Source organism: Streptomyces sp. NA02950 (genome assembly GCF_013364155.1).
Lineage (GTDB): Bacteria > Actinomycetota > Actinomycetes > Streptomycetales > Streptomycetaceae > Streptomyces.
This window is the reverse complement of sequence record NZ_CP054916.1, coordinates 7,502,467-7,617,809: the sequence shown is the minus strand read 5'-3', so window position 1 is coordinate 7,617,809 and position 115,343 is coordinate 7,502,467. Positions and strand designations below refer to the sequence as shown.

Below are 115,343 nucleotides of genomic sequence, written 5' to 3'. Positions count from 1 at the left end.
GAAAGCCGTCCATCAGCATGTCGTACAGCCAGCGATACGGGTTGCTCTCCGGCCTCCAGCCTGCCCATGCGTTGTGAAGGTTTACCGCCTCATTGTAGAGGACATTTTGGAGATCGATGATCGCACGAGCTGCCGGGGAACCGACCGTCACGCCGTCGATAGAAACGGTCGGAATATAGCCATACTTACCACCCGAGACCCGGTCGGCATACTCCTCGTAATTCTTTCCCATTTTGTGCACGAACTCTTTGAATATGTTTGCTCCAGTGCCGTCCCAGGACTTACTGCCTTTCCCGATGTCCTTAGAGTCCCAGGTCAGCATGGCGTCCGCAGCCTCCACCATGAACTTCGCAGCACGATCGAACGCCATGGCCACCTCCGTGAAGGAACGGAGGTCGACATAACCATCGTCGGGCACCGCGATGCCGCGGTCCTCATAACCCTGAGTACTGTACTCAGGGAATACGAGCTTATGCAGCGCCCAATATGAGCCATTGACATACCGCTCTAGAGCCGTGGTGTCATAGCTGACGTAGGTGCCGCCCTCTCCCGGGTGATTCCACATCCCCTCCTTCTGCAGTACGCCGGAGGTGTGTTGTTCAAGTAGGTATGAGTCGCTACCGCTCGGAATAGAATCCGCCCCGCCCGACCTGCCGAGAAAGGTTATGTTCGCGATGTAGTGGCTGACCCAGTCCTGATTCACACTGACGTCGCGCTGGCCATCCTCGTCATGCCGAAAGTACGGAAACACAAAGTCCGTATTGCTTTTCCGCCACCCCCCCAGGCTAATGAATTCCGGGTAGGCTTTAGAATTCTGGATCCTCTCCAGCCGTACATGCATCAGGGGGATGCCCTCGTTCCCCGTAAGGGCCGTGATGACCGTCTCCTGCTCCGGCAGAACATAACCGGTGAGCATGTCGACTGCGTGTTTCCAGTTATCGTCGTTGTTAGTGGCCATCACAATGCTCCATGGCAGCGGTGAGGGAAAGAGAGGGCAGGGCTCGAGGTAATCTTTTTTATGATCCGGTATCGGAACCCGAGTCGTTGCCGCCATCATCGTCAGTGCCGGTAGCGGTGCCACCGCTACCGGCAGAAGTCAGGTCCCTGTCGACGTCCTCGAATATATCCATGAACGTGTCGGTCGAGACCTTGTCCAGATTTTTGGTCTGCGTGTCCTTCATCTTGTCGATGGTTTCCAACAAGGCCTGCTCGACGTCATTGAAGAGCGTGTTGTGCTCCGTGAGAAGTTGGTAAATCTCAGACGCCGCCCTCTGGATGTCCCTGTTCAGTTTGCCGCCACCCGTCTGGGGGATTGTCGTACCACCGTAGGTAAGCATCGACGGCTGGGTCGTTCCGCTTTGCGAGGCATCGCCCGAGCCGGCGTCGGAGGCCTTGGGCGCGGTGGCCATGTAGCCGATCGCGAGCGGCTTTGCGGCCACGAGCGCGGAGGGTGATAGATCTCCGTCAGCGATGAACTCCAGCGAGCGGCCGCTGGGATCGTCGTGCAGCATCTTGCGCAGCGCGGTACGGAAATCATCGAAGTCGCCATGGATGAACTGCTTCAGCCATTCGGTGTTAAGAACCGTTTTGTCGGCCATCTTGTTGCCCTCCTACGCGTCGTTGGCTTGACGCGGCCCCCAGAAACGAAACTGCGTGTGTGGTCAGTGACGAGCCGGCGCCGTCGGTCCTCGCCCGGCACGGCGTGGGCCGACGGCATCCGGCGTGTACCGTTCCCGCCTGCTCACCCGGGTCGTTGTGCGTGGGATGCGGCGAGCGGGAGGCGGCGTACGTGTGCTGCGGTCAGCGGCTTCCGATCTTGATGTCCCCCCACCTTTGCGCCAGGCTGTTCTCGGTGAACCGGTAGTTACCGGAGATGTCCGTGAGCAGTGCGGAGTGGCTGGCGAGCAGCATCTTGATGTTGTCGATGGCCTGGTTCCAGTTCGCCTGCACGTTGGTGTACACGTCCCGGTCGTCACCGATCCAGGTGCTCTTGAGGTGGGTGAGCTCCATCTCCATGTTCTCGATGATGCTCATGATCGCCTGCGACTGGGAGACCATGTCTTCCGCCGCGTTTTCGGCATGGTTGTAGTCGACGTAGATGAAGCCGTCGCTCAAATCCATGGGAGTCCTCGATTCGCTGCAGGGGTGGTGCGGTGTGGTGCGGGCGCTGCCTGTGGGCGGGGCGGCATCCGCTGGAGCGGTGGCGTGGAGACGGGTCCGCGGCGGGGGCGGTGCGGTCAGCGGCGCCGTCAGACGGTTCCGCTGAGCTGGTCGAACACACCCGAGGACCGCGTGAACGCGGCGTCGATCGACTCGTTGGAGGAGCCCTGGACCAGTCCGTGCTCACGCAGGGTCTGGTTGAGCTCTTCGACCATCCGGTCCAGGTTCACCAGGATGGTGTCCACGTGCCCGTCCCACTGGTCCAGCAGCCTGCCGTAACCGCCGCCGTCCGCACCCTGGTAGCCGGACGCCAGGTTCTGCCGGGTGGACTGGACGTCCTGCTTGCACCGCAGGACGCCGCTGTAGGCCTGTTCAAGCGCCATGATTCCGTTCCGTGTTGCGCCTTCTTCAGACTGCTGCATAGCCACGCCAGATTTTCCTTCCGGAGAATTTACAGGCACGTGGGTCGCATGCTGCGCAGCCCACTGCCGGACAGGTGTACTGCGCCCGGACGAGAGGTTTCAATCCGCGGATGAGCGACGATGTTAGGGAAGTACCGAGCCGCTTGGCAATCAATGAGAGAGGCGTCTCCGGTTCCAATCCCCGGTGAATTCCGCTCACTTGAGTAAAGCCAGGAGAATGGGAATGCTCAAGCGAGCAACGGCCCACCGCCGCCAGGCATATACCGGACATTGCACACCTCCGCGACAGCGGTCGAGAACGGCCGTGTTACTGACGGTGATTCAGTGAATTCGGCAGAAATTTATCCGGACGATGCGCCCGATGGGCGCTTTGTCTCGTTTGCACGGTTGGCGTTCTTGCATCGCAGCGTCACCCGGCCCTCGCCGGAGGACGCGGCCTCGGGGGTGAGGTCCGGGCCCGTCGGCAGCATCGCCAGCAGCTGGGCCGGCAGCCTCCGTTCCTTCACACCTTCGAACCCCAGTGTTTTCACGGCCTCCTGGGACATCAGCCGGTATTTCACCCCCTGGTCCGTCACCAGGAACGTGGTGTCACCCAGCGCGCTGCCGCTGGCGCTCAGCGCCCGCACCAGGGCGCCCCTGCCGGGCCGCACCGCGATGGCGTCGACCCCGAGGCAGGCCGACTCGACCTCCGGGGGCGGAGCCTGCACGGCCTCGGGCAGGTCTCCGGCGAGCAGTACGGAGGTACTCACCCGTGTACTGCCGCCGGTGGAACCGACGTTGGCGCACGCGACGGAACCGGCCCCGACGTCGGCCGCCTTCGGCGGTGTGACGGGCAACTGCCGCCCGGCGCCCGTCCCGGCAGTGGAGCGCGGAGCGAGATGCCCGGTCAACGCGCCGGCTCCGAGGTTTCGCGGGGCGGGGGCTGCTCCGCCGTAGGCCTGGCGGGTCTTGGCGTCGCCGAGGACGAGAGCCGCTCCGGTCGCCGTGAGCGGCACGAGCCCTTCCCGGGTGAGCAGGTGATACTGAGCGGCGGAGCCGGGGACGTCCACGCGGAAGAGCTGCCCGATCCTGGTGGGCCGGCCGTCCAGGACGGGCCCCTCCTCGCCCCGGTCCGCGACCTGGGGAGGCGCGAGGTCGGGGCCCTGCGGGAAGGCGTCGACGAACGCCGCCGAGACCGGCCGTGGCGTGACGGCCCCGTATCCCAGGGCTTTCGCGGCGCCTGCCGTGGTGTCCAGGCGCAGCCTGCTGCCCTGCCACAGCAGGTAGGTGGTGCCGTCGGGGCTCGCGACCAGCAGTCCCTCGCCACCACCCAGCTTGCGCCCCTGGGTACCGTCCCCGCTGTTCCGCACGCCGATTCCCAGCGTCGTGGACACGGCGATGTCACCGGCCGCCTTGGGCCGGGTGGCCGAACACACCAGCCAGGGCCCGTCGTCCAGGTCCGCGGTGCCCGGCAGTTCCTCGGGCGCGCCCGGGATGCCGACCGGCGAGCCGTGCGGGGTCCCGGCGAGGGAAGAGGTGATCACCGTGGTGGCCTTGAGGTCGCCTTTCGCTATCAGCCGGGCCGAGGTGTAGTTGCGTACGGGGCGCAGCCTGCCGTCGAGATAGAGGTAGCGTGCGCCGGTCTCCTTGTTGACGACCAGGCTGCCGGGAGTACGCCAGGAGTCCTTGCCTCCGGGTTTGATGAGTCCGAAGACGAAGGCCCCGGCGCACACCAGTATGGCGATGATCACGCCTATCGCGGCACCGCGGTTGGTCCTGCCCAGGGGACTCTCGGGGGCGTCGGGGTCGCTGCGCAGCATGGCCGAGCCCAGCCTGCCCATGACGAACAGGTGCGCCTGCACCTGGTCCCGCTTGTTCTGCATCGTTCTCGTCCTTCCGGCTCAGCCGTTGAGTCCGCGCAGAAAGCCGTACAGGCCGACGGACCAGAGCATGAGCGGCAGCAGGCTTATCGCCGCGAGGGAGTGCAGCAGTTCGGCCGCGCGTCCCCAGTACGGCACCAGGCGCCGTCCGGGCACGGTCCAGGAGGCGATGGTGATGGCGGCGGTCAGGCCGAGCAGTCCGGCAGTGAGGGTCAGCCGGTCTCCCGGGTCCAGCGCGCGCGCCCACATCAGGAGGAGAAGGGCCGTGCCCCATGCTCCGGCCGCTGTGAGCGCGACACGCTGCCATACGTTCCCCAGCCCCCGGCTGTGCAGCAGCAGCAGGAGGGAGAGAGCCACCACGGTGAAGAACTCCGCGAGTTCGGGTTCCTGCATGAGTGCCGCCAGGCAGGGCAGGCAGATCAGGCCGATGGCCCCGTAGAAGGCGGTCATCCAGCCGTCGGCCACGGCGGACCGGGCCTCGACGTCGGAGCCTGGGTAGGGGTCGATGCCCTCCTGCAGCTGCTGGGCGTTGGTGGGCAGGGGCGGCATCCGCATCCCGGAGAGGCGGAAGGACAGCGAGGGGACGAAGCCGCCGAACAGCACCACGACGACGGCGACGACGCTGGCCGCCTGTTCGGGGGTGAGGTCCATCAGCAGCAGTACGGCTCCGAGCGTCCCGGTCACCGCCACGACGGCCACGCCGAGGAAGAGCGCCGGGTAGATCCCGACCGCGGCCAGGGCGAGGACCGCCGCGCCGCCGGCTGCCGCGGAGGCGGCCAGCAGCCGCGCGCCGAGCACGGCGTTGCTTTCCGCTCCGGTCAGCGCCCCGCCGGGCAGGAGCCAGCCGGCCAGCGCGAAGTAGAAGGGGGCCATGAAGCCGAGTACGGCGCCGGCTGAGGAGTCGCCGACGGCCCGGGTGGCCGCGGCCGCTCCGCCGATGAGCAGCAGTCCGGCGAGGGCCGCCGCCAGCGCTCTGAGCCACCCGGCCACTCCCGGCGCGGCCAGGACGATGAGGCCGACGGCGAGGGTGCTCACGCCCAGGGCGTGGAGCAGGCGCCTGCTGGTGTCCGGGCGCCAGCCGTGCGGGCGTTGCTGCAAGGTGGTGGAGATGCCGTCGACCAGGTCATCGAGGTGCACTTCGGGCAGGGCTTCGGTCCGCGGCCGAAGGTAGAGGGCTTCGCCGTCGCGCAGGGCGAGGGAGTCCAAGGTACGCTCTGGGTCGAGCGGTGGTTCGCCGACGCGTTGGAGCACCCAACCCCCGTGTTCCAGCCCGGCTTCTTCTAGGTTGTCACCTCCGTAGCTGATCACTGTGGGCAACAGGTCGGCGACGGGGACGTCGGCGGGTACGGCCAGGTCAACGGTCCTGGCGGGGGCACGTACGGTGAGGCGGCACAGGTTTGCCACCTGAGCGTCGGTCATAGGTCTGCTTCGCGCTTCCTGACGGGCCGCGGAATTCGCGGTGCTGGAACGTGTGAAACGCGCACGAGGATCGGCTGCCGACCGCACATCGGGTCGGGGGACGTGGCACGTGCCGACGAGTTTGGCCCCCCGCGGAGCCGTTTCGCAACGGGCAGCGGGAAATCATTCCGATATTCAGTCCAGAAAACCGGGTACGCCGCCCGGAATTCAGTCATTGCCATTTCCCGCATTCCCATTCTGTTGTCATCCCTTTGAGCGTGACGGACTTACGGCATGCGGCGCAAGAACACGTGAGGAGGCCGTACGTTGAGCGTGATCCTGTTCCGCAGGCCGGCCCGCCGCCGGGGTCCGGACATGCCCTCGGGAGAGCTGACCCTGCAGGAGCCGCCGACACTTCCGGAGGTGGTTCCCGACAGTTCCGCGGTATGGACGTACCTGCCCATGGCGCTGATGTCGGTCTCCATGATGCTGATGTTCATGCGGCCCGGTATGGGGGGCGGCGGCGGATTCATGTACATCGCGCTCGGGCTGATGCTGATCGGCTCGGCAGCGATGATGGTGGGTCAGGTGATGCGCAGGAACTCCGAGCGCAAACAGCGCCTGAAGGGCGAGCGCCGGGACTATCTGCGCTATCTGAAGCAGACCAGGCGCAAGGTCCGCGCGTCCATAGCCGATCAGCAGCGGGCTCTGGCCTGGCGGCATCCGGAGCCCGAGGCGCTGTCGGCGCTGGTGCGCAGCACCCGGCTGTGGGAGCGCCGGGCGTCGGACGAGGACTTCGCGGAGGTGCGGATCGGCGTCGGTGACCAGCGCATCGCGATGAAGCTGACCCCGCTGTCGACGAAGCCGGTGGAGGACCTGGAGCCGCTGTCCGCGCACGCCCTGCGCAGCTTTACCCGCGCCTATACGACGGTGCCCGACCAGCCGATCGCGATCTATCTGCGCGCCTGGTCCAAGGTGCTCTTCCGCGGTGATCAGGAGCGGATCCGCGGCGCGGTCCGCGCCCTGCTCGCCCAGCTTGAGGTCTTCCACTCCCCCGACGATGTGTGGATCGCCCTGTGCGTCTCCGATGAGCAGCGGGCGCAGTGGGAGTGGGCCAAGTGGCTGCCGCATGTGCTGCACCGGTACGAGCACGACGGCGCCGGGCCGACCCGGATGATCGCGTCGGAGTTCAACGAGCTGGAGAACCTGCTGGGGGCGGAGTTCCAGGAGCGTCCCGCGGCGGACCCGGACGCGGAGCCGGGCCGGGAGGAGCCCTTCACGGTGGTCGTGGTCGACGGCTGCACCGTGCCCGCCGGCCACCGCTTCGACGGGCTGGGCTTCCGGAACGCGGTGGTGCTCGACCTCTCCTCCACTCTCACCTGGAAGCCCGGACGCACCACGCTGCGCCTGGAGGTCGGTCAGGACGGCGTCGCGCTGGTGCGTACCGACCGGGACCGCAAGGAGCAGACGACGCGGCTGGGCGTACCCGACCGGTTCGGGCCGGTGGGCGCCGAGGCCCTGGCCCGGCTGCTGGCGCCGTACCGGATGGGCATGGGCGGCGAGGTGTCCGAGCCGTTCTCCAGCGATATGGAGCTGACCACGCTGCTGAACATCCCCGACCTGCACCGGCACGATCCGCAGACGCTGTGGCAGCGCTACACCGGCAGCGCGCGGCTGCGGGTACCCATCGCGGTCAGCGGCGACGGCGCCCCGGTCGAGCTGGACATCAAGGAATCCGCCCAGGGAGGTACCGGGCCGCACGGGATGCTGATCGGTGCGACCGGGTCCGGCAAGAGCGAGCTGCTGCGCACCCTGGTGCTGGCGCTGGCGCTGACCAACTCCTCCGAGACGCTCAACTTCGTCCTGGTGGACTTCAAGGGCGGGGCGACGTTCCTGGGTCTGGACGAGCTGCCGCACACCTCCGCTGTGATCACCAACCTGGCGGACGAGGTGGCTCTGGTGGCCCGGATGCAGGATGCCCTGCACGGTGAACTGATGAGGCGTCAGGAGCTGCTGCGGGCCGCCGGGAACTACACCTCGGCCCTGGAGTACGAGAAGGCCCGCGCCTCCGGTGTGCCGTTGCAGCCCCTGCCGAGCCTGTTCGTGGTGGTGGACGAGTTCAGCGAACTGCTCGCCGCACACCGCGACTTCATGGAGCTGTTCGTCATGATCGGACGCCTGGGCCGCAGCCTGGGTGTGCACCTGCTGCTGGCTTCGCAGCGGCTGGACGAGGGCCGGATGCACAGCCTGGAGAGCCATCTGTCCTACCGCATCGGCCTGCGCACGTTCTCGGCCATGGAGAGCCGCGGCGTGCTGGGCGTGCCGGACGCCTACGAGCTGCCGGCCCAGCCCGGAAGTGGTTTCCTCAAAAGCGGCGTGGACGCCCTGACCCGGTTCCGCGCCGCGTACGTGTCGGGGCCCTACCGGCGCCGCCACGGCTCCGTGGCGCAGGCCCAGGTGGCCAGCCAGGTGGTGCCGTGGACGTCGGACTGGGTGGTGCCGCGTACTCCCGCGGATACGGACGACTCAGACGGTCAGGAGGAGCCGGAGACCGACGGCGCCGAGGAGGAGGGCGGCGACACGTTGCTGTCGGTGGCCCTGGACCGGCTGCGTGATTCGGGGCCGCCGGCCCACCAGGTGTGGCTGCCGCCACTGGACCTGCCGTCCACGCTCGACCAGATCCTGCCGCCGCTGACCCCCGACCCGCGCCATGGGCTGACCACGGCCGGATGGCCGCTGCGGGGCAAGCTCACCGTGCCGGTGGCGATCGTCGACCGGCCTTTCGAGCAGCGCCGCGACCTGATGACCGTGGACCTGTCCTCGGCCGGCGGGCACGTGGCCGTGGCGGGCGGTCCGCAGAGCGGCAAGAGCACCCTGGCCAGGACGCTGATCACGGCGCTGGCTCTGACGCACACACCGCGGGAAGTGCAGTTCTACTGTCTGGACTTCGGCGGCGGCACCCTGGTGGGCCTGAACGGGCTGCCGCACCTGAGCGGGGTGGCGACCCGGGTGGACACCGAGCGGGTCGGCCGTACGATCGCCGAGGTCAACTCGCTGCTCAGCCGGCGGGAGCGGTTCTTCGTCGAGCACGGCATCGACTCCATGCCGACCTACCGCAGGCGCCGCGCCGCCGGGGAGTTCGCGAATGAGCCGCACGGGGACGTCTTCTTGGTCATCGACGGCTGGTCCACGGTGCGCCAGGACTTCGACCAGCACATCCCCGCCTTCAACGCGCTGGCCGCGCGCGGGCTCAACTACGGCGTGCACCTGATCGTCACGACCGCGCGGTGGGTGGAGCTGTCGGCAGCCATCCGCGACCAGGCCGGCACCCGACTGGAGCTGCGGATGGGCGACGCCATGGACTCCCACATCGACTCCCGCAAGGCGGCCTCGGTGCCGCGCATCCCCGGCCGAGGCCTGACCGCTGAGAAACTGCACTACCTGGCGGCGCTGCCGCGCATCGACGGAGTGGAGGACGCGGACGACCTCGCCGACGGCATCGCCGGCCTGGTCTCGGCGATCGGCGAGAGCTGGGCGGGGCCGCCCGCGCCGGCGGTGCGGATGCTGCCGACCCGCCTGACGCTCGATGAGCTGCCCGCGCCGGATCCGGAGGGCAACCTGCGGATCGCCATCGGGGTTGATGAGAATGAACTCTCCCCGGTCTGGCACGACTTCTCCGAGAATCCGCACATGGTCGTGGTGGGCGACAACGAATGCGGCAAGACCAACCTGCTGCGGGTGATCGCCAAGGGCATCACCGACCGGTTCTCCCCGGCCGAGGCCCGCATCATGACCGTGGACTACCGCCGGCAGCTGGTGGAGGCCGTCCCCGAGGAGTACCGGCTCGGGCACGCGGTCTCCATGGATGTGCTCAAGGACCTCCTCGACGGTGCCGCCAAGGCGGTCAGGCAGCGGGTGCCCGGGGAGGACATCTCCCCGGCGCGGATGAAGCTGTGCGACTGGTGGACCGGGCCGAGGCTGTTCATCCTGGTCGACGACTACGACATGGTCGGCGGCAACCCGATGACGCAGCCGTTCGCCCCGCTGCTGGACCATCTCGCGCTCGGTCACGAGGTCGGCCTGCACCTGGTGGTGGCCCGCTCGGCGGCCGGCGCCGGGCGCGGTCTGAACGAGGCGCTGCTGCGCAAGCTGCAGGAGGTCAACACCCCTGCTCTGCTGATGTCCTGCCCGCCCAGCGAGGGCTATCTCTTCGGCAACGTCAAGGGGCGCGAGCTCATCCCCGGCCGGGGCTTGCGCATCGCCCGCCGCAAGGCCGTACAGGTGCAGACTCCGCTGCTGGAGGACGAGCGGTGACGTACGGTCAGCGACGCGCGGCCGGCTCCGGGGCCGACAGGCCCCGGAGCCGGGCACAGGCCGCGTACGAGGTGCGCCTACCGGCTGGAGGGTCCGGCCTCCCGCTGCCGGCCGGGCGGCAGCCAGCCCCTGGCCCGGCCGCGCGGGATCACCGCGGCCGCGGCCGCCAGCAGCAGCGCCAGCGCCAGGCTGCCGAAGGCAACCGCCGCGGACCGTACCCCGGGGGCGGGGTCGGCGGGCGGCGGGAGGTGTGCCGACGGGGGAGCCGCCCGGTCGGCCTTCCCGTGCGCCAGGGTCATGGTCATGGCGGCATACGGGTCGAGCCGGGGGATGTCGGCGGGATAGGCGGTCTCCATCAGCTGCCGGGCGACGTTCTCGGCGCTCATCCGGGGGTGGTGCGCCCGCACCAGCGCCGCGGCCCCGGCGGTGCAGGCGGCTCCCAGGGAGGCGCCGGAGCCGATGTAGTGGCCCGAGCCGCGTGGCCCGATGCTGACCAGCGTGGATCCCGGTGCCGAGAGGTCCGGTGCGTAGGCGGGCGGAGCGTCCTTCTGCCGCAGCCCGGAGGGGCCGAAGTCCACGACGGACAGCACACCGGGCGCGGCGGCGGGCCAGTACGGGCCGGTCGGCTGCCGCCCGTCGGGCCCGAGCTCCTCCCGGGGAACGGCGTCCGGGGCGGCGGGGGCCACGACCAGCGCGTCATGCCGCGCGGCGTAGGCGGTGGCCTGGGTCAGCTCCGCCTTTCCGGTACGCAGCGCATGGCCGACGTAGATGACCTCCGCGCCGCGGTCGGCCGCCTCGCGGATGCCGTCGGCAACCTGCTGCGGGCTGGGCACCCCACGGTCGTTGGTGCCCTTCAGTGCGATGATCCGGGCCTGGGGGGCCATGCCCTCCACGTCGCTGCCCCGGGTCCGGGCACCGGCGATCAGGCCGGCTGCGAAGGTGCCGTGTCCGACGCAGTCGGTGCCCCCTGCCCCCACGGCGCTCACCCGGCCGGACAAGGCGTCAGCACCGGGGGTGACACCGGTGTCGATGACCGCGACCCTCACTCCCGCCCCTTGGGACAGCTGCTGAGTTCTGGTCAGCCCGAGCGCCGACTGCGCCCAGGTCTTCCCCGCGGCGGTGCGGCCCGAGGGCTTGGTGCACGGTTTGCCCTCGCCGAGCCGGACCGGCAGCGGCGGCAGGAGGGTGACGCCGTCAGCGCCCGGGGCGGGCGAGGGCGCGGCCGGCACGGCGGCCGCGGGCGGGGCGGTGACGGTGACCGGCAGGATGAGTGCCGCCGTGGCCGTGAGCGGCACGAGCAGCTGTATCGCGGGACGTCGCATGGCGGGCATGATAAGCACACCGTGCCCGCGTGCGCGCGGCCGGACCGGCTGCCCCGCGACCGCTCATACGGCTACCGCACCTCTTTTCCTGACTATCCGCCAGGCCGTTTGGTCCTGTTCCCATCGCGCGGGCGGCAAGGTGGTCCGCCCGTCTTCGGCACGGTGGGTCCGGCGGCCCACCGGGCAGTACCCAGGCCCTTGTCCCGCACGCGTGCGCGAGATCGCGTACGGGCGGGGGTGCAACACCCATTCCAGGAGGTTCGAAGCGCGTGTCACGGCAGTTGATCACAGTCGGCACGGAACGGCCGGACGGTTTCCAGACGATCGACGAGGCACTGGCCCAGGCGCGTACCGGAGCGGTGATCCGGGTCCAGCCGGGGCGCTACGCCGAGAACCTGGTCGTCAGGACCCGGGTGACCATCGTCGCCGAGGGCGAACGCGGGGCCGTGGAGATCTGCCCGCGCCGCGGCAGCGCGATCAGCCTCATGGCGGACGCGGTCATGCTCAGCGGCCTCACCCTGCGCGGGCACGACAAGGACGTGGCGGTGGTGGACGTACCGGCCGGGCAAGTCGCCCTGGACGGCTGCACCGTCAGCGGCGCGGGGTGGACCGCGCTGCTGGTGCGCGGTACCGGCTCGCTGGCCGCCCGCGACTGCCGGATCAGCAATCCAGGAGGCGCCGGCATCGTCGACACCTCGCCCGCCGGAAGTGTCATCGAAGACTGCCGGCTGGAGAACTTCGGCACCTCCGCGGTGGTCATCGGGGAGAGCGGCGACCCCACGGTCCGCGGCTGCCGGATGCGTGGCGCCCGGGGCAACGGCGTACTGGCCAACGGCGAGGCCAGGGGAACGATTCAGGGCTGCGACATCTCCGGCACCGACAAGCCGGGCATCGCCCTGGAGGGCCACAGTTCCACCCGCATCCTGGGCACCACCGTCCACGACACCTCGGTCGGCCTGCTGGTCACCAGCGTCTCCCGTCCGGAGATCGAGGAGACCACCTTCGAGTCGACCACGCAGAGCGCGATCGTCGTCTCCGGCGGCGCCGACCCGCTGCTGCGCCGCTGCGTCACCCGGCGCACCAAGAGCAATGGTCTGGTCGTCCTCGACCGCTCCCGTGGCACCGTGGAGGCGTGCGAGTTCATCGCTTCGGCGGAACCGGCCATCCGGATCGCCGAGCACAGCACACCGACGCTGATCGACACGGTCGTACGGGACTGCGCCCACGAAGGCGGCGCCGTGCTGCTGACGGACAGCTCCGCCGCGGAGTTCGACCGCCTCACCGTGGTCGACGCCGCGGGCGTGGGCATCTGCGTGCGGTCGGCCGCCGATCCCCTGCTGCGCCGGGCCAGGGTCATCGGCGCGGGCGGACACGGCATCGAGGTCACCGACGACGGACGCGGCCGCCTGGAGCACTGCGAGATCGACTCGGTGGGCGGCTCGGCGCTGCACCTGAGCGACGACGCGAGACCCGAGATCACCGACACCGTGATGGTCTCCCCCACCGGAGCGGGCGTCACGGTCGGGACACGCGGCCAGGGCACCCTGCGCGACTGCCGTATCGAGGGCAGCGGCGAAGCGGGCGTCAGCGTCGACGGCAAGGGCGAGATCGCCTTGGAGCGCGTCCGCGTCGAGGGGGCCAGGGCCCACGGAGTGCTCATATCCCCCGGCGGCCGGGCGGACCTGACCGCCTGTGAGATCGTGAGCAGCACGGGCGACGGCATACGCGTCGACAGCACCGACACCGTGTCGGTCATCCGGTGCGTGGTGCGCGACAACCGCGGAGCGGGCCTGAAGCAGAGCCGCGGCAGCGACCGGCTGTCGGTGGAGGCGCTGGCCAGCTCGGACAACGGGGCGCCCGACATCTGGGGCGAGGACGTGGCGGAGGCAGTCGCCGGCGGGCCGGGCGGAGCGGCCGACGGCGAGGGAGAGCCGGAAGGCCCGCTGGCCGAACTCGAAGCGCTGGTCGGCCTGGGACACGTCAAACACCAGGTGCGCACCCTGGTCAACCTCAATCAGCTCGCCGAACGCCGGCGCCGGCTCGGCATGCCCGTCCCCCCGATGAGCCGGCACCTGGTCTTCGCCGGCCCTCCGGGCACCGGCAAGACCACCGTCGCCCGGCTGTACGGCGGCATCCTGGCGTCCCTGGGCGTCCTGCGCACCGGGCACCTGGTGGAGGTCGCCCGCGCCGATCTGGTCGCCCAGGTCATCGGCGGTACGGCTATCAAGACGACCGAGGCGTTCAACAGCGCCTTGGGCGGCGTGCTGTTCATCGACGAGGCCTACACCCTCACCCCCGAGGGCGCCTCGTCCCATGACTTCGGACGCGAGGCCGTGGACACCCTGCTGAAGCTGATGGAGGACCACCGCGACGACGTCGTGGTGGTGGCGGCCGGATATTCCCAGCAGATGGACTCGTTCCTGACCGCGAACCCGGGGCTGGCCTCCCGGTTCACCCGCACCATCGAGTTCGACAACTACTCGGTGGAGGAACTGGTCACCATCACCCAGAGCATGTGCGCAGGCCACCGCTACGAGCTGGGGCCGATGACCGCGGAAGCGCTGGCCCTGCACTTCGAGCAGATGACCCGTGACGCGACCTTCGGCAACGGCCGTGCCGCCCGGGGGGTGTTCGAGGAGATGGTGGACCGGCAGGCGATCCGGCTCGCCGCCATGACCGACCCGAGCGAGAAGGACCTGTCGCTGCTGCTGCCACAGGACGTGGGGGAGGCCGAGTCGGCGGCTCTGGACGGCAGCCAGCAGGACCCCGACGGCCAGGAGAGCCCGATGGCCCGCCTGGAGGCCATGATCGGACTGTCCGCGGTCAAGCGGGAGGTGACCGACCTGGTCAACCTGCTGGCCAACGCCCGGCAGCGCGCCGCGGCAGGGCTGCCCACCCCCAAGATCAGCAATCATCTGGTGTTCACTGGCGCACCCGGTACCGGAAAGACCACCGTGGCACGGCTGTACTCCGAGCTCCTGCACTCCCTGGGAGTGCTGCCGCGCGCGCACCTGGTGGAGGTCGCCCGTGCCGATCTGGTGGGCCAGTACGTCGGGCACACCGCCCAGCTCACCAAGGAGGTCTTCACCAGCGCGCTGGGCGGCGTGCTGTTCATCGACGAGGCCTACACCCTCACCCCCGAGGGCTCTTCCAACGACTTCGGACGTGAGGCCGTCGACACGCTGCTGAAGCTGATGGAGGACCACCGCGACGAGGTGGTGGTCATCGTCGCCGGCTACACCGAGGAGATGGAGCGCTTCCTGGCCTCCAATCCCGGACTGTCCTCGCGCTTCTCCCGCTACGTCCACTTCGAGGACTACAGCACACCAGAGTTGATCTCCATCGTCGAACGGCACGCCGCGGACATGGGTTACGAGTGCGCGCCCGAGACCCTGGCCGCGCTGCGCACCCATGTCGACGCGATCCCCCGGGACCGCTCGTTCGGTAACGCACGGCTCGCCCGCCAACTGCTGGAAGCCATGATGACCCGTCAGGCACGCAGGCTGGGCGGCCTGGAAAGTCCCACGGTCGCCGACCTGAGGTCGCTGCTCCCCCAGGACCTGGGGGGCGCGGGCCGGGCCGTACCGAGCCAGGCGGCACTGTGACACCGTGCGGCCGGGACGCCCGGCCGCACGGCTTACCTGTCATCCCGGCGGGTGGGGTGGGCTGACCGCACCATGCGTCCGCGGGGACACAGGGCTCCTCGTTCGCCCTCAGTCGAACGTCGGTTTACCTGACCGACCGCCGAAAGTGGCCGCACAGGCAAAATACTCATCCGAGCGGCCTGCATATTGGACATTCGCTCAGGTGAGCATTATTCGTTTTGCCGGTCAGGTTTTCCTTACCGATTTCACATTGAACTGCCGGAGCGCAGCATGCAATAATCCCCTTGCGAATCGAAGCTCAATTCCTCCCTCAAACCAGTGGAGTCCAGCGGCCTTTGAGGTGGGTTGATGTGCGGCTGCCCGCCGCGACCGGGCTCATGCACCTGCCTGCGACATCCCACCCCGGCCATGCCATGGGCGCTGACGCCTCACCGGACGCCGGAGGATGCGACGTGCGGCGTTCACGGGGGCGTGACGCGGAGACGTGGGGCGACCGTGAAGACGCCCGGCATACCGCTGCCGTCCCCCGCCAGGAGGGACTATCGGACGGCGGCGTGAGGCCGCTGGCCGCAGCGCACTCCTGCGGAGCATCCGGCCGTCCCGAACCGGCTCTTCCCCACGACCGAAGTGAGCCAAACCTCATGCACGGACTGTCCGCCCAGGCACAGTACTTCCTCGATCTGCTCGGCATCTTCGGCTTCGCGCTGTCGGGTGCCTATCTGGGGGTGCGCAAGGACTTCAACCTTTTCGGCACGCTGGTCCTGGCCGAGGCCGCCGGGCTGGGCGGCGGCCTGGTGAGAGACCTGGTCCTGCAGGTGCCCTCGATCGCCTTCACCGATCCGGGGTATCCGCTCGCGCCGCTTGCCGCCGCGCTGCTCGCTTACCGCAGCAAGTCCCTGCACCGCCAGCCCCATCTGTTCGACCTGCTGGACGCGATCGGCCTGGGCCTGTTCAGCGTCACCGGCACGATCAAAGGGCTCCAGCACGGCATGGAAGCCGTCCCCTCGGCCGCGCTGGGAGTCATCACCGCCATGGGGGGAGGCATCCTGGCCAGCGCGGTGGCCAAGGAACTGCCGTCCTCGCTGCGCTGGGACAGCGACCTGTACGCCCTACCCGCCATCGCCGGTGCGGTGGCGGCGGCCGCGCTGCACGAGGCGAGGGCACTGGACATCATGACGGCGAGCGGCGCGGCTCTGACGGCGTTCACCCTCCGGCTGCTGGCGCTGCACTTCCACTGGCGCTCGCGCCGCTCGACCGCCTGGCGGGCCGCGTCCTCCCCGTTGTCCGCCCTGCCGGACGCCAACTCCCCGCTGATCGCCTCCTCCCGGAGCACCGTCGCGGACACCATGCGCCTGAGGGTCATCCCGCCCCCGCCGCACGGCCGCAGCACCGGGCAGCGCTCACCGGCGCCGCTTGCCGACACGATGCGTCTGCGGGCTATCAGCCCGCCGCCCGGCCGCACCCCTGGGCAGCGCTCACCGGCGCCACTTGACGAGACCACGCGCATGGTTCAGCCCGGTCCGGCCGACCACCGGCTCCCCAGGGGACCGCACCACTCCGCCTCCCCGCAGACACTTCCGGCCGGCGGCCACCCCACCCGCGGGCCCGAGCGAGCCTGAGTCCCGTCACCACCAGCGATGCATCGCAGGAGCCCATCGTGTACGTGCACCACCTCGAGCGTTTCCACGGCCTGCCCGTAGTGACCTTTCCGGACCACACCCGCGCCGCGGAAGAGCTGCCCAAGGCCGGGAGCGTGGCATGGCGTCTGCACACCGGCGAGGACGAGCCCGAAGACGCGTACTGGGAGCGCTTCGCCCAAGCCGTGGAACTCCACGACGTGCGGGCGCTGATATTCAGCAGCACCTGGTACGGCGCGAACTGCAACTGGCCGGAACGACCAGTGGAGTTGCTGCTCGACCACCGCTCCCGCCTCACCGGCCTGGAAGCGGTCTTCCTCGGCGATGTCGTGGAGCAGGCCGACCGGGGGATCTCCTGGCTGCATCAGACCGATCTCACCCCGGTCCTGCGGGCCTACCCCCGCCTGCGTGATCTCGGCGTCCGCGGCGGCTTCGGCCTGGACTTTCCCGTGATGAGGCACGACGGACTGCGCTCCTTGCGTTTCGAGTCCGACGGGCTGCCGCCGGAGGTCGTCGAGCGGGTCATCGCCGCCGACCTGCCCCAGCTGGAGCGCCTGGAGATGTGGCTGGGCGCCAACGACAACCTCGGCACACCCACCGTGGAGCACATCGCGCCCCTGCTCGCCGGCGACCGGTTCCCCGCGCTGCGTCATCTCGGGCTGCAGAACAGCCCGCTCCAGGACGAGATCGCCGCCGCGGTGGCCGCTGCCCCCCTCGTGGCCCAGCTCACCTCGCTCAGCCTGTCGATGGGCACCCTCAGTGACACCGGCGCTCAGGCCCTGCTGGCCGGCCGGTCGCTCACCCACCTGACGGAACTCGACCTCCACCATCACTACCTCACCGAGCCCCTGATGCTGCGGGTGCGGGAGACCCTGGAACCCGCCGGTGTGCGCGTCAACCTGACCGGACAGCAGCAGCCGTACCGCTCCCGCGGGGAGCGCTACGTCTCCATCGCCGTGTGACCACGCCTCGTCCACCGCATCCTCCTCCCCCGGAAGGCCATGATGTCCACACCACACCCTTCTGGCCGACCGCCCCGGGGATCGTGCACACCCCGGCATACAGCGGATGGGGAATACCGCGAGCGGGCGCGGCGGTCACGATTCCCGTCGTCGCACATCCGGTCTCCGCAGTCGGGGCCTCTGCAGCAGTCTCAACCGACGGCCCAACTGGTGTGGTTCCGATGCATCACGGAGATGAGGTACCTCCCATGGACAGCGAGGAGCGACGCGAGGCCATGCTCAAGCTGGCGGCGCGGACCGGGAGGGTCGACGTCGGCAAGCTCGCCGCGGAGTACGGGGTGTCCAAGGAGACCGTGCGCCGTGACCTGCGTGTCCTGGAGGATCACGGCCGGGTGCGGCGCACCCACGGCGGGGCCCACCCGGTGGACAGCGCCGGCTTCGAGACCGACCTGGCCTTCCGCACCACCCTGCACGTACCGCAGAAGTCACGGATCGCCGCGGCGGCCGGCCGGTCTGATCGGGGACGCCGAGACGCTCTGCATCGACGAGGGGTTCACCCCCCAGCTGATCGCTCAAGCGCTGCCCGCGGACCGGAAGTTGACGGTGGTGACCGCTTCGCTGGTGACAGCCGGGGCGCTGACCGCATGGGAGCGGATCACCGTACTGCTGCTCGGGGGCCGGGTGCGCGAGGCGCATCGCTACTCGTTCCTGGGGCCCCAGGTCATCCGGGCGTGAACCGGGCGGCCGGTGTACGGCCCTTCCCGAGAATTCTGTGTCCCGGAATCGGCATCACATCTTTGGGTCTGAGCACAGGTCAACTGCTGAGCCGCCACTTTCGTGCTTTACGCGTGCCTGGCTCCATGCGGTACAAAGGTTCATGTGTCACCGGACGCGTGCGCCGGGGTACTCGACTTTCCGGCGGCGGTGCTCTGGAGCGGTCATTCATCGGGCATGAATGGTGCTGATTCTGACTCGCTCCATTCTTGGTATCCCCTTATGGTGATTGATGCGGGGCGAGCGGGAACCGTAGCCCCGCAATGTGGTGAAGCGTCGCTCCCCCGAGACGAGTCACCACGGTCCACACCGGCACACGCAGCCGGGAACGGCGGCATGTCCCCCCTCCTGATATACGGCTCCGGGAAGGGGGGGCGTGCGGCCCGCTGTGAACCGCCCTGGCGTGCGCGCGCGAAGCCGCGTCGGCAGTGGCTGTGATTTCCCAAGGCGGCGACCGGCGCGGTGCGCCGTGTGGATCTCATCGGGGGCCGGACCGGGCCAGCCCGCACGGCGCCGCGCCGGCCACCGCCCCCGCCCCGGCGCCGCTACCGACCCGACCGCAACGTGAAACCGGCATGACAGCCGCCGTAGGCGACCTGGGAGACACCCGTGCATGAGCTGATCCAGTTCCATCGACTTCGCCAAGACGAGCCGCTCAGCTCACCGTCTGGACGGTACGTGCTGCACTACGACCCCGCAGGGGTAGCGGTGTTGATGGACCGGGCAACCGGTGAGACCCGTTGGCGTGCCGAAGAGGCAGGCCGTGGGGTGCCAGGGACCTTGCTCCTGGGCAACGGCGGCGCGTTCCAGGTGGAGAATGAGGAACACCGGACCGTCTGGGTTTCCGGCATCGCCGCACCCGGCGCCCGGCTGGCGGTCATCACCGACGACGGCGATGTCGAACTGCTCAGCGGTGAGGGCATCACGCTGCTGAACTCCCGCACCGGCCCGGTCCAGGCGGCACCCATGCCAGAGGCGGCGGCCGCCGCCGACATCAGCCGCGAACGCTATCTGGTACGGGAAGGCAAGCAGCGTCGGCTGGTCACCCGCAACCGCGACGGCTCCCTGCGGGTCTCCCACGACGGGGTGACGACCACGCTGGTCGCGCCCCTGGCCCGCTGGCTGGAACAGGACGGCACGCAGCTGACCTGGCGGATGCTTCCCGACGGCGACCGGAAGGCGTGGACGCTGTGCCTGGTGAACGCCGACGGTGACCTCATCTGGCGCGAGGGCATGCGGAACCTGCCCACGGTGCTGCCTCCGGCGCAGCCGCACCCCTACGGCGGCCCGGAGCTCGGGCGCGGGGCACGGCTGCGGCACCAGTCGCTCACCTCCCTCTCGGGGGCGTACACCCTGGTACACCAGGACGACGGCGATCTGGTGCTCTACCACAACGCCACACACCGAGCGGTATGGGCGACGAACACCTGGTGGGCCGGCGACGGGTGGGCCGAGCTGACTGAGGAAGGCGACCTGGTCGTCCGCAACCTGTGCGGTGCGCCGGTGTGGCGGTCCGGCACCGCGGGGTCGGGTGCCGAGCGGCTCGTCGTGGACAACGACGGCGGCTTCGCGCTGCTTGACGCGAGCGACGCGGTGGTGTGGCGGATCGACACCGGAGGGCACCGCTCGGCCCCGGAAGCGACCCCGGCGCGGGGATCGGCCCTGTACCGGGGCCAGAGGCTGCAGCGTCAGTCCCTCACCTCCCCTGACGGATCCACGGTGCTCGCGCACCGGGACGATCGACGGCTGGTCCTCTTCGGCGAGGACGGCCGCTGGCTGTGGGACGCGTACATCCACCACGCCGAACGGAGCTATGTGGTCCTCGACGAGGACGGCGTCCTGCGGGTGAGGGCCGAGGACGGCACCGTGGCACTGGATCTCGGGGGCCCGGCTGACGAGCTGGTCGTGGTGGAGGGCCAGGCCCAGCTGCGCACCAGCGACGGAAGGGTGGTCTGGCGCAACGGCGAGCAGACGGCCGCACCAGAAACGGGCGCACCACCGGCGGCGGACTTCACCTCCTGGATGGACGCGCTGATGGACGACACGGCCTACTGTGTGACCGTCATTCACCACATCGATCCGGACGAGGCGCTACGACGGCTGGGCGCCCAGCCGGAGCGGGTGACGACCGGCACCTGGGGGGACCTGCTGGAGCTGGCCGAGCGCGAGGAGGCCTATGACTTCGAAGACATCGTCGTGGCGGCGTTCGCCCTCGGCCCCCACACCCTTCTGGTCGAAGACAACCGGTGTGAGGGGATCGACTGCCCAGAGCTGTCGGCAGGCACGTTCGCGGTGTCGTGCTACATGAACATCAACGCCGACTCCGCTTTCGTGGTCTACCGCGACGGCGAGACCGTGGCCGACCACAGCCGGGACAGCGGCAGCAGGGAGCCGACCACACCCGAGGTGTGCCAGGCGCTGACGGCGATGGGCGCCCCGGACGTGATCAAGGCGGCGTTCCTGCACGACCTTGAGCTGCTGTGCCGCACCGCGGGCGTCCAGCCGACGGTCGCTGATGTGACCGGGCCTGCGCGCATCGCGGTGGTCACCGATCGGTGAGACGGCGGGGCTTGTGCCACGCGCCGGATACGAGAGGGTCGTGCATGGGCCGCCGGCCGGTTCAGCTCGCCGGAGAGCGCGGGGCCGGCCTCGGTGACGTAGTGCCGTTCAGCGTCGGTCACGGCACGGAACAGCTGCGACCTGAACAGCGTCAGCGTGCCGGAACAACGGCTGTGCGTAAGCAGCGGCGCCGCCGCCACCGTGTACGGCAGGGGAGCGGACACGGCCAGTGTTCGGATGCTTGGCCACCACCCGGATCGGCTGGGCAGTGGCCACCCGGCCGACCTATAGGCCTTCGAGCGCACAGATGTCGTCCGCTATCGGGAGGCCGCACGCCGCACCCCAGAGTCAACGGGCGCCTGGCCGGACCCCACCGTCGGCACACGCTCGGCCTGAGAAGGAGGGCCGCCGCGGCGACCTGGCGGCCACCGGGCACCGGCCAGTCCCCCGCGCAGGTCCGGTTTCCGCGCCGACCTGCGCGGAAGGACGACATCGGGCTCCACCAGACCGGCATGGTCGATGCAACCGCGCCCGATCCTCCACAAGCCGCAGCGGCCTCCTTTGGGTAAAAAGTTTCGCCGCGCATGTCTCACACCCCGTATCCATAACGGTGAAACGCGTCATGAATGGCCGCCAGCATGCCCCTTGTGCTCGAATCCGACTGCGGAGACGCTCAATCGAGTTGGGAAATTCCGGTCTTGCCGCTCGCATGAGCAATAAAGGCCGCGGTGGCACGATACCGAAAACTCGGCTATTGATTGCCAATTGGGCGGCGGCGTGCATAGCATCAACTCGTCCTAACTGTCGGCCGGTCCACGAGCGGCCGTAGAGATTTTGTTGTGTCCGTATCGGCGCGCAGCCCGCCTAAAGGGCAGTGGACTCTTACGAAGGGAGCAGTCGGTCAGATGGCTATGCAGCAGTCCGAAGAGGCCTCGACACGCAGTGGCATCAGGGCGCTTGAGCAGGCGTACACCGGTGTCCTGAGGTGCCAGCAGGATGTCCAGGGCACCAGGCACAACCTCGCCTCCGGCTACCAGGGTACGGACGGTGGCGGCTACGGCACGCTGCTGGACCTGTGGGACGGGCACGTGGACACCATCCTGGTCAATCTCGACAACATGATCACGGAACTCAATAACACCCTGGCACAGCACAACCTGGTACAGGGTTCCTCGACCGAAGCGATCGACAATGCATACAACAAGTCCTCGGACGTCTTTCACACCCTGAACCCGGACAAACGCCATTACGTCCTGCAGCAGATGCCCTCCGGCCAGGAGGGGGCGTTTTACCCCACCAGGGAGCCGCTGGTGCCCGCTTCCCCCCTGGCTGACGCTCATGTGACGGTCCTCGCTCGGGAGCCCGCCCCGGACACGACTGAGCCGGTGCACCGCTCCCCCCTGGCTGACGCTCATGTGACGGTCCTCGCTCGGGAGCCCGCCCCCGGACACGACTGAGCCGGTGCACCGCCTCCCCACGAGCCCGGGCTTCCACATCGTTCGGGGGCCCGCGCCGGAAACGGCTTGAGCCGGGGGCTCGTACCGGCTGTCACGAGAGGTCAAGGCAGGTGAGTCAGGACTGGCTCGAAGAAGAGGGCTGGGACCCGCAGTGGGACCCAAGCACCGGAGGGAGCCTGCGTTACCGCGGGACAGCTACCCAGGATGCGGAAGCCTCCCGGGTGAGGACGGAAGATTCCACCAGCGTCAGCCTCCTTCCTCTGCGGCGCCTGTTCGAGGACGCCGTCGCCGAACTGGTCAACCAGGAGCGTGACCGGCGCGGACTGGTCTGCCTGGTCACCGATGAGCGCCTGCGGAATGCCGCGCGGAGCCACAGCGAGGACATGGCGCGACGGGGGTTCATCGACCACTTCACGCCCGAAGGGCTGTCGCCGGGCGACCGCATGCTGGCACACGGATTTCCACTCCCGGCAGCGGAGAACCTCGCTGCCGGCCAGCCCCACCCCCTGGTGGTGATGGACGGGTGGATGAACAGCCCGGGGCACCGGGTCAATATCCTGCACCCGGACATCCGCATCATCGGCGTGGGCGTGTACTTCGCTGAGTACGGACCGGTGTGGACACAGAACTTCGGCTACGCATAAGGCCACCGGCACCATACGTCGCCCCGTGACCGCAGGCGTATGCGCTGCCGTACGGCTCTGACGCACCGCGACCACGGGCGGCGGGGCGCTGCCTGCCGCCCGTGGTCGCGGTGCGTCTCGGGCCCGCTGGTCGGTTTTCAGCCGCCGTTCAGGCCCGTTCCCCGGTGAAAAGCGTCCCCGCTCGCCGCATGTCCGGTCTGCCGATGACCGAGAGCAGTTCCAGCTGGGCGGCGCCCTCGGTGCCCGGCGGGGCGGCGCACCACCGCATCGATCTCCGTGCGCCCCTCCCGCGTCAGGGCACCAGGACGAGCTTGCCGGTGACCTGGCCCGCGGCGATGATCTCGTGGGCCTTGGCGGCCTCGGCCAGCGGCAGCACCTGGTCGACGTGGACGGTGAGCTGTCCCGCCTCGACCAGGGCTGCCAGCTGGGCGAGGTCGGGCGCGGAGGGGCTGACGACGGTGATGGCGTGCCGGATGCCGAGCTGGGCGACCAGCCCCGGGGTGACGCCGGTGTCCTGGGGATACGCGCTGACCAGAACCCCGCCAGCGGTAACGAGGCTGGCGGAACGTTCCCCGTACCCGCCTCCGACCAGGTCGAAGACCACGTTCACCTGGCCGGCCTCGGTGAAGTCCCGGGTGCGGTAGTCGACCGGCTGGTCCACCCCCAGACGGCTCAGCAGGTCGTGCTTGCCCGCACTCGCCGTACCGATCACATGGGCGCCGCGGGCCTTGGCGATCTGCACGGCCAGGTGACCCACCCCGCCCGCGGCCCGGTGTACCAGCACGCGCTGCCCCGGCTGGATCCGGGCGAGACCGACCAGGCTCTGCCAGGCGGTCAGGCCTGCCATCGGCAGGCCCGCCGCCTGCTCGATGGTGAGCCCGGCGGGCTTGTGGACGATCTCGTTGACCGAGGCCAGGACGTACTCGGCGTAGGTGTTGCCCGCCCCCGGAAGGGCGAGCATGCCCAGGACCTCGTCACCGGGAGCGAAGGCGGACACGCCGGGCCCGGCGGTCTCGACGGTGCCGGCGATGTCCCAGCCGACGGTGAAGGGCGGCTCACCGAGCATCGGCAACTCGCCCGAGCGCACATGCCCGTCGACGGGGTTGACACCGATCGCGCGGGTCTTGATCAGCACCTGCCCGTAGCCCGGCTCCGGGCGGTCGGCCTCGACGATCTCCAGTACGGACGGGTCGCCGGCGGTGTGCTGAGTGATGACACGCATGACTGTCTCCTGGCAAGAAGCGAATACGACGCGGTGAGCCGGTGGTACGCGCGGGCACGGGCGGCTTCCCGCCGTGGTCACCGGGCGAGTCAGCCGTGGTCCGCCGGTTGACCCTGTTCGGTCGGGCAGGCCCCACCGGTTGCAGTATTCGCGCCTCGAACAGGGCTAGCCAGGGGGCTGCCACCCCAGGCTCACGGGCCCCCGGCTCCAGAGCATGCGCGCCGCTCCGCGCCCGCCCGGCACGGACGGCGCAGTACCGCACTGACTGCTCGTGGCCTCCTCAACGACCAGTCGGGCGCGATGTGAGCACCGCTGGGTTCGGCGATGTCGACTTCGCCGCCGTCGCGCGGGCCCCTCGGGGTGGATCCGCCATGCGTGCGCCGGCTCGGGGATCTCGCCGAGCCGGTGGCGGGTGGCACCTGGCTGCCGGTGCGGAACACGCCAGATCACCCCCTCGAACAGCTCACGCGGCCGCTCGGGGTACGGGCGGAATCGGCCCACCGGCAGGAGCGGCTCGATGAACTCCCACTCATCGCGTCGTCGGCCGGCCCGAGCCGGGCCGCATCCGGGCTCTGCGGTCAGCTCGGGGCGGAGAACGGCTTCAGTCGAGGATCGCGACGGCTTCGACCTCGACCAGATGGTCGGGTACGTCCAGTGCCGCAACGCCCAGCAGCGAGCCCGGCGGGACCGGGGTGGCCCCCAGCTTCGCGGCCGCCCGAGCGACCCCCTCCAGGAACAGAGGGGCATCTTGTCGGGGGTCCAGTCGACGACGTAGACGGTCAGCTTCGCCACGTCGTCGGAGGAAGCACCGACCCCGGCCAGGGCGGTGCTGACGTTGAGGTAGCACTGCTCGACCTGAGCGGCGAGATCGCCTTCACCGACCGTGACGCCATTCTCATCCCAGGCGACCTGCCCGGCGATGCAGACCAGCCTCGACCCCGTGGAGACCGACACCTGCCGGTAGACATCGATTTTCGGGAGTCCGTCGGGGTGCACCAGAGTGATGGCCATGCTGCCTGCCTCCTTGTCATGAGAGCCCGTGGGCTCGCTTCGACCAAAGCTCTTGGTGGAGCACTCGCATACCGAGCCATCGGCCGGGTGGCGCGGTGGCATGCGTTTATCCTGGGGTTGCCGTCCCCTGGCGCAGCCCATCTGTCCGATTGACCATGAGGGCGTGAACCTTCCCGAATTCGCCGCGTTCCTGAAGTCCCGGCGCGACCGGATCCGCCCGGCCGACGTGGGCCTGCCCACCGGCCCCCGGCGCCGCGTACCCGGCCTGCGACGCGAGGAGGTCGCCCAGTTGGCCGGTCTGTCGGCGGACTACTACACCGAGTTGGAACGCGGAGGCAGCGTCCAGCCGTCCGCTCAGGTCGTGGCCGCCCTTGCCCGGGCGCTGCGGCTGAACGGTGACGAGCGCGACCACCTCTTCCACCTCGCGGGTCGGGCCGTTCCCCCGGCGTCGCACGGCCCGACCGGGCACGTCCAGCCGGCCCTGCTGAGTTTGCTGGACCGGCTCACCACCACTCCCGCCCAGGTCATCACCGACCTCCACGAGACCGTCGTCCAGAACAAGCTGGCCGTCGCCCTCGTCGGCCAGCAGCCGTCGGACCGCGGCCCCATGGCGAGCTTCCTCTACCGCTGGTTCACCGACGCCGGCACCCGCGCGATCTATCCGCCCGATGAACACTTCCACCAGTCCGCGGCCTTCGTGGCCGACCTGCGGGCGGTCGCGGCGCGGCGCGGCCGCGATCCCGAGGTGGCCCGGATGGTGGCCGAGCTGCGTCGGCGCAGCCAGGAGTTCGCCGCCCTGTGGGGGACCCACGAGGTCGCTTTGCGCCGGACGGACCACAAGCGCATCGTGCACCCCGCGCTGGGTGTCATCGAGCTGGACTGCCACAGCCTGTTCAGTGAGGACGGGCGGCAGCGCCTGCTGTGGTTCTCCGCCCCTCCCGGTACCGAAGGCGCGGCCCAGTTGGAACTGCTCTCCGTCATCGGCACACAGGACATGGCCGCCAGCGAGAGCCCGTCGTAGGGATGGAGCGCTGGCCTCCTTCTGGCCGCCGCACCCGGGCGATCGGCGCGGCGCGCTGCGGCGCCCCTGCCGCCGCACCTGGTGGACGCCTGGATGCTGTGATCGCCCACAGTGGCCAGGGACTGTCAGGGAAGCAGCCCGTGTTCCATGGCGAACAGCGTCACACCGGCCCGGGTCCGCTGGCCGGTCTTGTCATAGATGTGGGCCAGATGGTGCCCAACTGTCCGGCTCGAGATCGACAGCTTCATGCCGATCTCCCGATTGCGCAGTCCTTGGGCCGCCAAGCAGAGCACCTGCACCTCCCGCTCGGTCAGTCCCGCGGGCAGTTCCGACGGCGGCGCGACGGGACGCGCGGCCTTGGGTTCGCGGAGGGTGGGCCGTTCAGGACCGTCCACCGGGCGACGGAACCCGCCCGTTGCCCTCAGCTCGCCTTCCGCTCGCGCCGCGAACGCCTCGGCACCCATCGCGGTGAACATCTCGTGCGCCGTGAGCAACTGAGCACGAGCATCGGTACGGCGTCTCTGGCGACGCAGCCACTCGCCGTAGACGAGGTGGGTCCGGGCCAGTTGCGCGCGTATGCGTGTCCGTCCCAGTCGCTCGATCGCCTCGCGATAGAGGTCCTCCGCCACGGTGTCGTCCGCGATCAGGGCTCGTGTCGCGGCTTCGACGCCGAGGGCCCAGTCGGTGTCGCAGGGGAGGGTCCTCTCGGACAGCTGATCGGCCGCGTTGATCGCCACGTCCGTCTGTCCCAGGCGGCTGGCGGCCTCGACGACCTCGGGCAGGGCCCATACGCCGAACGCCGAGATCCGGACCTGCTCCGCAGCCTTCCGCGCGGCGATGAGCGCGGCGTCATAGCGGCCGCCGCCGTTGTGCAGCACCGAGGTGGCCAACTCGGTGATCGTGACCGCGGTCGCCTCTCCGCGCGAGGCCGCTTCCTGTGCGCTGGCCTCCAGGAGCCGCCCACCCTGGTCCGGGTCACCGCGCCATCCGGCCAGGAACGCTGCCCCGTACTTCGTCTTCGGCGCGCCGGTCGCCTCTGCCACGGCATCGGCTTCCTGGATGAGCTCGCCGGCCCTGTCGAAGTATCCCTGGTGCAGGCGCAGCCATGCTTCGAAATTGAGACCAACCGGCAGCACGGCGAGCGCTCCCGAGTCCCGAGCGGTCGTGTTCAGCCGTGTGCTGAGCGCATCCAGGGCATCGTCGTCCCATACGCCCCAGGCTGCGCGGCAGGCGAACGGAAGGGCCAGTGTTTCCTCTGATCGAAGGTAGGCGTGGAGCGCGGCTTGGATATCCGGTACGGCTGCCGCCAGTCCTCTGGTGAAGAGCTTCACCAGGCCATCAAGCAGAAGGTCGGCTGCTCCTGGAGGCTGCGGAGGAGAGGTGCCGGCAAGTACGGCCTCGGCCGCCCGGACGACCTTCTCGGCATGCCCGAACCGGCCCGCCCACGCCGCCGCCCACAGCACCTCGAGGAGCGTTTCGCGGGCAAGGCCCGGGTCAAGGGGGCTGAGCAGTCGCGCCGCTTCGAGCAGCAGCGGCGGCGCCTCGTTTCCCCGCTGCACCGAGAACGAGATCTGGCCGCGCAGGCGTAGCGATCTGGCGTGCTGGAGGCCGTCGAGTAGACCGGTGTCCATCGCGGCGAGCAGGTTCAGCGCCTCGTCCGGAGCGCCGGCGTTGTGCTTGGCCTGCGCCGCCGACAGCAGGCGTTCGTTCCGGCGGGCGGGGTCCGGCGTCAGTGCGGCGACTTTCTCCAGGAAGGCCGCCGCCGCGGCCAGACCGCCACGGGCCTGTGCGCGCTGAGCCGATTGCTCCAATTCGGCCGCGACATCCTCGTCCACGCCTGTCGTCGCCTGAGCCCGGTGCCAGGCGCGTCGATCGGGATCCCGCTCCGGGTCCGTTGCCCTGGCCAGTACCGAGTGAGCGGCGCGGCGCTCGGCCAACGACGCGGCCCGGTAGGCAGCGGACCGTACGAGGGGATGGATGAACCGTACACGTGCGCCGAGCTCCAGCAGCCCGGCCGCCTCCGCCGGGGCCGCCGCCCCGATGTCCGTGCCGAGGTAGGCGCAGGCACGCTGGAGCAGCCCCGGATCACCGACCGGCTCCGCCGCGGCGACCAGAAGCAGCCGTCGGGTGGTGTCAGGCAGTGCCGCGACGCGATCGTGGAAGCTCCGCTCAATCCTCCCCGTGACCGTGTCCGGGAGGCCGAAACCGCCCGCGATGGCTGCCGGACCCGCGCTGCGCGCCAGCTCCAGCAGCGCGAGCGGATTGCCACGCGCCTCAGCGATGATCCTTTCGCGGACCGCCGCGTCGAGTGGCGCCAGGACTTCCGCGGCCAGCAGCGCGCGGGCCTCTCCCTCGGGCAGGCCGAGCACCGTGAGCATCGGCAGTTCCCGCAGCACATCGTTGCCCGGCACATCACGCAGCCCGAACGCGAAGGCCACCCCCGTGGACCCAACCCGCCGAGCGACGAAGGACAGGACACGCGCCGACGCACTGTCGAGCCACTGGGCATCGTCCACGACACACAGGACCGGCCTCTCGCGGGAGGACTCGGTCAGCAGACCGAGGACGGCGAGTCCGACACGGAACGGGTCGGCCACCACGTCGCTGCGCAACCCGAACGCCGCCTCCAGCGCCCCTCGCTGAGCGCCGGGAAGCCGATCGATCCAGTGCAGGAGCGGCCCGCACAGCTGATGAAGAGCCGCGAACGGAAGGTCCATCTCGAACTCGACGCCGACCGCGCGCAACGACTCGAAGCCCGTCGCCGCGTCCGAGGCGTAGGCGAGCAGCGTGGTCTTGCCGATACCGGCCTCGCCGAGCAGGACCAGTGCGCCACCCTGTCCCGAGCGTGCCGCCCGGACGAGCCGTTCGACTGCCTCTGCCTCGCGCGCCCGAGCACGCAGCTGGGCCGGGCGCGACGCAAAAGGCTCTTGTCTCACCTTCTGCATCCCCCAGAACGCCTTCCAGTCGGAACGTCTCCCGCGCGACCCACGTGTCAGATTCGGCACAAGACTCGACGTGATTTCGCTACGCGCGTGACGACTTTGCCCCAGGCGCAGGCCCTTGATGGCCGGTTCGAGAGTATACGAAGCCGATCCGCAGGTTAAGCAGTACGCTGATCAACTTTCCGACGAGGCGAGCCAATGGCCGGTCAATCCGGCCGTCCACGCAGGTCGGCGTCAGTGGTCCCTGACGGTGGTGGCGATGCCGTTGGCGATGATCACCTCGGCGGACCCGACCGCTCTCCCAGCCCGCGGCACACACGCGGACAGGACGCGACCGGGCGGCCAACACCTGCGTACTGCTCGCATCCCCCGTCCTGACCGCCCTTACGACGCCGGAGCCGTGATCTGCGCGGCCAACACATCAGGTAACCCGGCAGGCGACGTACGGCTTGGAGAGCGGATCCAGCCATCGGGGCCGTCTGCCAGGACGGGCTGGGATCGACCCGTGCCCGCGGGGGTGGCCGATATCCCGCAGGTGTCGGCTTGGCCGGAAGCTCGTCGCTCCCCGCTCGGATCGTCCCGACCGGGGAGCGACGCCCGTTGGGCCGCACCCACGAGCGTGGGTGGTGCGGTCGCCAGCCCCCCGGCGCGCCGAGAATCCGAAGCTCTGATGTGTCAAGCGGCTTTGTCTGCGGTGCTCCGGACACAGGAAATTCCCGTCAGAACAAGCACTATTGCTCATTCGAGCAGCGAATTATGTGGATGCCAGCTCAATCGAGCCTTCGACTATGTGGCGTGGAACTACGTTGATCAGAAGTCCGTTATTGACGGCCGACTCGATTGCTGTCTAGCATCCAAGAACTCCTGCGGCCCACACGTCGCCGGACCCCCCTCGGCAGCCCCATTGGGCCGCAGGAGTCTCTGCCGACCAAAGAATGAGTACTGTCGGCCTCACGTCACCACACCAATTCATCGCCGCTCAGCGATATATCTTGACGGTCAGTCAGCTGGAACAGTTGTCGTCAGTTACGATTTGCACTCGCGCCGCCGCCCAGCGTGTCGTAGGGCAAAACGTACTGGCCGAACGGTGAGCTGAGTGGTTCTTCCGGGCGAAGGCGATTGTGCTGGATCAGCCTGTGCACGGGTGTCTCCCAAGTATTCGAAGAGCGGTGCCGAGACCGAGCTCGGCCAACCCGAGCTGAACGGGAAGGCTAGAGCGGCTTGCGAACCCAGGCTGCGACCATCGAGGGAGACACCTGGTACAGCAGTTCGTCACCCCGCATGCGCTGGTCCACGTTCGCGAAGAACCGCTGCACCCGCTCCTCGGTGACAACGCCGAGACGCAACGCGGCCGGGAGCGTGCTGTGCAGCACCCTGAACCCGACTTCCATGCCGCCGTCCTTCCGGAAGGACATGGCACCCATCTGCCGGCACTCCACCGGTTCCGGCACTCCGGCAGCTTGGAAAATCGCTGGCAGTTTCGGGCCGATGAGCGGCTCCCTGCCGCTGGCCCGCAGTGTCTCCATCAAGACTTCGCGCGGCAGGTCACTGTCCTCGAATGACGGCAGCGTCTCCCACGTCCTCAGGTCGTAGTCCTGCACCATCAGCAGGCCGCCGGGGGCCACGGCCTCGTACATCTTGCGGACTCCCGCGACCGCGTTTCGCAAATGGAGCAGGACGAGTCGGGTGAACACGACGTCGTAGGGGCCGCCCGGTATCCGGTCAGCCGATTCGATGTCGAGTTCGTGGAACTCGAACCTCCCGCTCTCCTCGTCCCGCAATCGTCGCAGCGCCTCGCGACCAATGACGCCGTCGATGTCCACACCGGTCACCGTCGCGGACGGGCCCGCGAGCCGGGAGAGCAATCGCATCACCTCCCCGGGGCCCGATCCGACGTCGAGGCAGCGCGCGCCCTCGGGTATGCCCGCCCTGCGGAGGAAGGCCTCTGTGGTATCAGCCCACACCTGGGCCTGTTGACGAAGACGCTCGTACTCCTTCTCGGTCGTGCCGAGAGCGTAGCCACTGTCGGCGTCGAGGGCTGCGGATGCGTTTTCCTGACTCATGTCGCCTCTCCGGATGGTGGATGCTTGCCCTGCCTGGTACGTCGTTGCACAGAGGCAGCACATCGTGTGGAACCGCCGAGCGGTTGGTGGCGCGGGCCTGGCGAGCGGAGACGCTGGCCCAGGCCAACCCAGACACCTGAACGCCCCTGACATCCGGGTTTCACACGCAGTGGCGACCGGGTCGTGATCGGGGCGGCGAAAGTACCTGCTGAGCTGGGTCGATGAGGCCAGTCCAAGGTCTCCGAAAGCCCAGCAGAAAGACACTTTCTGCCTGCAGACTACAGGGTCGCGCCCGAAGGCTGTCGTCTCCTTTGGCAATCGCGGGAACTGAACCGCCGGGCGGACGTGACGCATGGCGGCGGCTCCCATCCACGCGAGACTCGACTCTCCCCCGTCCGGATAGGTCGGTTGACCGATGCCGCCTTGGCGGCCGTCCGTGAATCCTGGTGCCACAACGTCATGCGGCGAAGGCTGCCGCGTGGTGAAGCTCAGCGGTCGCCCCGATGCCCGCACTCAGTATCCGCCAGGCCTGCGTCCCGGCCCGTACGCCCGGGGGGACAGGAAAGAACGGTTGAAGGAGACGGATGGTCAGCGCGTCGGAGGTGGCCGTGGCGGAGTGCGTCGAACCGGCCGAAGTCCACTTGGACGACCTCGATTTCATGGGCAATCTGCACAACTGCCGGTACCCGTTGCTGGTCGAACGTGCCCTGGTACGGATCTGGGCGCGGGCGGGGTATTCGTTCGTCGATGGTGTGCCGACACATCCGGACGTGGTGCACGTCGTGCTGGAGCAGACGTTCCGGTATCGCAGCCCGATTCGCGGCGTCGGCCGCGTCAACGTGTGCTTCCGGATGCAGCGCCTCGGCAGGAGCAGCATGGTCTACGCCTTCCGCGTGGTCTCCGAGGACGGACAGACGGTCCACGCCGAGGGCACCCGCGCCGAGGTCAACGTGGACATGGCCTCGCTCGGCTCCGCGCCCTGGGCCGAAGAGACCCGCGACCTGGCCACCAAGCTGTTCGGCCCGTCCCCTGAGGACACCACGGAGTCCAGGCCGTTCGCCGGTCAACGCCAGCCGTGAATCCGAGAATCCGTTGCCGTACCGATCAGGGGGCTTGTCCGGTCCAACAAGGTTTCTGATCGGGTGACCTCGCGGCGCCACAGGAAGGCAGGACTCCTGGTGACTCGGGGTCGCGAAGCCAGCCGAGCACCAGGAGGCCCTGCCATCACGCCTTGACCTGCTGCCAGATCACCAAGCAAGAGCCCTGTCGATCAGCCAAGCGCTCCCGGGTGACGTCACCACGAGCCGGAAGCATCACTTCACAACCCGTCAGGTCTGGTGAGTGCCAAGCCTGCCACCCAGGGAGATAGGCCCATGTCGCTCATCCGCGTTCGCAACGTCGCCAGTGTCGGTCTGCTCGTCGCCTCGGCCCCATTTCTGGCCGCCTGCGACCCCGGGAATGCCGACACCGAGGTGGACGACACCCGGGCCTCCGCCTCCGCCTCCCGGGCGAACAATGCCGCAGACGGTACGTTCACCGGCACTCTGACCTACACGGCCCCGGGCAAGCTGATGGTGGGCGAGCGCGAGATCGGGTTGGCGGAGGACCCCAACATCCAGGGTGCGGGCGGCCTCTGCGGCGATGGCAAGGGCCACTCTCTCAAGTCCTGCAGCATCGAGGAGCTCGAAGCAGCCGCCAAGACCAAGTCCGTCAAGGTGAAGGTCACCATCAAGGGCGGCAACGCCACCGAGATCATCGACCAGACCCCCCGTGACAACAGCGGCGACGGTGACACCCGCGCCGATGCCGGTGCACACGTCGACGCATGCACCACCGAGGGGCTGACCTTCTCGACGTCCGACCAGCCCCGCCCGATCAACCACATCATGCTGCAGGCGACCAACCTGTCCGACAGTGCCTGCCGACTGGTCGGCTACCCCTATCTGACGTTCAGCGAGGACCAGCAGGCCGTGACCCAGGTCCTGGAGGACAGCAAGCCCCAGGACATCGTCGTCCTGAAGCCGGGCGCGACCGCGTACGCCAGCATCAACATCGCCGACGGCAGCGGCGAGGCGGAGGGCCCGGTCGAGGAGCTCACGGAATTCCAGGTGACGCTCCAGGACTTCGGGGGCGAGTCCACTGACCCGGTGACCGTTCCCACGCCGGGCGAGGACGAGTCCGCCGGGGAGCCGCTCAGCGTCGACGTGGGCGCCGCCTATGTCACGTACTGGCACTCCAACGCCGCCGACGCCGCTAACAACTCCTGACAGCTCCGGGGACCGACCACAGCCCTGCCTCGCATCATGACGCGGTTACGGCGCGCCGCAGGCGCTCGCCGGGGTGGGCTGCGCGGACAAGAAGGGAAGAGAAGGGAAGAGAAGGGTGAAACCGAAGAGCGCCGTGAACGCTGGAGCCCTCGTTCTGGCCGTTCTGGCCATCTCCATGACCGCTCCGCTGACGGCGTTCGCGGCGGCGCCCGCGCTGGCGCTCGCGTTGTGGCGTAATGGGCTCGGCGCCTGCGCCCTGGGCCCGGTGGTCGCGGTCAAGCGCGGCGACGAACTACGCGGTCTGCTGCGCAAGAACAGGCGGCGAGAGCTGCGCTACAGCGTGTTCGCGGGTGTGGCACTGGCGACGCACTTCGCCACGTTCATGCCCAGTACCCAACTCACCTCGGTCACCACCGCGGCAGCGCTGGTCTCCACCCAGCCAATCTGGCAGGGCCTGATCTCGGTGCTTCTGGGCCGCAAGCTGCCCAGGAGCACCTGGGTCGGAACGGGCATCGCCGTGCTCGGCGCGGTGGTGGCCACGGGCGGGGACTTCCAAGTCCAGGGCACGGCACTCCTCGGTGACCTGCTCGCCCTCGTCGGAGCCGTCGCGGTCGCGGTCTACACCGAACTCGGCGGCCAGGTCCGTGCGACGGTGAGCACACCCTCGTATTCAGTCGCCTGTTTCGGTGTGTCCACGGTGGTGCTGCTGGTGGTGTGCCTCGTGGGCGGGATACAGCTGGTCGGATTCGACACAGCCACCTGGCTGGCCGTGCTCGGCTTGCTGCTGTTGCCGCAGATGCTGGGCCTGTCGATGCTCAACTTCGTGCTGGGCAGGGTGTCGGCCATCACGGTCAGCCTGGTGCTCCTGATGGAGGCGCCGGTCGCCGCGTTCATCGCCTGGATCTGGCTGGGGCAGGTGCCGTCCGAGACCGCGGTCACCGGTATGTTCCTGGTCATCGCCGGAGTGGCAGTCGTGGTGATCTTCGACGCACGCACCGAGCGGGACATGTCGCAGACCGTCACCAACCTGTACCCGGCGATCATCACCCCGGTGCCGGTGCCGTCCATCAAGGTCGCGCCTCCCCCGATGCAGGAAGTGCACTCGATGATCTGGAACGCCGCGCACGGCGGGCGGCACCACGAGGCTATGGGCATGGTCGCCCTCTTGGAGCAGGGCGCGCTGCGCACCTACGGGCCTGCCTCTCCGGAGGCGATTCACTGGATCGAAGTACGGGCCCAGTTGGCTCGCGTCGCGGACGATCCGAGCAAGGCGTGCGAGCTGTGGCTCGTCGCCGCCGCTTCCCGGCTGTCCGGGGGCGAGCCGCCGGACGCCGAGGAGGTCGTGGCAGCCGTGGACCGTGCCACGCACGAGTGGGCTCGCCTCCATGACAGCGCCAGCGCTCGGTATCTGGCACCCAAACTGATCGCCATGCGCAGGCAGATACCCGGAAGCGACGAAGACGAGATCCATCGGATCGAACGGCGACTGAGTCAGGTGCACGCCTTCCGCGCGCCGCCGGACCCGCGCCTCGAATGGGCTGACAAGGTGAAGGTGTCCCAGACGACGAGGCCAATTCCGGAGTCCCGCCCACGAGGGAGTCAGGAGACCACGGGACCAGGTGCATGACGATGGCTCCGGGGGAAGCGCTGCTGCGGCTGCCCCTGCCGCCTTCGGCCCGCAGGGGTGATGGTGAACAGTCATGGTCGTTACCGGTGGACGGTACGGCTGCGAAACGTGGGAGGAGTACGCCCTCTCCGCCAGCACCACATCCGGCGTCATCAGGGGCGTCCGGTAGGCCCGGGGACACGTAGGCGGGCCATGACTTCCGTCCTCACCCCGGGCCAGGCCGGTGACGCCCCCGCTCCAGCCAGGGGGCGACGGCCCGAGGGTGAGCGCAGCCCTGGCTGCGGTCGGGCCGACAGCGGAATGTGGCAGCGTAGCCGACCACCGAAGGTCTCACCATGCGTATGCGTGTCATGTCGGTGCGCCCGAAGGTGGCGGACCTGACCGAGAGAGCAGCGCTGGTGCGGACTGGTCGGCTCACCGTCCATGTGGAGAAAGCCGACCCGACTCCCGCGCCGACCCGCGCGGGCCCATCCCATGACAGCGAGGAGATGAATCGTGTCCCTCCGCACGCGGATCGCCCGCATGCTTCGCCTGAGGCGTTCGCACCGGTACGGCATCGTGCTGGGCAGCGCCCTGCTCGTGCTCCTCGCGGCCGCGAATATCCCAACAGCGACCGCGGAACCGGACGCCACCGATGCCACGACCCCATCGACGGCCGCCGGCCGGCAGCGGCCTTCCGCATGGGTGCCGGAGGGGGGCCTCAGCCGGCAGGCCCGCGCGACGCTCGCGCGCTCCGCCGTGGCCCGAACGGCCCTGTTGCTCTACCGCCCCTTCGAAAGCGGTGACGCGGGTATCTATGACCGGATCCTTGCCGAGGACTACGTCGACGTGCCCCTGGCACCCGGCCAGGGGACCGGCCGCGAGGGCATGAAACAGCACGTCCTCGACGACATCGTCGCCACGTTCCCCGACCTCCGGGTCCGTATCGATGCCATCCATGTCAGCGGATCCGTGGTCACCTTCCGCGAGACCCTCACCGGCACCCAGGTCAGGCCGTTCCTCGGTGTCCCGGCGACCCACCGCGGCATCTCGTTCCGCGCGACCGATGTGCATCACCTCGCACACGGCCGCATCATGCGCACGGACCATCTGGAGGACTTCTACGGGGCGTACCGGCAGATGACCCAGCCGTAGCCGGAAGGCCATAGCCAACGCATGGAGGAGAAGCCGACGCCGGATGACCGGGATCGCGCCGCGGTCCCGGTCATCCGGCCGGAATCAGCATTCCGAACCACGTCGTCGTGCCGCGGCCGGTGGGGAGGCTCGCGCCGATTCGGCCCCTGCGGATCTCTCCCCGCGGTGTGTCCCGCGATATTCTGACTGCATGTCGATTCAGGTGCCCGAAGACCTTGAGGCCCGCCTGCGCCAGCCGGCGGCGGCCCAGGGCATCACCGTGGACGAACCGGTCACCAAAGAACTATCCAGACTCGTCGTGTCACACCCCGTCCGCGCCCTCCGGGGGGCAAAGGCGTGCTACACGCCGGTAGCAGCGCGCCCTACGCCCGCGATCTCAAGGCCTGCATGCGTGGGGAAGCAGACGACGCGTGAAGCTGATCGTCGACGCAGGTCCCGTCTTCGCCTAACTATCGCGGACGACCCTGACCACGCCCTGTCCGCGGCGCTGCTGGAGGGCTTCGACGGCGAACTCGTGATCCCCCAGCTCGTCCTGGCGGAGGTCTCGTATTTCATCAACACCCGGGTCACGCGCCGTTGGCGCCAAGAAGGCCGCCGAAGCCGAGCTCGCCCTCATCGAGGACATCACCGCAGGCGCCTTTCGAGTCGAACCGGTCGAAGACCAGGACTGGCCCCGGATCGCCGAGCTCGTCGGCCGTTACCCTTCCCCCTCGGTATCATCGACGCCTCCGTCATGACCGCGGCGGAGCGCCTGGACACCCCAAGATCGCAACCCGCAACTCCCGCCACTTCCGCGCCCTGGCCTCCTCCCGGTTCGGACACTTCGAGATCCTTTAGCAGCCCAGTACGACCGCGAGTCTGGAACAGCCGTCGTGGGGTTTTCAGGTCGGTCAGCGGCGCAGTGTGGTGGTCGGCGAGAGGAAGTAACCGCTCTCGGGCCTGATGCGGTCGATGTCCGATGCAGTGTCCGGCGCAGGTGCTGAGAACACGGAGAGTGTGGCACTCGCTCCAGAGCAACAGGTGGCGAGGGCCTCGCGCCGCAGCCTCCCCCGATGCCCCTCTCGCAGTGTGCGTTCATCCGCGGGGACTGCCGGGGCGACCTTGACGGTTTCGACGCCCTCAGCTTCGAAGACGGCGTCGAAGGACTCGGCGTATTGCCCGCCCCGGTCACGGATCACAAAGCGCAACGACTCGAGGCACACACCCACGTCAAGAGCGAGGTTGCGGGCCATCTGGGCCTGAGGGGAGCGACCGCGTGATCTCCATAGAGATCGAGGAGCTGCGGAAGGTTCCAGAAGTGATCGGCATTGCCGGGGACGCCCGAAAGGCGGACGCCATCCGCGCCATCCTCAAGTCCGGCCTGATCGACGGAATTGTCACGGATGGCCCGGTTGCCCGACGCCTTCTCGACTCCGGGGCCTCCGGCGACACCGGCCCGTCAGTTCTGCGAGCCGGGTGACCCATGTTCCGTGGTGCTGCGCGAACATGGCGCGGTCACGTGCGCAGCCGTAGATAGGTCGATCAACCGATGCCGCCTCGGCGGCGTTCGTGAATCGTGGTGCCACAACATCGTGCGGCAAAGGCCGCTCGCAGGCGATGCTCAGCGGTCGCCCCAGTGCCCTCACGTTTTCGCCATGGCTGTGTCCTGGCCTGAGGGGCCGGGGATGGCAAGAGCGGTTCGAAGGAGATCAATGGTTAACGCGTCGGAGGTGTCCGTTGCGGAGTGCGTCGAGTCGGCCGAAGTCCACCTGGACGACCTCGACTTCATGGGCAACCTGCACAACGGCCGGTACCCGCTGCTGGTCGAACGCGCGCTGGTTCGGATCTGGGCACGAGCGGGGTACTCGTTCGTCGACGGCGTGCCGACACACCCGGACGTGATGCACGCCGTGCTCGAGCAGACGTTCCGGTATCGCAGTCCGATACGCGGCGTCGGCCGCGTCAACGTGTGCTTCCGGATGGAGCGCCTCGGCAGGAGCAGCATGGTCTACGCCTTCCGCGTGGTCTCCGAAGACGGACAGACCGTCCACGCCGAGGGCACCCGCGCCGAGGTCAACGTGGACATGTCCTCACTCGGGTCCGCACCCTGGGCCGACGAAACCCGCGACCTGGCCACCAAGCTGTTCGGAACACCCCCTGAGAACCCCGCGGAGTCCAGCCCGCTCGCCGGTCAACCCCAGCCGTAGCGCTGAGAAGCTGTTGCCGGACCGATCAACGGGCTTGTCCGGTCGGAGAGCTTTCCTGATCGGTGACCGCGAGGCGGTCACCGCATGAAGGCAGGGCCTGTGGTGGCTCGGCGTCGCGAAGTCGGCCGAGCATCAGACCCTGCCATCACGATCTGGCCGCCGGACACCACCCGAACACAAACCCCTGCCGAACAACCAAGCCGCTCCCGGGTGCCGCCATCACGCGGAGCCGGCAGGAGTCGCACATCCACTCGTCAGGTCTGGCGATCGCCAGGTCCTGCCGTCCAAGGAGATTCTCCGTGTCGCTCATCCGCAAGGTCGCCAGTGTCGGCTTGCTCATCGCCTCGGTGCCGATCCTCTCCGCCTGCAACCCCGAGGCTGCCGATACCAAGGCCGACGGCATTCGGGGCCACCGCTTCCCGGGCGGACGACGCGGACGGCACGTTCACGGGCACTCTGACCTACAAGGGTCCGGGCGAGCTGATGGTGGGCGAGCGCAGGATCAAGGTGGCGGAGGACGCCAACGTCCAGGGCTCGGGCGGCCTCTGCGGCGATGGCCAGGGCCACTCCCCCAAGCCATGCAGCGTCGAGGAGCTCGAGGCAGCCGCCAAGACCAAGGCCGTCAAGGTGAAGGTCACCCTCAAGGGCGGCGACGCCACCGAGATCGTCGACCAGACGCCCGGTAACGACAGCGGCGACGGTGACACCCGCCCCGATGCCGGCGCACATATCGACTCGTGCACCACCGAGGGGCTGACCTTCTCAACGTCCGACCAGCCCCGCCCGATCAACCACATCATGCTGTATGCGACGAACGTGTCCGACAACGCCTGCCGAATGGTCGGCTATCCCTATCTGAAGTTCAGCGAGGACCAGCAGGCCGTGACCGAGGTTCTGAAGGGCAGCAAGCCGCGGGACATCGTCGTCCTGAAGCCGGGCGCGACGGCGTTCGCCAGCATCAACGTCGCCGACGGCAGCGGCGAAGCGGAGGGACCGGTCGAGGAGCTCACGGAATTCCAGGTGATGCTCCAGGACTTCGGGGGCGAGTCCACTGACCCGGTGACCGTTCCCACGCCGGGCGAGGACGAGTCCGCCGGGGAGCCGCTCAGCGTGGACATCGGCGCAGCTTTTGTCACCTACTGGCACTCCAACGCCGCTGACGCCGCGAACAGCTCCTGAACCTGCGAAGTAGGGGCCGGAGGCCCGAAATGCGCCTCAAACTTGGTCGCTGCCCCGGGTATTCGCCACACGCTCGGATGGCCTCGGTCTGACTCCACGCTCAGTCCAAGGACGCACGTGACCAGAGCGACTCCACCCCCGGTGGGCTGGGCGGGCCCTGGGCGCGGCACCCTTTATGCCACCAACTCACCTGTTGGGCCCGTCACTTCGCAGCATCCGACAGTTTTGGCGCTTGTCGACCCGGACCGGGACGGTTTCGCCGGATGGTCAGACTTCGCCGCCGTCAGCGTCGACCTGGAGGACAACGACCCCAGCCAAAGGGTGACACCCCACGACAGTTCGGCCAGGATAGGCCTACCTTCCAGCCGACGTTTCACATTCCTGTACTGATCAGCGCCGGAGCTTCGCGGAACCGAATTCATGGCCGCGCTCGGCGTCGAGCAGGACGTGGAAGTCGGTGAGGAAGCAGGCGACGTCACCATCGGCTGTGCGGCCGATCCAGCCGCCGTCCAGACCGATCACGTCCACGGTGATAAGGACGACCCGGTAGGTGCCCGGCCGGACCTTCCGGCTGAACGCCTGCCGACGCGCGACCGGGGGCGCGGCACCGGTATACGGCACGGACCCCGGCCGGCCGCGCGCGGGGTCGGCTCCGGTCGGCGCTCAACTCTCCGGGACGGTCAGTTCGAACCACGTCGTCTTGCCCCGCCCCGCCGGGGAACTCCCCCACGCGGACGCCACGGCCTCGACAATCAGCAGCCCGCGCCCCGACTCGGCCTCATCATCGCTCGCTTCCTCCAGATCGAGGTTGGCCGCGGGGACCGGTGGATGAGGGTCGCTGTCGCGTACTTCCACACGCAGCCGGCCGACCTGTTCCCGTATCCGGAGGTCGACTTCACTGTGCGCGTGGATCAGCGCGTTCGTCACGACTTCCGACACCAAGAGTTGAAGGTCCTCGATGAGTGGGGCGAGTCCCCAGTCGGACACCAGGTCTCTCAGGTGGTGGCGTAGTTCGCGCACCCGCTGCACATCGTGGCGCTGGACAGAGACATGGGCCACCCGGCCGTGGGGCCCCCGGGCGCCCTCGTAACGCATCAGCAGCAGGGCGACGTCGTCTTCGCGCTGTGCCTGCGCGCCGCACACGTCGATGAGCCGGTCCGCGAGGACGTCCAGATTCTCCCGCGTATGCGCGGCGATTTCACGCTGTAGTCGCACAGTGCTCGCCTCCGGACCCTCGCCCCGGATGTCGAGCAGCCCATCGGTGTAGAGGGCCGCGATACCGCCCGGCGGGATTACCAACTCCGTTTCCAGGTATGTCGCCTCCGGATCGATCCCCAATGGAGGACCTGCCCTCAACTGGGCGGAGGCGGTGCGGCCCTGGGAGTCAGCAAGGAGGGGAGGGTAGTGGCCCGCGCTGGCCACGGTAGCGACACCGGTCTCGAGGTTCAGCCACATGCAGCAGCAGGTGGCGAAGAGATCGCTCTCCAGTTCGGACAGCAGACGATTGCTGCGGCCCAGCACGTTGGCGGGGTCATGCCCCTCCATCGCGTAGGCCCGCACACCGCTGCGCAACTGTCCCATGATCCCGACCGCGTCCGCGCTGTGTCCCTCGACGTCTCCTATGATCATTCCGACCTCGCCCTCGCTCAGTCTGATCACGTCGTACCAGTCGCCGCCGACCTCCGTCCCGGCAGTGGCCGGCAGATAGCGGGCGGTGGTCTCCAGCTCTCTCAGATGCGGCAGGCCGCGGGGCAGCAAGGCGTTCTGCATGCCCTGGATGACCGCGTGGTCGATCTCGCGGGACCGGGCCCGCTCGAGCGACTGACTCACCTGGCCGAGCATGATCATGAGAATGGCGAGTTCCTCCTGCTCCAGCGTGCGGAGGCTCTCGAAGACCACGACACAGCAGCCCGCCGCCCGTCCGTTGGAGACCAACGGCAAAAAGGCCCTCGCCCGTCCGTCGTCGTACCGGTCGAGACCGGGATAGGCCGCCTTCAGTTCCTGGGAAGTCGCGAAGAGCAGCGGCTGGACACGCAGCGTGCAGCGGCCCTCCGGTGTGCCCTCCGTCAAGATGAGCCCGTCGACGCGCCGCAGATCGTCCTTGGAGATGCCGGAGGAACCCGCAACCCGCAGCCGACCCCGCTCCACCAGACACAGCATCACGGACTTCCCGCCGAACGGCCGCACCACCTCGGCCCGAGTGGCGGCGACGACGTCCCGGACCCGGTCGGCGGCGGTGAGCTCCATACCCACTTTCTCCAACTGGAAGAGAAAAGCACTTCGCAGCCCTGCCCGTGGAGCCGGGAGTTCTTCTCCCGCCTCATCGACGGATACGACGGAAGTCTCCCCGGGCCCCCTTTCCGGGACGAACAGCGGAATACTCGGAGCCATCATGGAAATACCTTGGTCAGCCATTTCTTCCAAGGAATACGCGACTTCTTCGGCGACACTCCTCATATAGTCCAGAGCTTCTTCCGAAGGTGGACGATCCGGCATCCACCGCACAGTCAAGGCACCAAAGCGATGGCGTGGCGTGCGAATGGGAGCAGAGGCAGCCCGCATGGAGAAGGGCATATGCTGGACGAAGGCAGGGGTCTCACGGACGATGCGGCGCCAATCGTCTGGGCCCATGCACACGAGCTCGCCGCTCTGATGCGCGAGCGCCGACACAAAGCGGCGGTCCCCTTCGGCCATACACGGAGAGATAGCGAAGCTCAGGATCGTGTCCAGGACCACCGCAGCGGAAAGGGATCCATCCGGCGTCCGTAGATACGCAGCCGCCGTGCTGGACCGCAAACGCTCATGAACCCGAAGTGCGGCCTCCGCCAATTTCTGGTCCCGGCACCGGATCCCCGATTCATCCAGACACATCGAGAAGGTGTGCCCATTCTCTTCCATGGGAACAATACCTTAGTTTTAATATCATTTGGACTTAAAGGTGGGTGAATAGATCGTTTCCACGTATACACCACTATAGGACCGTCAGGCACCCTATGCCGCTGCAGGCGTCGGCCGCACCCAGAAGCGCCGCGGTTTGCGGGACCGTCACAGGCCGCCACCACAGTGGTGGCCTGTGACGGTCAAGGGAGTTACTGATAGGCGCCGGGGGCGCCGAACGCCCGCCAATCGTCCGGATCGTGAGGAATCCAGACCTCGGCGTGCGCGTCCGCCGCTATTCGTTTGAGCCGACGGATCGACTCGCTAGCCCGCGCGTGGTCATGGTCGATCGGCATCGGCAGTTCGTGTTCCCAGGCGTGGCGCAGATGCACGGTGTCGGCGGTGAGCAGGACGCTCCGGGTGGGCAGCCGGACCAGCACCGCGGCATTGCCCGGAGTGTGACCCGGCACCAGCAGCACGTCGATCGCCCCGTCGCCGAAGAGGTCGATGTCGTGCTCGAACTCCGTCAAGGCGCGCCGGTCCAGCGAGAGGAAGTCTTCCCCGCGGCAGGCCCGCAGCTGATCCCCGACGTCGGCGTGGACATGATCGAGCTCGCCGGCGCCGAGGTAGAACTGCGCGCCACTGAACAGACTCACTCCGCCCGTGTGGTCGAAATGTCCGTGTGACACGACGACGTGGGTGATGTCGGAGCACCGGTGCCCGATGGCGGCGAGCTGCCGCTCGACGGTGTGTTCGGGACGGTAGTCGATGAGCAGGAACGACATCAGGTCCCCGTAGACGGCTTCGGCGTTCTCAGCCGCGGCCGGGTTCAGTCCGGTGTCGACCAGGACGAGACCCTGGTCGTGTTCGATGAGAAAGACCGGCACCGGGATCTTGACGACACCGGCGCCGCCGGTCATCAGGTCTCCGCGCGCCATGGTCAAAACGGGGCCTTCAAGCGCCCACAGCTTGTTCGCGGTCTTCTTGGGCTTCATGGGTAAAGTAATCTACACGGTGTCGATTTAAACAAGCACTGTGCCGAATCGCGGTCTCGACCGCGCGACGGGAGTGGGCCCCGGAGGCAGTGCCTCGATGGCGGAGGATCGTCCCACCACCGGGGGCGCTGTCCCTCAAGGGATCAGCCGGCCTGCCGCTGCACGCCGCGCAGGCGCGGATCGCCCCGCACCTCGAAGACCATGAGGGCGAGCTGGAGCGACATGAGGTCCGCGGGGCTGGAGAGATCGAGACCCGTCGCCGCGGCCACCCGCTTCAGCCGATAGCCCACCGTGTTCGGATGGACGAAGAGCCGCTCGGCGGTGCCGCGGGTGGACATACCCGCGCGCAGCCAGGTGTGCAGTGTGGGGAGGAGCCAGCCGCCGCGCTTGAGGTCGGAGTCGGCGATCGGTGCCAGCGTGGCGTCGGCGAACCGCGTCAGGGCCTCTCCGCTCCCGGACTCCAGCAACAGCGCGTAGACGCCGAGATCCGGCATGCTCACGATCTCCGGCGAGGCAGTGGTCAGAAGACTCCCCGCCCGGGAGGCGACGGCGAGGCTGGGCTGGATCTCGGCGAGCGACGGCACCGGCGGGCCGACAACGCACCGTACCGCTCCCCCGGTCGCCTCCCGGGCGTGTCCGGCCAGGGAGCCCAAGGCCGTCGGTGGGGAGCCCTCAGCGCCGCGAGCGTACTCCCCCGGCAGCAGGACGACGACGGAATCGCCGATCGACCCGACGATGGGCCGCGGCCGCATTCCCCGGGTCAGGTCGAGGAGTGCGGTGGTCATCCGGGGGATCCTGGCTGCCGGGCCGGGGACGCTGTCGTCCGGCACGGGCACGAACAACGCGAGCGTGTGCGGCCCGTGAGGGTGATGCCCCAGGGCCGTGGCACGAGCCATGACGGACTCCGAGTGCACCATCGCGGCCGGTGACAGCAGGTCCGCGAGGAGGTCTTTGGTGAGCCGCGCCTCCGCCTCGGACCGGCGCTCGAGACGGCTGCGCTCCAGCGCGATCAGCAGCGCGCAGCCCTGCATCGCCCAACGCTCGTCCTCGTCGAAGCGCTCCGGTGAGGTGCGCGCCGCCCACAGCCGCGTCCGCGACAGGCCCGCCCCGGTGGTCGGGGCCAGACAGACCGCCACCGGATCCGTACGGCTGGAGCCACGCGCCTGGCCGGAGCCTCCGGCCTCCATCACCCGCGCGGTCCCGGCCTCGTCGTGCGCGACCGTCTCGAGCCATGGGTGGAGCGGCGAGTCCGCGGGCGCGGTGGCCAGTTCAGTTCCGTCGTCGCTGTCGATCCTGATCGCCGCGTCCAGTTCGCCGGCGAGGAACTCGGCGATACCGGACAGGCCCACGTCCTGCAACAGCAGCCGAGTGAGTTCCTGCTGTACGAAGTGGAGCCGGGCCACCCGCCGCTGATGCGCGAGCAACTCCTCGTTGGCGGAGGAGAGCTCGGCTATCGCGGCGCGCTCGGAATCGCGGCGCCGGGCGGCCGCGATGGCGACCGCCGCATGGTCGCTCAATAGCGTCATCAGGCGGATCTGCTCGGCTTCGAAGAGCCGGTCCTCCGTCGTGTACCCCGTGATCGTTCCCATGGCTGTCCGGTCGGCCGCTCGTAGCGGGGCCGCCAGGACGCTGTGGAAGCCTTCCCGGGCCATCATCGTGTGCCAGCGGTCCAGCCCCGGCTCGTCGAAGATGTTCCGCACGCACACGGGGTTCATGGTCAGCGCGGCGCGTGCCGTTGGCGGGCCCGATGACGCCGTGCTTTCGCTCAGGCGCATCGGTTCGAGGTTGGCCCACGCGACATAGTCGGGCGTCAGCCCGTGCGAGCCCTCCAGCCGGAACGTGGCGTCGGACTGCAGCACATAGACCGCGCACTGCTTGAGATCCAGCAGTTCACATGCGTGGCGGGCGATGAGGGCCAGGACGTGCGGAAGGTCCTGTTCGGCGTTGATCGCGCGAAGGGTGTCGGTCACCGCGGGCATCCACGTGGACAGCGGATCGTCACGACGGCGGGCGATCCGGCCCCGGACCGGGGATTCGGTCATACCTGCCTCCCTGCCATCGCCCCGCCTCCGTGCCTTCCTGTGCGCAGCCACAATGGAAGAGCGAAGCGCTATGTGGGCGAACATAGACCGCTGGGGTGAGCTGCGACAACCTTCAGTCGCACGACGATGCGGGCCCCGACAGCGCGAGTGCTGTCGACACCCGCGTCCCATGCCGCGCAGCGCAAAGGAGCGCAACATGTCCCCTTCACGATCCCTGATCAAGGGCGGCTACGTCCTCTCCATGGACCCGCAGGTCGGCGAGATACCGGTCGGCGACATCCTGGTCGAAGACGACCGGATCGCACGGATCGCCCCACACATCGACGCCGATGCCGAAGTCATCGACGCCGAAGGCTGCGTCGTCATGCCAGGGATGGTCGACACCCACCGGCACACCTGGCAGACAGCCCTGCGCGGCATATGCGCCGACTGGTCCCTGAAGGAGTACATGACCGGGATCCGGATGAGTCTGCTCCCGGCCTACAGTCCGGCCGATGTCTACGCCGGAAACTACGTCGGCGCGGTCGAGGCCCTGGACGCCGGTGTCACCACAGTGCTGGACTTCTCGCACTGCGTGAACACCCCCGACGACGCCGACGAGGCGTACCGCGGCCTGGCCGACGCCGGCATCCGGGCCGTCTACGGCTACGGATTCAACGCCGCCCCCAGCGAGACCCCGTACTTCACGGACCACGACGCCCGTATCCGGGACGCGCGGCGGGTCGCCGGAAAGCACTTCAGCGGCGGCGACGAGCTGGTGAGGATGGGCGTCTCACTCAGCGAGCCCGGATTCGTGCCTTTCAGCAGGACCAAGCGCGAGATCGACACCGCACGCGAACTCGGTGCCCTCATCACCGTGCACACCGCCTGCTTCTGGGGCTCGAGGGTATGCCGCGGCATCCGCGAGATGGATCATCTTGGGCTGCTGGGACCCGACCAGGTGCATGTGCACTGCAACGCGCTCGACGACGATGAGCTCGCGATGCTGGCACGGGCCGGGGCGAAGGTGTCCTGTACCCCGGAGAGCGAGATCCAGATGGGCATGGGCCACCCGGTGATCAGCCGCTCACTGAATCTGGGCATCAAGCCGACGCTGGGCTGCGACATCATCTCGCTGTCCAGCGGCGACCTGTTCACCCAGATGCGCATGGGGCTGCAGGACGCCCGGTGCCTGATCAACGACCCGCTCAACGCGCTCGACCAGGCGCCGGACACCCTTCCGCTCAGCGTGCGGGACGCCCTGGCCTGGGGAACGGTCAACGGGGCCGAGGCCCTGGGGCTGGCGGACGTCACCGGAACCCTGGCCCCTGGGAAGAAGGCGGACATCGTCGTCGTCGGCGGCGGGCTCAATGTGCTGCCCCGCCCGGAGCCGGTCGGTGCGATGGTCGTTCAGGCCAACGCCGCCAACGTGCGAACGGTCCTGGTCAACGGCGTCATCCGGAAACGCGACGGCGAGCTTGTCGGGGTCTCCAAGGAGCGGCTGCGCCAGCAGATCCTGGAGTCCACGGACCGGCTCTTCGAGAGGGTCAACGCCTCCGGCGGGGTCCAGTCCGACGCGTCGCTGATCGCCTGGGACTCCTTCAACGACATCGCGGCCCCGAACCTGGCGGAGGCCTACAACACGAAGGCGGCCGACGCATGACCGATACCGACGAGGAGACGCGCCTGCTCCGGGACTACATCGAACGCTGCCGAAACTGGGGCCGCTGGGGCGAGGACGACGAGATCGGCACGCTGAACTTCGTCGGCCCCGAGCAGGTACGCGCGGCGGCCGGGCTGGTCCGCCGGGGCGAGGTGATCCCGGTCAGCCTGCCGTACGATCCGCAGGGCTGCCAGGACGGAGGATTCCGCCAGAATCCGCAGCTGCTGGTGAAGGCGTCGGGCTCGGACTACCTCTCCGGTGCCCAGGAGCAGACGCCGTGGGGCCCGGCGCGGGGGTTCGGGTTCTCCGACGACGTCGTCATCCTGCCGACACAGTCCGGCACCCAGTGGGACTCGCTGTCGCACATCTTCTTCGAGGGCAAGATGTACAACGGGCGCAGCGCCGACCTGGTGACCTCGGCCGGCGCGGCGCGCAACGGCATCGAGAAGACCGTCTCCCGATTCGTGATGCGCGGAGTCCTGCTGGACATCGCGCGGTGGGCCGGGGTCGGCAGCCTGGAGCCGGGCTACGCCATCTCCGCCGACGAGCTGGAGCGGGTGGCCGCCGCGCAGGGCGTCGAGATCCGGCGCGGGGATGCCCTCCTGGTCCGTACGGGCTTCCTGGGCGCCCGGCGCGGCCGGTGGGGGGACTACGCGGGCGGGCCGTCGCCCGGGCTGTCGCTGCACACGGCACCGTGGCTGCATGAGCGGGAGGTCTCCGCCGTCGCCTCCGACACCTGGGGCGTGGAGGTACGCCCCAACGAGATCGGCCATGTGCAACCCCTGCACTCCATCGCACTGGTCCACATGGGTCTCGCTCTCGGGGAGATCTTCGATCTGGAGGCGCTGTCCGCGCACTGCGCCGACGACGGGGTGTACGAGTTCATGTTCGTCGCCGCGCCGTTGCCCCTGACCGGGGCGTCCGGGTCGCCGCTCAGCGGGCTGGTGATCAAGTGACCGGGGGCGCCGCCGGAGCCACCGTGCTCTGGCGGCCCTCCCGCGCCGCCGTGCGTGACTCGGCGCTGTCCCGCTTCGCCCGGGCCACCGGGCACGGGGAGGACTACCACGACCTGTGGACCTGGTCGGTCACGGACCTCGAGGGCTTCTGGACCGCGGCGGCGGAGTTCTTGGGCGTCCGCTGGCACACCGGGCCGCGGTGCGCCCTGGGATCGCGGGCGATGCCGGGCACGGAGTGGTTCCCGGGTGGCCGCCTGTCGTTCGCCGAGCATGTGTTCGCCGACCGCGATCCCGGCAAGGTGGCCGTCCGGTACGCCTCCGAGGCATACCCCGGCGTCCGTGCATGGACGTGGGCGGACCTGCGCCGGGAGACCGCCCGTATCCGGGCGGGCCTGCGCGACGCGGGGATCGGCCGCGGTGATCGCGTCGCCGCGTATCTGCCCAACCTCCCACAGACGCTCGCCGCCTTCCTGGCCACGGCTTCGCTGGGTGCGGTGTGGTCGGCTGCGGCGCCGGAGTTCGGGGCGGGCGCCGTGGTGGACCGGTTCGCCCAGATCGAGCCGGCCGTGCTGCTTGCCGTCGACGGCTACCGGCACAAGGGCAAGGCCATGGACCGTGACGCCGAGGGCCGCGACATCGCCCGCCGGATCGGTGCCCGATATGTACGGCTGGGCCACCTCGACGGCTCCGGCTGGGAGGACGGATTCCTGGGGGCGGAGGACAGTGAGCTCGCCTATGAAGCCGTCGCCTTCGACCATCCGCTGTGGGTGCTCTACAGCTCCGGCACCACCGGGCCGCCGAAAGCGATCGTGCACGGTCACGGCGGTGTGCTCCTGGAACTGCTCAAGACGACGGTCCTGCAGCTCGGCATCGGCCCGCTGGACCGGGTGTTCTGGCACACCACCACGGGCTGGGTGATGTGGAACATCCTCGTCGGCCCGCTGCTCACCGACGCCTCGGTCGTCCTGTACGACGGCCATCCTGGGCACGAGGTGCTGTGGGACCTCGCGGAGCAAACCGGGATGACGGTGCTCGGCACCAGCGCCGCCTGGCTCGCATCGTGCCGGCGGAACGGCGTCCGACCGCTCGACGGACGCGACCTGTCCGCGCTGCGCGTCATCGGCTCCACCGGCTCACCGCTGGCTCCCGAGTGCTACGACTGGGTCTACGCCGCCTTTCCCACCAAGCCCTGGCTGGTCTCCCTCAGCGGGGGGACCGACGTGGTCACCCCGTTCCTCGGGGCGGTGCCGACCGTCCCGGTCTACCGTGGCGAACTCGGCCCTCCGGCGCTCGGAGTCGACCTGCGTTCATACGCGCCCGACGGAAGACCGCTGGTGGGGGAGGTCGGGGAGATGGTCGTGGCCCAGCCGGTTCCCTCGATGCCGATCGGATTCTGGAACGACCCGACGGGTGAACGGCTGCGCGGCGCGTATTTCTCGGGTTTCCCCGGAGTGTGGACGCACGGGGACTGGCTGCTCCTGACAGAGCGGCACACCGGCGTCATCAGCGGACGTAGCGACGCCACCATCAACCGGGGCGGCGTACGGATGGGCACCGGCGAGATATACCGCGCCCTGCTCACCGTCTCCGAGGTCCAGGACGCGCTCGCGGTCGACGTACCGCGCCCGGGAACGCACGGCTGGCTCGTGCTGTTCACCGTTCTGTCCGCCGGCAGCGTGCTCGACGACGCGCTGCGGTCGAGGATCACCGCGGCCATCCGCACCGGGTGTTCGCCCCGCCACGTGCCCGACGAAATCGTTCCGCTCGACGAGATACCGCGTACCGCGTCGGGCAAGAAGCTGGAAGTCCCGGTGAAGCGCATCCTCATGGGCGCGGCCCCGGACTCGGTCGTCAGCCGGGGCAGCCTGGCCAACCCGCCCTCACTCGACGCCATCAGGCGTGCCGCCGCCCATCTGATCCCGACGGCGCGGGAAGGCACCCTGCCGCCTGGGACACGGCCCGCCCCGGCGTGCCCCCTCCGGGAGAAGGAGAAGTCGTGACCCAGCCGTCAGACGTCGTGGTCGTGGAAGCCGTCCGCACCCCGATCGGGCGCGGCCACCCGGACAAGGGCGTCTTCAGGAATCTGCACCCCCACGATCTGCTGGGGGCGGTCTACACCGCGGTCCTTGACCGGGCCGGTGTCGACCCCTTGGAGGTCGGCCAGGTCCTCACCGGTTGCGTCCAGCAGATCGGTGAGCAGGGGGCGAACGTGGCCCGCAACGCCTGGCTGCACGCGGGACTGCCCGTCGAGGTCCCGGCCAGCACCGTGGACACCCAGTGCGGGGCCTCGCAGCAGGCCGTCAATCTCGCCGCGGCACTCATCGCCTCAGGGGCACAGGATGTGGTGATTGCCGCCGGTGTGGAACACATGGGGCACCTGCCCTTCGCCGCAGGAGTGCGCGTCCAGGTGGAGTACGGTGACGCCATCACCCCGCAGATCATGGGGCGGCACGGCCTGATCAAGGCGCACAACCTGGTGGGGCAGGGCCTGTCGGCCGAACGCATCGCGACCACCTGGGGTCTGTCACGCGCCAGACTGGAGGAGTGGGCTCTGCGCTCGCACCAGCGGGCCGATGCCGCCACCCGGGCCGGGGCGTTTGCCCGCGAGATCCTGCCGGTCAAGGCCGGCGGGAAGGTCCACAACACCGACCAGGGCATCCGCCCCGACACCACCGCGGAGTCGCTCGCGGCTCTGCCCCCGGTGTTCGCCGACAACGGACGGCTCACCGCCGGGACCTCGTCGCAGACCTCCGACGGAGCCTCGGCCGTGCTCCTGATGTCGGCGGCCAGAGCGCGCGCACTCGGCGTACGGGCGCGGGCCAGAGTACGCGATCACGCCCTGCAGGGTGACGATCCGCTGATGATGCTCACCGCCCCCATCCCCCTCACCCGCCGGATGTTGCAGCGCAACAGGATGGTGATCGAGGACCTGGACATCATCGAGATCAACGAGGCATTCGCCTCAGTGGTCGGCGCCTGGCTCGCGGAACTGCGTCCGGATCCCGAGCGGGTCAACCCCCGTGGCGGCGCGATAGCGCTCGGCCACCCGCTCGGGGCCTCGGGAGCGCGGCTGATCACCACGTTGCTCCACGAAATGGAAGACCTCGACGCCGAGCTGGGCTTCCTCACCATGTGCTGTGCCGGAGGACTCGCCACAGGAACGCTCATCGAGCGGATCTGACCCACCCCACCACCACCAGGAGAACGATGTTCGCCGTATACGCCACCGGGCCCAGCCCCGACGCTCCGCTCGACTCGCTGACCGTGGGGGAGCGCCCCGACCCCGTCACCCCCGACGGCTGGGTACGGGTCCACGTCACCGCCGCCAGCCTGAACATGCACGACCTGTGGACGCTGCGCGGCGTCGGGATCAAGGCCGAGCGCTTCCCGATGATCCTCGGCTGCGACGGCGCCGGAACGCTGGAGGACGGGACCGAGGTCGTGGTGCACTCCGTCATCGGCGACCCCCAGTGGCGCGGCGACGAGACCCTCGACCCGAAGCGCACCCTGCTCACCGAGAAGCACCAAGGCACCATGGCCGATGCCGTCGTGGTGCCGCGGGACAACGCCGTCCCGAAGCCCGCCCGGCTGACTGCCGCGCAGTCGGCCGTCATGGGAACGACATGGCTGACCGCCTACCGGATGCTGTTCACCAAGTCCGGCCTCAAGCCCGGGCAGACGATGCTGGTCCAGGGTGCCTCGGGCGGTGTCTCCACCGCCTTGGTACAGCTCGGCCGCGCCGCCGGGATGCGGGTCTGGGCCACCGGACGCAGCGAGGAGAAGCGGGCGCTGGCGGAGAAGCTGGGCGCCCATGCCACCTTCGAGCCCGGCGCACGGCTGCCCGCCAAAGTGGACGCGGTGTTCGAGTCCGTGGGCGACGCCACCTGGCAGCACTCGATGCGGGCGCTGCGGCCCGGGGGAGCCATCATCTGCTGCGGCTCCACAAGCGGTCCCAACCCAGGCGCGGACCTGCAACGGCTGTTCTTCCTTCAGCTGCGAGTCGAGGGATCGACCATGGGCACCCGCCAGGAGCTCCTCGACCTCCTCACCTTCGTGACAAACGCCGGCATCGTCCCGGAGATCGGTCTTGAAGTGCCGATGGCAGACGCGAAGGAGGCTTTCCGGGCGATGGAACACGGCGAGACGGCCGGGAAGATCGTTCTTACCCGGTGAGCAGGTGGACACGCCACCCGCGGCGCGTCACCCGCGCACCGCGGTCCCAACTCCCGCCACCATCACGGCGCATACGAAGAGCGGACACAAGGATATGACCCATTACGAGACGATCGAGACCAGTACCCCCGGCGGTGGAGTCGGGTTGATCCGACTGAACCGTCCGAAGGCGCTCAACGCTCTCAACCTGACGGTCATGCACGAACTCACCCGCGCGGCGGCGGAGTTCGACGCCGACACGAAGGTCGGGGCGATCGTGATCACCGGTTCGGAACGCGCCTTCGCCGCAGGGGCGGATATCTCCGAGATGGCCGTACTCGACTACCAGGACGTGGTCGAGGCGGATCTGTTCGCCGGTTGGGAGGCCCTCGCCCGGGTCCGTACCCCGCTGATCGCCGCGGTCTGCGGCTACGCCCTGGGTGGAGGGTGTGAGCTGGCCATGCTCTGTGACCTGCTCATCGCCTCCGACACCGCGGTCTTCGGCCAGCCCGAGATCAAACTCGGCATCATTCCGGGGATGGGCGGCTCGCAACGCCTGACCCGGGCAGTGGGGAAGGCGAAGGCAATGGATTTGTGCCTGACCGGCCGCACCATGCCGGTCGAGGAGGCCGAGCGCGCCGGGTTGGTCAGCCGGGTCGTCCCGGCCGACCAACTGCTCGATGAGGCACTCGAAGCCGGCCGGACCATCGCCACGATGTCGAGGCCGGCCGCCAGGGCGGCGAAGGAGGCCGTGAACCGCGCCTTGGAGACCACGCTCAGCGAAGGTGTGCGATTCGAGCGCAAGCTCTTCCACGCCGCCTTCGCGAGCACCGACCAAAAGGAGGGAATGTCCGCCTTCCTAGAGAAGCGGAAGCCGACGTTCAGCGGTGGGTAGATCCCTGCCGAGGGAGACGGTAGGCGATCATTGAGGTCACGCCGTGGGGCCCGGTATCGGCCGGCACCGGTGCCGGGTGTCCGCCTCGGGCAGACACCCCTCGTCAGAGGGACACGGCTCCGGAGGTCGGGGAGGACTGCGGGTGCCGAGAAATCATCCACGCAGGTCGGGAGCCTGATCACGGCTCTTCGGTTCTCCTCGACGTTCGCCCCAGGTACCTTCACCCGCTCAAGGCCCTGGCGGCATCATGCTCTGTTGTGCTGCTGCGCCTGGCCTACCTCGCCGCGACCAACACTCTGGCATTCCTACGTGTGCCGCTCGAAAGTCATCGCTGTATGTCATGCCGCGTATCTGTACTCGTTGATGAGGCCGCCGAGGATCCGGGTGCGCAGGACTTTGCCGGTGCTGAGGCTGTGCATCGCAGCGAATTGTTCGTGGGCGTCGGGTGGTAGCTGGTTGCGGGCCTGGTGGGGTCGGTGTTCGTTGTAGTGCTGCTCGTAGGCCGCGAGGACGTGGCGGGCGTGGGCCTCGTTCATGGTGAGGATGTGGTCGAGGGCTTCGTGTCGGATGCTGCCGATGATGCGTTCGCAGTGCGCGTTCATGCGGGGAGCCTGTGGCGCACTGTTGAGGATCTCCATTTCCTCGGCCTGGAAGACGGCGTCGAAGGCTTCGCCGTACTTGCCATCGCGGCCGCGTAACAAGAAGTGCAGGGAGTCGATGCGTATGCCCAAATCGGCGGTGAGATTCCGCGCCTGCTGCACCGCCCAGTCCGTGTCGGGCGGGCGGTGACCCCGGTGATGTGGTGCAGCCGCCGGGGGCCGTGAGCGAGGAACACCAGCGCGTACAACCGCCTGCCGAGTGCGGTGTCGATGTGAAAGAAGTCTGCCGCGATGATGCCCTCGGCTTGCGCGGTCAGGAACTCGCGCCAGGTGGGGCCTGAGCGACGTGACGCGGGGTCGACGCCGGCCGCGTTGAGGATCTCCCAGACCGTCGAGGCGGCGATCCGATGCCCGAGTCGGGCCAGCTCCCCTTGGATCCGCCTGTGCCCCCACCGCGGATTCTCCCTCGCCAGCCGCCGGGACGAGCTTCTTGACCGCTGCCGGGGTGGGCGGGCGGCCGCTGCCCCGGCGCGCGGTGTAGTCCCACTTCGCGGCGATGAACCTGCGGTGCCGGGCAAGGAAGACGCCGGGGGTGACAGGGAAGATCTCGCGCCAGTGGCGCCGGGATATCAGCCCGGACAGCGCTGCGAACCAGAACCGGTCGGCGGGCTCATAGCGGACCGGCCCGGCCAACTGGCGGCGCAGGACCGCGTTCTCGTGCCGCAGCACCAGCAGTTCCGCCTCCTTCGCCGTCCCGCGACGCACGAGCACGAACGGAACAGTCAGCAGCTTCCGGGTCACCTTGTACAACAAGGACACGATCACGGAGGACATGGTCCCAGCGGACTGACCGCACCCTGCTCACCTACGGCGATGACTTTTCGAGCGGCACAAGGTCTACCGGATCGGATGACGGACGAATCGGACACCGTTGACACGTCTGCGAGTTGGGAGCGCGAGGGCTCCCCATCGCTCCCACCCCGGAAACGGTTAAGGCCGCTTCCGCTACCTGCGGAAACGGCCTCCGACCTGCGAAAATGCTGGTCGGGACGACAGGATTTGAACCTGCGACCCCTTGACCCCCAGCAGGGCGGCAACTCTCCGCGACGAGCCGTATCACTCTGTAGCAGAGTGCCTCGGGGCCGTACACCGCCGTACGGAGCAAGAGGACACCGCTCCCGGCGCCCCTCCCGAGCCTGCCCACCCTGCTACCACACTCCTATATTCTGGCTCCTGTCGATTCCGGTGCCCGAAAGCGCTAAGGAGGATGAGCCATGAGGCCGGCCACCACCGCAAAGCTCCGCGCCAACGCCACGACCATCCGCCAACTCGGACGTCGCCATGGCCTGCACTCCTTCGCCCTGAGTACCGAGCCCGGGGAACTCGTAGCCACCCTGGACGCCGACCGCTCCTACTTCGACATCACCAGCTTCGAAACAGACCTCTCCAGCATCCTCGGCGCCCTCGTGGAAGTCGTCCCACGCGGCCCCGGAGTGGAAGTCGAAGAAACCGAACCCCTGAACGACCTGCGCGGGGCGGCGTGACCAACACACGCACTGACCGGGAGAACAGGGAGCTGCTACGCCTGACCGATGCAACGGCAGCGCTCGACCAAGCCCGCTCAATCCTCCGCGACGGACCACCCAAGCCAGGAAACGAGCGCCTCCTCGCCCTGGCCTACTGCATGCTCACCTTCGGCGAAATGCTCAAACAGGCATCTCACGGCACCGTGGCGCAGGCATACAGCGGCCCCATCGCACTGCGCGACAAACTCGCTCACGTACCACACCGCAAGCTCAACGCCGAAGTACTCGCCACCTCCGTCGAACGAGCCGCGAGCGAGATCCTTCCCCTGATACAAGCCCGCATCCAGGACCTGAGCAACGGACGTGTCAGTGTCTTTGTGTAAGTCCTTTGGGGGCTACGTAGTGTTGAGCCGGTCCTCGAAGAACAGTGAGAACTGGTTCAGCGCCTTCTTCCAGTGTGCCGCGACGTGGTTGATATCGCTGGCCTTGGGGGCGATCAGCTCGCGCACTGCGAGGTAGAGCACCTTCAGTGCGGCCTGCTCGGAGGGGAAATGGCCGCGGTTGCGGGTGGTCTTCCGCAGCCGGGCGTTGATCGACTCGATCAGGTTCGTCGAGTAGACGACCTTCCTTATCTCCGGTGGGAACGCCAGGTAGGGGGTGAACTCGCTCCAGGCGGCCTGCCAAATCCGCACGACTGCCGGATAGCGTTGGCCCAGTTCCGAGGCGGTGAACTCCTCCAGCGCCTGTTCGGCGGCCTGTTCGGTCGGCGCCGTGTAGATCGCTTTGAGCGCGGGGACGAGCTTGGGGTAGTCACGGCTGGAGGAGAGTCGCAGCGAGGCTCGGATCAGATGGATCACGCACGTTTGCACCGTGGTTCTGGGCCAGGTCGCGGTGACCGCCTCCGGGAGGCCTTTCAGGCCGTCGCAGGCGACGATGCACACGTCCTCCACGCCGCGGTTGCGCAGTTCGGTGAGCACGGTCATCCATGTCGTAGCGCCTTCGCCTCCGTCGCCGACCCATAGGCCCAGGACGTCTTTGCGGCCGTCCATGTCGACGCCGACGGCGAGGTAGACCGGCTTGGAGACCACTGATCCGGAGCGGATCTTGATCCATAGGGCGTCGATGTAGATGATCGGCCAGATCGCGTCCAGCGGCCGGTTCTGCCAGGTGGCCAGTTCGTCGGCGACAGCATCGGTGACCTTGCTGATCAGGTCCGGTGAAACCTCCACGTCGTACATGGCGGCCAAGTGGGAGCGGATGTCGCGCACGCTCATGCCGCGGGCGTACAGCGACAGGATCTGCTCGTTGAACCCGGCCAGCCGCCTGGCGTGCTTGGGTACCAGCCTCGGCGTGAAGGAGCCGTTGCGGTCTCGCGGAACGGCCACCGTGACCGCACCCGCATCGGTCAGCACGGTCTTCGGCGAGGTCCCATTGCGGCTGTTGCCCGACCCCCGGCCGGCCGGATCGTGTTTCTCATAGCCGAGGTGCTCGCTCATTTCGGCATCCAGAGCCCGCTCCAGAACCGCACGGGTGACCTCGGTCAAAAGCCCGCCCTCGCCCAGCAGGGCAGCTCCTGATGCGTCGGCGCGGTCCATCAGCCGCTCGACGACCTCGTTCACCAGCTTGTCCTCGACCGATGCGGCGGTCGGGGTGTCGTTGTCCGTCATGTTCTGTCCGTCCCGGCTGGCCAAGGCCCGAGGCCGGGCCTCGGCCAGCCTGTCACATCACGGACTTACACGATCTTTCAGACACGCTCCTGAGCAACACCACCTCCTGAGAACGGCTGTGCTTGCCGAGAATGTCATCCGCCCTGGTGGGAGGCCTGCACCCTGGACTGGCGGTCGTCGGCCTCGTCGCTCGAGTCGGCGCTCTCGCGTAGCCGTGAAGGGTGTCAATATTCCGATCAGGCTGCTGAGCTGGTCCTTTCCTGTGGATGGTGAGGCGGTCGGGATGGCGTGGTGTGGTACTCGTTGAGCAGTCCGCCAAGTACCTGTCGGCGTCTGACCGTGGCAGCGGGCAGGGGGATGACATTCAGGTCGTCGTCAGGTGCTCGTAGACCGAGGCTGCAGTGGGCCCGTCCCGCGTTGTAGTGCTCGGCATACCTGGTGAGGACCGCGCGCAGGTGTCGTTCGCCGGTGATGAGGAGTCGGTCGGTGCATTCTGCGCGGGCTGTGCGTATCCATCGTTCGACGAATGCGTTGGACCGTGGGCTTTGTGGCGGAGTCGGGATGACGGCTGTGCCGTTGCCGGCGAAGACGGCGTCGAATGCGGCGGTGAACTTGCTGTCCCGGTCGCGGATGAGGAACCGGAAGCACCCAGCCCTTTCCTCGAGGTCCATGAGCAGATTGCGGGCAAGTTGGGTGACCCATGCGCCGGTCGGATGGGCGGTGACGCCCAGGACGTGGACGTGCCGGGTGGCGATCTCCATGACGAAGAAGACATAGAGACGTCGGAGGAAGACGGTTGCCACGTGCATGAAGTCGCAGCCAAGCAGCGTGTGGGCCTGGGTGCGGAGGAAGGTGCGCCAGGTCTGCTGGGAGGCGCGCTGCGGTGCGGGCGGCAGACCGGAGCGGCGCAGAACGCGCCGGATGGTGGCGGCGGCGACCCGATGGCCAAGCCGTCGCAGTTCGCCCTGGATCCTGACGTACCCCCAGGTCGGGTTCTCTCTCGCCAGGCGCTGGATGAGCGCGACTGTCTCTTCCGGCAACGGCGGCCGGCCGGGCCTGGCTGGTGCCTGCCGCCATTTCCAGCGCACCAGACGGCGGTGCCAGGTCAGCAGGGTGCCCGGAGTGACCAGCCGATGGCGACGTAAGGCAGGTGGCAGGTGCCGGGCGAGAGCGGAGAGCACAGCACGGTCAGCCCATGAAGGCCGCGGCCGCTCGACCTGCCGACGAAGCACAGCCACCTCATGACGAAGGGCAAGGATCTCGGCGTTCTTCGCGGCGGCCGACCGGCCCAACAAGAGGAGGCAGCCCAGTAGTCGGCAGAAGATCAGATAGAGCAGTCGCAGACCCACGACCACTGATCATGCCCATACTCGGGCGATCGCAAAGCCCCAGGTCAACGACCGTACAGCAATAAAGACACCCTTCACGACCGGATCGGGTGACGGACGAATCGGGCACCGTTGCCCCGTCTGCGAGTTGGGAGCACGAGGGCCCCCAGAGGGCTCCCCGTCGCTCCCACCCCGGGAACGACAAAGGCCGCTTCCGCTACCCGCGGAAACGTCCTCCGACCTGCGAAAATGCTGGTCGGGACGACAGGATTTGAACCTGCGACCCCTTGACCCCCAGCAGTGTGGCAACTTTCTGTTATTACCCGTATCGCACCGTAGCGCGCTCCTGGGTGTCTTCCACAGTTCGTACCGCGCCCTGATGCGCTACAGAGAAAGGCCGCCTGTCATGTCATAGCCATAAACGGGCCACACAAGACCCGAGGGACTCTCTCTCGTAGGGCGTCTCATTTCTGCCCAGCAGCCTGCGGTCACGATTCCCCGATGCCATGGCGCCCACCACGCAGCCCGCTTGTCTACACGCCCACACCGCTGGACACCCGCACGGTATGGTACGAACAGCACTCCCCCGCATCGGAGGTCATCGTGAGCGCGCAGCCAGACGGCCCGCAGGGACCGCTGATCCCCATGCCCGACCTCACCCCTGATGCATTGCGTGCGGCTGTGGCCCGGATCGCTCCCAGCAGGATCCCTGCACTCACCCAGCATCTGTTCGAGGCGACTACAAACGCACAACAGACACAGAGCCTCGCTCCCCTTCGGGCTTTCATCCACTCGTGGGCTGTGTTCATCGCCATCGAGCGACACCCGGAACGTGCAGCCCGCCTCCGTGAACTCGAGCGAATCGTAGATACGGCCGAACAAGACCCCACGACGGTTATCGATGAAATTCAGCAGATCCGCAAGACAGCGGAGGCCGAGGCCGGGCTGTGACCGACTGGAACTGGGAGTACAATCCGAGCGAGGAGCACGTCGCTGGCGGACTTGCACCGGGCGTCGTGGCAGAGGTTGAGCGGCTGGCAGCCGAGCTCGCAGCCCTCGGAGTTGACGCGGCAAAGGTGGGCCGCCCCTTGGACCGGGAAGGCGGACTCCGGGAATTCGACATTCTCGGCGGACGCGGCTTTATCAGCTTCCTCGCAGTGGCGCGCCACCACTGCGTCTACGTCTGCAGTATCACCTGGTACGGCTGACGTCGCCCGCGTTGCGCTCAAGGCAGGAAGATCAATCAGCCTGTCCCGCTCGGACATACGATTCTGCCTCTGGCCTGCAGGTTGGGCTTGTAGGTGGCGGCCGCCTGTTCCTTCTCCGAGTGGCAGGTGATCCCGCTGGGAAGTTGTAGCGCACTGCGGGTCGCTGGCCCCCTCAGCCCGAGGCCAGCATGGTTCAGTGCTGCTGCGACTTCCGTACCTGGCTTTGACAAGAATGTTCACCCTGATACGGCTCCTGCCGATGAGCGACCGGGATATAAGGTGCCGAGATCCTGGCACTACGCCACGAACTGTTCGTGCTACAGCGGCAGATCGACAGACCTAACCTCGATCGTTCATGAGGGGTCGTCAGTTTGCTGGCGGACTCTTTGTGGTGGGGGTTTCGGCGTCTGGGCAGGCTGACGGCCCGGTTGTCGCGTCGGGTGGGCGCCGGGTTCCACGGCTCCGGTCGGGGGTGGTGCTGCTCGCAGGGACGGGAACGTGCCGGTCAGCCGGGGTTCGGGAGGACGCGGAGCCGGTCCAGGGCATCGCTGATCACGTCGGCCCAGGGCCAGTGCCTGGCCAGGCGGAGGTAGCGGCGGCGGCCGGTGGTGATGAGCTGCGCGGCGGCGGAGAACAGCCGAAGCCGAAGGCGGCGGGGCTCCCACAGGCGGGCCTTGCCGGTGAGAGCGAGCAGGGGCATCCAGGCCAGCAGGTCCAGGGCGATCTGGACGATCTCCAGCCAGATCTGGTTCTGTGCGGCGCCGTGGTGGGGAAGGTTGCGCAGGCCGGTGGCGCGGGCGGCGCGGATGCGGTCCTCAGCACGGGCACGCTGGCGGTGGCGCAGTTCAAGGGCGGCGATCGCCTCGCCCGCTGTGTTGGTGGCAAAGCAGGTCAACCGCATGCCGTCGGCGTCGGTGAAGCGCAACTGGGCACCGGGGTGCGGCCGTTCCTTCCGCACGATCAGCCGCAGCCCGTTGGGCCAGCCGGTCAGGCAGTCGCCGCCGAGTTCGGCAACCCAGGCGCCGTCGCGGATGTCGCCGTCGGGTTCGACGGCCGGTGTCCAGGCCGAGGCCGGGACCTTCAGGACGGCCTGGTGGATGGCGTCGGTGATGGTCATGCCGACCGAGTACGACAGCCACCTTCCGCGCCGGGCGAGCCAGGCGACGAACTCGTGGGTGCCTCCGCCGGAGTCGGTACGGATCAGCGTCTGCCGGCCGCGCCGGAGCCGTTTCGGCAACTGGGCCAGGGCCAGTCTGGTGGCCTCGATGTGGTCGGCGGCGGTGTTGGAGCCCGCGTTGCCGGGCCGCAGCAGGCCCACGACCGGCTCGCCGGACCCGCTGCGGCCGTGGTCGACGAATCCCATCAGCGGGTGGTGGCCGAACGTCTTCTTCCAGGTCGCGGCTGCGTCCTGCTTCTCGGAGTGGGCCAGGACGAGGACGCCGTCGATGTCCACGATCACCTGCCCGCCCGTGTCCGGCGCTGCTTCACCGGCCAACCGCCATACGCGTTCGCGTACTTCAGCACGGGCGGTGCGCAGTGCTGCCAGGACCCGCTGTCCGCCCGACGCCAGCGTGTTGATCAGCCGGGAGACCGTGGGGTCGGAGGCTACCGGCCCGAACACGGCCGGCTCAGCCCGCAGCAAGCCCACGTCGGCCAGGCAGTCCCCGCCGAGTGCCACCGCGAGCGCGACATCCAGCAGGATCTTGCCCGGATCGTGCACCGCCCGGGCCTTCCGCCACGGCTCAAGCGCCGCCGATATCGCCGTGTCGAGACCGGACTTGCGGATCGTCTCGACCAGCAGCACGGCCCCGGCCTGCGAGACGACCCCACGACCGCCGCCCTCGACGCGGACACGCGGGTAGGACCCGATACGCTTCTTCACCTGGAAAGTGCCTCCGGCGGTGGCGGGAACAAGGACCTCAGCAATCCTCATTCTCGCTGGTCAGAGGCACTTTCTGCTTTCTTGATCACCAGTCGGACAGCCCGCCTCGTGAAAGCGCGAGGCTAAGCTCACCCGGCTGGACCGTGCGCTGCTGGCTGCCCTCCTCCATGCTCTCCCGCCGGGCACGCCAGCTACCGCTCATCGTCTCGCCGGACACGGTCCTGCGCTGGCACCGCGACCCTGTGCCGCTCGAAAAGTCATCGCTGTATGTCATGCCGCGTATCTGTACTCGTTGATGAGGCCGCCGAGGATCCGGGTGCGCAGGACTTTGCCGGTGCTGAGGCTGTGCATCGCAGCGGGTTGTTCGTGGGCGTCGGGTGGTAGCTGGTTGCGGGCCTGGTGAGGTCGGTGTTCGTTGTAGTGCTGCTCGTAGGCCGCGAGGACGTGGCGGGCGTGGGCCTCGTTCATGATGAGGATGTGGTCGAGGGCTTCGTGTCGGATGCTGCCGATGATGCGTTCGCAGTGCGCGTTCATGCGGGGAGCCTGTGGCGCACTGTTGAGGATCTCCATTTCCTCGGCCTGGAAGACGGCGTCGAAGGCTTCGCCGTACTTGCCATCGCGGCCGCGTAACAAGAAGTGCAGGGAGTCGATGCGTATGCCCAAATCGGCGGTGAGATTCCGCGCCTGCTGCACCTGAAGGGTGTCAATATTCCGATCAGGCTGCTGAGCTGGTCCTTTCCTGTGGATTGAGCCGCTCAGCGTACGCGGCCAGTGTGTACGGCCGTCTGCCTTGCCAGATGTTGTCAGGGCAGAAGGCGAAGTGCTCAGCAGCGACCAGGAGGGCGTCCTCTTCAGCTGTGGGTGGGGCTGCAACGCTGAGGTGCAGGGGGGAGAAGCCGACCGCGACGACACGGGCACCGAACCGGTTCTCCCAGTCGCCGACGATCGCGGAGAACTTCGCCGTGTCGTTGTCGTAGTTGGCGGGACCGGACCATCCTGCCGCTGTGAGGGCTTCTGCGCCGGATGCGGCCGGCTGCGATGACTCCTCCGCAGCCATCGCCTCCTGCGGCGGCCGACCGGTGCACCGGCCTGGGAGATCTCGGCGAGCACCTCGGCGACCGTCTCCCAGGTCACCCGCAACCGCGACCACGCCTCCCGCTCCACCTCCAGCCTCCCCGTCAGCTCCGCGATCCGGGACTCCTACGAACCGAGCCGCACCCATCAACGTTCGCCACGACTGCTGCACGGCGAGCAGGACCCCCATCTCCCCCTCTCACGGAGCACAGGTGTATTCCGGCCGACCCGAGAGGTACGTCGCTCGCTCTTGTGCGGTGAAGTTTCGGTGGACGGCCCTACAGATTCTCCTGATGGCATCGGTCTGGCCGGGTAGAGCGACCTCCCACAGTCTTGCCCTGCGATCGATCCCGCCGGTGGCCAGGCCATGGCCACCGGGGCTGAACGCCACAGAGGTCACGTAGCCGACATGGCCTGTGAGAGTGGTGCGGGTGCCTCCGGCGGCGACATCCCACAGTTTCGCCGTGCCGTCGTTGCTCGCGGTGGCGAGGGTGTGGCCGTCGGGGCTGAACGCCACGGAGGTCACGCCGTCGCTGTGGCCGGTGAGTGTGGTGCGCAGGCGGCCGGTGCCGGTGTCCCACAGCTTCGCCGTACGGTCGATGCCGCCGGTGGCGAGGGTATGGCCGTCGGGGCTGAACGCCACGGAGGTCACGCCGTCGCTGTGGCCGGTGAGTGTGGTGCGCAGGCGGCCGGTGCCGGTGTCCCACAGCTTCGCCGTACGGTCTTCGCTTGCGGTGGCGAGGGTATGGCCGTCCGGGCTGAACGCCACCGACCACAGGCCGTCGCTGTGGCCGGTGAGTGTGGTGCGCAGGCGGCCGGTGCCGGTGTCCCACAGCTTCGCCGTACGGTCGATGCCGCCGGTGGCGAGGGTATGGCCGTCCGGGCTGAACGCCACCGACCACAGGCCGTCGCTGTGGCCGGTGAGTGTGGTGCGCAGGCGGCCGGTGCCGATGTCCCACAGCTTCGCCGTGCCGTCGTCGTTCGCGGTGGCGAGGGTATGGCCGTCCGGGCTGAACGCCACCGACAAGACGTACTTCACGTGGTCCGTGAGGACGGTGCGCAGGCGGCCGGTGGCGGTGTCCCACAGCCGAGCCGTGCCGTCCCAGCCGCCGGTGGCAACGGTGCGGCCGTCCGGACTGAACGCCACCGACATGACGGAGCCCGTGTGACCGGTGAGTGTGGTGCGTGTGTGACCTACTGCGATGTCCGAGAGGCGTGCTGTTCGGTCTTCGCTTGCGGTGGCGAGGGTGTGGCCGTCGGGGCTGAACACCACGGAGCTCACGCCGTCGCTGTGGCCCGTGACAGTGTTGCGAAGGACACCGGTCAGGGTGGTGTCGCCGGTTGCGGTGGAAAGGGCCCACAAGCGGACCCAATGGTCCTTGTCGCCGGTGGCGAGGGTGTGGCCGTCGGGGCTGAACACCACCGACGTCACGCCGTTGCTGTGGCTGGCCGGAGTGGTGCGCAGGTGGCCGGTGGCGGTGTTCCACAGTTTCGCCGAGCCGTCTTCGCTCCCGGTGGCGAGGGTGCGGCCGTCGGGGCTGTATGCCACCGAGGTCACACCGTCGTGGTGGCCCGTGAGTGTGGTGCGCAGGTGGCCGGTGGCGGCGTTCCACAGTTTCGCCGAGCCGTCTTCGCTCCCGGTGGCGAGGGTGCGGCCGTCGGGGCTGTATGCCACCGAGGTCACACCGTCGTGGTGGCCCGTGAGTGTGGTGCGCAGGTGGCCGGTGGCGGCGTTCCACAGTTTCGCCGAGCCGTCTTCGCTCCCGGTGGCGAGGGTGCGGCCGTCGGGGCTGTATGCCACCGAGGTCACACCGTCGTGGTGGCCCGTGAGTGTGGTGCGCAGGTGGCCGGTGGCGGCGTTCCACAGTTTCGCCGAGCCGTCTTCGCTCCCGGTGGCGAGGGTGCGGCCGTCGGGGTCGTATGCCACCGAGGTCACACCGTCGTGGTGGCCCGTGAGTGTGGTGCGCAGGTGGCCGGTGGCGGCGTTCCACAGTTTCGCCGAGCCGTCTTCGCTCCCGGTGGCGAGGGTGCGGCCGTCGGGGCTGTATGCCACCGAGGTCACACCGTCGTGGTGGCCCGTGAGGCGGTGCCGGAGGGGGAGGCTGGCTGCAGAGTAGAGGGCAAGGGCGGCGGCTGCCGTGGGGTGAGTCCGATATGCCTGTACGGCGAGCAGGGAGGCCAGATCGGGATCGGTGTCGGTGAGGCCCTGGGACTGAGCGGCGAGTTGTCGGGACAGGGCGATCTGCTGAGCAGCGACAGCGGTCTGACGTTGCCACAAGGCCAGACCCGTGGCGATCAGGGCCAGGACAAGGGCCCCGATCAGAATGAGGTTGATGCGCTTGGTACGACGCAGCGCCGCCTTCTGGTTGTGGTGGCTTGCTTCGAGGAAGTCCGCGACGGGGCCGGGCAGTCCGCGCTGGTGGGACCAGTCCAGGCCGTCGGCCAGGGCGGTGCCGTGCAGGAGGTCCTCAGGGTCGTGGCGTCGGGCCCAGCGGGCGCGTTGTTCCTCGGCTCGGTGCAGCCATGTGTGGAATTGCTGGTCTTCGGCCACCCAGTCACGCAACTCGCCCCAGTCCTGGGTCAAGGTGTCGTGGGCGAGTTCGGCCACCACGCCCACAGGTGGGGGCCCTGGGTCGCGGGCGTGGGTGGTGATGATCCTGTGCCGGGTGAGTGCAGCCAGGACCGCGTCCGTCGTCTGGTCGGCGGGCTCGGAGGCAGGCGGTCTTGGCGAGGTCCGGGAGGAGCCGGAGGCGAGGTCGCGCAACACGTCGAGTGGGACCTGCTGGCGGATGGCGGGGATGCGTCGGACGGGGTCTGCGGGCCGTACCAGGGCGGTGAGGAGACGACGTGCGGTGGTCCGTTGGGCGGTGGGCAACCGGTCGAGGGCGGTGTTGCACCAGGTGGTGAGAGTTCCGTTGATCTGTCCGATGTGCTCGTAGGCGGTGTGTGTGAGGCAGCCGTCGTCACGGCGCTCCCACAGCTGGCGCAGCGTCAGTTGCAGGGGGACGAGTGCGGTGACGGGTGCTGCCCGGGCGGGAGTGCCACGGAGGTCGGCGGCCAGGACGTCGGCGATGATCCGTTCGGTGAGTCCGGATTCGAGACGCAGGCCGGCCGCCCGGGCGGGGTGGGTGATGATGGCGTGCAGGTCCTGCTGACTCAGGGTGGCAGGCACGTTGACCAGGCCCGGCGAGGCGGCTTCCAGCAGTTGCGGGGCTTCGGCGGCCATACGAGGGTAGAAGTCGTCCCGCATGATGATGATCACCACGGCCGGTACAGGTGACCGGATCAGCTCGGTGATCTGCTCGGTCGCAGTCACGGACGCCTCCCCGCCGGATGGGGCCGTCTGGGCGGGAGGCAAGGGTGACGGGACGGCGGCCGGGCCGCTCAGGATCTCCTCGAACTGGTCGATGACCAGGACCAGACGATCACACAGGGTGTCTCCGTTGACCCGCTGCCGAGCAGCGGCGGTGATCCCGTCGGCCGCGGCACCGGGTAACCCATGGCGTTCCAGCGCAGTGGGCAGGTGTTCTCCGGGGCGGACGACGACGGGACGCCACCGGTCGCTCCCAGGCAACCGCCCACCGGCCAGAGCGGGGAGGACACCGGCTTGGACGAGGGAGGACTTACCCGATCCGGAGGGGCCCAGCAGCAGAAGTGCCCGCCGCTGCCCGGCCAACGCCGTGAGAACCGTGTCGACAGCGATGTCGCGGCCGTGGAACCACGCCGCTTGCTCGCTCGTGAACGGTTCCAGGCCGCGGTAGGGGGACACGGCATGCTCAACGGCCCCGGGCCGGATCCGGCGCAGGGCTTGGGTGGGCGTTGCGTAGGCGATGCCCTGGCCGCGAAGGTGCTCGTCGGCTGCGGTGATGGCGGTGACCATGCCGATCACCAGGCCGGTGACGTCGTCGACGACCGGACCCCCACTGAATCCCCGGGTCAGGTCATTGGCCCCGGTCAGCTGCAGCAGGCCGTCCGTGCCGTCGTCGGGCAGTAGGTCACCGGCCACCGCATAGCCGAAATGGCCCCCGGGGGGTGCCTGGCCGGGAAAGCCGAACGAGCGCACCGCGTGTCCCCGGCAACCGGCAGCGGAACCGAGTTCCAGCACCTGCGCTGCGCCCGGGGTCTCCCTCAGCCGGACGACTGCGACGTCCTCGGCTTCCGGGTCGCGCCAGGATTCGGCCGGGACATCGCCTTCAACCCACGGTGCCCCTTGCGCATGAGGGAAGACGATCCGTACCCGGTCGCCCGGACCGTATCCGCCGGCCCTCAGCACGTGAGCGCAGGTGACCACCGCATCGTCACCGATCAGGAAACCGGCCCCGACCGTTTCACCCCGGCGGGACTGGATTCGGGCCACCCCCGACTTCATGCCTGACCTCCGTCCGCCCTGTGACCCGCATCCGTACTCACTGCCGCGGTATCCCGCTCGCCGCGGATCTCAGTGGGCGTTGTCGCCGGACGCGCTGCGCCAGGCTACGGTCACCTTCAGGTGGCAACCCACCTCACTCTTGGCGATCACAGCACCTGCCTGCGCCGCCAGATCCACCCCGAACTCGATCTCGACCTCGTCCGGACCCGCCTGCCGCAGCTGTTCCAGAGCCGTTCGCGCCAGGTCCGTCACCGGACGGAGCTTCTCCCGCACGGTCAGCGGCAGATCCTGGATCACCTCGCCGACCCGGCCCGCCTTCACAGGCCCGTCCGACACCTCAGGCGTCTCGGGAGTCTCGACCAGAATCGAGCCCCCGTCCTCCAACAGAAGTCGCGCGAGAACACGCACAGTTCCCCCTCCTCTCGCAGCCCCGCCCTTCACGGGATTGCGCAGATGGATCAACAAGCTAACCAACCAGCAGAGGCAGCGTCGGGCATTCGCAAAATTCGTCCTGCCCTCGACGCAGGCCGAAGACCTTCAGCCGTCGGACCCCACACCGGGGCGCACCCTGCCTCTGTGAGTTCTCAGAGGGCATTTGATCTAGGCGTATTGCCCTGTATGCCCTAGTAGGTTCCTCGCCAGGTTGGCGTGGTCTCGTCCGTTATGCGCCTGGCGAGGTTGTCGACCGATGCGATGTGGATCATGGCTTCGGAGCTGGCGGTAAGGGTCTCGTAGTCGCGGGCGAGGCGGCGGTGCATCATGATCCAACCGGTTGGGTCGGCCGCGCGGCGAGGTGCTCGCCGTGGGCGAGTCCTGTTCCGCGCGGCCTCCCGCCGAACCGGACATGACGGTTTCCCGGTCATCCGGCTCTCCAGTGACTACGGCGTGAGTGGTCTGGCTGGCCGTTCTGAGTGGATGCGGTCGTGGCAAACGTCGCAGGCCACGACGGTTTTGCGTCGTCGGTGAAGCATGACGCGCGCCCAATCGGAAGGCTGCCATCCGGCATGTGCGAGGTCGGCGAGAGCCCGGACGTGGTGCACTTGCACGTTGCCCTTACTGCCGCAGATCTCGCAGGTGTCCGCCAGGAGTCTCGCGATGAATTGCTTCTGCGGATAGTCCACCCGGACCGGCTCACGATCGGCGAGTTCGGCCGTTCGCTGCCGTTGGAGAGGAATTCCGTAGCCGAGAAATCTTGCCGCCCGGGTGCGGGCGTGAGTGATCAATGTCTTTTCCTGGGAAAGTTCCAGCTTGAGTTCATCACGCAGGAACTGGGCCAGGCGTTGCTTGATCCGCTCGGCCTCGGCTTTCGGTCCGGTGGAACCGAGGAGGTGATCATCTGCGTAGCGTATGTAGCGCAGCCTGCGGTAAGTCGGATCGTTGGGATCCGCGCTCGGCAGGCCGACCATCCGCTGACGCAGCGTACGGGCCTGGACCCGGTCGCCGCGTCGGCGGGCTTTCGCCAGCAGATTCTGCAACTCCAGATAGGCCGGGTTGCGGACCCGGCGCTTTCCTCGGGTGTACTCCGGAATCAGAACTGTCTCGACGAACTCGTCCAGTTTGTGCAGGTAGATGTTGGACAGGATCGGGGAGGCCACTCCGCCTTGCGGTGCTCCGGAGAGCGTGGCGCCCCATCTCCAGTCCTCCAGGTATCCGGCTGTCAGCATGTTGCGCACCAGCCGTAGAAACCGCTGGTCATGGATCTCCTCGCCGAGGATCGACAGCAGGACCTCATGGTCCAGGCTGCCGAAGCAGTCGGCGATGTCCCCTTCGATGAACCAGGACGTCCCGGTCCAGGTGTGGTCCACCTCCCGCAATGCGGTGTGGCAGCCCCGGCGGGGACGGAACCCATGAGAGCGGTCGGAGAACGTCGGCTCGTAATACGCCTCAAGTAACAGGCGGACCACTTCACCGACGAGCTTGTCCGACCAGGTCGGCAGCCCCAGCGGACGCGTCTTCCCATTCTTCTTCGGGATATGAACACGTCGGACCGGACGGAAGCGGTAACGCTCGTGGCGCATCGCCTCAATGATGCGGCCGATCTTCCGCTGCGACATGCCGTCCACAGTTTCCGACGTGACCCCGGGCGTCATCGCGCCATGGTTGGCATAGATGCGACCGTAGGCCAGCAGATACAACTGCGGGTTGAACAGCTGCCGATACAGCTCATCACACGGCAGGCCACGCCTGCCGCGTTCACGCAGGACACCCAGCACCGTTTTGGCATTCTGCATTCCGCATACCTCCCGGCTTCGAGTGTCCGAATCACCTGGCCCCCTTCGCCCGATGTGGACGGCTTTCCCGTCCTCCCTGGCCGGTCGTGACTCCGGCGACTACTACGGGGCCTCCGTCGCCATAGGATTCTCACCCCGTAGGCGATCCCACGTTCGTCTCTGTCTGTACGTTCTAGCGCGACACAGGCGTCCCACTCATCTCCTTGAATGCCCTCGCTGGACATCGCCCCGCGCTCCGGAAGTTGCTCCGGCCACAGCATCGAAGCCAGAGCAGAGCACGGCACCGGTTTCAGCTGTCCTTCCGGCGGATGGGGACTTGCATCATCTGGAGGTGAAGTAGGCCGCCGACGAGGTGCCTCTGGATGAGGTCCTTTTGGACGTGTCAGTGTCTTTGTGTAAGTCCTTTGGGGGCTACGTAGTGTTGAGCCGGTCCTCGAAGAACAGTGAGAACTGGTTCAGCGCCTTCTTCCAGTGTGCCGCGACGTGGTTGATATCGCTGGCCTTGGGGGTGATCAGCTCGCGCACTGCGAGGTAGAGCACCTTCAGTGCGGCCTGCTCGGAGGGGAAATGGCCGCGGTTGCGGGTGGTCTTCCGCAGCCGGGCGTTGATCGACTCGATCAGGTTCGTCGAGTAGACGACCTTCCTTATCTCCGGTGGGAACGCCAGGTAGGGGGTGAACTCGCTCCAGGCGGCCTGCCAAATCCGCACGACTGCCGGATAGCGTTGGCCCAGTTCCGAGGCGGTGAACTCCTCCAGCGCCTGTTCGGCGGCCTGTTCGGTCGGCGCCGTGTAGATCGCTTTGAGCGCGGGGACGAGCTTGGGGTGGTCACGGCTGGAGGAGAGTCGCAGCGAGGCTCGGATCAGATGGATCACGCACGTTTGCACCGTGGTTCTGGGCCAGGTCGCGGTGACCGCCTCCGGGAGGCCTTTCAGGCCGTCGCAGGCGACGATGCACACGTCCTCCACGCCGCGGTTGCGCAGTTCGGTGAGCACGGTCATCCATGTCGTAGCGCCTTCGCCTCCGTCGCCGACCCATAGGCCCAGGACGTCTTTGCGGCCGTCCATGTCGACGCCGACGGCGAGGTAGACCGGCTTGGAGACCACTGATCCGGAGCGGATCTTGATCCATAGGGCGTCGATGTAGATGATCGGCCAGATCGCGTCCAGCGGCCGGTTCTGCCAGGTGGCCAGTTCGTCGGCGACAGCATCGGTGACCTTGCTGATCAGGTCCGGTGAAACCTCCACGTCGTACATGGCGGCCAAGTGGGAGCGGATGTCGCGCACGCTCATGCCGCGGGCGTACAGCGACAGGATCTGCTCGTTGAACCCGGCCAGCCGCCTGGCGTGCTTGGGTACCAGCCTCGGCGTGAAGGAGCCGTTGCGGTCTCGCGGAACGGCCACCGTGACCGCACCCGCATCGGTCAGCACGGTCTTCGGCGAGGTCCCATTGCGGCTGTTGCCCGACCCCCGGCCGGCCGGATCGTGTTTCTCATAGCCGAGGTGCTCGCTCATTTCGGCATCCAGAGCCCGCTCCAGAACCGCACGGGTGACCTCGGTCAAAAGCCCGCCCTCGCCCAGCAGGGCAGCTCCTGATGCGTCGGCGCGGTCCATCAGCCGCTCGACGACCTCGTTCACCAGCTTGTCCTCGACCGATGCGGCGGTCGGGGTGTCGTTGTCCGTCATGTTCTGTCCGTCCCGGCTGGCCAAGGCCCGAGGCCGGGCCTCGGCCAGCCTGTCACATCACGGACTTACACGATCTTTCAGACACGCTCGGATGGCAAAGGCGATGAACGCCGCCCATCCTTGTGGCGACACGGTGAGGTTTGGTCCGCCGATGTCCTTTGAGTCCCGTACACGGATGCCGTTGGCTCGGGCTGCGATCTCAACGCACTGCCCGCCGTTACTGCCGCTGTAGCTGCTCTTGACCCAGATGAGGTCGTCACAGGCGTGCATCGTGGCCTGCTCGATGGTCATAGGTTCCCCGCCAGTTCTTCGATGAGCTTCACTGAGTCCTCCGCATTGAGAGCTTGGCCCCGGATGATTCCATACCGTCCTTCGAGCGATCGGACCTTGCCCGGAGCTGCGATCCAGTCGCTCCCCGCTTGTCCTTCTGAACCGCCCCGTGTCAGGTAGGGACTCGATTCCGTGAAAGGATTGAGTCATGGCACGACCCTCCCGTTACCCGCTTGAGCTGCGCCGTCGCGCGGTGCGCATGGTCGCCGAAGTGCGCGACGACTACCCGAACGAGACGGCCGCCTTGCAGGCGGTCGCGGACAAGCTCGGTATCGGTTCCCGCGAGACTCTGCGGAACTGGATGAAGCAGCAAGAGATCGACGCGGGGCAGCGTCCGGGGACGACGACGGAGGAGTCCGCCCAGCTCAAGGCGCTGAAGAAGGAGAACGCTGAGCTGAAGCGGGCGAACGAGATTCTGAAGGCCGCGGCGAGTTTCTTCGCGGCCGAGCTCGACCGGCCACACACGCGCTCGTAGCGTTCATCGACGAGTACCGGGACCGCTTCGGCGGGGTCGAGCCGATCTGCAGGACGCTCACCGCACACGACTGCAAGATCGCCCCTTCCACGTACTACGCCCACAAGAAACGCCTCCAAACGCCCTCCGCCCGTTCCGTGCGCGACGAGGCACTCAAGGAGCGGATCCAGGACGTCTATACGTCCAACTACCGTGTCTACGGGGCCCGGAAGATCTGGCGCGAGCTGAACCGGCAGGGACATGCGGTGGCCCGCTGTACTGTCGAGCGCCTGATGCGCGAGCTCGGTATCCAGGGCGCGGTGCGCGGCAAGCGCGTCATCACCACGATCCCCGGCGGACAGGTCCAGCGGGTCCCCGATCTGGTGGACCGCGACTTCGTCGCTGCCGCTCCGAACCGGTGCTGGGTGGCGGACTTCACCCATGTGAAGACGTGGTCCGCGACCGTCTATGTCGCGTTCGTCGTGGACACCTTCTCCCGCCGGATCGTCGGCTGGTCCGCGGCCACCGTGAAGGAGACCGTCTTCGTCCTGGACGCCCTGGAGATGGCCATCTGGCAACGCGATCGCGACCAACAGTACGTTCAGCCAGGAGAGTTGATCCATCACTCGGATGCCGGGTCGCAATACACATCGTTCAAGCTCGCCGAGCACCTGGACGCCGCCGGCATCGCGGCGAGCATCGGATCCGTCGGTGATGCGTACGACAACGCCCTGATGGAGTCCACGATCGGCCTGTTCAAGACCGAGTTGATCAAGCCCCAGCGGCCATGGAAGACGCTCTCCCAGGTCGAGTTGGCCACCGCCGAGTGGGTCGACTGGTACAACCACCGAAGACTCCACGGTGAGATAGGCCACGTCCCGCCCGTCGAATACGAAGCCAACTACTACACCGAACTCACGAAACCCCAGGTCACAACCACAATCTGAGATCTCTACCGAACCCGGGGCGGTTCAGTCTCCGACTGGCGGGCGGCGGGTGACGATCCGGGGCGAGATCGCTGGACTCGCCCGGAACGAGCGTGATCTCCGGGAGTTCTGCGCCGGGCCGGGGCCGAGGACATCCGGCTCGACGACCCCGAGCTGATCGAGTGGCGCGGCGGCGGCCCCGGGGTTTAGGCGACTCCGTGAATTAACACCGTGTCCTACATGGTGTAAGCGACGCTCAACCCCGTTTAGCGTCCACATAGGCTCTGCACCGGTCACCCCTGTTCGAGAGCACCTTCTCGGCTGGCGTCCTGACTCGACCGTTCATCGAAGCTATCCCCCCTCTGGATAGCCCGCGACGGTCCGGCGATGACGCCGGGCCGGACCGGGTCACGCTGGACCCGGAAGGACTGCATGCCGGCAGGCTGCCCCGTGCCCTTTCTCCACATCCCGCTCGGAAGTCCCACGTGTGTAAGGCCGTTTGCCAACTGGCTGTCTGCGGAGTAATAGGCTGAAGATTGTGTTGATCTAGGGAATGAGGCTGAGTCGGCAGTGGCTCGGCTCGGGACGGAGCCGCACGTGGCGTTCACACGCAAGTCCACCGATTCCAGCCTGCCCGATGATCCGTTGCATCTGTACCGGATGCTCGCGGTGACCAACCGCGGACCCGCGGCTGTATGGGGGCATCAGCAGGACGTGCTGCGTTCCTGGCACCAGGGCAAATCCGGGTCATCGGACGTGGCCATCGAGCTTCCCACCGGCGCTGGCAAGACCCTCGTCGGTGGCCTGATTGCAGAGTTCCGTCGGCGCACCTCCCATGACCGGACCGTCTACCTGTGTCCGACTCGGCAACTGGCCCAGCAGACCGCTACCGCGTTCGACGAGTACGGCATCCCGAACGCCTTGCTCATCGATCGCGTCACATCATGGAACCCCGCTGATCGTGCGCGGTACGAAGCAGCCGAAGCAGTCGCGGTCAGCGTCTACAGCCACGTTTTCAACTCCAACCCAGCGCTTGGGAACGCCGACCTGCTGGTACTGGATGACGCACACGCCGCCGAGGGATACGTGGCCAAGCCGTGGCGTCTCACGATCAGTCGTAAGGATGAGAGCGCCTACCTGGATCTGCTGTCCGCGCTCGAACCGACGCTCGATCCCCTCGTCGTCCCACGGCTGAAGAGAAGAGATGCCGACAGCACGTACTGGTCATACGTGTTTCTCGCCTCGCCTGTGGGAGTCGCCAACCGAGCAGCACAGCTCGAAGAGGTGATTGGCTCGGCTGTCAACGGCGGCAAGTTGGGAGGGAGGCGAGCGGAAGAGGCACGCCATGTCTGGAAGTGCCTCCAGGGGCATGTGGACCGCTGCTTGATCTACGTCGCGCATCGACAGATCGTGATCCGCCCCTTCATCCCGCCGGCCGCGCAGCATGCGCCCTTCAGTGATCCCGCACGCCGCATCTACATGAGCGCCACCTTGGGTGCCGGCGGCGAGCTTGAACGCGCGTTCGGTCGCAAGAAGATCGAGCGTATTCCGGTCCCCGACGGCTGGGAGAAGCAGGGAACCGGCCGCCGCTTCTTCATCTTCCCGGAGTTGGCTACAGACCTGGCTGCGGCCCCCGATCGCCTTCCCTCCGTCGTCTCCAGCGCAATCACCGAAGCAGGGCGCGCCATCGTCCTGACCCCCGACACACGCACCTACAGCTCGTTCGTCGACTCCATGGTCCCCGAGGGATGTCCCGTCCTTGAAACCGATGACGTCGAGGACGACCTGACCGCGTTCACGTCCCGCCCGAGCGCGGCACTCGTCTTGACCAACCGGTACGACGGGATCGACCTCCCCGACGAGGACTGCCGCCTGGTTATCCTCGATGGTCTCCCCGCACGTGGTGACCTGCAGGAGCGGTTCCTCCACGAATCTCTCGGCGCGGTAGAGGTACTCCAAGAGCGCATTCGGGCCCGGATTCTGCAGGGGTCCGGTCGTGCCACCCGCAACACGCGCGACTACGCCGCCGTGATGATCCTCGGGCAGTCACTGACCTCCTACCTGTCCGGACGCGACGTCCAGGCCGCCATGCATCCCGAAGTGCACGCAGAACTCGAGTTCGGCTGGGAGAACAGCCAGCGCTACGACTCCGACAACATGATCGAGAACCTTCGCATCTTTCTCCGGCACGACGACGAATGGGCTGAGGTCGACGGAGACATCGTCCGAGAACGCGAGAAGTACGCCCGCGCCATGGCTCCCAGCACACGGGAACTGCAGCGGTCCGTCCCACATGAAGTTGACGCCTGGCACGCAATCTGGAACAACCAGTGGGACTGGGCCCTGACCTCGATCCGCAGCGTTCTCGATCAGCTCCAGGGGGAGCGAACGCCTCGCCGCTACGCCGCCTTCTGGAGCTACCTCGGCTTCAGCATCACGCAGCGCCTTGCCCAGCAGACTGGTGAAGAGTCCTACCTCGCCGCCGGCGCGGACTACTTCCGCAGCGCCCAGCGGATGAGCACGGGAACGTCCTGGCTGTCCCATCTCGCTTCACCCAGCGACAAGGCCATCGCCCCAGCCGCTCCGCAGCTCGACGAGCTGGACGAAGCGGCCCTGCGCAGCATTGGGATACAGCAGCTCGCGAAGGGGACAGCATTCGACGAGGCCGTCGCCACCACCCGCGCAGGGCTCATGGGCACGGAATACCGGGCCTACGAAGCGGCACTTGTCACCCTCGGTCAGCTCGCTGGTGCTTCAGACAGCTACGGAAACGACGACGACGAGGACCCAGCGGCCCCCGACACCGTGTGGATCTTCAACGACGCGCGATGGGTCACTTGGGAAGCAAAGAGCGAAGCTCAGCCAAAGGGTTCGATCGGCCCCAATGATGTACGCCAAGCCGGGTCGCATCTTCGCACCACCGAGACCAAGCAGAGCATCTCCGCGCCGAGTGACTCGGTCGCTCTGCTCATGTCACCCAAGCCGGCCATAATGCCGGAAGCTCGTGCCCTGGCCGAGGAGCGCCTCTACCTCGTGCACCCACAGCGGGTCCTGGATGTTTTCGATCGACTGGTGCGTGCCTGGCGAACAGCACGTGGCCGCGTCATCTCCTCACTGACACTAGTCGAGCTGGCCGAGATCTTCCGGACCGAGAAGGCCCTTCCGTCGCAATGGCTCCCACTGCTGCGAAGCACGCCGATCAGGCAGCAGGAATAACGGAACCACCGAACCCCTTCAATCTTCGGTCCAGAAGGGCGTCCCGCTGGTGCGCGGCCGCAGCGTGGGGAGCGGCCGCAACCTGCGTCGGAAGAGCTCACTGAGCCACCGGCCGGATCACGGCCAAAGACCATCGGCAGTCGTCCTTCATGGTCCGCGGGAATGGCGCCCCGGCACCGCCACTTCCGCAGAACCGTCGGCGGAAGCCGTGGTTTCCGTCAACCTGCGATGCGGTGTCAGACTCAGCGCGCTGGGGCTGGGACTTGGTAGGTTCGGGCGTATGACGCTGCGTTCGGTGGATCTGCGCAAAGAGCCTGTGGAAGCCGTAGTGGACCGTGTGGAGCGGTCGCTGGGGGTGCGCCTGGATCACGGGACTGTGGTGCGTAAGCGCCGGTCTGTGGGGGCACGTACGGACCGCGGTACGTGGGTGCGCATCGAGCGGCGCGAGCTCGACCGGATCGGGGTCCAGGGCGGGGACGGCACTGCATCCGCGGAGGCCCTGCGCGGGATCGCTAAGCCGGCCTGGCTCGCCGGTGTCGCGTGGCGGGACGAGGTGGAGCCGGTGATGTGGCTGGCGGACGAGACCGGACTGCTGCCGGGTGCAGCAGTGGGCAGCGCCGTGGTGGCGGAGGACCCGAAAGTGACTGAGGAGTGGTGGGCTTCGCTGAATGCCTCACTAGATGCCCTCGCCGCGCAGCACACGAACCGCATCGCGACACCGGATACCGAGACCCTCACGCAGGAACTGGTCACGGGAACGATCCACAGCGTCTTCCCTGGCATCGATACGGCAGTGGTCGATTGGCGTCCGGCCCATGCGGATCTCAACTGGGCGAATGTGACGGCGCCGGTGTTCTGCGTGTTCGACTGGGAGGACTGGGGCATGGCCCCGTGCGGCCTGGATGCGGCCAATCTGTGGGGGGCCTCCCTCGCCGTCCCGGCTCTGGCCGACCGCGTCCGCAGCGAGCGGCGCAATGATCTGGCGAGCCGGGACGGCAAGCTGATGACGCTGTTCGTCGCCGCGAAAATCCTCGGCCCCTACGCTGATCCCGAGGACCCCCGCCTGGTCCCCGCGCGGAAAACGGCAGAGCAGCTGCTGCAGGAGCTTCAGGCGAGCTGACGGTGCGCTTGCCGAAAATGTCATCCGCCCTGGTGGGAGGTGGTGTGCGCGGTGTACGGGAGGTCGACCGGCGGAGTCGCCCGAGCGGGGTGCTATCGCGAGGCTGGCGCTCGCGGCGGCAAGGTGATCGACTGTGCTGCTGCGACTGGCTTACTGGGGCGTGACGAATGCGTTCGCCATGCTGCGCCTGCTACCGATGGGCGATCGAGACAAGGCTGTCGAAATACTCGCCTTGCGCCATCAGATCGTGGTGCTGGAGCGCCAACTCGGCCAGGGTCGGGTGCGGTTCACGCCGAGCGACCGGGCCTTTCTGGCGGCGCTGCTGCACCGGCTTCCCGTGGACGTGCTCCGCGGGGTGCGGCTGCTGGTGCGTCCGGACACGGTGCTGCGCTGGCATCGCGACCTTCTCGCCCGCCGCCATGCTGCCGCCTCGCGGCCCAGGCGCTCGGGACGGCCTCGGACCGTGCACTCTGTGCGGGCCCTGGTGCTGCGCCTGGCGCGGGAGAATCCTGGCTGGGGGTATCGGCGCCTGCACGGTGAACTGCTCGTCCTGGGCGTTAAGGTGGCCGCTTCCACCGTCTGGGAGATCTTGCAGGAGGCCGGCGTCGATCCGGCACCAGAGCGGTCCTCCAGCACGTGGGCGGACTTTCTGCGCTCCCAGGCCGATGCCCTGCTGGCCTGTGACTTCTTCGAAACGGTCACCCTGTCCGGGGCTCGGATGTACGTGCTGGCCGTCATCGAGCATGCCAGCCGACGGATCCGGGTGCTGGGTGCCACCGCGCACCCGACCTCAGCGTGGGTGGCACAAGCCGCGAAGAACCTCGCCATGGACCTTGAGGACGTAGGATGCCGAGCGCGTTACATAATCAGGGACCGGGACGGGAAGTTCCCCGCCCTGTTCGATGCCGTCCTGGCGGATGCGGGGATCGAGGTCGTGCTCAGCGGCGTTCGGATGCCGAGAATGAACTCGATCATGGAACGGTGGGTGCAGACCTGCCGACGGGAACTCCTGGACCGCATCTTGATCTGGAACCACCGGCACCTGCTCCACGCCCTACGAGAGTTCGAGCAGTTCTACAACGCACACCGACCACACCAGGGCATCGCCAACGCCCGCCCACTGCACCCATTACCTGCGCCGATCGACGACCCGGAGACGTTAGCCCGCCTCGACATACGACGACGTGATCGCCTCGGCGGCCTCCTCCACGAATACCAGCATGCCGCATGACCTGCACGGATGAAGTTATCGGCAAGCACAGGGCCAGTTCACCCGGCTCATGGCCCGTCCGCGACACCGGGTCCGCCGCCCGATAGACCGGCCGCAGTTCACGGACCCGTCGTTTGACGACTTCGTACGAATGCTGCCAGCCGATCCGCTCAGCGATCACCGTCGCCGGCATCTCCGGGAACCGCTGCAGAAGATCTCTGATCTGCGGTTCGACCGCGTCCACGATCGCCCCCTTCAGCTCCCGCTGGTACTTCGGCGGTGTGTTGCCCGCCAGGGCCCGGCGGACCGTGTTCCGTGAGATCCCCAGATGCCTCGCGATCGCCCTGATCGGCATCTGCTCAGAGCGGTGCAGCCGACGGATCTCCGCCCAGTCCTCCACGTCGATCGCCCATCCTCCCGGCCTGACTCAACGAGCCAGACCCCCGAAAGGGGTCAACTTTGGGAGACCGACAGTGGTCCACTTTTGAGGTTTCGCCGACAGGCCGCTTACTAAGAGGAGCTAACACAAACGGCAGACGCGCCGGTAGGTGATCACGCAGCAGGCCAGCTTGAGGAGCGCTTCGTGGATATCGTCACGGATCTCGTACCGGATGCGCAGGCGGCGGAAGCCGTGGATCCAGGCGTTCGTCCGCTCTACCACCCACCGCACAACGCCCAGCCCCGAACCGTGCGCCACGCCCCGGCGAGCGATGACGGGCTTGATCCCGCGTCTCCACAGCAGACGACGGTACTTGTCGTAGTCGTAGCCCCGGTCGGCGTACACCTGTTTGGGGCGGTGGCGGGGGCGTCCTGTCCGGCCGCGGATGCGGGGAATGGCGTCCAGCAGCGGCAGCAGCTGGGTGACGTCGTGCCGGTTGCCGCCAGTGGCCGTCACCGCCAACGGGGTGCCGTGCGCATCGGTGATCACGTGGTGCTTCGAGCCGGGTCGGGCACGGTCGACCGGGCTCGGGCCGGTTTTGGGCCGCCGCGCACCGCCCGCCGGTGCGAGCCGTCGACTACGGCCCGGCTCCAGTCCAACTGCCCAGCCTGGTGCAGCTCGGTCAGCAGCAGTTGGTGCAACCGGTCCCACACCCCGGCAGCGTTCCAGTCCCGCAGGCGCCGCCAGCACGTCATCCCGGATCCGAAGCCGAGTTCCTGCGGCAGCCATTCCCACTGGATGCCGGTGTGCAGCACGAACAGGATGCCCTGCAGACACCTGCGGTCATCCAGAGCCGGCCGGCCGCGACGGTCGGGCCGTTGCCGCCGCACCGGCAACAGCGGCTCCACCCGAGCCCACAGCTCGTCCGTCACGATCCACGGCGGCACCTTGCCCACGCGTACTCAACAGCGGCAGACCGATGCCAGACACGGCCCACCAACACCATCAGCCGTTTGTGTTAGCTCCTCTAAACGATCGCTGCCGACGACGGTTTGATCGCCTACCGGCGCGCGTTGGTCGCCGGCATTCCGCTCGACGGCACATGGCGCCCCACGGCCGGAAGCGGAGCAGGAGCATGTGGCTGCACGCCAGAACGGAGATCTGTCGTGGAGAGCAGTCACGGGTCGTTACTACGGTGCTCGGTTGTGCGCGGTGGAGGGCGGCGTCTGGTCTGGGGTGAGGTCGTCGCGCGGGCGGACGTAGCGGTCTCAGGCACGCCCTGACGACCGTCGCGGGCCCGGGCAACGGAGAGCAGGGTAGCAGTGACGGACGCGCCGTCCGTGTCGAAGCTCTCACGGCACACGGCTGAGTGACGTCCAGCCACATACCAGCCCCGCCATCGCCAATACGCGGAGCGAGGATGGTGCTGGTTGGGGGTGCCCGCCCATTTGTGGGCACCCCCAACCAGCCTTTCACCTACTCGGTCGGCGTGCTGCCCGGCTCACAGCAGCCAGGATCAGCGTCAGAGGCCGGCCGGCCATCTCCTGCGTTGTCACGAGCATCGCTCTGTCGACGCCGCCCCTCGATGATCTGGAGCGCCAGCGAACCGACACCCGCGATGGCAGAGATGGCGTTGACAATGTCGTCGAGATTCAACCTCGGTCCTCAGGGTCGAGCAGGACCGTCCCGCCGCTACGCGGTCAGGCGCCCTCCACACCCTCCGGCTCGATGCAGCCGGCGGCGGCCCTGCACGGTGACTGAACGAGGGATCGCAGGACCTGGTGCTCGCGGCGCACGCGGTTCCGCACGCAATAGCTGCCCCGGCGGACGACATAGCCGAGGCAGCACATCCCGCTTCGCGGTACACGACGCCTGAATCTCCGCTTCAGCTTCAAGACAGGCCGTGAGTATGTCCAGCAGCGTGTTCCATGCCGCTGGTTCGACACCGAGCAAGGCGAGGATGCGCAGGCTGTCGAGCACGCGCGCCGCCTCGGTGAGGAAGCCTTCGCTGCGGCCGGCCCGGCTGACCAGGTCTCTGGGGGTCATCGAGCGGAGGTCGTCGAGGGGGATTTCGTCCAGTGCGGCCACGACCCACAGCGGGATGCGGGCAGACTTCAACGCGCGCGCGATGCGGTGGTGGTTCTCCCCCCAAGCCTTCTGCCGGGCGCGGAGTTCGCTCATGACATCCGCGAGCCGCCAGAGTTGGACCATCCACTCCATGGGCATGCCGAGCGCCAGAGCCCGAACCGTGATCGCCTCGTCGGTTTTGCCTTCTTCCGTCAGTCTGTCTTCGGCCACAACCAGATGGTCAGCGTGATCGCGGCACATCTCGGCGAACCTAGCGTCTTGCACGCACCTCGCCATGGACCGCAGCAACCGTGCCTGCTCCTGAGGAGCCCTGTGGACTACCGGGTGCTTACTAAAGCTGTCGTAGCCGTCCCTGAAGTGGCCGTGCATGACGGTGCATCTCGCCCGCCAGACGTTGACGGCTACGCCTTCTGGCACGGCGGCCATCAGCCGCATGGCCTCGGTCACCGAAAAGGACAGCGCGAGACCTGCTCTCAGCGCGAGATTGCCCCCGATCAGCCCCACGCTGACACTCTATCGGCTGACGCGGCACACGCCTTGCTTCCCACCGGAGGCCGGATTGCCCTCAGCAGGAAGACCCACCACGTCTACGCGTCCTCGTCCGATTCACTGCCGGGCGGAAGCTGGGACAGCTCGCCGGACACCTCGATGAGTCCATAACGCCGCCGGCTTCGTTCGCCCGCACCGGGAACACGCTGCCCGTCGGAGTCGGTCCCGAGCGCGCCCCGGCGTGACAGCCGCGATCGCGGCCTTCTGGGATCCGAGTTGGCCCGACGGGCCGCGGAGAAGGGGCCAAGACCGTGCCCCGTTCTCTTCGCCTCCCCCGCACCGGTTCGGGGTCACGCACTCATCGTGGACACACAACGCGACTTGAGCAGACACCGTCAAGAGTTATCCACAGCATCGCGGGCGGTTGTACACGAAGCCGTACCGTGCTGCACAGATGCTCACGAGCACGGGGGCGTGCAATGCGTTATGGCGTGGTGGTGGAGGAACTGGCCTCCGACGTGATGGGCGAATTGCCGGCGGACGCGCGGCGCGAGGTCCTGGAGCTCGTCGAGCTCGTGCGTGCCACTCCAAGGGAGTGGCCGGATGTACGGGACCCAGGCAGTGTCGAGGAGATCCGTGAAGCGTTCGGGGCGCACTGCTGGATCCAGTACATGCCGCACGACGGGGCCATCGAGGTACGCGAGATCGGTTGGGCCGGGTAGCTGCCTATGGCGCTCACGTGGCTGGCGTGGCTCACTCTGGCCGCGTTACGGGTGTTGCCGCGGGCAAGGCCCGCGACGACTTTGATCGTACGAGCCCGGAGATCACATGATTTCGATACCCTCTTCGGCGCGGTATCGCCGCCCATGACATCGTTGTATCGGAAAGTGACGAATGTTCATCGAGAAGCTCGTGCTGGAGAACTTCAAGTGCTTCGGGCCGGGGCGCACTTCCCTTCGGCTGCACTCAGGCATGACCGCCTTTATCGGCGCCAATGGCTCGGGCAAGACCGCGGCGTGCGAGGCGCTGCTGCGGTTGTTCGGGATATCCGGGCAGGAGCGGTCCGTACGCGTGGACGACTTCCACGTGCCCGCTGGCGAGACCGACGTTCCCGCCAGCCGTGAGTTGACGATCGAAGCGGTACTCGCCTTCCCCGAACTCGACGACCCCGGAGAGGACGACGAGGTCGGGGATGCAGATGATGACGCCGCGGAGGGCGATGAACACCAGGAGCGGGCGGAAGTGCTCCGAGCGGTACCGGAGTTCTTCCGTCGCATGGCCGCCACGGAGGATGGCGAGCTGAAGGTGCGGTTGGCACTCCTGGCGGAATGGGTCGACGACGGCACGGTGGAGGGTGCCATCACCGAGACACGTGTGATCGTCAACACCCTCGCCGAGGAGTACAGCGAGGACGACTACGTGCCGTTGACGGCTCGGGAGCGCAGCCGCATCCAGATGATCTACATTCCGGCCTCACGCGACGGCGTGCGCCAGGTGACGGCCTTCCTCCGCAGTCGGCTCTGGCGGGCAGCGCAGTGGTCATCTGATTTGCGCGACCTCGTCACTGACCACGCGGCGGAAGTCGCCGATCAGTTCGCCGACGAGCCCGTTGTCCGGGCGGTCGAGGGCGCGCTGAGCGCGCGGTGGCAGGAGCTGCACGACGCGGGTCTGCACTCGGAACCCAAACTACGTCTCCTCGACGGCGACTTCACCCAGCTGATCCGCAACTCCGAGCTTGTCTTCGAGCCCGATCACCACAGCCGCCCCAGGCCGGCACGCATGCTGAGCGACGGGCAACGGTCGCTGTTGCACCTCGCTCTGGTGGCAGCGGCCCTCGACGTCGAAGCTGCGGTCTACGGCGGCCAGCACAGCGACGACTTCACGCTGGAGGCCGCGCATCTGCCGAACCTGACCCTGATCGCGGTCGAGGAACCGGAGAACAGCCTTGCGCCGTTCTTCCTGTCCCGGATCGTCGGTCAATTGCAGGCGCTGAGCGGCTCCACGGCGACGCAGGCGGTCCTCTCCAGCCACTCCGCCAGCGTCATGCCCCGTATCCGCCCGGAGGACGTTCGGTACTTCCGTACGGAGCCGGTCACAGCGACCGCATCGGTCCGAGAGATCACTCTCCCCGACGACACCACCGAGGCGGGGAAGTATGTGCGTGAGGCGGTGCGAGCCCACCCGGAACTGTACTTTGCCAAGTTCGTGGTGCTCGGCGAAGGTGATACTGAGCAGCTCGTCATCCCCCGGGTCGCCCGGGCCCACGGTGTACACCTGGACCCGTCGTTCGTAGCGATGGTGCCGCTCGACGGCCGGCACACCAACCACATGTGGAAGCTGCTCAACGACCTGGACGTCCCCCATGCCACCCTGCTGGATCTCGACTACGGCAAGGCCGGTTCCGGCCCGGCCCGGCTCCGAGACGCGTGCAACCGTCTCATGGACAACGGGCTGGACCCGTTGGAAGGGCTGAACGGCTACGACGAGGTCGAAGAGATCCACGACGGCCTCCTCCTCAAGCACATCCGTCCGATCCTGCAGCATCTGCGCACCTTCGCCGTCTTCTACTCCGAGCCGCTCGACCTTGACTACGCCATGTTGTGCGCGTTCGAGAACGCCTACACCCACCTCGAAGGCAACCAACACGGGCCGGACTCCAGTGACCCCACCACCACGGTCCTGGGAGCGAAGGGAACCAGGCCGCGCTACTGGGAGAACAAGACCGAGTGGCTGGGCTGGTACCGCTACCTGTTCCTGTCACGGTCGAAACCAAGCACTCACATGAGCGCGCTCGGCCGCCTCAGCGACAAAGAGATCAGACTGAATGTCCCGGAGGTCCTCACCGCCCTCGTGGAGCACATCCGGAAGGCGATCTCGCTGTGAGCACCCCCGGCCCTCTCATCCCAACGCCCCCGGCGGCACCACGCCGGACTGCGCTAATCCCGGCGGACGGTTGGCGCCCGGCGGGCATCGAGGACTTGGAGCCATCTGCGTGGGAGGCTCTGCGGGACGTCGGCAACGTGGCAGTAGTGGCCGGGCCTGGCGCGGGCAAAACGGAGTTCCTCGCTCAGCGCGCCGCGTACCTCTTGCAGACCGGGCTCTGCCCGTGGCCACAGCACATTCTGGCGATCTCCTTCAAGCGGGACGCTGCTGCCAACCTCGGCCGCCGTGTCGCTGCCCGTGTCCCGGAACACGCCGGTCGATTCGCGTCGATGACCTTCGATGCGTTCACCAAGGGACTGGTGGATCGGTTCGCGCCGGCTCTACCGCCAGACTGGCGCATGGTTGATGGGTACGACATCAGCACGGCCTCCAACGCGGAGGTGGGAGCGTTCCTCAACGGCATCGCTCACGCTGCCCCCGAGTCACTGCGGTGGGAGGTCGCCCGATTCCAGACGAACCGCTTCGTCCCCGGTGTCGTCGGCAATTACGACCTGCCAGAGATCGTGCCCGCCGATGACGAAATCGACGCCATCTCGTACGCCGTGCGCGAGTGGTGGCACGCCCGCTACCTACGGTCGGGAAAGGCCCAACTCGACTTCGTCATGCTGAACCGGCTCGCGGAGCTGCTGGTCCGCGCGGTGGCGGGACTCAGACGCGCCCTGCGCATGACCTACCCCGTGGTGTTCGTCGACGAATTCCAGGACACGACCAGCGCGCAGTTTTCCTTCCTCACGTCCGTGTTCGGGGAGGAGACCGCCGTGACCGCGGTCGGCGACAGCAAGCAGCGGATCATGGGCTGGGCCGGCGCCCTGCCCAACGCTGTCCAACGCTTCACCGACGCATTTGACGCCACCACTTACTCGCTGGCCTGGAATTTCCGTTCCAGCGACGCGCTAGTCGCGCTGCAGCACGTCATCGCTCGTCGGCTGGGCCCCACCGCCGTACGGGCCACCTCGAAGGCAACCGCCGAAGACGGACACGATCCAGCCGTACTGTGGACGTTCTCCACCGCCCAGGCAGAGGCACAGCTCATTGCCGACTGGATTGCCCGCGACATCGCCAGATCGAACCGCACCCCGGCGGACTTCGCGTTCATCGCACGGCAGAAAATCAAGGACTTCGAGCCGCTGTTCCGGGCGCACCTTGCCCAGCACGGGATCAGAGTCCGCAACGACGACGCACGGGTCGGCAAAATGGCCCTCCAAGACCTGCTGAAGAGCGAGACCACCCACCTGCTCATCGGGCTGCTCCGGCTGGCGCACGAGCCCCATGGCCTGCCCACCATCTGGCAGGACGTATCGACGACTCTGGAGCGTGTGCACGGCGCGACCGACGACGAAGTCGACCAGCACCGAGTCGGCGAGAACCTTACCGGGATGACTCTCCGGCTACGGGCCTGGCTCGAATCCCACCCTCCGTCGACTGTGTCCGCCGCCGACACCGTCCAGCAGGTACTCGCTCTCGTCGACGGCACCGCCCTCCGTCGCTACGTCAAGGCGACGACGCCCGGCGAGGACTTCGACCTCATCAGGGGCGCGTTCGAGGCACGCCTTGAGACCTCAATTGCCCCGGCTGCTGACTGGGGGGAGGTACTCAATGAGTTCGAGTGCACCGAAGCCGTCGTCCTGCTCACGGCTCACCGCAGCAAGGGCCTTGAATACCACACGGTATTCTTCCTGGGCATTCACGACAGACAGTGGTGGGCTCTCGGCAGGGACCTCCCCGAAGGAACTGCAACTTTCTTCGTAGGTCTGTCCAGAGCTGCTCATCGGTTGATCCTCACCACAGACCGAACCAACCGTGCCGGTCCCATCGCCAGCCTCTTCACGATGCTCACCGAGGCAGGCGTGCCCGAGATCGACTGCGGGTAACCGCGGCTTCCGGGCCCTTCACCGCCGCCCGAGACTACGAAGGGCCCGGATGTCAGGGGCTCCCGGGCCCCGAGGCCGTTGTACAGCAAGGCAACGATCACGCGGACATGCTCCCAGCCGCCTGGCCACACCTCGCCCGTCTGCGGCGATGACTTTTCGAGCGGCACAGGATGGCACACGGCAGGGACGGCCTGCACCCCGGCCGCATCGCACACAGGGACTGCGGAAGCGAGTACACGTCAGCTGAATTCCGCGCGGAAGTATGCGTGTTGGGGCGTCGCCAGAGTACCGGGGAGGACTGGCTCCTGTTTTGACGACACCGCGGCAGAGAGCTTCTGGGCCGTGCTCAAAGAGGAGACCCGCACCCGGATCTGGCCCAACCGGGCCTCCGCCCGCGCCGACGTGTTCGCATTCATCGAGACCTTCTACAACCGGCGGCCGCCTACGCAAACACGCTGTCTTCGGGTACCTCACGCCCCACGAGACGCGTCAGCGGCTCCGTAACGACCAAACGCTCGCAGCGTAGAAGAAGAGTGTCCAGGATCATGGGGAAACTTCAGACACCAGCCGCATCGATCCCTTGGACAACGGGCGCCGGACCGATACACCAAGCCCAAACCACTCATCGCCACCGACAACACTCGCATCCATCGACGCGATCGACTCGGCAGCCTCATCCACGAATACACGCAAGTCGCATAGGGTGACACCGTTTCCGGCACCCACACGCCCGAGGGGTGGCCGACAGGTCCCCGGCCAGCCCGATGGCGCGCTCGTAGCTGTCGACATCGATCACCATCCAGCCTGCGATGAGGTCCTTGGTCTCGGCGAATGGGCCGTCGGTGACCGGCGGGCGGCCCTCGCCGTCGTAGCGGACCCACGCTCCCTCGGGGGCGAGCGCCTAACCGTCGACGAACTCGCCCGTCTTCTCCAGCCGGGCCGCGAGCGGTGCGGTCACCTACCCGTGCCTTCTCGAGAGGTAGGCCCCAGGGGCAGTCGCATGCGGTTCTTGCCCCGCTTGGATCGGGCGGTCTGCTGGAAACCCAGACCCAGGCCGTTCTCGCGCCGCAGCCATACGTACGGTCCCGTGCGGCCCACGACCGTCCTGCCGAGTAGCTCGGACCAGAACGCGGCAAGCCGCTCGGAGCCGGTGGCATCGACGATGAGGGCATTGATCTGCAGAGGTGAGTCCGCCATGCTCTGATCCTCTCAGGGCGCGTAAGGCCACTCAGCTGCTCCGCGCGCGGCTGAAGAGACAGCCAAACCACCACGGAAAGTTGACTACCCTCCCTACAATTGGCCTGGCCCGTGAGCGGACCACCCCTACTCCCCGGAGGCGCAGTATGGCGGCAGTCGGCACGGCCTGCGGACCCTATTCCTGATGCATGAGCCGGACGCGCGGGGGGCACTGAGCGAACTGACCGAGATCCTGATCGCCTTGGACGGGTTTCGTGACGACCCCACGCGCGCGGTGATCATCGACGAACTCGAGCCGCAGATCTCGGCGCGGATCCCGCGCCACACCTCCGTTCGGCGGGAAGTCCTCGCGATCGTGCAGGAGTGTCTGCGCGTGCCCGGCGGGCTGGCCGCGCTGATCGAGGTACTCACGGCGTTCCACGGCGACAACCGCGAGGTGGAGCGGTTCCGGCGACTGGCCGAGGTGCTCACCGTTCCCCTGGCGTTGCGGGAGGGCGAGCGGCGCGAACTGGTCGCCGTCCTCGGCTCCCAGCCGGGCAGGCCCTGGCTGGCGGCCTACCTCGAAGCGGCAAGCCCGGTGGTCGAACGCCTGCCGACCGATCCGGGCGAGGCCGTCGCCGTGCTGGAGGACCTGCCCGCACCGCAGGGCATGACTCCCCGCGTACTGCGGTTCACCCAGGCGCTAGTGGCGAGCCGCCGCGCGCCGGAGCACATGCGGGAGGCGGTGGACCGGTGGAACACGAGGCTCACCCGCCGCCTCGGGCTTCCTCACCCGTCGCCCCCGCCGGAGCGCGAACTCGGCAGGCCCGCCGACGAGGACGCTCTGCTCGTGCTCAGTCTCCAGCCCTATCTGCCTCTCGGTGACTCCTGCCTGCTGTCGGCCTGGCTGGGGTACGGGGAGGACGGATGGCTGACGCTGCTCCAGGAGGACGAGCCCCGGCTGCTGTCCCAAGTCCCGTACATGATCGATGACTTCATGACGGTAGTCAGGGACTACACGGGTGGCCGCCCGCCCGGACGCGTCGAGTTCCTGCTGCCACGGTCCCTGCTGGACCTGCCCGTGGACCAGTGGGTGACGAACGGCCGGGACCCCGTCGGCGGGACACTGGAGTCCGCCCTGGGCGTCCGCTGCCCCGTCGTCGTCCGCGACCTCGAACGCGCCACCGACCAGCTCGCGTACCACGAGTGGGCACGGCGCTGGGACGCCTTCACCGGTGGCGGCGCCCTGCCGGAGGACGAGGTGCTGTGGCTGGGTCCGGGCCGCCGGGCCGGCGGGCACGGCCCGCGAGCCGTCCCGGACTCCGTCTGCGCGGTGGTCGTCGAGCCGCCGGACCCCGAGGACCGGTCCAGCGCCGCCACGGCGGACGCGCTCGCCACGGCACTCGACGCGGGTGTGCCGGTGGTGCTCTGGGAGAGGCGGACGGGGCCGGCCGACCGCACACCGCGAGGCGCCTTCCGCTGGACCGCGCGGGAACTGATGCACGGCGGAGGATCCGAGCAACTGCCGGAACGAGTACGGTCGTTTCGCGCGGACGCGCTACGGTCGGCGGAACTGGAATGGGGGCGGCACATCGCGCTCCTCTGGGACGATCCGACCCGCACCGTCGGAGCCGGAGGCGCATTGCGATGGCCGTAGTGCCCGACGGCGGGCCGGGAGGAGCAGGACGACGTGCAGGACTGGCGTATCTACCGGGGCCACGGCGAGCCCCACGAAGGAATCAGGCGGCTGCCCGCGCCGCCGCCGTGGCGCGACATGACCCGGGGCGGGGAGGCAGACCACGCCGCGGACCGCTCCGTCCTGCGGGCCCACGCGTACCAGTCGGATCCGCAGACGGTCGACGCCGTCAACGCGGCGCTCCTGCTGCGCCGTCCGCTGCTGGTGACGGGCCGGCCAGGCACCGGCAAGTCCAGCCTCGCCTATCACGTCGCCCTTGAGCTCGGGCTCGGCCGGATGCTCACCTGGCCGGTCACAAGCCGCACGACGCTCAAGGATGGCCTGTACACATACGACGCCGTCGGACGGCTGCGCGAAGCCGGTCGGGTCGCCGCCGCGCGCCCTCGGCCGGAGAATGAGCCGCCCCCGATCGTCGAGGAGCGCTCGGACATCGGGACGTATCTGCGGCTGGGACCGCTCGGCACGGCGTTGCTGCCCTCCCCCTGTCCGCGGGTTCTGCTCATCGACGAACTCGACAAGAGCGACATGGACCTTCCCAACGACCTTCTCCACGTCTTCGAGGAAGGGGAGTTCGAGATCCCCGAACTCGTGCGACTGACGAAGGAGCGCACCGTGGAAGTCCACACTCACGATCCCGGCAGTGTCGCGGCCGTCACCGAAGGCCGCGTGCAGTGCACCAACTTTCCGTTCGTGGTGCTCACCAGCAACGGCGAGCGTGAGTTCCCCCCAGCGTTCCTGCGCCGCTGCATCCGGCTCGAACTGCCCGAACCGGACGTGGAGAAGCTCACCCGTATCGTCGAGGCACATCTGGGGTGGGACGCCACCGACCGCGCCCGGCACCTCATCGACACCTTCCTGCGCAACCGCGAAGAGGGACTGCTCTCCACCGACCAGCTTCTCAACGCCATCTACCTGTCCCTCGGAGGCGGCACCACCGAAGGGCGCGAGGAGCTGGTGCGGATGCTGCTCAGGCCTCTCGGGCCGGGCACGTGATCAGGGAACTGGCCGAGCTGCTGCGGCTTTTCGGAGAAGCGCCCGAGGCCGAGCAGCTGGCGGACGCGTTGTGGTTGGCGGACCGCCTGGGGCCGCCGGCCTCCCCGGCCGGCCCGGCCCGTGGCAGCCCGGCCGCCGTCGCCGGGCCGGACGGCGGGCCGCAGGCCACGGAGCAGCCGCCGTGGGAGGCTCCGGCGCACGCGGCCCCCGTCGCGGCGCCTGAGGAGCATTGGTCCGGCGCCGGACCGGGCTCCCGGAGGGTGCTGTACCCGCCGCAGACGGGGCCCGCACGGGGAGGCGCCGGGAGCGAACAGATACGGCTGCGGGTGCCGGCCGCCCTGCCGCGGCGCGCGTCGCTCGCCCGCGCGCTGCGCCCGCTGACCCGCCGGGTCCCGTCGCGGGACGTGACCGTGCTGGACGAGGAGGCCACGGTGGAGGGCATCGTCGACACCGCCCAGTGGTCCCCCGTGCTGCGCCCGGCGCCCAGCCGCTGGCTGGACCTGGTGCTGGTCGTGGACGACTCGGTGTCCATGACGGTCTGGCGCGACACGGTCCGGGAATTCCTGTCCGTGCTGGGCAGCGTCGGGGCGTTCCGTTCCGTGCAGCACTGGCTGCTGCCGACCGAGGAGATCCCCTCTCACGGCATCGTGCTGCGCCCGCCCACCGTCGGCCCGGGCGAGCGCCGTGGGGACCGAAGCCCCCTGGAGATCGTCGACCCCACCGGGAGGCGCATCGTGCTGGTGGCCTCCGACTGCGTCAGCCCGTCCTGGGCGGACGGCACGCTGGGCCGGCTGCTGCGCACCTGGGGGCAGTCCGGCCCGGTCGCGCTGGTGCAGTTGCTGCCACGCCGCATGTGGGAGCAGAGCGCGCTGAGCGTCCACGACGTACGGCTCGGCACGGAGGCGCCCGGCGTGCCCAACGCCCGCCTCGCCGTTACGCCGTTGGACAGCCACCGGCCCGCGGAGCGCGCCATAGTCGTACCCGTGCTGGAACTCGACCCGCGCTGGCTCGGGCCGTGGGCCGCCCTGGTCAGCGGCGAGATCACCGTGTGGGACACCGTGGCCACACTGGTCCCGGAATCCCCCGTCGCCGTCGAGGCGCCCGGTCCGGCACTGGCGGCCGATTCCGTGGCGGCTACCCCTGAGAAACTCGTCCGCGACTTCGGCAAGCGTGCCAGCCCGGCGGCACTACGGCTCGCGTCGCATCTGGCGGGGGTGCCGCTGAGTCTGCCGGTAATGCGCTTGGTGCAGCAAGCGGTGTGCGGGGACACCCGCCCGTCCGTGCTCACCGAGGTCCTCTTCACGGGCCTGGTCACCCGCGCCAGCGAGGATGCCGCCGACGCCGCGGACACCGCCGGGCACGAGGTGCTGTCCGTGCCGTTCGACTTCCGTCCCGGCGTCCGCGAGGTCCTGCTGGGCATGGCGCGGCGCACCCAGGTTCTGCAGACGCTGTCCCTCGTCACGGAGTGGCTGTTCGATCGCCTCCAGCGCTCGGGCACCCCCACCACCGACTTCACGGCCCTGCTGAGCGGGGAGGCGACCGCGGTCGGCGCCGCCCGCTCGGTGCAACCCTTCGCCACCGTCACCGCGCAGGCCCTGCGCCACCTGAGCGGACAGTACGAGACGCTGGCCCGGCAGCTGGAGGAGCCGGCCCCGGCCGAGGCGCGCGGCACGCCGTCGGCCGTCACCGGGCCAGTGGCGGGAACTAAGACGCCCGCCGTCTCCGGGGCCGTGCCCCCGGTCGGCGCGCTCCTGGAGCGGGACGAACTGCTGGCCGAGGTGCACGCGGGCGCTTTCGGCGGGCGCGGAGCGGGCCTGGTGCTGACGGCCCGTGAGGGTGGCGGCGCCACCGCGACGGCCGCGCGGTACGTGGCGCTGTACGGCCAGGCCTACGACCACGTGGCGTGGGTGACGGCCGGACGGCCCACAACCGGACCCGAACTGCCCGCACTGTTGCGGACCACCGGCGGGCAGGACGCTGCAACGTGGCTGCTGGTGGTCGACGGCGCCCGGCCGGAGGACCTCCCCGCGCCGCTGCCCGACGGGCCCGGCACCGTCCTGGTCACCTCCGTCGAGAGCGACTGGCCGAACGGGTTCGTGCCGCGTCCCGTCCCCTCGTTCAAGCGGGCCACCAGCATCCGCTTCCTGCTCGACCGGGTGCCGGGGCTGGCCGCTCCCGTGGCGCTGCGCATCGCGGCCAGACTCGACGACGTGCCCCTGGCCTTGACGATGGCGGCCGGGCTGCTGCCTCGGCTGGTCCCGGACGCCCTGCTCACCGCGCTCGGCGCGGACGCGGCCCCCGGAGCCCGGCCCGCCGCCCCTCTCGACGACCCGGTGGCCGAGGTGTGCGCGCTCGCCCAGGACCAGGCCGTACGGGATTGCCCGGCAGCCGCGCCACTTCTGGACCTGTGTGCGGTGCTCGCCAGGGGCCCAGTGCCAACCGGGTTCTTCTCGCGGGCCCTGCCGCGGACGTACGGCGCGGCGCTGGCCGCCCTCACGGACACGGCGCTGGTCACGGCCGCCGACGACGGGGCGGCCGTGTTTCTGGCGTCTGTGGTGGGGCGGGTACGCAGGGAGCGCATGGATCCGGTGGACGTGCGTGCCGCGGAACGTCTGGCCCGGGCCGCGTTCACCTCCTGGCACGCCGCCGTCGCCTCGGCGCTGGCCGGGGACGGCGACGGCCTCCTGGGGCTGACCCGGCATCTGGAGCCCATGGGCGCCCTCGGCGACGACGACCCAGCCGTGCGTGAGGCCGTGCGCGACCAGGTACGTCTCCTCGCCGACTGCGGCGATGTTCCGGGTGCCCTCGCCTGGGGCGCGCTGGCCTTGGAGCGGCTCAGGGCGCGGGTCGGCGCGGACGGGCCCGGCACCGCGGAGCTCGCCCTGCTCCTGGCCCGGATGGCAGCCGAGGCTGCGAAGGACGAGGGACCGCACCGGTCATGACCGCCGCCCTGGGCGCGGGCCCGCCGACGGATCCTGCTCCCGACCCGACCTGTACCGTCCCCGTCTCGACCGGTCCAGCTCCCGTCCCGACCGATCCCGCCCCGACCGAGACGCCGGGAGACGGGCTGGTGCGCAGCGCTCTGAGTGTGGGCGTGGGCTGGTTCGCGCCCGATGCGGAGTTCGGACTCGACGATGAGGGGCCCGATCCCCTGGTGTTCGCCACCGAGCGGGTGTCCGCGTTGACCTCGGCGCTGGAACTGCCCTGCTTCGGCTACCGATGCGAACGGATGGCCCCCGAGGACGGGTCGGACGGCCCGACGGCCGACAGGCTCGGCGACGCCGTGCACGAGCGGATCGCCGCGCCCGGACCGGATGGCGTCCTCATCGTCCATGTCGTCAGCCACGGGGCGCTCAAGCCCACCGGGTTGTACGTCCTCGGCTCCGACAGTGTCCACACCGCGCGCACCTCGGTGGGGGGCTGGCTGTCCGCGGTGGAGGACTTCCCCGGCCGGCCCCTGGTGCTGTTCCTGCTCGATCTGTGCCACTCCGGAGCCGCCGCCCGCCTGGAGTGGCAGCTGCGCCGGATGCTCGACGGGTCCAACCGGGCCTGGGTGATGGCCGCTTCGGCCGAGGCCGAGATGGCGGTGGACGGCCGGTTCAGCAAGGCCGTGGCCGAGGTGCTGACCGCGCTGGCGGAGCGGCGGTTGCAATTCGATCCGGGCAGCCGGTACATCAGCTTCCACTGGTTCGCCGACGAGGTGCGCAAGCGGCTGGGAGAGATGACCGAGGCACAGGACGGGCTGGCCCAGCGCATCACCGTCAGCGCGCTAGACGGCGTGGGCCCCGATCTGCCGTTCCTGCCCAACCCCGGCTACTGGACGGCGTACGCGGGGCCGGCGCCGTTCCCGGCCGCGCCCGGGGCGTTTGACCCGGTGCTCGACGAGGTGGCCGACCCCGACCACTTCCGCCGCCACGCCCAGGGCGGCGCGGGCTTCCCGGTCGCCCCGGCCGAACGGCAGGGACTGTTCACCGGCCGTGCGGCAGAGGTCGAGCGGGTGGCGCTGTGGCTCGCTGGCGGCACCGGCGTGAGCCGGCTGATGGTGGTCACCGGCAGTCCTGGCGCGGGCAAGTCCGCGCTCCTGGGCGTGCTGCTGTGCGCCGCGCAACCCGAGCTGCGGGAGGGGACAAGGGCGTTGTGGGAGCCGTTGGGCCGTGAGGTGACCGCACGGCCGACGCCGCTGCCCGTCCACGCGCGCCAGCGCACCCTCGCCGAAGTGGTGCGGTCCCTGGTGCGCCGCACGGGAGCCCACGGGCAGGAGTGGTCCAGGTCACCGGAAGGCCCGGAGACCGACCCGCGCCGCCTGATCGAGGCACTCAGCCGCCGCATGGGCCCGCCGCCCGTCGTCGTGCTCGACGCGCTCGACGAGGCACGGGACCCGGTGGAGCTGGTGCGCGACCTGCTCCTGCCGCTGACCACCCTGGACCGCCCCGACGGGCTGCCGCTGTGCCGGATGCTGCTGGGGGCGCGCGAGGAGGAGCCCTGCCTGGCGCTGATCTCCGGCGCCCGGACCGTCGGCGACCTGGTCGACCTCGACGCCGTGGGACACGAAGCGCTGGAGGCGGACCTGCGGGCGTACGTCGAACGGCTCCTGGGGCCGGAACGGGGCAAGCACGCCTTACAGTTCGCAGCCGCCACCGCGCACGCCCTGGCCGACCCGGAGCCCTCCCCTGCTACCGGCCCGCACCTCATCGCCGCCCTCTACACCTCGTACGCCCTCCAGAACGGCGTGGCCCACGCCCTGGAGGACTCCGAGACAGCACGCCGGCTGGGCGAACGGGTCCCCCGAGACCTGCCGGGCCTGCTGGACCTCCAGTTCGCCGGTGACCACGCCCACCATCTGCTGCGCCCGGTGCTCACGACCCTCGCGTTCGCGCAGGGCGACGGTCTGCCGGTCGGACTCGTGGCCGCCGTCGCCCGTGCCTTCGACTCCCCGCGCGGGGCGACGGAGGGGGACGGCGAGGGGACGGCGGAGATACCGCCCCAGACCGATGCCCCCGATGCCCCCGACGGCACCGCCGAGCCGACGGACCCCGACCCCGACGACGTCAGCTCCCCCGACCCCGATTCCGGCACCGAAGCCGATCCTGCTTCCGGACCCGACGACCAGACCACGGAAGTTGTACGGCTCCTGGACGAACTCCGCGCCTTCCTGCGCACCGTGCCCGACGGTCGGGGCACTGTCCTGTACCGGCTGCTGCACCAGAGCATCGCGAACGAGCTGCGCGGCCAGGCCGCGCCGGGCCCCCGCACGGCGCCGGGATCGACGGCCGAGCAGGCGGTGTACGCGGCCCTCCTGGGCACCCTGCGTGGACCTGGTGCCGCAGAGGACCCGCGCTGGGCCGGGCTCGATGACTACCTGCGCCGTCACCTCGCCCAGCACGCCGTCGACGCGGGCTGCTTCGACGCCCTGTGCGCCGACCCCGGCTTCCTGGTCCACGCCGACCCCGACCGGATCGACCCCGAACTGGGCCATGCCGAGTCGGAGTCGGCCCGCAGCGCCGCCACCGTCTACCGCACCAGCGCGCACGTCCACCGCAGGACCTCCGACGAGGGCCGCCGGCACATTCTGGCCATCGACGCCGTACGGCAGGGCGCCCGCACGCTCGCCGACCGGCTGGCCCGTCCGGGCCCGGGCCAGGGCATCCCGATGGCGTGGCCGCCGCAGTGGGCGACCGCCAGCAGGATCAGCGCGGCCCACGCCTTTACCCTTCCCCTGCCCGAGGACCGGGTCACAGCGCTCGCCGCGCCCGCGACCGGCCCGTCCGACGTGGTGACCGGAACGCGGGGCGGGCGCCTGCGAGTGTGGGACGCCCGTCACGGCCAAGTGCGCGCCTCGGCCGATCCCGGCCGGGGCGAAATTCGGGCGCTTGCTTGCACGGAACTCGCCGACCGGCCCGGTGTGCTGGTGGTAGCGGCCGACGGGGTCCCGGAAGTGCGGGCTCTGCCCGGCCTGGAGCCGCTGCGGACGGCGGCCCCGCTGTTCCCCGGTGCGCGCGGTGTGCGCGCCCTCGTTTGCGTGGACATGGTGGGGCGGCGGATGGCCGTGACGGCGGACGTGGATGGGCGCCTGCTGCTGTGGGACCTACTGGGCGAACTGCCCGTCGAGGAACTGCGCACCCGCCTGGGCCGCACCACCGCCCTGGTGTGCATGCCGGGCGAGGACGGGCCGCTCGTGGCAGTGGCCGACGACGAGGGAACAGTCCGCTTCTGCGCGCCGCTGGGCGAGGCGGACGGTCCGGACCTGCGCCACCCGTGCCGGGTGACCGCCCTCGCCGCCGTCGGGGACCGCCGGTGCGTGGTGACCGGTGGCAAGGACGGTCACGTCCGCCTCTGGGACGCCGTCTCCCATGCGCTGCTGGCGACTTCGGCCACCGCACACGACGGCCCGGTCTACGCCCTCTCCCACGTGGACGACTCCAGGGACGGGCGACAGGCACCCGGCGACGCCGAGGGCTTCGGACCGTGGGTGCTGAGCGGAAGCAGTGACGGCACGATCCGGATCTGGGATCCCGCGCGGGGCACCGAACAGGGCCGTTTCGTCGGGCACATGGGAGCGGTGACCGCCCTCGCCCGCCCCCCGGCCGAGCCACCCGTCCTGGTCTCGGCAGGTCTGGACCCGGCGCTTCGGGTGTGGCACGTACCGCCCAACCGGCCGCGCACCGCCCCCGCGCCCGGCCACACCTCCTGGGTCACCGCCCTCGCCCGCGCCGAACTCGACGGGCGCACCCTGCTCGTCTCGGCCGGTGCCGACGGCCTGCTGCACCGCTGGGACCTGGAGCAGGGCACGCCGTACGGCACGCCCTTCGCGACCGGCCCCGCCGATGCGATGGCCGGACGGCCCGCCTCCGTGCACGACGTGGCCGTCGTCGGCGTGCGGGAGCGCCCACTGGTGGTCACGGCGGGCGCCGACGGCCAGCCGCGCGCCTGGGATCTGCGCGAGGGCATCCCGTACGGGCCCGCGTTCACCCCCGCGACCACACCGGTGCAGGCGCTGGCGGCCACGTTCCTCGAGCGACGACCGGTACTGGTGTCCGCGGGCACCGACGGCCTGCTGCACCTGTGGGACGTGGAGACCGGCTCCCGCCGGGGCTTGCCGCTGGCCGGGCACGTCGGCGGTGTCAACGCGCTGGCCTGCCTGGACGTGGACGACCAGCCAGCCGTGCTGTCCTGCGGCGACGACGGGACCCTGCGCCTGTGGGACCTGGCGACGGGGCTGCCGCTCGTTCCGCCCGTGCAGGCCCATCAGGGCTGGGCCACCGCACTGGCCTGCACCGTGACGGACGACGGCGTTCCGCTCGCCGTCACCGGGGGCCAGGACGGCACCGTACGGCTGTGGGACCTGTCGGGCGCTCAGCGGGTACGGCCGTGCGGGGAAACCCTGCCCGTCGTCGGCGGGGTGAACGCGGTCGCTTGCGGCACGGGGCCGGATGGTCCGCTGGTGGTCGCCGCGGACGACGGCGCCATCCGCGTCTGGAACCCGTTCGCGGACGGCGCCGTCGCCAGCCTGGGCGTGCCCGGCGCGGTGCAGTCGCTGCTGGTGTCCGGCGACCGGATGGTCCTGGGATGCGAATGGGAGATCGTCGTCCTGCGCCGCGCCGACTGACTCCTGGCGCCCTGAGGGGGCGGTCAGCGCAGGCGGGCCAACTCGGCGGCCACCTCGGGCACCGCCAAGTAGCGCGTCGCCTTGTGGGAGGCGACCGCGCCCAGGCTCACCTCGTGGTGGGCGTCGATGCCCGGGAAGGAGGCGGGCAGGTCGCGGGGGATCGCCACGACGTCCCCGATGTCGGCGATGTTCACCCACCGCCGCACGCCCGGCGGTCGCTGCCCGATCCGCTCCTCGTTGCCCGGTCCCATGGACAGCCGGTCACGGATCGCCCCCGGCAGTCCCAGCGGCGAGCCCAGCGTGATCAGAACGTCCAGTTCCACGGGACGGTGCCACAGGGTCTCGTAGGCGACCACGCTGCCCAACGAATGCGCGATGAGCACTCGCGGGCGCCGGCGCTCCAGTACTCCGCTCAGCTCGTCCCGTACCCCCGCACGCCGCTGCGAGGCGGGGTCGCCGAGATAGGTGTCGGCCTCCCGGCAGAACAGCACCACTACCCGCCTGGCCAGGTCACCGTGGCGACGGGCGATCCACTCGGCGATCTGGCGCACCGGCAGCCCGGCCCGGCCCATGAGAACCTCATCGGGAGCGCCGAGCTCCGCTGCCCAGTCCGCGAGCATCCGCTGTCCAGTCGCCCCGAGGAGTTCCGGGTCCTCGGCCGCCGCCCCCTGGGCCGTCCCCAGATGCAGCAGATGCGCGTAGTAGGCCGCGTCAAGGCCCCCCTGCTCGTAGGAGACGCCGTCGTAGCCAGCGCCCAACGCCGCGCCCCATTCGGCGGCCAGCGCCCGCGCGGCCCCTTCCGCGCTGCCGGCCCGTGCCAGATAGCGGTAGCAACGGATCCCGTGAATGCCTATGATCATGGCCCCCCCGGTGACGGTCGAACGGCTCAGTGTAGGGCAGCAGCCGCCCGGCCCCCGCGGGAACGTGACATTGTGGGTGCCGAAAACGGTGCAGTCGAGACTGAACCGCCCCGGGTTCGGTAGAGATCTCAGATTGTGGTTGTGACCTGGGGTTTCGTGAGTTCGGTGTAGTAGTTGGCTTCGTATTCGACGGGCGGGACGTGGCCTATCTCACCGTGGAGTCTTCGGTGGTTGTACCAGTCGACCCACTCGGCGGTGGCCAACTCGACCTGGGAGAGCGTCTTCCATGGCCGCTGGGGCTTGATCAACTGGGTCTTGAACAGGCCGATCGTGGACTCCATCAGGGCGTTGTCGTACGCATCACCGACGGATCCGATGCTCGCCGCGATGCCGGCGGCGTCCAGGTGCTCGGCGAGCTTGAACGATGTGTATTGCGACCCGGCATCCGAGTGATGGATCAACTCTCCTGGCTGAACGTACTGTTGGTCGCGATCGCGTTGCCAGATGGCCATCTCCAGGGCGTCCAGGACGAAGACGGTCTCCTTCACGGTGGCCGCGGACCAGCCGACGATCCGGCGGGAGAAGGTGTCCACGACGAACGCGACATAGACGGTCGCGGACCACGTCTTCACATGGGTGAAGTCCGCCACCCAGCACCGGTTCGGAGCGGCAGCGACGAAGTCGCGGTCCACCAGATCGGGGACCCGCTGGACCTGTCCGCCGGGGATCGTGGTGATGACGCGCTTGCCGCGCACCGCGCCCTGGATACCGAGCTCGCGCATCAGGCGCTCGACAGTACAGCGGGCCACCGCATGTCCCTGCCGGTTCAGCTCGCGCCAGATCTTCCGGGCCCCGTAGACACGGTAGTTGGACGTATAGACGTCCTGGATCCGCTCCTTGAGTGCCTCGTCGCGCACGGAACGGGCGGAGGGCGTTTGGAGGCGTTTCTTGTGGGCGTAGTACGTGGAAGGGGCGATCTTGCAGTCGTGTGCGGTGAGCGTCCTGCAGATCGGCTCGACCCCGCCGAAGCGGTCCCGGTACTCGTCGATGAACGCTACGAGCGCGTGTGTGGCCGGTCGAGCTCGGCCGCGAAGAAACTCGCCGCGGCCTTCAGAATCTCGTTCGCCCGCTTCAGCTCAGCGTTCTCCTTCTTCAGCGCCTTGAGCTGGGCGGACTCCTCCGTCGTCGTCCCCGGACGCTGCCCCGCGTCGATCTCTTGCTGCTTCATCCAGTTCCGCAGAGTCTCGCGGGAACCGATACCGAGCTTGTCCGCGACCGCCTGCAAGGCGGCCGTCTCGTTCGGGTAGTCGTCGCGCACTTCGGCGACCATGCGCACCGCGCGACGGCGCAGCCCAAGCGGGTAACGGGAGGGTCGTGCCATGACTCAATCCTTTCACGGAATCGAGTCCCTACCTGACACGGGGCGGTTCAATGAGTCAGCTGCAGTTCACTCACGGCGGCCCTCGAATGGCGTGGATGCGGACAGGGAGCCGCCCAGGAGTTCCGCGGTGGCCTGGCGTACGTCGGTGTCGGGGGCCCAGTGGTGCACGGCCCATTCGGCGCGCTCGCGCAGCCGCTCCACGTAGGGGGCCTCGAGGATGTCGACGAAAGCGGGCCCGCGTTCCCGGTAGACCAGTCCTGTCTCGTCGGCTTCGACGTCGGCGAGCCCTGCACGGATGAGGACCAGCAGCGCTTGTTCCAGCACGGTGCGCTTCATGCCCAATTCACCGGAGTGCCCGGGCAAGGAAGGGTGCAGGGAGGGCGGGCCGTCAAGGTCGCCGCTGTGAAGGACGGCGTGGTCGAGGACGGCCAGCTGTGCCAGGTCGAGGGGCTGGGGGTGGCTCTCGGCCAGCAGCACCAGTGCCCGCACACCGATCTCCAGCGGGCTGTTGAGCGGGTTCACGCGGCTCCCCCTTCCTCACACCATTTCAGTCGGCCGTCGTTCGCCAGGTGATGGCATACCCCCTTGCGGTCCAGGGGCCTCACATACCGGGTGAGAACTGTCTCCGTCAGCGCCACGGCACCGGCCGCTTCCAGGACCGCCTGCAGCCGGTCCCAGCCAAGTTCGAAACGCTTGTCGGCCACCTCTACCGCATGGGCGTGGACGTCGTCCATGACCGCTTTGAAGTGTCCGTCGGGATAGGCGTCCCGGGCGAAGCGTGTCGGCGTCGGCCTTCCACTGCTCGGCATAGACCCGCACGAGCTGCTGAACGTATTGGGCCTCCTCGGGATTGTGCTCGTCCGGAGGCAGCATGACGGCGGGGCGTTCGCGCGGTTCGTCGGGGAACCGGGTGGCCCAATGCGGGGTGGTTTTGTGCTGTTCGAGCATCAGGTCCATGTCGACGGGCACGAACATTGCGAAGTCCGTCTGCTCGGCCAGCTGGGCCACTTCCTGCTGCTGATCGGCCGTCAGGCGAGTGATGACCTCATCACGCGTCTCGGCCAGCTCCTCAAGGAATTTCGTACGGGTCTGAGCCGGTTTCGCCAGCGCCGTGCGCAGATTGCGGGCGAACGCCGGGGCGACAAAGACGTACTGGGCGGGCAGGACGAAATGCCCCAGCACCACCCCGACGAACATCTTGCGGATCTCACCTGCGGCTGTACTCCAGTTCAAGGCACTCTTGTAGCGCTTGCACTGGTAGTTGTCCCACGGCCCTTCCAAACCCTGCGCACTGCGGTACGCGGCCACATCGATGCCGTGGTCTCCGCTGCCGCCCTGCCGCTCCACCCGCACATACTCCGGATGAAGGGCCGGAACCCACTCCTTGACGAACTCCTCGAACTCGTCCGGGTCGTACCCAAAGACGAGCTTCTTGGGGCTCGGCATGTACGGAAACTGCATCGCCGGGCCCTTGAGCACCAGCGGCGGTTCGGCGGGATCGCCTTGTGGCGCACGCGTCTGATCCGACACGTTCCCCCCTCGTACAGCCCGGTCGGTGGCCGTTACAACGGCTGTGACTAGGGATATCACTGATCGATCGCTCACAAAAGAGCTACCGTCGAGACACCGACCGTGACGATGCAGCGTCCCAGCTCACGGGCCAAAGCACAGAGCAGGTCGAGAGCCTGCGCGTGAGCTAACGCCCTTCACGCAGCAGCTGCTCGAAGGAACGGCGACCATGGTCACGGAGATCGAGCCCATGACAACGGCCTTACGTAAGGTGTCTCCGGCCCCGGTACTGGTGGGCTCGCCTATTCAAGTGTCGCCAGTTTCCCGCATAACCCACCCTGCCGGTGACCGTGTGTGGTCACCGGAGGCGTATCGGCTCCAGGTCCCACCAGCCTCCGAGGCAAGGCGAGTTGTGGTGACGTGGTGGTAGCCGAGGGCGTAGGCATGCCTGTTGAGTACCTGTCTGCTGAGCAAAAGGCCCGCTATAGGCGGTTCGCCACGGAGCCGTCGCCCGGGGAGCTGGAACAGTTCTTCCGCCTGGACACCAAGGCTCTGGGTCTGACGCGGGCGAAGCGCCGTCCGGCGTCGAGGTTGGGATGGGCGGTGCAGGCCCTGTCCGGCGGTGGTCGGGGCCGCGAGGACGGCCACGGCCGCCGTCAGCGCGGTGACGGCGGGGATCAGATTTCGCATGCCCCGATCAACGCCCCCGCACCATCGCGGTGATGCCGGCCGCCCGGCCTAGCGGCCCGGGGCGGCGCGTCGTCGGGCAGCTCTCACCGATGGTCAAGCGGTGGTACGACCGCCACGCTGCGAGGTGGACATTCGGTGTGGATCGCTCAGTCTTCGCTGCGAGAGATTCGGCGGGAGCGGACGGTCTACGCACGCGCCCAGCGCCGGACCATCGGAACCGCCACGGCGGCACCAACGAGGGCCCCGACTCCTGCCCCACCGAGAAAGCCGAAGGCCGACGCCGACAGAGCCCCGTCACCCCAGGCCGCGACGATGGGCAGGCCTTGCGGGAGGCAAGCGGGCGATGCGTCGCAGGCGGATCGCGAGTTGCCGGGAGGGATGACCGGGGGGAACCTGAACGGAGGGGGCGGCGTCGAGCGGAACGTGGAGCGCGTGATGACGAAGATCAAGTTCGAGAGCGTGTTCGCGCTGGCCATGGAGGGCCACGGTCAGCGATCGATCATCCTCCGTGTGGACGGGGAGGAGGTCTGGGAGGGGCACATCGGCCAGGGAGAAATCGTCAACATCAACGTGACGTTGCCGATCCAGACGCTGTCGGTCGAGTTGGGGACCAGGAGATTCGACGAACACGGAAATCCCGACGGCTTCCTCAACTACAAGCACCTCGTCGAGATTCCGCACCCCTCGGAGGAGGACGTCTGGAAGGTCACGCTCTTCGACGACAACATGACCCGGGCCCTCTTCCGGAGCCGTATCGACGGCCTCGGAGGAAAATTCGAACTCGAAGTCTCCTTCCACGGCTGACCGGGACGACGGCCTTGGTACTGGTGAGCTGGCGTATTCAACTATCGCGGATTCCCTTGGGAGCCCAGCCCGCTGGTGACCGGCTGTGATCACCAGCGGCGTATCGGCTCCAGGTCCCGCCGCTTTCTCTGAGGATGCGGCTGGTGGTCTTGTCGTGGTAGCCGAGGGCATCCGCGACGACGGGGGCGGGTAGTTCGAGGAGTTGTTGTCGGATGGCGGCGCCGCGGGCGGCGGCGACCGGGATGCCGATCTCCCGCAGTCGTGAGGACATGTGGTCGGGACGGGCCGGCCGTCCGGCCCGGCGGCCGGGGAAGAGCCAGCGGGATGCATGGTTGGTGGCGGTGTTCATGTTGTCGCGGTCTGCGAGGTAGGCCAGTAGCAGGGCTGCCGCTGGTTCGGGGACGGGAGAGGCGGGCTCCCCGAGCCGCAGGAGCGTGGTCTCTCCGTCGTGGAGCACGTCGTCGACCGTGAGCTGGACAATCCGGGTCAGGGGCTGCGCGTAGAGGAGAAAGATGAGGCCGGCGACACGGAGGCGCATCGGTGTGTCTGCGTCGGTCAGCAGTCGGCCAAGTGCGGCCAGGCGCTCGTCCTCGCTCAGCGCGGGTCGTCTGGAGATCTTCATGGTGGGGATGGACAGGGCCTGTGGACATCGGCGGCTCTTCCTGGCCCAGTTGAGGAAGGGCCTCAGGCAGGTGCGGCTGTGTTCGGTGTTGTCCGCGAACCAGGCGTCGATGTCGAGTTGGCCGCAGGACGAGAGGGTGCTGTCACGGGTACCGAGCCACTGCAGGAAGGTGGTCGCGTGCTTGATCTGCTCGGCTGCGAAGCGGCGGATGCTGTGCCGCTCGAAAAGTCATCGCGGCACGTCATGCCGCATGTCTGTACTCGTTGATGAGGCCGCCGAGGATCCGGGCGCGCTCAACTTTGTGGGTGCTGAGGTCATGTGCTGCGGCGGGTTGTTCGTGAGCGTCGGGTGGTAGCTGGTTGCGGGCTTGGTGGGGTCGGTGCTCGTTGTAGTGCCGCTCGTAGGATGCAAGGACGTGGCGGGCGTGGGCCTCGTTCATGATCAGGACGTGGTCGAGGGCTTCGCGTCGGATGCTGCCGATGATGCGTTCGCAGTGCGCGTTCATCCGGGGAGCTTGTGGCGCACTTTTGAGGATCTCCATGTCCTCGGCTTGGAAGACCGCGTCGAATGCCTGGCTGAACTTGCCATCGCGGTCGCGCAGCAAGAAGTGCAGGGAATCGATGCGTGTGCCCAGGCCAATCGTGAGATTCCTTGCCTGCTGCACTGCCCAGTCCTGTGTCGGGCGGGCGGTGACCCCGGTGATGTGCAGTGCCGGGTGCCGTGCTCGAGGAACACCAGCGCGTACAGTCGCTTGCCGAGCGCCGTGTCGATATGGAAGAAGTCTGCCGCGATGATGCCCTCGGCTTGCGTGGTCAGGAACTCGCGCCAGGTGGGGCCTGCGCCGTGCGGTGCCGGATCCATGCCCGCGGCATGCAGGATCTCCCAGACCGTCGACGCAGCCATCCGATGCCCGAGCCGGGTCAGCTCCCCCTGGATCCGCCGGTGCCCCCACCTCGGATTCTCCCGGGCCAGCCGTAGGACGAGCCTCTTGATCGCTGCCGTGGTGGGTGGGCGTCCGGTGCGCCTGCGCGCGGTGTAGTCCCACTTCGCGGCGATGAACCTGCGATGCCAGGCCAGCAGGGTGTCGGGGGCGACAGGGAAGACCTGGTGCCAGTGGCGCCGGGGTATCAGCCCGGACAGGGCGGCGAACCAGAACCGGTCGGCGGGCTCGTAGCGCATCGGTCTGGCCAACTGGCGGCGCAGGACCGCGTTCTCGTGCCGCAGCACCAGCAGTTCCGCGTCCTTCGCCGCCCCGTGACGCAGGAGCACCGATGGAACAGTCAGCAGCTTTCGGGTCACCTTGTACAGCAAGGGCACGATCACGGAGGACATGATCCCAGCGGACTGGCCGTACCACTCCCACCTGCGACGACAACTTTTCGAGCGGCACAGGGGGAAGTTGCCGGGAGTGGTGCTCACCAGCCAGTGGGGGTTCGTCTGTACCACCCACACCGCCTCCCACCAAGTCGGTTGGGCTGTTCGCAGGCGCAGGGTTAGTCCCTTCTTCCGAGTACGCCCGACCGCCGAGGTAGGCTGCTCCCCGCGCCCGCGGGGGGCTCCGATCAGGGGGCAGACGGGCAACCGCCGCCTACTCCCCACGCTTGCGGGGTTGGTCCCGGCCTGGCCGAGATTCCCGGCGGGCTCGTGGACTGGTCCCCGCACCCGCGGGGTTGGTTGCTCATCACCGGCGGAACCGGCGGCGACCGACTCTGGGACACAACCACCGGTCGGCTGCTGGCTCTGGAAGCTTCCGTGACGTCCGGCTGCCGTCAGCGAGATAGGGCCTGCGAAGGTGGTGGCCGCACTGCTGATTGTGGGCCCACCTTCGCGTTGCCTGAATCGGGCGCGACGACACGCCCCCTCATCGGCCTCGGGAATGGCGAGGGGGCGCGTAGCGCAGGGCGTCAGCGAGCCAGTACCACGGTGATCTCCTCATCCGGGCATCTGACTGCGATCCGCTGGAGCGCTGCCACCTCGTCCGGGTCCGCTGAGAGACGCCACCTGGTCTTCACCGCGGCCCAGTCGGCAATGTACCGGCAGTGCGCGCTGGGGTCCGATGGCATCCAAGTTGTCGGATCCTGGTCGGCTTTCTGCCTGTTCTGCTGCGCGCTCACCGCGTCCAACGCTCGCGGTTCACCCAGGTCGTTCGCATAGTCCTGCCGCTCCTGCGCCGTCCATGCCGACGCTCCCGAATCCCAAGCCTCGGCGAGTGGCACCTTGTGATCAATATCCAGGCTCGTCGGCCCGTCCACTAGCCGGCCGTCGTACCACGAGAACCAGCTTCCCCCGGTGATCTTGCATCGGGGGCCGACATCGGGCGGCTCGACGGCCTCCTCTTCGAGCACCTCTGCCCTTGTGGCGCAGCCATCATGATCAACGTCCACCCAATGCCGGAACTTGCTGCGCTCGTATCCGTCACGGGACTCTGCCGTGACGGGCAAATCGGCGATCGCCTGTGTGAGCGTGGTCGTCACCATGTCGCCTGGGGTCGCCGACGCAGGGGTGAGCGGGAGGACGAGGGCCGCGAGTGCCGCGCCGCCGACGCATAGTGCCTTGAGTCTCATGCCACTCCTCAGTAGGGGTCGGCAAAGTAGTAGCGGTCGCCACCTGAAGATCACTCGACAGCACCGACTGAGGGTCCGCAGGACGCGGCATCTTCGGTGATTAACCAGTGCGGGACGGAGGCGACCAGGGCAACCGCGCTACACCTCTCGAACCCGGCGCTCCCAAACGCCGGGTGAGCGGGCCTTCGCACATGAGCACAGCTGGTTCGAATATGCCTGGCGGGAGGTGGCGGCTCTCGGAAGAGCCCTGCTGCGCCGACTGCTGATCTTTCGCTCTGGAGCCGATTGGCTGGACATGGCGAGCTTCACCAAGCACACCAACATCTATGGGTTGTCTGACTTTCGCCGGAGCACGCTGGACGGACCACGACGTACTTATCGAGTACCTCACACACGATCTGCGGGATCGCACTCAAGAAGGTCAGCGCACCTGCTCCTGCTCGCGTGGGGAGCCAGGGGCGCCGACTCTGGTTCGCCGGGTCCCGAGCAGACACCCGGAGGACTCGACCTGCAGATGCACGAGGCCGACGCGGACTGCGAGGTCGGCGAGGACAACCAGGCGATCACCTTCCCGGGCAGCCTGAGCGATGAGATCACACAAGTTACCGGCAACCCGCCGGGGTATGGCCGCCGAGTGTGCCCCGAACTGCCACCAGCGCCACGACACCGTCGCGCATCTTCGCCGGGTGGCCGAGGCCCGCCGGAAGGAGTACGACTGCCTCCGGCAAAGGGTTCTCTGACACCGTCGCGGAAGCTCAAGCACAGGGCTTGGCCAGCAATCCGAAGTGGAGATGTGGACCCGGCGGGCTTCAACCGCGTGCGTAGACGGAGGAATTCGACGAGTGCGGACCAAGAGGCCGCCCTGGGGAGGCGACACGATTTCCGGTGGTGGATCCGCTGTTTGCAGGAGTCGAAGTGACTGAGGCCATCGATTCACCCGAAAGGGTGGCAGGCCTCGGGTGACGCGCGAGGGATTTTCAGGCCCACCTGACCATTTCTGACCGTAATTGCCAGGTGTGCTTCGCTCGTTGTTCACGCGAGTGGTCTGCTGTGTCGGAAATCGGTCAACGCCAGGGGGCGCCACCGCTCTATTGGGAATGTCCGATTCCATTTTCATGTGGATCAAGTGCCCGCCGCAAGCAGGTAATGCGACTAGCGTCCGACTGGGCACGGAAAGAGTCCCGAGGCTGACGTCAACCAACTCGGGACCCCTCCCTCGTGCCATCTCAACTACGCACCGAGGAGCGCGAAAATTGATTCAGCACGTCCGCTGGAAGCTCGCAAGCATCCTTCCAGCAGCGCCAGAGATTAGCATTCCGCTGTCGGCCTTACTGCAAACCGCTAGTTCCAGCGTCTTGATGCTCACTCTGCGCTTCAGTTCTCTGCTCTTGATCGGCGTCCTCGCCGCAGCGGCCGTCCGTAAGGAGCCCTTCCCGGTGGAGGTGCTGGTGGGCATGACGGCTGCCTCCGTGTCGGACCGCAGCTGCTTCATCTATGTGAAGCTCCGCCGTACCGCCTGACACTGCGACCTGCGTGAAGAAGCCCTCGCCCGTTCGACGGGCGAGGGCGCACCGCCACCAACACGGCGAAGTGGCCAACGAGCCGACGTGCTTGATCCCTCTGCCGTCCTGACCCGACGGCCTCCGTGTCCTGCGCGCCGTCGCGCTTGCGTGCCGGGCTTCGCTCCGTCCTGCCCAGCAACCCCTTGTGAGGTGAAACGTCATGCTGATGCGCTCCAGCCCGCCGGGGTTGCGCGCTGACACCGAACTCAACGACTGGCACCTCGCATGGACGGACCCGTCAATCGTCCAGCGACTTCCGGTCTCCTACAACGCCTTCTGCTGCGACCGCTGGACGGTCTACCGGCGTTTCGGCACCGCAACCGCAGGATCCCGCCACGGAGGTGTCAGCATCGCCCGCGCCGCCCTGCGCGATCTCGGCGAGCAATGGGAGAGGGCGCTTCGCAGCTCCTCGCCAGCCGCACACGCCTGGGATCTGCTCTCCCGCAGAGCCTCCGAGCGTCGAACCACTTCACCACTCGGACTTCATCACCTACTCGACCGCGACGAAGCGGACGCCCTGGTTCTCCGCTACAAGCTTGGCCTGTCTCCCCTCCACGCCGGCTACGCGATGGGCCTGTCCAAGGCCGACTTCGAGCTACTGCGCCACCGTGCCCTGCGGAGTCTGCTCCCCAGCCGAGCGCAATGAAATATGCCTGCGTCGTATTCCCTGATGAGGCGGTTGGCGTGCGCCGGAGCCGTGGTGAGTCAAGTCTCGACTGAAATGCCATCAAATGACGTGCTCCGTTGATGGATGCGGGTAGCCCAGCCTCGGCTCATCCTTCTAGCATGGGACCTCTGCCTTCGGAGACCGGCAGCGTCTAAGGGGGACGTGTGCCTTCCGAGAGCGTGGGGAGCGGATCATCATCGATGTAAGCAGGCCAAGTGTTGCCAGAATGTACGACCACCTTCTGGGCGGCACGGACAATTATCAGGTCGACCGTGAAGCCTGTGACGAATTACTTCGCATAGCTCCCAGTACCCGTGAATTGGCGCTGGTCAACCGGGCCTTTCTCATCAGGGCCGTTCGCTATCTCGCCCGGGAACAGGGTGTGCGCAGATTCCTCGACCACGGCTCCGGACTTCCGACACGACCAAACGTGCACCAGGTCGCCCAGGACATCGATCCGGCCAGTGAAGTCGTCTACATCGACAATGACCCCGTGGTCCTCGTCCATGGGGAAATTATGCTGGCGGAGGATCCGACAACCACGGCCGTCCTCAACGCCGACATGCGCGATACCACAAAGATCTTCGAGAGCAGCGCGGTACGACGACTGCTGCGCGACGAGCAGCAGCCGGTCGGCGCTCTGTTCGTCTCTGTTCTCCACTGCATCCCCGACGATGACGACCCCTGGGGGCTGGTGCGCAAAGTCGCCCAGCAGTTGCCGCCCGGCAGCTACCTGGTGATCTCGCAGCTGGCCAGTGATGATCCGGAACTCCGCCACAGCATCACCGATTTCATGCAGGAGATCACCCATAACTCCTGGGGACAGGTCCGCTCTATCAGCGAGGTCAACCGGTTCTTCGAGGGCCTCGACCTTCTGGAGGCCCCCGAGCCCGTCGAAGTATCGCGCTGGCTGCCGGACAGCGATCTCGCTCCGCGGCAGCGAAGCGAGGAGTGGATCGAGTACGGCGGGGTCGCCCGCATCGGATGACGTGGACTACTCCTGGGGCTCGTCGGCCAGCCGGTCGATGTAGTGCTGGAGCCGACGCAGAGTCTCCGTCTTCGACAGCGCGTGTTGCCACCAGTAGTCCATGGACGCCATAAAGGTCTCGATCTGCGCGCTGTCGGTGAGGAACTGGCCGCTGACGTTCTTGTCCTCCAGGTAGACGGATCGGCCGGCGTTCCCCTCATGAGGCTTGCACAGGGTTATGGCGGGGTGCAGCGGAGAGCCGTGCCGCATAGCTGACCCGGGCAGAATGCGCAGATGCACGTTGGGCTTGTTCTCCGCGACGGTGAACAAGTGGCGCAGCTGCTCCCGCATGACCAGCACGCCGCCCAGTTCCTTGTCCAGCACATACTCCGCAATGACGGCCCTGAACATGGGCGCGTTGGGCTGGTCCAGCAGATGCTGCAGACGAAGCCGCATCTCCAAACGGCGTTCGATGGCCGCGAGATACTTGCGACGTGTCTCGGGGTCGAACTGTGCCTGGGCGAAGTCCGCCATCAAGGCGCGGGCGTAGCCCGCGGTCTGGAGCATCCCGGGGACATTGTTCTCCTGGTACACCTGGACCACCTTCGACGTGGACTCCAGAGCGAACAGGGACATGAGCGTGGAGTTCGCAATGTCCGCGAAGGAGGACCACCACGTCTGCTCGTGAGGCCACTGCAGGAGCATCTCCGCTTCCCTGACGCAGTCCTCCGGCGCCTGATAGAAGCGCAGCAGCGCGAAGACGTGTTCCGCCTTGAGCGTGACGGTGGCGTTCTCGTAGCGACTGAGCTTGGGCACAGACCCGAACCCCGAGACGGACCGCACGACCTCGTTCTGGTTCATCCTGCGCTCCTGACGCAGGTGCTGCAGTAGAGCGCCGACGAGTTTCGCCGCTGCTTTCGGTGTGGTCGGCGGTGGCTCCCCCTGCCGCCCGACCAAGGCCAGAATCTGACCCGACATGTGCACTCCTCGCGCGGGCGGGACTCTCCCACCCGCGCTAAGAATGAACAGCCCCCTGGCCAAAGGCAACCTATGGCCGACACTTTTTAGACAGTCATAGCCTTGAACTCGCCCTTCGTCACACCCTCGAAGAAGGCCGCGATCTCGTCGCGCGTAAAGACGAGTGCGGGACCATCCGGGAATCGCGAGTTGTGCATCGCGATCTCGTTTTCACCGACCCTTGCAACCTCCACGCAGGAGTTGATCGCGTCGCATGCGGACGCCTTCACCCACTGTGCTCCGGTCATCGTGCCGGCAGCCATGCCGTTGTGGATCCTGCTCACCGCAAACCACCTTCCACTTGCTGACCAGCATCGATCGACTGTCACTGGTCATCCTCATCCCGACACCCCGCCCGTTTTCACTCTGGCGCGCAACTTTCACGGGCCAGCGAGAACAGATGATATCCTAGACGGTACGAGGAGTAGCCGCCGTCCCCCGAAAGGGCGCTCTTGACAGTATGGAAACCATTAGTGTGATTAATGACTGAGTCGCGAAACAGCCTGGAAATGGCCGGAGATGCACTGCGCGAATCCTGGGCCCGAGCTTCCCGGGAGTGGCCTCGAATTCCCTCGCTCACGCCGTTTCCCCAACGCGTGGCAGGGCGGCATCGACGATGACGACGGCAGCCGTGAATCCCTGCTCGCCCGACAACTGCTGTACTACTGTGCGTCGCAGGTGGACAGGCAGTTCCTCGCCCTCGGGTGCATGCGGCGCGGGGACGGGCTGCCCGCTCAGGTCGCGTCGGCGGAGTGCCGCATGACGGCACGCTTCAATCGCGCGTGGTACGGCCGCGAACAGGCTGTCTGCCACCTCGGGATCGACGCGACGGCGACCAGGCAGGGTCTCCGCGGCCAGCTGGATGACTGCCTGAGGTACATCCTGGGGGTCTCTCCCCGCGCTCCATGTATGAGCGCCACCGGCTGTGGTCGGCGGACAGCACCTGGAAACGAGTGCTCAGCACGCTCAGGCCGCATGACGCGGTCAGCGGGATCGACAGGGACACGAGCGAGCATCCACCGTCGAAGGCGCTCACCAGCACGCGGCGGGGCGTCCGCACCACGGTCCGAACACAGGAGCGGAGGGTTGTGTGCGGCGGATGTACGGTGTGCCACTGCGGTCCGGGGCGGTTCGGTGTTGGTGCCCCGGCCGCGAGCGGCAGGGGCACCGTTACGCTCAGCGCTTCTTCTGCTTCTTCACCTGCGGTTTGTTCCATTTCCCACGGTGATCTTGGCATCGGGAGTAGCCCACCATGGCTAGCTTTCGGCAAGGCTTCCCCGTTGTGGTGTCAGTCGACCCGCACCTACTCTGCTTCCCCAACGCTCTCCCCTTCCCTTGGTCTCGGCGCGCCAAGAGATGCTGGTTCAACGGTGCTGGCCTGCAAGGTGCAGCGTGTTGTCCATTTGATTGAGCGACCGAAATCGGACTGCTTGCGGCTGGTTCCGCTCGCTCCCGACTCCGACAGGTGCGGCAACCGAAGGGGTCTTCTGCGCCCGGAAGGATGAGCTGGAACTGGTGGTGTTGGGCGGGCCAACGATTGCGTCCCCTGCGGCTCCTCGAGGCTATGGCCTGGCCGTGTGGTCAGCCCGCGATTCCCGTGGCCTCGGGCTTGGTCAGCCGCATCGCGGTGTCCTCCAGGCCGACGCCGTGGCTTCCCTTGACCAGCACCACGTCTCCGAGCTGGAAATAGGTAAGCAGCAATTCGAGGGTGGCATCCCGGTCTGGCACCAGTGCGGTCGTAACGCCGCCCTCAACAGCGGCCGCATACACGAGGGCGGCCTCCGCCTGGCCGACCGCGATCAGGTCCGTGACACCGGTCCGAGCAACGAGCTGGCCCAGCTCTGTGTGATAGGCCGCGGATTCCGCACCCAGTTCCCGCATCTCGCCCAGAACCGCAACAGTCCTGCGTCCGCCGCCTGCCATGGCAGCCAGCGCAGCCAGGGCGACCGCCATCGAGTCGGGGTTCGCGTTGAAGGCATCGTTGATCACCGTCACCCCATCCGGACGCTCGGCGACTTCCATCCGTCCCGGCGTCAGCCGCTGCGCACCGCTCAGCGCCTCGGCCGCCTGCCGCACCCTCGCCCCGAGGCCGATCGCCACGGCAGCGGCGGCGGTCGCGTTGGCGACGTGATGGGCGCCGTGCAGCGCGAGCGTCAGGCGAGCCTTCTCGCCCTGGTGAGCCAGAGTGAACGAAGGCCTGCCCGCGACGTCCAGCTCGACCCCGATGGCCCGGACCTCCCCGGCTTCGCGGCCGAACGTGAGGACCGGCGCGATCGTGCGCGGTGCCATCGACATCACGTACGGGTCGTCGGCATTCAGCACCGCCAGGCCACCGGCCGACAGGGCCTCGACGAGCTCGCCCTTCGCGGCGGCGATCGACTCCTTCCCGCCACCGAACTCGCCGCCGTGCCCCCGTTCCGACGTTCAACACCAAGCCGACCTTCGGCGGGACGACCGTCAGATACGCGATGTGTCCCTTGCCACGCGCGCCCATCTCCAACACCAGCAGGCGGGTGTTCTCATCCGCCCGCAAGACGGTCAGCGGCATGCCGATCTCACCGTTGAACGACAACCGGGTCATCACCGTCATGTCCATGGTCTGCAGCACCTGGGCCAGCAGGTCCTTGGTGCTGGTCGTCCCGGCCGAGCCGGTCAGGGCGATCACCATCGGCGAGTTCAGGCGTGCCAGCACCGCGCGCGCCAGTGCGCCCAGTGCGTCCTGCACGTCCGGAACGACGATCGACTGTACCCCGACCGGTCGCGCGGCCAGCACCACCCTCGCCCCGCCGCTACAGCGGCCTCGGCGAAGTGGTGTCCGTCGGTGCGCTCACCGGGCAGCGCGATGAACAGTGCTCCAGGTTCCACCAGCCGCGAACCGATGATGGCCAGAGCGACCATGGCAGCCAAGCACCCGCCTGCCACGGTTCGCATTCTTGGCGTTCTGGTGGTGAGGCTGCGGGCACGGGAGGTGCTGACGAACCAGATGCCCAGGAATAAGGAGTTGCGGGGCGGGGGATGCGGCGTGGGCGGCGGCCTGGCTAACCGAGGCGCTTGGAGAGCCGTTTCCGCGTTGCAGGCCGTTAGCCTGTCGGCATGTCAGAGCGTATCATGCCCGGTCGCACGGACGACCTGATCACCCTGGGTGCCGCAGACGCTCTGTGGGTCGATTTGACGGCCGACAGTGCTGTGCCGACGGCTTCTGGGGCATTCACCTGCTCTCCTGCCCGTGCCCGGGTGGGGTACGTCCTGCTTGGCGGCCATGCGGTGGCGACGGTGAGGGCGAGCGGCGGTCAGTGGAGTGTTCCGGAGGTTGAGGTGCGCCGGGCGGCCGCGGAACTGAACGCGGTTGGGATGGATCGGCAGGACCTGGTCCGCATCGGCCCGTTTCGTGGGGCGCCGAGGCAGGAGTGCAACGAGGAAACGCGGCTGCGTTGGCGCCAGCGCATCACGGGGGAACTGCACGAGCTGGGCGGCCCCGAGCGGGCAGCACGACGTGAAGTCGGCCGGCCGTACCATCTGGCGGGGATTGACTGGCGACAGATACTCGTGGAGCAGACCCGCGACGGGACGCAGCGCACGTGGTGGCTGCCGCGCGCTGTGGTCAGGCTGCTCGATGCGGCCGAGCACACCGAAACGCAGTGGGTGCAAGCCGCGCGGACCCGCCAGGCAAGCGCAGCCGTCACCCAGCCGACCTCCCATCCCCGGCAGGCCCGAGCCTCCGACGGTCGGCAGACGACGAGCCCCGAGGGCCCCACCGCCTCACTGCGCCCGTACAACGGAGAGCTGGAAGGCCAGCTGTACTCGGTGCTCAGCAGGAAGCCCGGTACCTCCCGCAGGATGGCCGGGTGGGCGTGCGCCGTCTGCCGCACTGCGCCCGCAGCCGTCCTCGACCACTGCCACGAACACGGCTACGTCCGCGCCCCCGTCTGCCAGTCCTGCAACACACAGGAACGCCCCGACCACCTGTACAGCAACGACATCCGCGTGGCGCACCGCTACACACGCCTCTTCCACACCGACACCGACGACTGGCTCCGCCACTGGCACCGCTGCCCCGGCTGCCGCGCACGCACCACCCTGCCCCTGCCGCACCTCGCCGCATGGACCGCCCACATAGCCTGCCGATCGCTGCGCCCGACCCACCGCGCCCCCCGTGGGCGCAAGCCCTGCGGTGTCTTGCGCGTGTCCTGGGCGGGCAGTCAGAACGCGCCCCGTTCCTGCCTGCTCACTGTCGCCGTCGACTTCTGCCCCTCCGGCGAGCACCGTGTCCTGGCGCGAGTCCCCTACCGCGAAGCCGCCGAGCGGTTTCGTGTCTGGCTGGCCGAGACGGCACCTGCCGTGGCCGCCGCGGCCGGTCCTGACCGCTTGGACGGCCTCCCCACCCAGTTCCGGCCAGTCATCGCGGACACCAGCGGCGAGGGCCTGGCACTGTTCTAGCGAGCACCGGGAGACCTGACACCCCAACGTCCCCTCGCAGCTGCTGACCCCCGACACGCTCACCCCGCTCGCCCAGCGAAATCCGCAGCAGAGTTGCGGGTGCCGTGATCGTCAGGCTCGCGGGCTCGGCAGCAGCGAGCTGGGCGTAGACACAGGCCCGTGTAGGGCAGGTGACAGATTCCGCGCCCAGGTGACAATTTTCACGCTCAGTCACAGTCGACCATGCTCCGGCTGGCCATGCCGACGCCGTTGATGGGGATCTCTGAAATCGGCTCTGGCCGCAGTTCCGGATGCTGTTGGTGATCTTCGCTCGGTGGGGTGAAGCTGTGTGGTCTTCCGTCCTTGCTTGGTTCGGGTGTGCTGCTCTTGTCTGAGCGGGGCGGATCGAGCGGTCGGAGGGCCGCGATGGCGATGGGCTCGGGTGTGGGGCGGATGGTTCCGCCGTTGACGGTGCGGATGGCTCGGGCGAGCAATCCGCGAGGCACGGCCGCGATGTGGGTGCGGGACCGGCTGGATGAACTGTTCGTCGATGAGGACTTCGCGGACTGGTATCCGGCTGACGGGAGAAAGGGGCTGTCACCGGCCCGGCTCGCGTTGGTGTCCGTGCTGCAGTACGCCGAGGGTCTGACCGACCGACAGGCCGCTGAGGCCGTGCGGTGCCGTCTCGATTGGAAGTACTGCCTGGGCCTGGAGCTGGACGATCCGGGGTTCGACTTCTCAGTACTCAGTGAGTTCAGGGACCGGATGGCCCAGGGCGACCGGGCCGACCGCCTGCTGGCTGTGATGGTCGAGCATCTTCTGGCGGCTGGGCTGGTCAAACGCCGCGGCCGGGTGCGGACGGACTCCACCCATGTGCTCGCTGCGGTCCGTCGCCT

General features: G+C 68.3%; 80 protein-coding genes and 10 pseudogenes (2 of these 90 only partly in view). 46 read left to right on the top strand and 44 right to left on the bottom strand.

Annotated features, from left to right (window positions below; genetic code table 11):
* The 6 genes from HUT19_RS44070 to eccD all read right to left on the bottom strand — a co-directional run.
* Window positions 1–958 carry the 5' end (the start) of an AAWKG family protein gene (locus tag HUT19_RS44070; RefSeq protein ID WP_176184010.1) on the bottom strand. 2,531 nt of this gene lie to the left of the window's left edge, so 958 of the gene's 3,489 nt are visible here — the first part of the coding sequence; the start codon lies at window positions 956–958; its stop codon lies beyond the left edge, outside the window.
* A 58-nt stretch (window positions 959–1,016) separates the two neighbouring features.
* Window positions 1,017–1,598, bottom strand: a complete 582-nt coding sequence (locus tag HUT19_RS33415) for a type VII secretion system-associated protein (protein ID WP_176184009.1) — start codon at window positions 1,596–1,598, stop codon at window positions 1,017–1,019.
* A 202-nt stretch (window positions 1,599–1,800) separates the two neighbouring features.
* On the bottom strand, window positions 1,801–2,121 hold the full coding sequence (locus HUT19_RS33410; RefSeq protein WP_176184008.1) for a WXG100 family type VII secretion target: 321 nt from the start codon (window positions 2,119–2,121) through the stop codon (window positions 1,801–1,803).
* A 128-nt stretch (window positions 2,122–2,249) separates the two neighbouring features.
* Complete coding sequence (locus HUT19_RS33405; protein WP_254885917.1) at window positions 2,250–2,543, bottom strand: hypothetical protein; 294 nt, start codon at window positions 2,541–2,543, stop codon at window positions 2,250–2,252.
* A gap of 380 nt (window positions 2,544–2,923) precedes the next feature.
* Window positions 2,924–4,444: a type VII secretion protein EccB gene (eccB, locus tag HUT19_RS33400; protein WP_176184007.1), complete on the bottom strand. Its 1,521-nt coding sequence runs from the start codon at window positions 4,442–4,444 to the stop codon at window positions 2,924–2,926.
* An 18-nt stretch (window positions 4,445–4,462) separates the two neighbouring features.
* Window positions 4,463–5,860 (bottom strand): type VII secretion integral membrane protein EccD, encoded by a 1,398-nt coding sequence (eccD, locus tag HUT19_RS33395; RefSeq protein WP_176184006.1) that lies wholly within the window; start codon window positions 5,858–5,860, stop codon window positions 4,463–4,465.
* A gap of 312 nt (window positions 5,861–6,172) precedes the next feature.
* Between eccD and eccCa the strand changes: the two genes are divergently transcribed.
* Window positions 6,173–10,153, top strand: a complete 3,981-nt coding sequence (eccCa, locus tag HUT19_RS33390; RefSeq protein ID WP_217712386.1) for a type VII secretion protein EccCa — start codon at window positions 6,173–6,175, stop codon at window positions 10,151–10,153.
* 77 nt (window positions 10,154–10,230) lie between these two features.
* Here eccCa and HUT19_RS33385 read toward each other — a convergent pair whose 3' ends face one another.
* Window positions 10,231–11,475, bottom strand: a complete 1,245-nt coding sequence (locus tag HUT19_RS33385) for a S8 family serine peptidase (protein ID WP_176184005.1) — start codon at window positions 11,473–11,475, stop codon at window positions 10,231–10,233.
* A gap of 269 nt (window positions 11,476–11,744) precedes the next feature.
* Here HUT19_RS33385 and HUT19_RS33380 point away from each other — a divergent pair, with 269 nt between their 5' ends.
* From HUT19_RS33380 to HUT19_RS33350, 7 genes and pseudogenes are all read left to right on the top strand, one after another.
* Window positions 11,745–15,080, top strand: a complete 3,336-nt coding sequence (locus HUT19_RS33380) for a right-handed parallel beta-helix repeat-containing protein (protein ID WP_176184004.1) — start codon at window positions 11,745–11,747, stop codon at window positions 15,078–15,080.
* A 641-nt stretch (window positions 15,081–15,721) separates the two neighbouring features.
* Window positions 15,722–16,699, top strand: coding sequence for a trimeric intracellular cation channel family protein (locus HUT19_RS44410; protein WP_176184003.1), 978 nt, complete (start codon window positions 15,722–15,724; stop codon window positions 16,697–16,699).
* Window positions 16,700–16,737: 38 nt separating this feature from the next.
* Window positions 16,738–17,679, top strand: a complete 942-nt coding sequence (locus HUT19_RS33370; RefSeq protein WP_254885916.1) for an STM4015 family protein — start codon at window positions 16,738–16,740, stop codon at window positions 17,677–17,679.
* A 248-nt stretch (window positions 17,680–17,927) separates the two neighbouring features.
* Window positions 17,928–18,366, top strand: a pseudogene (locus tag HUT19_RS33365) (DeoR/GlpR family DNA-binding transcription regulator); the annotation flags it as partial.
* 867 nt (window positions 18,367–19,233) lie between these two features.
* Window positions 19,234–21,012, top strand: coding sequence for a DUF6461 domain-containing protein (locus HUT19_RS33360; RefSeq protein ID WP_176184002.1), 1,779 nt, complete (start codon window positions 19,234–19,236; stop codon window positions 21,010–21,012).
* 905 nt (window positions 21,013–21,917) lie between these two features.
* Window positions 21,918–22,469 carry a hypothetical protein gene (locus tag HUT19_RS43435; RefSeq protein ID WP_254885915.1) on the top strand — a complete coding sequence of 184 codons (552 nt, stop codon included), beginning with the start codon at window positions 21,918–21,920 and terminating at the stop codon, window positions 22,467–22,469.
* 110 nt (window positions 22,470–22,579) lie between these two features.
* The gene (locus HUT19_RS33350; RefSeq protein WP_217712306.1) at window positions 22,580–23,113 is read left to right on the top strand and encodes a CAP domain-containing protein; all 534 of its coding nucleotides are present in this window, start codon (window positions 22,580–22,582) and stop codon (window positions 23,111–23,113) included.
* Between the two features lie 292 nt (window positions 23,114–23,405).
* Here the strand turns inward: HUT19_RS33350 and HUT19_RS33345 are convergent, their stop codons facing one another.
* Together HUT19_RS33345 and HUT19_RS33340 are read right to left on the bottom strand one after the other, a co-directional pair.
* Entirely contained in the window at window positions 23,406–24,335 is a 930-nt protein-coding gene (locus tag HUT19_RS33345) for an NADP-dependent oxidoreductase (RefSeq protein WP_176184001.1), read from the bottom strand.
* A gap of 601 nt (window positions 24,336–24,936) precedes the next feature.
* Window positions 24,937–25,346, bottom strand: a pseudogene (locus tag HUT19_RS33340) (RidA family protein).
* A gap of 163 nt (window positions 25,347–25,509) precedes the next feature.
* Here HUT19_RS33340 and HUT19_RS33335 point away from each other — a divergent pair.
* Entirely contained in the window at window positions 25,510–26,367 is an 858-nt protein-coding gene (locus HUT19_RS33335) for a helix-turn-helix transcriptional regulator (protein ID WP_176184000.1), read from the top strand.
* Window positions 26,368–26,492: 125 nt separating this feature from the next.
* Here the strand turns inward: HUT19_RS33335 and HUT19_RS33330 are convergent, their stop codons facing one another.
* Window positions 26,493–29,303 (bottom strand): helix-turn-helix transcriptional regulator, encoded by a 2,811-nt coding sequence (locus tag HUT19_RS33330; RefSeq protein WP_254885914.1) that lies wholly within the window; start codon window positions 29,301–29,303, stop codon window positions 26,493–26,495.
* A gap of 1,217 nt (window positions 29,304–30,520) precedes the next feature.
* On the bottom strand, window positions 30,521–31,372 hold the full coding sequence (locus tag HUT19_RS33325; protein ID WP_176183998.1) for a methyltransferase domain-containing protein: 852 nt from the start codon (window positions 31,370–31,372) through the stop codon (window positions 30,521–30,523).
* A gap of 584 nt (window positions 31,373–31,956) precedes the next feature.
* Here HUT19_RS33325 and HUT19_RS33320 point away from each other — a divergent pair.
* The 8 genes from HUT19_RS33320 to HUT19_RS33290 all read left to right on the top strand — a co-directional run bounded on the left by HUT19_RS33320 (window position 31,957) and on the right by HUT19_RS33290 (window position 39,765).
* The gene (locus tag HUT19_RS33320; RefSeq protein WP_176183997.1) at window positions 31,957–32,451 is read left to right on the top strand and encodes a thioesterase family protein; all 495 of its coding nucleotides are present in this window, start codon (window positions 31,957–31,959) and stop codon (window positions 32,449–32,451) included.
* 294 nt (window positions 32,452–32,745) lie between these two features.
* Window positions 32,746–33,639 carry a DUF4232 domain-containing protein gene (locus HUT19_RS33315; RefSeq protein ID WP_176183996.1) on the top strand — a complete coding sequence of 298 codons (894 nt, stop codon included), beginning with the start codon at window positions 32,746–32,748 and terminating at the stop codon, window positions 33,637–33,639.
* Window positions 33,640–33,772: 133 nt separating this feature from the next.
* A complete protein-coding gene (locus tag HUT19_RS33310) occupies window positions 33,773–35,266 on the top strand; it encodes a DMT family transporter (RefSeq protein ID WP_217712305.1) in 1,494 nt (497 codons plus the stop codon).
* 495 nt (window positions 35,267–35,761) lie between these two features.
* Entirely contained in the window at window positions 35,762–36,400 is a 639-nt protein-coding gene (locus tag HUT19_RS33305; protein WP_176183995.1) for an ester cyclase, read from the top strand.
* A gap of 1,052 nt (window positions 36,401–37,452) precedes the next feature.
* Window positions 37,453–37,659 carry a hypothetical protein gene (locus tag HUT19_RS42340; RefSeq protein WP_217712304.1) on the top strand — a complete coding sequence of 69 codons (207 nt, stop codon included), beginning with the start codon at window positions 37,453–37,455 and terminating at the stop codon, window positions 37,657–37,659.
* Window positions 37,656–37,859 (top strand): sugar-binding domain-containing protein, encoded by a 204-nt coding sequence (locus tag HUT19_RS33300; RefSeq protein WP_217712303.1) that lies wholly within the window; start codon window positions 37,656–37,658, stop codon window positions 37,857–37,859. The genes HUT19_RS42340 and HUT19_RS33300 overlap by 4 nt, the downstream gene beginning before the upstream one ends.
* 232 nt (window positions 37,860–38,091) lie before the next feature.
* Window positions 38,092–38,586 (top strand): thioesterase family protein, encoded by a 495-nt coding sequence (locus HUT19_RS33295; RefSeq protein WP_176183994.1) that lies wholly within the window; start codon window positions 38,092–38,094, stop codon window positions 38,584–38,586.
* A 483-nt stretch (window positions 38,587–39,069) separates the two neighbouring features.
* The gene (locus HUT19_RS33290) at window positions 39,070–39,765 is read left to right on the top strand and encodes a DUF4232 domain-containing protein (RefSeq protein WP_176183993.1); all 696 of its coding nucleotides are present in this window, start codon (window positions 39,070–39,072) and stop codon (window positions 39,763–39,765) included.
* A gap of 390 nt (window positions 39,766–40,155) precedes the next feature.
* Here HUT19_RS33290 and HUT19_RS33285 read toward each other — a convergent pair whose 3' ends face one another.
* The 4 genes from HUT19_RS33285 to HUT19_RS33270 form a co-directional block, all read right to left on the bottom strand.
* Complete coding sequence (locus tag HUT19_RS33285; protein WP_176183992.1) at window positions 40,156–40,386, bottom strand: hypothetical protein; 231 nt, start codon at window positions 40,384–40,386, stop codon at window positions 40,156–40,158.
* Between the two features lie 42 nt (window positions 40,387–40,428).
* Window positions 40,429–42,012: an ATP-binding SpoIIE family protein phosphatase gene (locus HUT19_RS33280; RefSeq protein ID WP_176183991.1), complete on the bottom strand. Its 1,584-nt coding sequence runs from the start codon at window positions 42,010–42,012 to the stop codon at window positions 40,429–40,431.
* An 842-nt stretch (window positions 42,013–42,854) separates the two neighbouring features.
* The gene (locus HUT19_RS33275; RefSeq protein WP_176183990.1) at window positions 42,855–43,637 is read right to left on the bottom strand and encodes an N-acyl homoserine lactonase family protein; all 783 of its coding nucleotides are present in this window, start codon (window positions 43,635–43,637) and stop codon (window positions 42,855–42,857) included.
* A 143-nt stretch (window positions 43,638–43,780) separates the two neighbouring features.
* Window positions 43,781–45,679 (bottom strand): helix-turn-helix domain-containing protein, encoded by a 1,899-nt coding sequence (locus tag HUT19_RS33270; RefSeq protein WP_176183989.1) that lies wholly within the window; start codon window positions 45,677–45,679, stop codon window positions 43,781–43,783.
* A gap of 196 nt (window positions 45,680–45,875) precedes the next feature.
* Here HUT19_RS33270 and HUT19_RS33265 point away from each other — a divergent pair, with 196 nt between their 5' ends.
* The 6 genes from HUT19_RS33265 to HUT19_RS33240 all read left to right on the top strand — a co-directional run bounded on the left by HUT19_RS33265 (window position 45,876) and on the right by HUT19_RS33240 (window position 53,324).
* Window positions 45,876–47,321 carry an amidohydrolase family protein gene (locus HUT19_RS33265; RefSeq protein ID WP_176183988.1) on the top strand — a complete coding sequence of 482 codons (1,446 nt, stop codon included), beginning with the start codon at window positions 45,876–45,878 and terminating at the stop codon, window positions 47,319–47,321.
* On the top strand, window positions 47,318–48,277 hold the full coding sequence (locus HUT19_RS33260; RefSeq protein ID WP_176183987.1) for a cyclase family protein: 960 nt from the start codon (window positions 47,318–47,320) through the stop codon (window positions 48,275–48,277). Before HUT19_RS33265 ends, HUT19_RS33260 begins: the two co-directional genes overlap by 4 nt.
* The gene (locus HUT19_RS33255; RefSeq protein ID WP_176183986.1) at window positions 48,274–50,277 is read left to right on the top strand and encodes an acetoacetate--CoA ligase; all 2,004 of its coding nucleotides are present in this window, start codon (window positions 48,274–48,276) and stop codon (window positions 50,275–50,277) included. The genes HUT19_RS33260 and HUT19_RS33255 overlap by 4 nt, the downstream gene beginning before the upstream one ends.
* On the top strand, window positions 50,274–51,458 hold the full coding sequence (locus tag HUT19_RS33250) for a thiolase family protein (RefSeq protein WP_176183985.1): 1,185 nt from the start codon (window positions 50,274–50,276) through the stop codon (window positions 51,456–51,458). Before HUT19_RS33255 ends, HUT19_RS33250 begins: the two co-directional genes overlap by 4 nt.
* A gap of 26 nt (window positions 51,459–51,484) precedes the next feature.
* Window positions 51,485–52,450 (top strand): zinc-binding dehydrogenase, encoded by a 966-nt coding sequence (locus tag HUT19_RS33245; protein WP_176183984.1) that lies wholly within the window; start codon window positions 51,485–51,487, stop codon window positions 52,448–52,450.
* Between the two features lie 94 nt (window positions 52,451–52,544).
* Window positions 52,545–53,324, top strand: a complete 780-nt coding sequence (locus HUT19_RS33240; RefSeq protein WP_176183983.1) for an enoyl-CoA hydratase — start codon at window positions 52,545–52,547, stop codon at window positions 53,322–53,324.
* Between the two features lie 338 nt (window positions 53,325–53,662).
* On the opposite strand, the gene HUT19_RS43430 is transcribed toward HUT19_RS33240, so the two are convergent.
* Window positions 53,663–53,926 (bottom strand): transposase, encoded by a 264-nt coding sequence (locus HUT19_RS43430; RefSeq protein WP_254886262.1) that lies wholly within the window; start codon window positions 53,924–53,926, stop codon window positions 53,663–53,665.
* Between the two features lie 1,271 nt (window positions 53,927–55,197).
* Between HUT19_RS43430 and HUT19_RS33230 the strand changes: the two genes are divergently transcribed.
* Entirely contained in the window at window positions 55,198–55,467 is a 270-nt protein-coding gene (locus HUT19_RS33230; protein ID WP_176183982.1) for a hypothetical protein, read from the top strand.
* Complete coding sequence (locus tag HUT19_RS33225) at window positions 55,464–55,832, top strand: hypothetical protein (RefSeq protein WP_176183981.1); 369 nt, start codon at window positions 55,464–55,466, stop codon at window positions 55,830–55,832. Before HUT19_RS33230 ends, HUT19_RS33225 begins: the two co-directional genes overlap by 4 nt.
* A gap of 12 nt (window positions 55,833–55,844) precedes the next feature.
* Here HUT19_RS33225 and HUT19_RS33220 read toward each other — a convergent pair whose 3' ends face one another.
* Together HUT19_RS33220 and HUT19_RS33215 are read right to left on the bottom strand one after the other, a co-directional pair.
* A complete protein-coding gene (locus HUT19_RS33220; protein ID WP_176183980.1) occupies window positions 55,845–57,116 on the bottom strand; it encodes an IS256 family transposase in 1,272 nt (423 codons plus the stop codon).
* Window positions 57,117–57,352: 236 nt separating this feature from the next.
* The gene (locus tag HUT19_RS33215) at window positions 57,353–58,465 is read right to left on the bottom strand and encodes an integrase core domain-containing protein (RefSeq protein ID WP_176183979.1); all 1,113 of its coding nucleotides are present in this window, start codon (window positions 58,463–58,465) and stop codon (window positions 57,353–57,355) included.
* A gap of 582 nt (window positions 58,466–59,047) precedes the next feature.
* On the opposite strand from HUT19_RS33215, the gene HUT19_RS33210 reads away from it, so the two are divergent.
* Both HUT19_RS33210 and HUT19_RS33205 read left to right on the top strand, forming a co-directional pair.
* Window positions 59,048–59,395 (top strand): DUF6247 family protein, encoded by a 348-nt coding sequence (locus tag HUT19_RS33210; RefSeq protein WP_176183978.1) that lies wholly within the window; start codon window positions 59,048–59,050, stop codon window positions 59,393–59,395.
* Window positions 59,392–59,652 carry a hypothetical protein gene (locus HUT19_RS33205; protein ID WP_176183977.1) on the top strand — a complete coding sequence of 87 codons (261 nt, stop codon included), beginning with the start codon at window positions 59,392–59,394 and terminating at the stop codon, window positions 59,650–59,652. The genes HUT19_RS33210 and HUT19_RS33205 overlap by 4 nt, the downstream gene beginning before the upstream one ends.
* 505 nt (window positions 59,653–60,157) lie before the next feature.
* Here HUT19_RS33205 and HUT19_RS33200 read toward each other — a convergent pair.
* The 9 genes and pseudogenes from HUT19_RS33200 to HUT19_RS33160 all read right to left on the bottom strand — a co-directional run bounded on the left by HUT19_RS33200 (window position 60,158) and on the right by HUT19_RS33160 (window position 71,182).
* On the bottom strand, window positions 60,158–61,534 hold the full coding sequence (locus HUT19_RS33200) for an IS1380 family transposase (protein WP_176178549.1): 1,377 nt from the start codon (window positions 61,532–61,534) through the stop codon (window positions 60,158–60,160).
* Window positions 61,535–61,804: 270 nt separating this feature from the next.
* Window positions 61,805–62,227 (bottom strand): integrase core domain-containing protein, encoded by a 423-nt coding sequence (locus HUT19_RS33195; protein WP_176181664.1) that lies wholly within the window; start codon window positions 62,225–62,227, stop codon window positions 61,805–61,807.
* Between the two features lie 22 nt (window positions 62,228–62,249).
* Window positions 62,250–62,555 (bottom strand): annotated as a pseudogene (locus tag HUT19_RS43425) (DUF4253 domain-containing protein); the annotation flags it as partial.
* A gap of 252 nt (window positions 62,556–62,807) precedes the next feature.
* A complete protein-coding gene (locus HUT19_RS33185; RefSeq protein WP_254885651.1) occupies window positions 62,808–66,977 on the bottom strand; it encodes a trypsin-like serine protease in 4,170 nt (1,389 codons plus the stop codon).
* Window positions 66,978–67,046: 69 nt separating this feature from the next.
* Window positions 67,047–67,385, bottom strand: a complete 339-nt coding sequence (locus tag HUT19_RS33180) for a CU044_2847 family protein (RefSeq protein WP_176181662.1) — start codon at window positions 67,383–67,385, stop codon at window positions 67,047–67,049.
* 215 nt (window positions 67,386–67,600) lie between these two features.
* Window positions 67,601–67,747: pseudogene (locus HUT19_RS33175) on the bottom strand (IS5/IS1182 family transposase); the annotation flags it as partial.
* A 108-nt stretch (window positions 67,748–67,855) separates the two neighbouring features.
* Window positions 67,856–69,208, bottom strand: coding sequence for a reverse transcriptase/maturase family protein (locus tag HUT19_RS33170; protein WP_176183976.1), 1,353 nt, complete (start codon window positions 69,206–69,208; stop codon window positions 67,856–67,858).
* Window positions 69,209–69,619: 411 nt separating this feature from the next.
* Window positions 69,620–70,891: an IS256 family transposase gene (locus tag HUT19_RS33165; protein ID WP_176183975.1), complete on the bottom strand. Its 1,272-nt coding sequence runs from the start codon at window positions 70,889–70,891 to the stop codon at window positions 69,620–69,622.
* A gap of 57 nt (window positions 70,892–70,948) precedes the next feature.
* Window positions 70,949–71,182: a DUF397 domain-containing protein gene (locus HUT19_RS33160; RefSeq protein ID WP_254885913.1), complete on the bottom strand. Its 234-nt coding sequence runs from the start codon at window positions 71,180–71,182 to the stop codon at window positions 70,949–70,951.
* 187 nt (window positions 71,183–71,369) lie between these two features.
* Between HUT19_RS33160 and HUT19_RS33155 the strand changes: the two genes are divergently transcribed.
* The 5 genes and pseudogenes from HUT19_RS33155 (at window position 71,370) to HUT19_RS33140 (ending at window position 78,168) form a co-directional block, all read left to right on the top strand.
* Window positions 71,370–72,622, top strand: a protein-coding gene (locus HUT19_RS33155; RefSeq protein ID WP_176183974.1) for an IS3 family transposase whose coding sequence is annotated in 2 segments (ribosomal slippage) — window positions 71,370–71,652 and window positions 71,652–72,622 — 1,254 coding nt in all. Because the reading frame shifts where the segments join, the coding sequence is not laid out codon by codon here.
* A 1-nt stretch (window position 72,623) separates the two neighbouring features.
* Window positions 72,624–72,811, top strand: a pseudogene (locus HUT19_RS43420) (hypothetical protein).
* A 387-nt stretch (window positions 72,812–73,198) separates the two neighbouring features.
* Window positions 73,199–75,817 carry a DEAD/DEAH box helicase gene (locus tag HUT19_RS33150; protein ID WP_176183973.1) on the top strand — a complete coding sequence of 873 codons (2,619 nt, stop codon included), beginning with the start codon at window positions 73,199–73,201 and terminating at the stop codon, window positions 75,815–75,817.
* 280 nt (window positions 75,818–76,097) lie between these two features.
* Complete coding sequence (locus HUT19_RS33145; protein ID WP_176183972.1) at window positions 76,098–76,937, top strand: hypothetical protein; 840 nt, start codon at window positions 76,098–76,100, stop codon at window positions 76,935–76,937.
* A 133-nt stretch (window positions 76,938–77,070) separates the two neighbouring features.
* Complete coding sequence (locus HUT19_RS33140; RefSeq protein WP_176183971.1) at window positions 77,071–78,168, top strand: integrase core domain-containing protein; 1,098 nt, start codon at window positions 77,071–77,073, stop codon at window positions 78,166–78,168.
* A gap of 25 nt (window positions 78,169–78,193) precedes the next feature.
* Here HUT19_RS33140 and HUT19_RS33135 read toward each other — a convergent pair.
* The 4 genes and pseudogenes from HUT19_RS33135 to HUT19_RS33120 all read right to left on the bottom strand — a co-directional run.
* Window positions 78,194–78,553 (bottom strand): annotated as a pseudogene (locus HUT19_RS33135) (helix-turn-helix domain-containing protein); the annotation flags it as partial.
* Window positions 78,554–78,667: 114 nt separating this feature from the next.
* A protein-coding gene (locus HUT19_RS33130) for an IS5 family transposase (protein WP_176187592.1) occupies window positions 78,668–79,473 on the bottom strand; the annotation gives its coding sequence in 2 pieces (ribosomal slippage) (window positions 78,668–79,125 and window positions 79,125–79,473; 807 coding nt in all).
* Between the two features lie 529 nt (window positions 79,474–80,002).
* Entirely contained in the window at window positions 80,003–80,182 is a 180-nt protein-coding gene (locus tag HUT19_RS33125) for a hypothetical protein (protein WP_176183970.1), read from the bottom strand.
* A gap of 36 nt (window positions 80,183–80,218) precedes the next feature.
* On the bottom strand, window positions 80,219–81,118 hold the full coding sequence (locus tag HUT19_RS33120; RefSeq protein ID WP_176183969.1) for a hypothetical protein: 900 nt from the start codon (window positions 81,116–81,118) through the stop codon (window positions 80,219–80,221).
* A gap of 464 nt (window positions 81,119–81,582) precedes the next feature.
* On the opposite strand from HUT19_RS33120, the gene HUT19_RS33115 reads away from it, so the two are divergent.
* From HUT19_RS33115 to HUT19_RS33105, 3 genes are all read left to right on the top strand, one after another.
* Window positions 81,583–81,825 (top strand): hypothetical protein, encoded by a 243-nt coding sequence (locus HUT19_RS33115; RefSeq protein WP_176183968.1) that lies wholly within the window; start codon window positions 81,583–81,585, stop codon window positions 81,823–81,825.
* 172 nt (window positions 81,826–81,997) lie between these two features.
* Entirely contained in the window at window positions 81,998–83,986 is a 1,989-nt protein-coding gene (locus HUT19_RS33110) for an ATP-dependent endonuclease (protein ID WP_176183967.1), read from the top strand.
* Window positions 83,983–85,917: a UvrD-helicase domain-containing protein gene (locus HUT19_RS33105; RefSeq protein ID WP_303332262.1), complete on the top strand. Its 1,935-nt coding sequence runs from the start codon at window positions 83,983–83,985 to the stop codon at window positions 85,915–85,917. Before HUT19_RS33110 ends, HUT19_RS33105 begins: the two co-directional genes overlap by 4 nt.
* A gap of 739 nt (window positions 85,918–86,656) precedes the next feature.
* Here the strand turns inward: HUT19_RS33105 and HUT19_RS33100 are convergent.
* Together HUT19_RS33100 and HUT19_RS33095 are read right to left on the bottom strand one after the other, a co-directional pair.
* A pseudogene (locus HUT19_RS33100) lies at window positions 86,657–86,860 on the bottom strand (YciI family protein); the annotation flags it as partial.
* Between the two features lie 11 nt (window positions 86,861–86,871).
* Window positions 86,872–87,114, bottom strand: a complete 243-nt coding sequence (locus HUT19_RS33095; RefSeq protein ID WP_176183965.1) for a VOC family protein — start codon at window positions 87,112–87,114, stop codon at window positions 86,872–86,874.
* Window positions 87,115–87,298: 184 nt separating this feature from the next.
* On the opposite strand from HUT19_RS33095, the gene HUT19_RS33090 reads away from it, so the two are divergent.
* The 4 genes from HUT19_RS33090 to HUT19_RS44065 all read left to right on the top strand — a co-directional run bounded on the left by HUT19_RS33090 (window position 87,299) and on the right by HUT19_RS44065 (window position 97,388).
* Entirely contained in the window at window positions 87,299–88,750 is a 1,452-nt protein-coding gene (locus HUT19_RS33090) for a hypothetical protein (RefSeq protein WP_176183964.1), read from the top strand.
* 33 nt (window positions 88,751–88,783) lie between these two features.
* The gene (locus HUT19_RS33085) at window positions 88,784–89,782 is read left to right on the top strand and encodes a MoxR family ATPase (RefSeq protein ID WP_176183963.1); all 999 of its coding nucleotides are present in this window, start codon (window positions 88,784–88,786) and stop codon (window positions 89,780–89,782) included.
* Window positions 89,779–92,724: an SAV_2336 N-terminal domain-related protein gene (locus HUT19_RS33080; RefSeq protein ID WP_176183962.1), complete on the top strand. Its 2,946-nt coding sequence runs from the start codon at window positions 89,779–89,781 to the stop codon at window positions 92,722–92,724. Before HUT19_RS33085 ends, HUT19_RS33080 begins: the two co-directional genes overlap by 4 nt.
* Window positions 92,725–92,852: 128 nt before the next feature.
* Window positions 92,853–97,388 (top strand): AAA family ATPase, encoded by a 4,536-nt coding sequence (locus HUT19_RS44065; protein ID WP_176183961.1) that lies wholly within the window; start codon window positions 92,853–92,855, stop codon window positions 97,386–97,388.
* 23 nt (window positions 97,389–97,411) lie between these two features.
* On the opposite strand, the gene HUT19_RS33070 is transcribed toward HUT19_RS44065, so the two are convergent.
* The 5 genes and pseudogenes from HUT19_RS33070 to HUT19_RS44400 all read right to left on the bottom strand — a co-directional run.
* The gene (locus tag HUT19_RS33070; RefSeq protein ID WP_176183960.1) at window positions 97,412–98,248 is read right to left on the bottom strand and encodes a hypothetical protein; all 837 of its coding nucleotides are present in this window, start codon (window positions 98,246–98,248) and stop codon (window positions 97,412–97,414) included.
* A gap of 128 nt (window positions 98,249–98,376) precedes the next feature.
* Window positions 98,377–99,629 (bottom strand): IS3 family transposase gene (locus tag HUT19_RS33065; RefSeq protein WP_176183959.1). Its coding sequence is split into 2 segments (ribosomal slippage): window positions 98,377–99,347 and window positions 99,347–99,629, totalling 1,254 coding nucleotides; the frame shifts between segments, so codons are not numbered across the junction.
* A 66-nt stretch (window positions 99,630–99,695) separates the two neighbouring features.
* Complete coding sequence (locus HUT19_RS33060) at window positions 99,696–100,151, bottom strand: ABC-three component system middle component 2 (RefSeq protein WP_176183958.1); 456 nt, start codon at window positions 100,149–100,151, stop codon at window positions 99,696–99,698.
* On the bottom strand, window positions 100,148–100,363 hold the full coding sequence (locus tag HUT19_RS44405) for an ABC-three component system protein (RefSeq protein ID WP_368661721.1): 216 nt from the start codon (window positions 100,361–100,363) through the stop codon (window positions 100,148–100,150). The genes HUT19_RS33060 and HUT19_RS44405 overlap by 4 nt, the downstream gene beginning before the upstream one ends.
* A 553-nt stretch (window positions 100,364–100,916) precedes the next feature.
* Window positions 100,917–101,075 (bottom strand): annotated as a pseudogene (locus HUT19_RS44400) (hypothetical protein); the annotation flags it as partial.
* 507 nt (window positions 101,076–101,582) lie between these two features.
* Here HUT19_RS44400 and HUT19_RS44395 point away from each other — a divergent pair.
* On the top strand, window positions 101,583–101,861 hold the full coding sequence (locus HUT19_RS44395) for a DUF4158 domain-containing protein (RefSeq protein WP_217712302.1): 279 nt from the start codon (window positions 101,583–101,585) through the stop codon (window positions 101,859–101,861).
* A 345-nt stretch (window positions 101,862–102,206) separates the two neighbouring features.
* Window positions 102,207–102,632 carry a hypothetical protein gene (locus tag HUT19_RS33045; RefSeq protein ID WP_176183956.1) on the top strand — a complete coding sequence of 142 codons (426 nt, stop codon included), beginning with the start codon at window positions 102,207–102,209 and terminating at the stop codon, window positions 102,630–102,632.
* A gap of 37 nt (window positions 102,633–102,669) precedes the next feature.
* Here the strand turns inward: HUT19_RS33045 and HUT19_RS33040 are convergent, their stop codons facing one another.
* From HUT19_RS33040 to HUT19_RS33030, 3 genes and pseudogenes are all read right to left on the bottom strand, one after another.
* Window positions 102,670–103,254, bottom strand: coding sequence for a hypothetical protein (locus HUT19_RS33040; protein ID WP_254885911.1), 585 nt, complete (start codon window positions 103,252–103,254; stop codon window positions 102,670–102,672).
* A gap of 241 nt (window positions 103,255–103,495) precedes the next feature.
* Window positions 103,496–104,577 (bottom strand): annotated as a pseudogene (locus HUT19_RS33035) (integrase core domain-containing protein).
* 581 nt (window positions 104,578–105,158) lie between these two features.
* Window positions 105,159–105,818 carry an HNH endonuclease family protein gene (locus HUT19_RS33030; protein WP_176183955.1) on the bottom strand — a complete coding sequence of 220 codons (660 nt, stop codon included), beginning with the start codon at window positions 105,816–105,818 and terminating at the stop codon, window positions 105,159–105,161.
* Between the two features lie 1,358 nt (window positions 105,819–107,176).
* On the opposite strand from HUT19_RS33030, the gene HUT19_RS33025 reads away from it, so the two are divergent.
* The 3 genes from HUT19_RS33025 to HUT19_RS33015 all read left to right on the top strand — a co-directional run bounded on the left by HUT19_RS33025 (window position 107,177) and on the right by HUT19_RS33015 (window position 109,035).
* Window positions 107,177–107,338 (top strand): hypothetical protein, encoded by a 162-nt coding sequence (locus tag HUT19_RS33025; protein ID WP_176183954.1) that lies wholly within the window; start codon window positions 107,177–107,179, stop codon window positions 107,336–107,338.
* A 202-nt stretch (window positions 107,339–107,540) separates the two neighbouring features.
* The gene (locus tag HUT19_RS33020; RefSeq protein ID WP_176183953.1) at window positions 107,541–108,026 is read left to right on the top strand and encodes a hypothetical protein; all 486 of its coding nucleotides are present in this window, start codon (window positions 107,541–107,543) and stop codon (window positions 108,024–108,026) included.
* A gap of 217 nt (window positions 108,027–108,243) precedes the next feature.
* Window positions 108,244–109,035: an SAM-dependent methyltransferase gene (locus tag HUT19_RS33015; protein ID WP_176187590.1), complete on the top strand. Its 792-nt coding sequence runs from the start codon at window positions 108,244–108,246 to the stop codon at window positions 109,033–109,035.
* Window positions 109,036–109,041: 6 nt separating this feature from the next.
* On the opposite strand, the gene HUT19_RS33010 is transcribed toward HUT19_RS33015, so the two are convergent.
* The 3 genes and pseudogenes from HUT19_RS33010 to murF form a co-directional block, all read right to left on the bottom strand.
* Window positions 109,042–109,992, bottom strand: coding sequence for a helix-turn-helix transcriptional regulator (locus HUT19_RS33010; protein WP_303332261.1), 951 nt, complete (start codon window positions 109,990–109,992; stop codon window positions 109,042–109,044).
* Window positions 109,993–110,078: 86 nt separating this feature from the next.
* The gene (locus HUT19_RS33005) at window positions 110,079–110,294 is read right to left on the bottom strand and encodes a DUF397 domain-containing protein (protein WP_176187588.1); all 216 of its coding nucleotides are present in this window, start codon (window positions 110,292–110,294) and stop codon (window positions 110,079–110,081) included.
* 1,318 nt (window positions 110,295–111,612) lie between these two features.
* Window positions 111,613–112,905: pseudogene (gene murF / locus HUT19_RS33000) on the bottom strand (UDP-N-acetylmuramoyl-tripeptide--D-alanyl-D-alanine ligase); the annotation flags it as partial.
* Window positions 112,906–113,124: 219 nt separating this feature from the next.
* Here murF and HUT19_RS32995 point away from each other — a divergent pair.
* Window positions 113,125–114,468, top strand: coding sequence for an endonuclease domain-containing protein (locus tag HUT19_RS32995; RefSeq protein ID WP_176183951.1), 1,344 nt, complete (start codon window positions 113,125–113,127; stop codon window positions 114,466–114,468).
* 450 nt (window positions 114,469–114,918) lie between these two features.
* Window positions 114,919–115,343 carry the 5' portion of a transposase gene (locus tag HUT19_RS42330; protein WP_254886260.1) on the top strand. It continues 328 nt past the right edge of the window, so the window shows 425 of its 753 coding nt (coding positions 1–425); its start codon is at window positions 114,919–114,921; the stop codon falls past the right edge of the window.

What these genes read in the sequence shown, in the direction of transcription:
- HUT19_RS33415 (WP_176184009.1), bottom strand. Translation starts at nt 1,598, where the DNA reads ATGGCCGACAAAACGGTTCTTAACACCGAATGGCTGAAGCAGTTCATC.
- HUT19_RS33410 (WP_176184008.1), bottom strand. Translation starts at nt 2,121, where the DNA reads ATGGATTTGAGCGACGGCTTCATCTACGTCGACTACAACCATGCCGAA.
- HUT19_RS33405 (WP_254885917.1), bottom strand. Translation starts at nt 2,543, where the DNA reads ATGGCGCTTGAACAGGCCTACAGCGGCGTCCTGCGGTGCAAGCAGGAC.
- eccB (WP_176184007.1), bottom strand. Translation starts at nt 4,444, where the DNA reads ATGCAGAACAAGCGGGACCAGGTGCAGGCGCACCTGTTCGTCATGGGC.
- eccD (WP_176184006.1), bottom strand. Translation starts at nt 5,860, where the DNA reads ATGACCGACGCTCAGGTGGCAAACCTGTGCCGCCTCACCGTACGTGCC.
- HUT19_RS33385 (WP_176184005.1), bottom strand. Translation starts at nt 11,475, where the DNA reads ATGCGACGTCCCGCGATACAGCTGCTCGTGCCGCTCACGGCCACGGCG.
- HUT19_RS44410 (WP_176184003.1), top strand. Translation starts at nt 15,722, where the DNA reads ATGCACGGACTGTCCGCCCAGGCACAGTACTTCCTCGATCTGCTCGGC.
- HUT19_RS43435 (WP_254885915.1), top strand. Translation starts at nt 21,918, where the DNA reads ATGGCTATGCAGCAGTCCGAAGAGGCCTCGACACGCAGTGGCATCAGG.
- HUT19_RS33345 (WP_176184001.1), bottom strand. Translation starts at nt 24,335, where the DNA reads ATGCGTGTCATCACTCAGCACACCGCCGGCGACCCGTCCGTACTGGAG.
- HUT19_RS33325 (WP_176183998.1), bottom strand. Translation starts at nt 31,372, where the DNA reads ATGAGTCAGGAAAACGCATCCGCAGCCCTCGACGCCGACAGTGGCTAC.
- HUT19_RS33320 (WP_176183997.1), top strand. Translation starts at nt 31,957, where the DNA reads ATGGTCAGCGCGTCGGAGGTGGCCGTGGCGGAGTGCGTCGAACCGGCC.
- HUT19_RS33315 (WP_176183996.1), top strand. Translation starts at nt 32,746, where the DNA reads ATGTCGCTCATCCGCGTTCGCAACGTCGCCAGTGTCGGTCTGCTCGTC.
- HUT19_RS42340 (WP_217712304.1), top strand. Translation starts at nt 37,453, where the DNA reads ATGCCCCTCTCGCAGTGTGCGTTCATCCGCGGGGACTGCCGGGGCGAC.
- HUT19_RS33295 (WP_176183994.1), top strand. Translation starts at nt 38,092, where the DNA reads ATGGTTAACGCGTCGGAGGTGTCCGTTGCGGAGTGCGTCGAGTCGGCC.
- HUT19_RS33290 (WP_176183993.1), top strand. Translation starts at nt 39,070, where the DNA reads ATGGTGGGCGAGCGCAGGATCAAGGTGGCGGAGGACGCCAACGTCCAG.
- HUT19_RS33280 (WP_176183991.1), bottom strand. Translation starts at nt 42,012, where the DNA reads ATGGAGCTCACCGCCGCCGACCGGGTCCGGGACGTCGTCGCCGCCACT.
- HUT19_RS33275 (WP_176183990.1), bottom strand. Translation starts at nt 43,637, where the DNA reads ATGAAGCCCAAGAAGACCGCGAACAAGCTGTGGGCGCTTGAAGGCCCC.
- HUT19_RS33270 (WP_176183989.1), bottom strand. Translation starts at nt 45,679, where the DNA reads ATGACCGAATCCCCGGTCCGGGGCCGGATCGCCCGCCGTCGTGACGAT.
- HUT19_RS33265 (WP_176183988.1), top strand. Translation starts at nt 45,876, where the DNA reads ATGTCCCCTTCACGATCCCTGATCAAGGGCGGCTACGTCCTCTCCATG.
- HUT19_RS33260 (WP_176183987.1), top strand. Translation starts at nt 47,318, where the DNA reads ATGACCGATACCGACGAGGAGACGCGCCTGCTCCGGGACTACATCGAA.
- HUT19_RS33245 (WP_176183984.1), top strand. Translation starts at nt 51,485, where the DNA reads ATGTTCGCCGTATACGCCACCGGGCCCAGCCCCGACGCTCCGCTCGAC.
- HUT19_RS33240 (WP_176183983.1), top strand. Translation starts at nt 52,545, where the DNA reads ATGACCCATTACGAGACGATCGAGACCAGTACCCCCGGCGGTGGAGTC.
- HUT19_RS43430 (WP_254886262.1), bottom strand. Translation starts at nt 53,926, where the DNA reads ATGAACGCGCACTGCGAACGCATCATCGGCAGCATCCGACACGAAGCC.
- HUT19_RS33230 (WP_176183982.1), top strand. Translation starts at nt 55,198, where the DNA reads ATGAGGCCGGCCACCACCGCAAAGCTCCGCGCCAACGCCACGACCATC.
- HUT19_RS33220 (WP_176183980.1), bottom strand. Translation starts at nt 57,116, where the DNA reads ATGACGGACAACGACACCCCGACCGCCGCATCGGTCGAGGACAAGCTG.
- HUT19_RS33185 (WP_254885651.1), bottom strand. Translation starts at nt 66,977, where the DNA reads ATGAAGTCGGGGGTGGCCCGAATCCAGTCCCGCCGGGGTGAAACGGTC.
- HUT19_RS33170 (WP_176183976.1), bottom strand. Translation starts at nt 69,208, where the DNA reads ATGCAGAATGCCAAAACGGTGCTGGGTGTCCTGCGTGAACGCGGCAGG.
- HUT19_RS33165 (WP_176183975.1), bottom strand. Translation starts at nt 70,891, where the DNA reads ATGACGGACAACGACACCCCGACCGCCGCATCGGTCGAGGACAAGCTG.
- HUT19_RS33160 (WP_254885913.1), bottom strand. Translation starts at nt 71,182, where the DNA reads ATGACCATCGAGCAGGCCACGATGCACGCCTGTGACGACCTCATCTGG.
- HUT19_RS33145 (WP_176183972.1), top strand. Translation starts at nt 76,098, where the DNA reads ATGACGCTGCGTTCGGTGGATCTGCGCAAAGAGCCTGTGGAAGCCGTA.
- HUT19_RS33115 (WP_176183968.1), top strand. Translation starts at nt 81,583, where the DNA reads ATGCGTTATGGCGTGGTGGTGGAGGAACTGGCCTCCGACGTGATGGGC.
- HUT19_RS33110 (WP_176183967.1), top strand. Translation starts at nt 81,998, where the DNA reads ATGTTCATCGAGAAGCTCGTGCTGGAGAACTTCAAGTGCTTCGGGCCG.
- HUT19_RS33095 (WP_176183965.1), bottom strand. Translation starts at nt 87,114, where the DNA reads ATGGCGGACTCACCTCTGCAGATCAATGCCCTCATCGTCGATGCCACC.
- HUT19_RS33090 (WP_176183964.1), top strand. Translation starts at nt 87,299, where the DNA reads ATGCATGAGCCGGACGCGCGGGGGGCACTGAGCGAACTGACCGAGATC.
- HUT19_RS33070 (WP_176183960.1), bottom strand. Translation starts at nt 98,248, where the DNA reads ATGATCATAGGCATTCACGGGATCCGTTGCTACCGCTATCTGGCACGG.
- HUT19_RS44405 (WP_368661721.1), bottom strand. Translation starts at nt 100,363, where the DNA reads ATGGACGACGTCCACGCCCATGCGGTAGAGGTGGCCGACAAGCGTTTC.
- HUT19_RS44395 (WP_217712302.1), top strand. Translation starts at nt 101,583, where the DNA reads ATGCCTGTTGAGTACCTGTCTGCTGAGCAAAAGGCCCGCTATAGGCGG.
- HUT19_RS33045 (WP_176183956.1), top strand. Translation starts at nt 102,207, where the DNA reads ATGACCGGGGGGAACCTGAACGGAGGGGGCGGCGTCGAGCGGAACGTG.
- HUT19_RS33040 (WP_254885911.1), bottom strand. Translation starts at nt 103,254, where the DNA reads ATGAAGATCTCCAGACGACCCGCGCTGAGCGAGGACGAGCGCCTGGCC.
- HUT19_RS33030 (WP_176183955.1), bottom strand. Translation starts at nt 105,818, where the DNA reads ATGAGACTCAAGGCACTATGCGTCGGCGGCGCGGCACTCGCGGCCCTC.
- HUT19_RS33025 (WP_176183954.1), top strand. Translation starts at nt 107,177, where the DNA reads ATGCTCACTCTGCGCTTCAGTTCTCTGCTCTTGATCGGCGTCCTCGCC.
- HUT19_RS33020 (WP_176183953.1), top strand. Translation starts at nt 107,541, where the DNA reads ATGCTGATGCGCTCCAGCCCGCCGGGGTTGCGCGCTGACACCGAACTC.
- HUT19_RS33010 (WP_303332261.1), bottom strand. Translation starts at nt 109,992, where the DNA reads ATGTCGGGTCAGATTCTGGCCTTGGTCGGGCGGCAGGGGGAGCCACCG.
- HUT19_RS33005 (WP_176187588.1), bottom strand. Translation starts at nt 110,294, where the DNA reads ATGGCTGCCGGCACGATGACCGGAGCACAGTGGGTGAAGGCGTCCGCA.
- HUT19_RS32995 (WP_176183951.1), top strand. Translation starts at nt 113,125, where the DNA reads ATGTCAGAGCGTATCATGCCCGGTCGCACGGACGACCTGATCACCCTG.